At 59.4% G+C, this 115,343-nt stretch carries 87 protein-coding genes, 6 tRNA genes, 1 rRNA gene and 1 pseudogene (1 of these 95 running past the window's edge); 46 read left to right on the top strand and 49 right to left on the bottom strand.

Going from position 1 to position 115,343, the window contains the following annotated elements:
- The 4 genes from BMOU_RS06850 to BMOU_RS06835 form a co-directional block, all read right to left on the bottom strand.
- Nucleotides 1–838, bottom strand: partial view of a helix-turn-helix transcriptional regulator gene (locus tag BMOU_RS06850; protein WP_034876131.1) — the 5' portion only. Its footprint begins 383 nt before the window's first position; 838 of the gene's 1,221 nt are visible here — the first part of the coding sequence; it begins with the start codon at nt 836–838; the stop codon falls past the left edge of the window.
- A 381-nt stretch (nt 839–1,219) separates the two neighbouring features.
- Nucleotides 1,220–1,897 carry a nitroreductase family protein gene (locus tag BMOU_RS06845; RefSeq protein WP_034877376.1) on the bottom strand — a complete coding sequence of 226 codons (678 nt, stop codon included), beginning with the start codon at nt 1,895–1,897 and terminating at the stop codon, nt 1,220–1,222.
- 212 nt (nt 1,898–2,109) lie between these two features.
- Nucleotides 2,110–3,273: a tyrosine-type recombinase/integrase gene (locus BMOU_RS06840; RefSeq protein WP_034876130.1), complete on the bottom strand. Its 1,164-nt coding sequence runs from the start codon at nt 3,271–3,273 to the stop codon at nt 2,110–2,112.
- 34 nt (nt 3,274–3,307) lie between these two features.
- Complete coding sequence (locus BMOU_RS06835; RefSeq protein WP_034876129.1) at nt 3,308–3,763, bottom strand: hypothetical protein; 456 nt, start codon at nt 3,761–3,763, stop codon at nt 3,308–3,310.
- Nucleotides 3,764–3,930: 167 nt separating this feature from the next.
- On the opposite strand from BMOU_RS06835, the gene BMOU_RS06830 reads away from it, so the two are divergent.
- The 5 genes from BMOU_RS06830 to BMOU_RS06810 all read left to right on the top strand — a co-directional run bounded on the left by BMOU_RS06830 (nt 3,931) and on the right by BMOU_RS06810 (nt 6,642).
- Nucleotides 3,931–4,200, top strand: a complete 270-nt coding sequence (locus tag BMOU_RS06830; protein ID WP_200864830.1) for a helix-turn-helix transcriptional regulator — start codon at nt 3,931–3,933, stop codon at nt 4,198–4,200.
- Nucleotides 4,166–4,900: a hypothetical protein gene (locus tag BMOU_RS06825; RefSeq protein ID WP_034876128.1), complete on the top strand. Its 735-nt coding sequence runs from the start codon at nt 4,166–4,168 to the stop codon at nt 4,898–4,900. The genes BMOU_RS06830 and BMOU_RS06825 overlap by 35 nt, the downstream gene beginning before the upstream one ends.
- A gap of 130 nt (nt 4,901–5,030) precedes the next feature.
- Nucleotides 5,031–5,432 (top strand): hypothetical protein, encoded by a 402-nt coding sequence (locus BMOU_RS06820; protein WP_034876127.1) that lies wholly within the window; start codon nt 5,031–5,033, stop codon nt 5,430–5,432.
- 5 nt (nt 5,433–5,437) lie between these two features.
- A complete protein-coding gene (locus BMOU_RS06815) occupies nt 5,438–5,809 on the top strand; it encodes a hypothetical protein (protein ID WP_034876124.1) in 372 nt (123 codons plus the stop codon).
- A complete protein-coding gene (locus tag BMOU_RS06810) occupies nt 5,806–6,642 on the top strand; it encodes an FtsK/SpoIIIE domain-containing protein (protein ID WP_051428934.1) in 837 nt (278 codons plus the stop codon). Before BMOU_RS06815 ends, BMOU_RS06810 begins: the two co-directional genes overlap by 4 nt.
- A 190-nt stretch (nt 6,643–6,832) precedes the next feature.
- Here BMOU_RS06810 and BMOU_RS11605 read toward each other — a convergent pair whose 3' ends face one another.
- Nucleotides 6,833–7,093, bottom strand: a complete 261-nt coding sequence (locus BMOU_RS11605) for a hypothetical protein (protein WP_137648421.1) — start codon at nt 7,091–7,093, stop codon at nt 6,833–6,835.
- Between BMOU_RS11605 and BMOU_RS06805 the strand changes: the two genes are divergently transcribed.
- Nucleotides 6,977–7,987, top strand: coding sequence for a protein rep (locus BMOU_RS06805; protein WP_235143772.1), 1,011 nt, complete (start codon nt 6,977–6,979; stop codon nt 7,985–7,987). The genes BMOU_RS11605 and BMOU_RS06805 overlap by 117 nt on opposite strands.
- Nucleotides 7,988–8,128: 141 nt before the next feature.
- On the opposite strand, the gene BMOU_RS06800 is transcribed toward BMOU_RS06805, so the two are convergent.
- Nucleotides 8,129–9,088 carry a hypothetical protein gene (locus BMOU_RS06800; protein ID WP_235143740.1) on the bottom strand — a complete coding sequence of 320 codons (960 nt, stop codon included), beginning with the start codon at nt 9,086–9,088 and terminating at the stop codon, nt 8,129–8,131.
- A gap of 128 nt (nt 9,089–9,216) precedes the next feature.
- On the opposite strand from BMOU_RS06800, the gene BMOU_RS06795 reads away from it, so the two are divergent.
- Complete coding sequence (locus BMOU_RS06795) at nt 9,217–9,498, top strand: helix-turn-helix domain-containing protein (protein ID WP_034876120.1); 282 nt, start codon at nt 9,217–9,219, stop codon at nt 9,496–9,498.
- A gap of 135 nt (nt 9,499–9,633) precedes the next feature.
- Here the strand turns inward: BMOU_RS06795 and BMOU_RS06790 are convergent.
- The 4 genes from BMOU_RS06790 to BMOU_RS06775 form a co-directional block, all read right to left on the bottom strand.
- Nucleotides 9,634–9,707, bottom strand: a tRNA-Gly gene (locus BMOU_RS06790).
- A 125-nt stretch (nt 9,708–9,832) separates the two neighbouring features.
- A complete protein-coding gene (gene htpX / locus BMOU_RS06785) occupies nt 9,833–10,840 on the bottom strand; it encodes a zinc metalloprotease HtpX (protein ID WP_034876118.1) in 1,008 nt (335 codons plus the stop codon).
- Nucleotides 10,841–10,967: 127 nt separating this feature from the next.
- Nucleotides 10,968–12,029: a serine hydrolase gene (locus BMOU_RS06780; protein WP_051428933.1), complete on the bottom strand. Its 1,062-nt coding sequence runs from the start codon at nt 12,027–12,029 to the stop codon at nt 10,968–10,970.
- A 248-nt stretch (nt 12,030–12,277) separates the two neighbouring features.
- Nucleotides 12,278–13,732 carry an FAD-dependent oxidoreductase gene (locus BMOU_RS06775; RefSeq protein WP_034876116.1) on the bottom strand — a complete coding sequence of 485 codons (1,455 nt, stop codon included), beginning with the start codon at nt 13,730–13,732 and terminating at the stop codon, nt 12,278–12,280.
- 232 nt (nt 13,733–13,964) lie between these two features.
- Here BMOU_RS06775 and BMOU_RS06770 point away from each other — a divergent pair, with 232 nt between their 5' ends.
- Entirely contained in the window at nt 13,965–15,476 is a 1,512-nt protein-coding gene (locus tag BMOU_RS06770; protein WP_200864829.1) for an amino acid permease, read from the top strand.
- A gap of 90 nt (nt 15,477–15,566) precedes the next feature.
- Nucleotides 15,567–16,577, top strand: coding sequence for an asparaginase (locus tag BMOU_RS06765; protein WP_034876114.1), 1,011 nt, complete (start codon nt 15,567–15,569; stop codon nt 16,575–16,577).
- A 113-nt stretch (nt 16,578–16,690) separates the two neighbouring features.
- Here BMOU_RS06765 and BMOU_RS06760 read toward each other — a convergent pair whose 3' ends face one another.
- Both BMOU_RS06760 and BMOU_RS06755 read right to left on the bottom strand, forming a co-directional pair.
- Nucleotides 16,691–19,096: a heavy metal translocating P-type ATPase gene (locus tag BMOU_RS06760; protein ID WP_034876112.1), complete on the bottom strand. Its 2,406-nt coding sequence runs from the start codon at nt 19,094–19,096 to the stop codon at nt 16,691–16,693.
- 353 nt (nt 19,097–19,449) lie between these two features.
- Complete coding sequence (locus tag BMOU_RS06755; protein ID WP_034876110.1) at nt 19,450–21,234, bottom strand: trypsin-like peptidase domain-containing protein; 1,785 nt, start codon at nt 21,232–21,234, stop codon at nt 19,450–19,452.
- Nucleotides 21,235–21,514: 280 nt separating this feature from the next.
- Between BMOU_RS06755 and tgt the strand changes: the two genes are divergently transcribed.
- A complete protein-coding gene (gene tgt / locus BMOU_RS06750) occupies nt 21,515–22,831 on the top strand; it encodes a tRNA guanosine(34) transglycosylase Tgt (RefSeq protein WP_034876107.1) in 1,317 nt (438 codons plus the stop codon).
- A gap of 88 nt (nt 22,832–22,919) precedes the next feature.
- Nucleotides 22,920–23,002: transfer RNA gene (locus BMOU_RS06745), tRNA-Leu, on the top strand.
- 249 nt (nt 23,003–23,251) lie between these two features.
- On the opposite strand, the gene BMOU_RS06740 is transcribed toward BMOU_RS06745, so the two are convergent.
- Nucleotides 23,252–23,575 (bottom strand): winged helix-turn-helix transcriptional regulator, encoded by a 324-nt coding sequence (locus tag BMOU_RS06740; RefSeq protein WP_034876105.1) that lies wholly within the window; start codon nt 23,573–23,575, stop codon nt 23,252–23,254.
- 231 nt (nt 23,576–23,806) lie between these two features.
- Here BMOU_RS06740 and BMOU_RS06735 point away from each other — a divergent pair, with 231 nt between their 5' ends.
- The 3 genes from BMOU_RS06735 to BMOU_RS06725 all read left to right on the top strand — a co-directional run bounded on the left by BMOU_RS06735 (nt 23,807) and on the right by BMOU_RS06725 (nt 26,447).
- Nucleotides 23,807–24,436, top strand: a complete 630-nt coding sequence (locus tag BMOU_RS06735) for an NAD(P)-dependent oxidoreductase (RefSeq protein WP_034877366.1) — start codon at nt 23,807–23,809, stop codon at nt 24,434–24,436.
- 186 nt (nt 24,437–24,622) lie between these two features.
- Entirely contained in the window at nt 24,623–25,552 is a 930-nt protein-coding gene (locus BMOU_RS06730; protein ID WP_034877364.1) for a protein-ADP-ribose hydrolase, read from the top strand.
- The gene (locus BMOU_RS06725; protein WP_200864828.1) at nt 25,500–26,447 is read left to right on the top strand and encodes an SIR2 family NAD-dependent protein deacylase; all 948 of its coding nucleotides are present in this window, start codon (nt 25,500–25,502) and stop codon (nt 26,445–26,447) included. Before BMOU_RS06730 ends, BMOU_RS06725 begins: the two co-directional genes overlap by 53 nt.
- Nucleotides 26,448–26,534: 87 nt before the next feature.
- On the opposite strand, the gene BMOU_RS06720 is transcribed toward BMOU_RS06725, so the two are convergent.
- Nucleotides 26,535–27,437 carry a DMT family transporter gene (locus tag BMOU_RS06720; RefSeq protein ID WP_034876103.1) on the bottom strand — a complete coding sequence of 301 codons (903 nt, stop codon included), beginning with the start codon at nt 27,435–27,437 and terminating at the stop codon, nt 26,535–26,537.
- A gap of 126 nt (nt 27,438–27,563) precedes the next feature.
- Between BMOU_RS06720 and BMOU_RS06715 the strand changes: the two genes are divergently transcribed.
- Nucleotides 27,564–28,772 (top strand): MalY/PatB family protein, encoded by a 1,209-nt coding sequence (locus tag BMOU_RS06715; protein ID WP_034876101.1) that lies wholly within the window; start codon nt 27,564–27,566, stop codon nt 28,770–28,772.
- A 146-nt stretch (nt 28,773–28,918) separates the two neighbouring features.
- Here BMOU_RS06715 and BMOU_RS06710 read toward each other — a convergent pair whose 3' ends face one another.
- The 5 genes from BMOU_RS06710 to BMOU_RS06690 all read right to left on the bottom strand — a co-directional run bounded on the left by BMOU_RS06710 (nt 28,919) and on the right by BMOU_RS06690 (nt 40,518).
- Entirely contained in the window at nt 28,919–31,714 is a 2,796-nt protein-coding gene (locus BMOU_RS06710) for a X2-like carbohydrate binding domain-containing protein (RefSeq protein WP_235143739.1), read from the bottom strand.
- Between the two features lie 187 nt (nt 31,715–31,901).
- Nucleotides 31,902–32,969, bottom strand: a complete 1,068-nt coding sequence (locus BMOU_RS06705; RefSeq protein ID WP_171002085.1) for an alpha/beta fold hydrolase — start codon at nt 32,967–32,969, stop codon at nt 31,902–31,904.
- A 68-nt stretch (nt 32,970–33,037) separates the two neighbouring features.
- Nucleotides 33,038–35,314: a YhgE/Pip domain-containing protein gene (locus BMOU_RS06700; RefSeq protein WP_034876097.1), complete on the bottom strand. Its 2,277-nt coding sequence runs from the start codon at nt 35,312–35,314 to the stop codon at nt 33,038–33,040.
- Nucleotides 35,311–37,788 carry a YhgE/Pip domain-containing protein gene (locus tag BMOU_RS06695; protein WP_034876095.1) on the bottom strand — a complete coding sequence of 826 codons (2,478 nt, stop codon included), beginning with the start codon at nt 37,786–37,788 and terminating at the stop codon, nt 35,311–35,313. Before BMOU_RS06695 ends, BMOU_RS06700 begins: the two co-directional genes overlap by 4 nt.
- A 243-nt stretch (nt 37,789–38,031) precedes the next feature.
- Nucleotides 38,032–40,518, bottom strand: coding sequence for a prolyl oligopeptidase family serine peptidase (locus BMOU_RS06690; RefSeq protein ID WP_034876094.1), 2,487 nt, complete (start codon nt 40,516–40,518; stop codon nt 38,032–38,034).
- A 220-nt stretch (nt 40,519–40,738) separates the two neighbouring features.
- Here BMOU_RS06690 and BMOU_RS06685 point away from each other — a divergent pair, with 220 nt between their 5' ends.
- The 7 genes from BMOU_RS06685 to pknB are packed head-to-tail and all read left to right on the top strand — an operon-like array spanning nt 40,739 to nt 49,473.
- The gene (locus tag BMOU_RS06685; protein ID WP_034876092.1) at nt 40,739–41,440 is read left to right on the top strand and encodes an FhaA domain-containing protein; all 702 of its coding nucleotides are present in this window, start codon (nt 40,739–40,741) and stop codon (nt 41,438–41,440) included.
- 26 nt (nt 41,441–41,466) lie between these two features.
- Nucleotides 41,467–41,994, top strand: a complete 528-nt coding sequence (locus BMOU_RS06680) for an FHA domain-containing protein FhaB/FipA (protein ID WP_034876089.1) — start codon at nt 41,467–41,469, stop codon at nt 41,992–41,994.
- 2 nt (nt 41,995–41,996) lie between these two features.
- Nucleotides 41,997–43,589: a PP2C family protein-serine/threonine phosphatase gene (locus BMOU_RS06675; RefSeq protein WP_034876088.1), complete on the top strand. Its 1,593-nt coding sequence runs from the start codon at nt 41,997–41,999 to the stop codon at nt 43,587–43,589.
- Nucleotides 43,586–45,010 carry an FtsW/RodA/SpoVE family cell cycle protein gene (locus BMOU_RS06670; RefSeq protein ID WP_034876086.1) on the top strand — a complete coding sequence of 475 codons (1,425 nt, stop codon included), beginning with the start codon at nt 43,586–43,588 and terminating at the stop codon, nt 45,008–45,010. Before BMOU_RS06675 ends, BMOU_RS06670 begins: the two co-directional genes overlap by 4 nt.
- Nucleotides 45,003–46,469 (top strand): peptidoglycan D,D-transpeptidase FtsI family protein, encoded by a 1,467-nt coding sequence (locus BMOU_RS06665; protein ID WP_034876083.1) that lies wholly within the window; start codon nt 45,003–45,005, stop codon nt 46,467–46,469. Before BMOU_RS06670 ends, BMOU_RS06665 begins: the two co-directional genes overlap by 8 nt.
- Nucleotides 46,466–47,410: a serine/threonine-protein kinase gene (locus BMOU_RS06660; protein WP_034876081.1), complete on the top strand. Its 945-nt coding sequence runs from the start codon at nt 46,466–46,468 to the stop codon at nt 47,408–47,410. Before BMOU_RS06665 ends, BMOU_RS06660 begins: the two co-directional genes overlap by 4 nt.
- Nucleotides 47,407–49,473, top strand: coding sequence for a Stk1 family PASTA domain-containing Ser/Thr kinase (gene pknB / locus BMOU_RS06655; protein WP_034876079.1), 2,067 nt, complete (start codon nt 47,407–47,409; stop codon nt 49,471–49,473). Before BMOU_RS06660 ends, pknB begins: the two co-directional genes overlap by 4 nt.
- Before the next feature lie 91 nt (nt 49,474–49,564).
- On the opposite strand, the gene BMOU_RS06650 is transcribed toward pknB, so the two are convergent.
- From BMOU_RS06650 to BMOU_RS06640, 3 genes are all read right to left on the bottom strand, one after another.
- The gene (locus tag BMOU_RS06650; protein ID WP_034876078.1) at nt 49,565–50,209 is read right to left on the bottom strand and encodes an anthranilate synthase component II; all 645 of its coding nucleotides are present in this window, start codon (nt 50,207–50,209) and stop codon (nt 49,565–49,567) included.
- 67 nt (nt 50,210–50,276) lie between these two features.
- Nucleotides 50,277–51,371 carry a class E sortase gene (locus BMOU_RS06645; RefSeq protein ID WP_034876076.1) on the bottom strand — a complete coding sequence of 365 codons (1,095 nt, stop codon included), beginning with the start codon at nt 51,369–51,371 and terminating at the stop codon, nt 50,277–50,279.
- Nucleotides 51,371–52,168, bottom strand: coding sequence for a DUF881 domain-containing protein (locus BMOU_RS06640; protein WP_034876074.1), 798 nt, complete (start codon nt 52,166–52,168; stop codon nt 51,371–51,373). Before BMOU_RS06640 ends, BMOU_RS06645 begins: the two co-directional genes overlap by 1 nt.
- A gap of 118 nt (nt 52,169–52,286) precedes the next feature.
- Here BMOU_RS06640 and crgA point away from each other — a divergent pair, with 118 nt between their 5' ends.
- Nucleotides 52,287–52,739 (top strand): cell division protein CrgA, encoded by a 453-nt coding sequence (gene crgA, locus BMOU_RS06635; RefSeq protein WP_081738514.1) that lies wholly within the window; start codon nt 52,287–52,289, stop codon nt 52,737–52,739.
- A gap of 114 nt (nt 52,740–52,853) precedes the next feature.
- Here the strand turns inward: crgA and BMOU_RS06630 are convergent, their stop codons facing one another.
- Together BMOU_RS06630 and BMOU_RS06625 are read right to left on the bottom strand one after the other, a co-directional pair.
- Nucleotides 52,854–54,212 (bottom strand): THUMP-like domain-containing protein, encoded by a 1,359-nt coding sequence (locus BMOU_RS06630; protein WP_034876072.1) that lies wholly within the window; start codon nt 54,210–54,212, stop codon nt 52,854–52,856.
- 392 nt (nt 54,213–54,604) lie between these two features.
- Nucleotides 54,605–55,390 (bottom strand): rhomboid family intramembrane serine protease, encoded by a 786-nt coding sequence (locus BMOU_RS06625; RefSeq protein WP_034876070.1) that lies wholly within the window; start codon nt 55,388–55,390, stop codon nt 54,605–54,607.
- 188 nt (nt 55,391–55,578) lie between these two features.
- Between BMOU_RS06625 and BMOU_RS06620 the strand changes: the two genes are divergently transcribed.
- Nucleotides 55,579–55,800, top strand: a complete 222-nt coding sequence (locus BMOU_RS06620) for a hypothetical protein (protein ID WP_034876068.1) — start codon at nt 55,579–55,581, stop codon at nt 55,798–55,800.
- Between the two features lie 258 nt (nt 55,801–56,058).
- Here the strand turns inward: BMOU_RS06620 and BMOU_RS06610 are convergent, their stop codons facing one another.
- Nucleotides 56,059–58,503, bottom strand: coding sequence for a glycogen/starch/alpha-glucan phosphorylase (locus tag BMOU_RS06610; RefSeq protein ID WP_034876064.1), 2,445 nt, complete (start codon nt 58,501–58,503; stop codon nt 56,059–56,061).
- 309 nt (nt 58,504–58,812) lie between these two features.
- On the opposite strand from BMOU_RS06610, the gene BMOU_RS06605 reads away from it, so the two are divergent.
- On the top strand, nt 58,813–59,250 hold the full coding sequence (locus tag BMOU_RS06605) for a sterol carrier family protein (RefSeq protein ID WP_034876062.1): 438 nt from the start codon (nt 58,813–58,815) through the stop codon (nt 59,248–59,250).
- Nucleotides 59,251–59,328: 78 nt separating this feature from the next.
- Here the strand turns inward: BMOU_RS06605 and BMOU_RS06600 are convergent, their stop codons facing one another.
- Nucleotides 59,329–59,703: a DUF3073 domain-containing protein gene (locus tag BMOU_RS06600; protein ID WP_034876060.1), complete on the bottom strand. Its 375-nt coding sequence runs from the start codon at nt 59,701–59,703 to the stop codon at nt 59,329–59,331.
- 129 nt (nt 59,704–59,832) lie between these two features.
- Between BMOU_RS06600 and trpS the strand changes: the two genes are divergently transcribed.
- A complete protein-coding gene (gene trpS, locus BMOU_RS06595; protein ID WP_034876058.1) occupies nt 59,833–60,933 on the top strand; it encodes a tryptophan--tRNA ligase in 1,101 nt (366 codons plus the stop codon).
- 169 nt (nt 60,934–61,102) lie between these two features.
- Here trpS and BMOU_RS06590 read toward each other — a convergent pair whose 3' ends face one another.
- Both BMOU_RS06590 and BMOU_RS06585 read right to left on the bottom strand, forming a co-directional pair.
- Complete coding sequence (locus BMOU_RS06590) at nt 61,103–62,698, bottom strand: sodium/proline symporter (protein ID WP_171002039.1); 1,596 nt, start codon at nt 62,696–62,698, stop codon at nt 61,103–61,105.
- 146 nt (nt 62,699–62,844) lie between these two features.
- Nucleotides 62,845–64,683: a threonine/serine exporter family protein gene (locus tag BMOU_RS06585; protein WP_034876052.1), complete on the bottom strand. Its 1,839-nt coding sequence runs from the start codon at nt 64,681–64,683 to the stop codon at nt 62,845–62,847.
- A gap of 202 nt (nt 64,684–64,885) precedes the next feature.
- On the opposite strand from BMOU_RS06585, the gene BMOU_RS06580 reads away from it, so the two are divergent.
- From BMOU_RS06580 to BMOU_RS06560, 5 genes are all read left to right on the top strand, one after another.
- Entirely contained in the window at nt 64,886–67,642 is a 2,757-nt protein-coding gene (locus BMOU_RS06580) for a phosphoenolpyruvate carboxylase (RefSeq protein ID WP_034876049.1), read from the top strand.
- Nucleotides 67,643–67,759: 117 nt separating this feature from the next.
- Nucleotides 67,760–68,485, top strand: a complete 726-nt coding sequence (locus BMOU_RS06575) for a hypothetical protein (protein ID WP_034876046.1) — start codon at nt 67,760–67,762, stop codon at nt 68,483–68,485.
- 89 nt (nt 68,486–68,574) lie between these two features.
- Complete coding sequence (locus BMOU_RS06570; RefSeq protein WP_171002038.1) at nt 68,575–69,252, top strand: carbonic anhydrase; 678 nt, start codon at nt 68,575–68,577, stop codon at nt 69,250–69,252.
- Nucleotides 69,253–69,289: 37 nt separating this feature from the next.
- The gene (locus BMOU_RS06565) at nt 69,290–70,600 is read left to right on the top strand and encodes a hemolysin family protein (protein ID WP_034876041.1); all 1,311 of its coding nucleotides are present in this window, start codon (nt 69,290–69,292) and stop codon (nt 70,598–70,600) included.
- Nucleotides 70,601–70,735: 135 nt separating this feature from the next.
- Nucleotides 70,736–71,215 (top strand): Dps family protein, encoded by a 480-nt coding sequence (locus BMOU_RS06560; RefSeq protein WP_034876038.1) that lies wholly within the window; start codon nt 70,736–70,738, stop codon nt 71,213–71,215.
- Nucleotides 71,216–71,353: 138 nt separating this feature from the next.
- Here BMOU_RS06560 and BMOU_RS06555 read toward each other — a convergent pair whose 3' ends face one another.
- Nucleotides 71,354–72,049: a M48 family metallopeptidase gene (locus BMOU_RS06555; protein WP_371851405.1), complete on the bottom strand. Its 696-nt coding sequence runs from the start codon at nt 72,047–72,049 to the stop codon at nt 71,354–71,356.
- 208 nt (nt 72,050–72,257) lie between these two features.
- Between BMOU_RS06555 and BMOU_RS06550 the strand changes: the two genes are divergently transcribed.
- The 3 genes from BMOU_RS06550 to BMOU_RS06540 all read left to right on the top strand — a co-directional run bounded on the left by BMOU_RS06550 (nt 72,258) and on the right by BMOU_RS06540 (nt 72,520).
- Nucleotides 72,258–72,331: transfer RNA gene (locus tag BMOU_RS06550), tRNA-Ile, on the top strand.
- Nucleotides 72,332–72,373: 42 nt separating this feature from the next.
- Nucleotides 72,374–72,446: transfer RNA gene (locus BMOU_RS06545), tRNA-Ala, on the top strand.
- A gap of 1 nt (nt 72,447) precedes the next feature.
- Nucleotides 72,448–72,520: transfer RNA gene (locus tag BMOU_RS06540), tRNA-Ala, on the top strand.
- 196 nt (nt 72,521–72,716) lie between these two features.
- On the opposite strand, the gene BMOU_RS06535 is transcribed toward BMOU_RS06540, so the two are convergent.
- A complete protein-coding gene (locus tag BMOU_RS06535) occupies nt 72,717–73,160 on the bottom strand; it encodes an MscL family protein (protein WP_003838091.1) in 444 nt (147 codons plus the stop codon).
- Nucleotides 73,161–73,400: 240 nt separating this feature from the next.
- Between BMOU_RS06535 and gdhA the strand changes: the two genes are divergently transcribed.
- Nucleotides 73,401–74,747, top strand: coding sequence for an NADP-specific glutamate dehydrogenase (gene gdhA / locus BMOU_RS06530; RefSeq protein WP_034876032.1), 1,347 nt, complete (start codon nt 73,401–73,403; stop codon nt 74,745–74,747).
- A gap of 192 nt (nt 74,748–74,939) precedes the next feature.
- On the opposite strand, the gene BMOU_RS06525 is transcribed toward gdhA, so the two are convergent.
- The 7 genes from BMOU_RS06525 to dnaA all read right to left on the bottom strand — a co-directional run bounded on the left by BMOU_RS06525 (nt 74,940) and on the right by dnaA (nt 85,453).
- The gene (locus BMOU_RS06525; RefSeq protein WP_034876029.1) at nt 74,940–75,491 is read right to left on the bottom strand and encodes a DUF3566 domain-containing protein; all 552 of its coding nucleotides are present in this window, start codon (nt 75,489–75,491) and stop codon (nt 74,940–74,942) included.
- A 61-nt stretch (nt 75,492–75,552) separates the two neighbouring features.
- Nucleotides 75,553–78,222 carry a DNA gyrase subunit A gene (gene gyrA, locus BMOU_RS06520; protein WP_034876026.1) on the bottom strand — a complete coding sequence of 890 codons (2,670 nt, stop codon included), beginning with the start codon at nt 78,220–78,222 and terminating at the stop codon, nt 75,553–75,555.
- A 25-nt stretch (nt 78,223–78,247) separates the two neighbouring features.
- Nucleotides 78,248–80,362, bottom strand: coding sequence for a DNA topoisomerase (ATP-hydrolyzing) subunit B (gene gyrB, locus BMOU_RS06515; protein WP_034876023.1), 2,115 nt, complete (start codon nt 80,360–80,362; stop codon nt 78,248–78,250).
- Nucleotides 80,363–80,576: 214 nt separating this feature from the next.
- On the bottom strand, nt 80,577–81,062 hold the full coding sequence (locus BMOU_RS06510) for a DciA family protein (RefSeq protein ID WP_034876020.1): 486 nt from the start codon (nt 81,060–81,062) through the stop codon (nt 80,577–80,579).
- Complete coding sequence (gene recF, locus BMOU_RS06505; RefSeq protein ID WP_034876018.1) at nt 81,062–82,270, bottom strand: DNA replication/repair protein RecF; 1,209 nt, start codon at nt 82,268–82,270, stop codon at nt 81,062–81,064. Before recF ends, BMOU_RS06510 begins: the two co-directional genes overlap by 1 nt.
- An 82-nt stretch (nt 82,271–82,352) precedes the next feature.
- Complete coding sequence (dnaN, locus tag BMOU_RS06500) at nt 82,353–83,477, bottom strand: DNA polymerase III subunit beta (RefSeq protein WP_034876016.1); 1,125 nt, start codon at nt 83,475–83,477, stop codon at nt 82,353–82,355.
- 473 nt (nt 83,478–83,950) lie between these two features.
- A complete protein-coding gene (dnaA, locus tag BMOU_RS06495; RefSeq protein WP_034876013.1) occupies nt 83,951–85,453 on the bottom strand; it encodes a chromosomal replication initiator protein DnaA in 1,503 nt (500 codons plus the stop codon).
- Between the two features lie 315 nt (nt 85,454–85,768).
- On the opposite strand from dnaA, the gene rpmH reads away from it, so the two are divergent.
- The 8 genes and pseudogenes from rpmH to BMOU_RS06465 all read left to right on the top strand — a co-directional run bounded on the left by rpmH (nt 85,769) and on the right by BMOU_RS06465 (nt 91,825).
- A complete protein-coding gene (rpmH, locus tag BMOU_RS11020) occupies nt 85,769–85,903 on the top strand; it encodes a 50S ribosomal protein L34 (RefSeq protein ID WP_003807168.1) in 135 nt (44 codons plus the stop codon).
- A 20-nt stretch (nt 85,904–85,923) separates the two neighbouring features.
- The gene (gene rnpA / locus BMOU_RS06490; RefSeq protein WP_034876010.1) at nt 85,924–86,286 is read left to right on the top strand and encodes a ribonuclease P protein component; all 363 of its coding nucleotides are present in this window, start codon (nt 85,924–85,926) and stop codon (nt 86,284–86,286) included.
- Nucleotides 86,287–86,312: 26 nt separating this feature from the next.
- Nucleotides 86,313–86,612: a membrane protein insertion efficiency factor YidD gene (gene yidD, locus BMOU_RS11015; RefSeq protein ID WP_081738541.1), complete on the top strand. Its 300-nt coding sequence runs from the start codon at nt 86,313–86,315 to the stop codon at nt 86,610–86,612.
- Nucleotides 86,606–87,617: pseudogene (yidC, locus tag BMOU_RS06485) on the top strand (membrane protein insertase YidC). The gene yidD and the pseudogene yidC overlap by 7 nt, the downstream one beginning before the upstream one ends.
- A gap of 120 nt (nt 87,618–87,737) precedes the next feature.
- Nucleotides 87,738–88,283, top strand: a complete 546-nt coding sequence (locus BMOU_RS06480; RefSeq protein WP_034876007.1) for a Jag family protein — start codon at nt 87,738–87,740, stop codon at nt 88,281–88,283.
- A gap of 266 nt (nt 88,284–88,549) precedes the next feature.
- Entirely contained in the window at nt 88,550–89,299 is a 750-nt protein-coding gene (locus BMOU_RS06475; protein WP_034876004.1) for a 16S rRNA (guanine(527)-N(7))-methyltransferase RsmG, read from the top strand.
- Between the two features lie 268 nt (nt 89,300–89,567).
- Entirely contained in the window at nt 89,568–90,512 is a 945-nt protein-coding gene (locus tag BMOU_RS06470) for a ParA family protein (RefSeq protein ID WP_034876001.1), read from the top strand.
- Between the two features lie 2 nt (nt 90,513–90,514).
- Nucleotides 90,515–91,825, top strand: a complete 1,311-nt coding sequence (locus BMOU_RS06465; RefSeq protein WP_034875998.1) for a ParB/RepB/Spo0J family partition protein — start codon at nt 90,515–90,517, stop codon at nt 91,823–91,825.
- A 333-nt stretch (nt 91,826–92,158) separates the two neighbouring features.
- Here the strand turns inward: BMOU_RS06465 and trxB are convergent, their stop codons facing one another.
- From trxB to BMOU_RS06440, 5 genes are all read right to left on the bottom strand, one after another.
- Nucleotides 92,159–93,091, bottom strand: coding sequence for a thioredoxin-disulfide reductase (gene trxB / locus BMOU_RS06460; protein ID WP_034875993.1), 933 nt, complete (start codon nt 93,089–93,091; stop codon nt 92,159–92,161).
- 181 nt (nt 93,092–93,272) lie between these two features.
- On the bottom strand, nt 93,273–94,976 hold the full coding sequence (locus BMOU_RS06455; protein ID WP_171002108.1) for an acetolactate synthase large subunit: 1,704 nt from the start codon (nt 94,974–94,976) through the stop codon (nt 93,273–93,275).
- 172 nt (nt 94,977–95,148) lie between these two features.
- Complete coding sequence (locus tag BMOU_RS06450; protein ID WP_034875988.1) at nt 95,149–98,862, bottom strand: murein biosynthesis integral membrane protein MurJ; 3,714 nt, start codon at nt 98,860–98,862, stop codon at nt 95,149–95,151.
- Nucleotides 98,859–100,964 carry a DUF6049 family protein gene (locus BMOU_RS06445; protein ID WP_034875985.1) on the bottom strand — a complete coding sequence of 702 codons (2,106 nt, stop codon included), beginning with the start codon at nt 100,962–100,964 and terminating at the stop codon, nt 98,859–98,861. The genes BMOU_RS06450 and BMOU_RS06445 overlap by 4 nt, the downstream gene beginning before the upstream one ends.
- A complete protein-coding gene (locus tag BMOU_RS06440) occupies nt 100,965–101,615 on the bottom strand; it encodes an NUDIX hydrolase (RefSeq protein WP_235143738.1) in 651 nt (216 codons plus the stop codon).
- 255 nt (nt 101,616–101,870) lie between these two features.
- On the opposite strand from BMOU_RS06440, the gene BMOU_RS06435 reads away from it, so the two are divergent.
- Nucleotides 101,871–103,283, top strand: coding sequence for a CCA tRNA nucleotidyltransferase (locus BMOU_RS06435; RefSeq protein WP_034875979.1), 1,413 nt, complete (start codon nt 101,871–101,873; stop codon nt 103,281–103,283).
- Nucleotides 103,284–103,341: 58 nt separating this feature from the next.
- Here the strand turns inward: BMOU_RS06435 and BMOU_RS06430 are convergent, their stop codons facing one another.
- From BMOU_RS06430 to BMOU_RS06400, 7 genes are all read right to left on the bottom strand, one after another.
- A complete protein-coding gene (locus BMOU_RS06430; protein WP_034875976.1) occupies nt 103,342–103,980 on the bottom strand; it encodes a LytR C-terminal domain-containing protein in 639 nt (212 codons plus the stop codon).
- A gap of 44 nt (nt 103,981–104,024) precedes the next feature.
- Nucleotides 104,025–104,924: a 4-(cytidine 5'-diphospho)-2-C-methyl-D-erythritol kinase gene (locus tag BMOU_RS06425; RefSeq protein WP_034875973.1), complete on the bottom strand. Its 900-nt coding sequence runs from the start codon at nt 104,922–104,924 to the stop codon at nt 104,025–104,027.
- Nucleotides 104,921–105,850, bottom strand: a complete 930-nt coding sequence (gene rsmA, locus BMOU_RS06420) for a 16S rRNA (adenine(1518)-N(6)/adenine(1519)-N(6))-dimethyltransferase RsmA (RefSeq protein ID WP_034875971.1) — start codon at nt 105,848–105,850, stop codon at nt 104,921–104,923. Before rsmA ends, BMOU_RS06425 begins: the two co-directional genes overlap by 4 nt.
- 22 nt (nt 105,851–105,872) lie before the next feature.
- Nucleotides 105,873–107,333 carry an aggregation-promoting factor C-terminal-like domain-containing protein gene (locus BMOU_RS06415; RefSeq protein WP_034875968.1) on the bottom strand — a complete coding sequence of 487 codons (1,461 nt, stop codon included), beginning with the start codon at nt 107,331–107,333 and terminating at the stop codon, nt 105,873–105,875.
- Between the two features lie 269 nt (nt 107,334–107,602).
- Nucleotides 107,603–107,676: transfer RNA gene (locus BMOU_RS06410), tRNA-Thr, on the bottom strand.
- A gap of 119 nt (nt 107,677–107,795) precedes the next feature.
- The gene (locus BMOU_RS06405; RefSeq protein WP_034875965.1) at nt 107,796–108,776 is read right to left on the bottom strand and encodes a DsbA family protein; all 981 of its coding nucleotides are present in this window, start codon (nt 108,774–108,776) and stop codon (nt 107,796–107,798) included.
- Nucleotides 108,777–108,913: 137 nt separating this feature from the next.
- Nucleotides 108,914–110,914, bottom strand: a complete 2,001-nt coding sequence (locus BMOU_RS06400; RefSeq protein WP_235143737.1) for a serine/threonine-protein kinase — start codon at nt 110,912–110,914, stop codon at nt 108,914–108,916.
- 284 nt (nt 110,915–111,198) lie between these two features.
- Between BMOU_RS06400 and BMOU_RS06395 the strand changes: the two genes are divergently transcribed.
- Entirely contained in the window at nt 111,199–114,111 is a 2,913-nt protein-coding gene (locus BMOU_RS06395) for a glycoside hydrolase family 3 N-terminal domain-containing protein (RefSeq protein WP_034875959.1), read from the top strand.
- Nucleotides 114,112–114,835: 724 nt separating this feature from the next.
- Nucleotides 114,836–115,343 (top strand): 16S ribosomal RNA (locus BMOU_RS06390); the annotation flags it as partial.

Genomic DNA, 115,343 nt, shown 5'->3' with positions numbered 1-115,343 from the left:
CCAGCATTATGCTGATCGGCCATCCGTCGTTGATGCCGAGCATTTCGTTGCAGTACACCGTCACGCCCACGCCGACCATGATCAGACCCACGCCCGCAGCCGTACCGATGCCATTTTCGATGGCTGCGCGCGACTTGTCATCATCCGTATAGAAATCCTGAATATATGGATGGCGCCGCTGGAAATCGCCATGCATGACACCGGCGGGAATCAGCAACGCACAGCCCACGATTACGCCGAGCATAACCATTGCGGCGGTCAGGAATCCGTTCATCGGACTGTGCCCGATGATTGAGTTTTCGGAATCGAACAGCAGACTGGCCGCAACGCCGAGAATGATCGCGGCGACACCGAGCGCAACCAGCCATGCATGAATTTTCATATGCCTGTCATAGCCGACCATGTCCTGCGGCACTGCGGAATGCTGCGGCACTGCGGAATGCCGTGTCGCGGCGGGAGTATCCGCATGCAGCATGGTCGGCGCGTCTTCCGCCGAAGCCGATGATTCCGTCTGATTCCGTGGCGACGACGAGGATACCGCAAAACCGGCCGGTTGCGGGACCGCTACGCCGGTCTTGGTCGTTCCGGAAATCGCGGACATGCCGGCAGTCGATCCACGCATTCCCGAACGCGGTCTGCGAACGTCGCCCATCACCAGATCGTCGAGCGTTACGTCGAACAAATCGCAGATCATCAGGAGTTTGTCCATTTCCGGATATGCTTTTTCGGACTCCCATTTCGAGATGGCCTGCCGTGAGACGCCGAGCAGCATCGCCAGCTGCTCCTGCGTCATGTTGCGGGTGCCGCGCAGGTACTGCAGATTCTCCCTGAAGCTCATCTTCGCTCCTTTGTTGCGATTAGTCCCGTCGTCTCACCAGCGACTGACGATCGGCCTGCCCGTGAGATTGCGGGACGTGCTTGTGATTGATGATTGCAGATTGTCACACGGCTTCGGTTGCGTGCCACCATCTTGCGGTTGCATGGGCGTGGTGCAACCAGATTTCTCCCGCAACCGGCGGTTGCGGCGGACCACATTTCCTCCCCCGGTTTGTCCGATTCTGGTGAATCAGCCATCCACGTACGTTTCGCCACACCCTTGGTGTCCGATTCACCAGAATCGGACAAACAGGCCCATACTTTTGGCCTCTACGTGGCTGATTCGGGAGAATCGGACAAACCGGGGCCTGAAACGGCCTACACCCACGAGAGCCCGTCGGACTCAGGCCCAGTCGAAATTGTCGGCTCCCGCGCCCAGAGAGAAATGATATTTGACCAGACCCAGATCGGCTCCGGAGTATGACGTCTCGTTGGTCAGGCGGATAGACACGGTCCGCCCATGCCCTTCGATGAAAAAGTCCTGTCTGTTGAACGCCGTCGGTGCAAGCAGTACCGCTTTCACACCGTCCGTGAACCATGCGGGGGCCTCACCGTCATATTTGCAGACTTCGGAAACGGACTTGGATTGGTGCGGCTCGCCTTGCTCCGCCCCGTATCCGATGGCGATGACGGCGATGGTCCGGTTGCCCTTCGCCATTTTGGCCACGGTCGCACGACTGTAGGTGCCGCCCGCCCACCAGGTATTGAGGCCCAGGGTCTGCGCGTACAGCATGAGATCGGCTCCCGCGCATCCCAACCGTTCGTCCAATTCCCGCGGATCCTCCCCCTCATGCAGATCCGCGGACATGATGAGGAAATTGCGCACGCCCTTGGCGCGCGTCAGCTTGAAGATGAGACCAAACGCGGTTGTGTCTTCGGTTCGCAGGGTGATGGCCGTGTCATACTTCTGATTGTCATGCGCAATGCGCATGGTAAGCAACGATACGATGTCGTTGGGTATCGATTTGTCGGTGTAGGCACGTACGGTGTGCCGCGAACGCATCGCTTCAAGCATATCCATGCTCATACCTTAGCTTTTGACCGGCTTCCATGGCTACGCTGTTGGAATAATCTTAAAGTTGGAGAAATCGTGGAGCGGATGACGGGAGTCGAACCCTATACTCCCCCTTGGCACCATGCGCCTTCAATACCAGAAAGCTTGAAATTCCAGCCTTTTACGGTCATCGAAGAAGGCTTCGATCATGTTGTTTTTCTGAAGGTGTTACCTCAGTGTTACCTCAGAGCTTTGGCGATTTCCCGTCCGACAGCGTCGGAAACGGTGTCCAAATCTTTGTCGAAGAGATCGGCGTATCGGTCGAGGGTCATCGCCGCACTCTTATGCCCGAGCATCCGCTGGAGAGCCTTCACGTTGGCTCCCGAATGCACCGCGATGCTTGCCGCCGTGTGCCTTAGATCATGACACGTCAGGACCGGTACACCAGCATCGCGCAACTCATTGCCAAACCACTGCTGGGCATCCGCGTCCTTCGGATGCACGGAGGCGGATTGCTCATGGATGCGACCTCCACCGGCATCCGTGAAGACCAGATCGTCCGGCCCTTTCCCCTGTATCTCTTTTTGGATTGCGGCCATTACGTATTCCGGCACCGGCACATCACGCCGTTCCCATGTCTTTGGCTCCGTTTCGATCATTTCCCGGCCCGCGCGAACCCAGTTGCGCCGAATCCGCAGTCTTCGTTCGTCGACGGAAACGTCCTCGACGCGAAGTGCGGCGGCCTCTCCCCACCGCAGGCCGCAAAACCCGAGCGTTAAGACCAGCGCCCCGTGACGGCCGGACACTTTGGAAAGGGCCACCAACTGCTCAGCCGTTAAGTATGTGCGTTTTTTGGGAACCTTCCGGGGAAGCATGATCTTCTCCGTGGGGAGTCTGACGATCAGGCCGTCGTCCCGGGCCATTTCGAGGATGCCTTTGAGGACTCCGAACGCGCGCTGTACGACGGAAGCGCTTTTGGGCTTGAACTTGCATTTCTCAGACGCCGACTTCGCATTATTCATGGCGGCCGTATCACCTTGGCTCATCTGCGAGACCCACGTTTGGACTTCGGAATGGCGGATGCCGTTAATCGGCCGTAACCCCCATGCCGGTTGCACATGGAGCCGGTATGCAGTCTGCAAGTCCATGTAATACTTACGTTTCACGGTTCCGGCCTTACCTGTGAGCCATGTCGAGGCGAGTTCGTCCACCGTGATCTCTCCCGCTTTGGGGTCCACGTAGGTTCCCGTGTGCAGGCCTTGTTCGACTTGGATTTTGTAGGCGGCCGCCTCGCTTTTCCGCCGCCAGTTGCCGAATTTCCTCTGTTTGTGCGCCGGGTCTCGCCACATCACGTAGTATCTCACGGACCCGTCTTTCAATGTCCTCTTGTGAATCGATGCCATAGATCTCCTTTCGTCTAACCGTTAATGGCAAAAATCAGAATGGGTTGAATGCCAGAGTGTCCGATTCCTCATCGATACGGAGGGCCTTCGCCAGTTCGTCCAGCTTCTCGGCGATTTCGACCAGTTGTTTTTCAAGCTGCAATTCATCTTCGCACCGTTGCCCGATGATCTTCTCGTTCTCATCCATGGCATCGCATTCGGTCCCGACCTTGCGTAACTTCTCGTTGGCATTGAGCAGTATACGGCTCCCCTGCAGGAAAGTGCGTCTGGCCCGCACGGCCTCCGTAAGCGCGCGGTTCATCGCAACGGCGTTCTGGGAAACCACGAGATTACTCACGACCGAAGCCGCGTCGGCCCCGACGCATTCGGCAAGGTCCACGGCCTCTTTCATACGCAGCTGGCGATCACCGGTTTCGATGTTGTGAACGGTGATCTTCGTCCACTTATGGCCCAAATCACGCATCTTCGCGGCCAACATCTCCATGGTCATGTTTCCACGGAGATTCCTTACGTTTCTGCCAATCATCTTATCATCAATGGAACTCATAGTTAGAATTATAATCATTTGAATCGAAACACGCCGTTGTGATTTGATTTGCATTCATTGCGCCGACCGTTATCATCTGAAATCAGAACATACAGTTACGATTTGAAAGGATGAAGCAATTGGGAGACCCCACGGCACTGTACGAGAACCTCATGCGCAAAGTCATCGCCTCACCGAACCCAAGCCAGATTCACATGTCAATCGCAGAGACCTCGGCATACTGCAATATCAGTAAGCAAGCTCTCGCACAATTGCGATACACCGGAAAAGGCCCGAAATTCCTGAAGCCGACGGCACGCACCGTGCTGTATCGCAAGGGTGATGTGGACGATTGGATGGACGCCAATGAGCAGACCTCTACGGCACACCCCCAGTTTTGAGTCCGTCGCTCCGCTTCCGCTGCGCGACGGACTCACGGGCAATCCGCAATCACGGGACCCGTTCAATCCGTTCCTCGACCCGTACGAGTCCGCCGACTTCATCGAGAGTGACGGCGGCACCACGCGAAGCTCTCATGGCCACCCGCTGCGATACTCCTACATCGCACGCTATCTCGGCGTTTCCCAAGACAGCGTCCGCCGCTACAGCCGTCTCGACTGCCTCCAGAAACGCATTTATTCCAACATCAACGGTTGCGTGCAGGCCCTCGCCGAACGGCTTCCATCCCACGACGCCGCCTTCATCAGAGCAAACGCCTCGGCAGATCGCAAACACTATCTGGAATCCCGCGGCCTACCAGCCGACGCAATCGACGAACTCGTTAAGTTGTATGAGATCGCGGACGAGCTCGAGTGGACCGACCCCGAGCTGAATGATATCCCAGCTGGCCACACACAAGGCGAAACGTTTGGGGCCGCGTGGATACCCTACCGTTTTTGGGATGAGTTCATGGAATGCTCGACCATGCCGGAAACCTGCTGGATGCCAAAGGCCCAAGCCACCCTCACTTACCGCATCAGCGAGCACGGACTGTACGATCACGCACAACCCACATGTGGAAGACCCCTAACGACCATGACCTTAGGCCGGCACCGCCTCTATCGCATCGACGAACTGGACCGGCGTTTTCAAAAACGATAAACCCCACCTGCTTTCAACATTCGTTGCCGGTACTGCATCGCAGTTCCGGCATTGCATTTTTCCGCCCATTTTTCACCACTCCGGTATGCCGCACTCTTGTTGTGAGAGCAACATGCAGAAAGGAAAAGCCATGGTAAACGGCATATTCAATTTCCATGACATGTCGACGAAGCCGCAGATTCTGACCGGCCATACCGACATCGTACGCCAGTACCTCACCGACGAGGAGCGTGCCAAACTCGCCCCCGGCCAGCTGGCACCGGAGCAGCGCACCGAGGACGGCAAGATTCTCCACACCGTCGAAGTCCTGACCGATTACGAGCGTTTCGGCCGCGTGAGCACCGAATGCTTCACCGTCCAGATTCCTGAATGTCCGGAGTTGGAACGCGTCAAGCTCGGTACGCAGGTTCGTTTCGACGATGATTTCGCCGCCGTGCTGCACACCCGTCGCGAAGGCGGCTCCAGCGTCGTTTTCCAAGCCTCCGGCATGCGCATCGTCGGCAACGCGATTCCGGCAAAACCGGGAGAGTAGCCAAAATGAGTCTTCCATGGATTCTGCAATGGCCGGGCATCCTACTCCCGGCCATTGGCCTACTCATAGCCGTCCTCGCGACCCTTATCGGCGTCATAACCCATGAAACACGCGATACCGTTAAGACTGTCGCTGCCATTCTCCATGTCAGCGAGTCCGACATCAACGACATCCGGATCACGTGGGGACCGTTCCCGTTCTGGATGCCCGCCACTGTAGCCATGTCCGTCCGCGTACCCGTGCGCACAGTTCCGACAATTAGGAATTTTGAGGATGCCACCGACGTGGCCGGGCAGCTCATGGACGTTCTGGAGATGGATGACGCCGAGCCACCGACACTACACCGACGTATCTGGAGCTGGAAGTTCACCCGATGATGCCATTCCCCATCAGACACAAGAGCCGGAAAGCTACGACCAGCCGACCGGCTCTTGCCATTCCCAACCAACTAAGTGAAGATGATTTCCACCTTCCGCTCGGCCTACATCTGCTCATTGCCGGCACCACCGGCAGCGGCAAGACCACGTTGCTGGCGAATATTCTTCTGGCCCTCGACGAATTCCTCCGCGAGGGCAGCGTCCGACTTCTGGCGATCGACCTCAAGGATGGCGTAAGTGCCAACGCATACGCCGGATTCTACACAAAGATCGCTTCCACTCTGCCGGAAGCCGTAAACCTGCTTCATGAAACCGTCGAGCTGGTAAAACAGCGCAACGCATGGCTCAGATCAAGGCATGAGACGGAAATCAGATGGTCCGTGCAGACCCCGCTCATCGTCATGCTCATCGACGAAGCGCTCCAGCTATATGGAGCTACCAGCCCCGAACAGAAGAAGCTACAAGCTCAGGCACAAGAAGCTCTGGATACCCTGTTGCTGACCGGGCGCAGTGCAGGAATCATGGTCATCGCCGCCGTGCAGGACCCCCGCAAGGAGTTTTTCAAATCCCGCGATCACTACCCGGAACGCATAGCCCTAGCGCTCAATTCCAAGGATGAAGCGAAGATGGCGCTAGGAGACGAAGCCGTCTCCCGAGGTGCCGCGCCATGGCTCATCTCGCATTCAACGCCAGGTCGCGGATGGTATTACGACGACCTCAAGCACGAGGCAATCCGCTTTCAGGTTCCACCGATGCAAGCGGATGAAATCCATATCATGTCCGGCATTCTGAAGCCTTTCACCCACCAGCAAGACAAAGAAAACCAACCATAAATCCCGCAAAATCCATCAAAACCCACCAAGGCGACAGAAAGAAAGGAACCCCATGCCATCCGCAAGAAAAAAGACGCCGACACCGACTTTCACCAAATCGGATTTTCACATCCCGTACATGGCATTTCCGGAACTGCTATGGCAATTACAGCGAGTCACATGGCGCATGTCATCACAATCTTCCATCAGATCATGTTCCAAATTCGTGAGCGGGAACATCGTATACGGTGGAATGGCCGTATTGCGGGCAATCCCGCAACAGAACGGAAGCCGCAAACTCCAATTCGGAGGTCTGCACCGTTGCAAATCCGGACAATGCCCCCGCTGCTCGCAGATTCTCGCCATCCGCCGCGCAAAACAAATGGAGCAAGGTATCCAATACTGGCTGTCTTCCAACAATGAACAAGGCCAAAATCGAGGCATAGCCTTCATGACCTTGACCATGGGTCATAATCCCGCCGATAGCGCCGAAAAACTCGCCCACGCCATTTCAAAAGCCCGCACGGCCCTGACCACCGGCGGAGAGTACCGCGACCGGAAAAGAGGCGACCGGTATAACTTCCAAATCGCGGGAATCATCAGCCGAATCGAAGTGACGTGGAGTCAACGGCATGGCTACCATTTCCATCTGCACCTGCTGCTCATGATCGATAGGCCGCTCACCGCATCCGATTTGGTCAATTTACAGGCACGATTCCATCATCGTTGGCAGAAAGCCCTCGCCAAAGAGGGCGTTGAGGCCGACATCCGGCAAAGCGACATCAGACCAGTGGACGATTTCGACGATGCCTCGCAAGTGCTTTTGTCGCAATATCTCAACAAAACCGCGCCTTGGAACGTAGCCAAAGAAATGACCATGGAAACCCGGAAAACCGGGCACACCAAACGCAGCTGGAGCTATTTCGAACTTCTCACTGCCCTATGCACGGACGCATCAACCAACAAGCAATGGTTCCCGCTACGCAAAGGCGAGATCGTCACATGGGACAGACCCAACCATCTCATCGTAAGCAATCAGACCACAGGCGAAATCATCGCCGAACGGTCCATGTACGGGAAAAACCAACTATGGCGGGTCATTCACGAGCTGGAAGCCGTCATGAAAGGAATGCGACCGTATCGCGTCAGTAACAAGCCACGTACGCAAGACTCGCAGCTCGATCGCGCATGGTCGGCATTCCTGCGCAACAGCCACGGCCTCGAGACCAACGACGCCGACACCGTCAGCAAACGAACAGGCGTCGGCGAAGTCATCGGCTACATCTCCCCCAGCGAGTGGATGACCAATTACGCCAATCATCCCGAGAACATCATTCGCACTGTCCGCGCTGACGCACATATCTGAAAAGGACGAATAAGTCTATTTAGTTATCTATTTAGTTATTTATCGAGTTAAATTAGCCCCGGAAATGGTGTTAGCCGCTTACTCTGACGATGGAGAGCATGAAGTGCTTTCCATCGTCAGAGACGCCCCGCAAATGATGTGTTAATCACATGGAGTTAAGGTTGATTCATTTCCACTTGTATCCACCGTGCCACAGAAATTGGCATATCCACTAGAACTAGAAGAGCTATTATTCTGCGTCTGGCTCTGCTGTGGCGTGGACTGTTGTGTCTGGGACTGTTGAGTCGGAGCGCTATAGGTGCTGGTGCCACTGTTAGCATGACTGCTCGTGTTCGAGTAGCTTTGGGTCTGGGACTGTGTCGCCTGCTGTTGTGCGGCTTGGCGTGCGGCCTCCTCGGCTTCGGCCTTGGCCTTGGCTTCCGCGTCGGCTTGTTCCTTCGCGCTCTTGGAGTCGTTTACGTTTTTGACGGCGTTGGATACGGCGTCTTTCTGCGCGTTCAGGGCTTTCACATCCGCCTTCTTATCATCGGAGGTTTTCTTTGCCGTGTCGATGGCTGTTTTCAGGCTTTCACGCGTCTTATCATCCTGCACTTTGCCTTCGGAATCCTTGTACAGGGTTTCCGCATCACTGACGGTCTTGTTGAGCGCGTCCTTCGCGTCCTTGACCTGCTTGGCAGTCTTGGAGGATTCAACCTTGCCCATGGCGGCGTCGATGGAACTGATGGCCTTGGTTGCCGCGCTGATATCATCGGCAACCGTGGTCTTCGCCTTGCTCACGTCCCAAAGTGCCCACTTGTTGACATCTTCGGCTTTCGGACTACCCTTCTGAGCCTCGCCGGACTTGACACTTGCGTTCAGGGAATCCAGCAGGGTCTTGTCGAGCACGTCCGTATCCTTCGTCGCCTTGGCAAGATTCTGAGCGTCTTCAATTTTCTTGACGAGTTTCGCGTCGATGGTCTTCGCGGACTCGACCTGAGCCTCATAAGACTCATACGCCTTATTCGCGGCGTAAGCATAGCCGCCGCCAGCACCACCAAGGACGACGATCGCGGCGATAGCAGCGGCAATCACGACAGTACGCTTCCTGCTGTCTTTTTTCACCCGCGGCAGGAACTTTCTTTTCCTCTTCGGTCATCTCTCTCCCCTTTACTACCCCTCGTATTCTACCCCAAATCATACAGCTACATATATGTAGCCACATAAATGTAGCACAGTTGTTGGCTGAAACCATGGCTGAACGCATTAACGCAGACATGGATTGGACTCAGTACACCCGTGAGTTCGAAATGAACCTCCGGCGCATCCGCGCGCAACGCGGCTACAGTCAGGAGCGCGTAGCCTACGACGCCGGAATGTCACGATTGCAATACCAGCGGCTCGAGGGCGGCGGCTCATCAAAAGACCGTCCAGCGAATCCCACGGCCAAAACGCTCATCGCCTTGGCCACGGTACTCGACGTGTCCATCGACGAACTGCTGCCGACACCATGGCCCGATCTGCGCGCGAGGTAACGGAAGGTAACAGCCAGTCATTTCAGTCCATTGCAAGAACGACATTCCCCAGAAGTTGTTACCTCAGAGTTACCTCGCAGGGTTGTGGGAATGTCTAAAATCGGCTGAAAAGACTGGAATTTCAAGGGTTTTGAGTGGAGCGGATGACGGGAGTCGAACCCGCCTTTAAAGCTTGGGAAGCTTTCGTTCTACCGATGAACTACATCCGCAAAAATGTGCCTTTTGGGCACGGATGCCAAGTTTAGCACGCCGCTCGCGACTCCGCAGACACGGTTCCCGATATGCGGATCATCAAGCCCGCACCGCATGACCGGACGCCGATCAAAGCCATCGATCAGTTACGGAACGGCCCTTGCGAATACCCGCCCTGCACGTAGCCTCCCTGTGCATACCCGGACTGCACGTAGCCGTCAGTCGCATACCCGGACTGCACGCCCTGCGCCTTCATCTCCCGGCTCATCTGCATGAGTCGCGAGATGCGGTCGGCGGTCGGTGGATGCGTGGAGAACAGGCGCGAGAAGCCTTCCGCAGAGAACGGATTGGCGATCATCATCGCAGCCACCGACTGCGTGCCCGCGGTCTTACGCATCGGCGCAGCCTCGGCACCGTACGAAATCTTATTCAACGCGGAGGCGAGCGCTTCGGGATCGCCGGTCAGCATCGAACCGTCTTCATCGGCGTCGTATTCGCGCGTACGGGAAATCGCCATCTGAATCAGCGAGGCTGCGATCGGCGCAAGAATCGCACTCAGCAGCACGCCGAGCAGTCCGAGTCCGCTGCCGGAAGAGCCGTCGCGGTCGTCTCGTGACGAGCCGCCTCCGAAATACATGAGCGAATAGCCGAGATACGAAATCACCGTGGCCATGGCGGAGGCGACCGCGGAAGTCAGAATATCGTGATTGTACACATGCATGAGCTCGTGGCCGAGCACGCCGCGAATCTCGCGCTCGTTGAGCATCTGCAGAATGCCCTGCGTGCAGCAGACGGCCGCATGCCGTTCGTTACGGCCGGTCGCGAAGGCATTGGGACTCATGGTCGGCGCGATATAGATGCGCGGCATCGGCTTGCCGGCCTTCGCGGACAGTTCGCGCACGATTTTGTACAGCATCGGCGCCTCCTGCTCGCTGACGGCCCGCGCACCCATCGACGCGATGGCGAGTTTGTCGGAGAACCAGTAGGAGACGAAGGTCGAACCGAGACCGATGAGAATATAGATGCCGAGCGTGCGCTGGCTGCCGCCGGTGGCCCACCAGATGAGCATGATGACGCCCCACATCAACGCGAAAAGCAGCGTTGTCTTCAAACCATTGCAATGGCCATGCACCCGCAATTTGCCGTTCATAGGGCTCAAGAGTAAAGACGCAGTCTGGTATTTTGCTGGGTGCATGCTGGACGCCTTATCGGTCTTGAATCGCACCTATGAAGGCCGACATGCTAGGGGGTGCACAAGGCGCGACTCGCGAACGGCCCTACGCCAACATGGCGCCGGAATGCACCGAATCCAAAGCATCGACCAGTTCGGTGAGCAGATCGTTGCGTCCGCACGCGTCCGTCATCACGGTAAGCACGTACGTGCCGGACGACGAAGCCACGATTCCGCCGTCGTTCAGCGCATACAGGTCGCCTTCGCCGCTGATCCATCCGGCTTTCGTATACACCGTGGTCGAGTCGCCAAGTGCCCGATGAATATTGGAGTTGAGCGAGTCCGTCATATCGCCCGACAACCACTGCAACGCCTCGTCGGAAACATCTGCGGCGCCCGACGTCTGCTGCGCGAACAGGAATCCATAGCCTTGCGTCCACAGCTTCGCCATGTCCCGTGCGCAGGTGGTCACGTAACCGTGACCGGCCATCTGAATGGCAGTGCCGGCCTGCGAGGCCCATGAATCGAAGGCGTCGGTGCCATAGGTGTCGACCAGCCATCTGTAAGCGGTATTGTCTGAGACGGTCAGCACCTGGTCGATGTTCTGCTTCGTCGTCGCATTCTGCGTATCGCCCGCCTGATACACCGCGTTCAGATCGATGGTGCCCGTCGATGCGAGCGCCATGATGAACGGCGCTTTGATTGCGGATGCCGAATAGACTTGCGCGTCCGCATTGTAGGCGATCGCACGGCCGGTATTGATGTCGGCCAGCACGAAGGATGCGGTATACCCTGCGGATTCGAAGTTGGATACCTGCGCTTCGATGGTCAGTTGCGCATCGGTGTCGAGCGTGAAGCCGGAGGTTGAGATCGTTGCGCTGCCGTCGAGTGCGTTGATGCCGTTCATTGCGGACTGCGTTGGATCCGCGGACGTCTCGGAGGATGCATCGGATTGCGGCGTGGAGGAAGCCTTCGCGTCGGAGGAGGCGCTTTTCTTGCCCTCTTCGGCTGTCGTTGCGCCAAAACCCTGCAGATCGGCCACACCGTTGCCGAGCCCGACACCCAGCACGACCGCCACCGTGATGCCGGCTGCAGCTACGACGATGCGCCTACGTACATATGTCCGACCTGTTTTCCACACATGATTCCCGTGGCCGCCGAATCCCATGACACCCCGTTTTCGTACGATTTCTCCGCCGCACGTAACGCTAGGGCCAAAAAAGTTGCCATGGCCTTATGCATACCTTGGATTTTTCTGAAAGCACAGTCACTTTCTGAAGGCACCGCCACGCAGGCAGGCCACCGCACAAGCGCCCTGCAGCTTCTCATGCGAACGACCCCGAACCTCACGTTCGGGGGCCGTTGGAATCCTACGGGCATGGGCAAGCCGCCCCGCAGATGTCCGATTCCGGAGAATCAGGCGTGGGCCAGTGTGCGCATCTGCTCGGGTTCGATGACCTTCTTGTGCTCGCGGCCTTCCTTCGCACCTTCGGCACGTTCGAAGGCGTCGACCTTCTTCCAGCCGGCGAAGTCGATCGGCTTGACGCCACGCTCAGAGAGCAGGCGGTCGATGGATTCCGGATCACGGTCGGCGGCCACGCGCCCACCCTCGGCGGCCTTTGACAGATCCTCAAGCATGTTGGTGACGATCAGCAGCGCGTCGGACTTGGTGGAGCCGATCAGGCCCACCGGGCCACGCTTAGCCCAACCGGTGGCGTACAGGCGCTCACGCACCTCAACGTCCTCGCCGGCTTCGGCGGCCGTGGTGATGCGGCCATCGCCATGGGCATTGGCCAGGTGCGCACGGCGTTCGTCATAGGCAATGCCCGGCGCGGTGGCCGGCTTGTAGCCGATCGCATGGTACACGGCCTGCACCGGGTACTCCTCGAATTCGCCGGTACGGCTCATCCTGCCATCTGCGGAGGTCTCGGTCTTCTCCACGCGGATGCCGACGACCTTGCCGTCCTCGCCCAGCACTTCGACCGGCGCGGAGTTGAAGTGCACATAGTACTTACGATCGGCCGGATTGCCCTCGAAGTCGGTGTCGCCGTCGTCTTCCATGTCTTCAGCCATCTCACGGATGGTGAACAGCTCCTCGACCATCTGGCGGGTGAGCTTATCCTTGCCGGCTTCCTCGATGGTGTCGTCATCCAGATCGAAGTCGTCCTCGTTGATGATCAGCTGCACGCCCGGCAGCTTCTCCATCTCGCGCAGCTCCTGCACGGAGAACTTGGCCTGGGCCACGCCACGGCGGATGAACAGGTGCAGCACCTTGGCCTTGTTGCCCTTGATGCCTTCATACACGTTGTCCGGAATATCGGTGCGTTCCTTCAGATCGTCGGCGTTGCGCATGAGCTCGCGCGCCACGTCCATGGCCACGTTGCCACCGCCGATCACGGCGACTTCCTCGGCTTCGAGCGGCCATTCGCGTGCGCCGGTCGGATAGCCGTCATACCATTCCACGAACTTGGCGGCGCCGTACACGCCGTCAAGGTCGGCGCCCGGCAGTCCGAGCGGCTTGTCTTCCACGGCACCGGTGGCGAACAGCACGGCGTCGTAGCGTTCGAGCAGTTCGTCGAGCGTCACGTCCTTGCCGAATTCCACATCGCAGTACAGGTGGATGTCCGGATTGTCGAGCGTCTTTTCGAGCGCGCTGGCGATGAACTTGATGGAAGGATGATCGGGGGCCACGCCATAACGCACCAGGCCGAACGGCACGGGCAGCTTTTCGAACAGGTCGATGCGGGCCTTGGTGCCCAGTCCCAGTTCGTCGCCGAGCTTGGCCAGCTGGCGCAGGAAGATGTCGGAGGAGTAGACGCCGGCAGGACCGGCGCCGATAACGGCAATACGAAGTTCTTGAGATTCAGTCACGCGCTCCAGCCTAATGCATTCCCTGCATTTGCGACAAGGTCCGATCTACGATTCGCCTATGATCGTGCGCCTGTCGCAGACGGAGTCCGCAGTCCGTCCGCAGGTAGCGGGCGATTCATATAATATGTGCGGCATTCGTGCAGGAATAGCGATGATGCCGGCGCCGCGATTCGTTGCCGTCGGGAACATTGCGACGCTGCGGTCAATCGGATAAGAGAAAAGAACGACAATCATGAGTGATTCCAACACTTCACCTTCCAAGCCGACACAGTCGGCCGTGAAGAAAACGACCGTCAGGCAGGACAAAAGCGACTCCGGGTACGCCAAGGACCTGAAGCCCCGCCATATCCAGATGATCGCCATCGGCGGATCCATCGGCACCGGTCTGTTTCTGGGCGCGGGCGGCCGACTGTCGCAGGGCGGCGCGGGACTGGCGATCGCCTACGCCGTGTGCGGCATCTTCGCGTTCCTGATGGTGCGCGCGTTGGGTGAGCTGGCAATCCGCCGCCCGTCATCCGGCGCATTCGTCTCCTATGCGCGCGAATTCCTCGGCGAGAAGGGCGCGTACGTGACCGGCTGGCTGTTCTTCCTGGACTGGTCCGTGACCGTCATGGCCGACATCACCGCCGTGGCCGTGTACTTCCACTATTGGAAGGCCTTCCAGGGCGTGCCGCAATGGCTGCTGGCACTGATCGCACTGGCGCTGGTGTTCGTGCTGAACATGTTGAGCGTGAAGATGTTCGGCGAAGCGGAATTCTGGTTCGCGGCCATCAAGGTGGCCACCATCGTCGCGTTCATGGTCATCGCCATCTGGGCCATCGTGACGGGCGCTCCGGTGGGCGACACCCATGCCGGCATCGCCAATATCACCGACAACGGCGGCCTGTTCCCGATGGGCATCGCACCGGTGTTCGCCCTGACCTTGGGCGTCGTGTTCGCATTCGGCGGCACCGAAATGGTCGGCGTGGCCGCCGGCGAAGCCAAGGACGCCGAGAAAGTGCTGCCGAAGGCCATCAATTCGATGATCATCCGCATCTTCGTGTTCTACGTGGGTTCCGTGGTGCTCATGGCGCTCGTGCTGCCGTATACCGCCTACTCCTCCAACGAATCGCCGTTCGTCACGTTCTTCTCCGGCATCGGCATTCCGCATGCCGGCGACGTGATTCAGGTCGTGGTCCTGACCGCCGCGCTCTCCTCGCTCAACGCCGGCCTGTATTCCACCGGACGCACCCTGCGTTCGCTGGCCGTGGCCGGATCCGGCCCGAAGTTCGCGGCACGCATGAACAAGCATCATGTGCCGTATGGCGGCATCATCATCACCTCCACGCTGGGACTGGTCGGCGTGGTGCTCAACGCGGTGCTGCCATCCGACGCGTTCGAAATCGTCATGAATCTGGCGGGCATCGGCATCGCCGGCACGTGGTCGGCGATTCTCGTGACGCATCTCGCATTCCTCAAGAAGGCGAAGGCCGGCGAGGAGATGCGGCCGGAATACCGCATGCCGGGCGCGCCGTACACCAACTACATCTCCCTGCTGTTCTTCGCGGTGGTCGTGCTATCGAATCTCACCAGCGAAGCCGGCCGTTGGACGCTCGCCATGTTTGTGGTGGTCGTCATCGCCATGGTGGCGGGTTGGTTCTACGTGCGAGGCCGCATCAACGGCGATCTGATGGACGAGATGCTCGACGATAACGACAACGGCGTGGCCGACGTGCTGGAGACCACGGAAATGCCGGGCAAGTAGTCGCTCACGGCAGCCGGCAGACGGTAAAGTGGGCGGCAGGTCATACGGCCGCCCACTTGGCGAACCAAAATTTCGATGAGGAGGAAGGCAATGCGCATTCACATCACGTACACCGGTGGCACAATCGGCATGATCGACTCGCCGAATGGCCTGATTCCGGGCGCCGACACCCGAGGATGGCTGTTCCGTCTGCTCGAGGATGCGCATATGGACTCCAGCCTGTTTTCGTTCACCGAACTTGACCCGCTGATCGATTCGTCGAATGCGACGCCTGACAATTGGCAGACGATGATCGACGATCTGCACACGCATGCCGACGATGCCGACGCGTTCGTGGTACTGCACGGCACCGATACGATGAGCTATTCCAGCGCAGCCCTGTCGTATGCGCTGACCGGATTCGGCAAGCCGGTGATCTTCACGGGTTCGCAGCATCCGCTCGGCAAGATCGAGTCGGATGCCACCGCCAATGTGACCGGTGCGCTGAATGCGGCCATGAGCGGACGATTCCATGGCGTGGGACTGTTCTTCGGGCATCATCTGTTCGCCGGCAATCGGGTGAACAAGTCGTCAAGCTGGGCGTTCGAAGGATTTTCGGCACCGTCCACCGGACCGTTGGCACGTACCGGCACGCCTTGGCATTGGTATGCGGACGATTCCGCATCGGCCGGATGCGGTTGGGAGTCGCCGAAACCATACGAACGCCATGATGTGGCCGTAATCGACATGGCGCCGGGCATTTCCGCAACACGATTGGAAGCCATGCTCACACCACGACCGGAGGCGGTGCTGCTGCGCGCGTACGGCGTGGGCAATGTGCCGAGTGACGAGCCGGGCCTGACCGATGTGATCGCCAGTGTGCTCGCCGATGGCGTGCCGGTCGTTATCGCATCGCAATGCCAGCAGGCGGAGGTGCTGCTCGGCCACTACGAGACGGGTGACGCGATCGCCCGCGCCGGGGCCATCGGATCGGGCGACATGACGCTGGAAGCCGCATATGCGAAAATCATGTTCCTGCTGTCTCAGGAGGTGACCGGCGCGGACTTCGGCGAGTGGATGGGGCGTTCCATCGCCGGCGAGATCTCGCCCAGTTCGCTATAGGGCATAGGGCTACAGGGCCGTAGGGCCGCATCACTTAATCGTGCGCGGTCTATCATCGCATCCAATCCCTCAATCTTGGAGAGACGCAAGATCGGTCTCTGCCGGCAATAGGCTCATTCCTTATCCAGCAAGGCCGTGAGGGCCCACAGTATGCTCACCACGTCAATGCCCTCCTGCATGAAAGCGCCGACGACCACCGGAATCAGGTTGAACGCGGCGGCGATCATGCCGACGATGGCAAGACCGAGACCCATGAGCACCGCCTGCATCATCACTTTCTTCGTACGGCGGGCGATGGCGATGGCACGCGGCACGGAGGCGATGTCATCGTTCATGATCACGACCTGCGCGGATTCGGAGGCGGCGGTCGACGTGCCGTCGGTCATGGCCATGCCGATGTCGGCGGCCGCGAGCACCGGCGCATCGTTCACACCGTCGCCGACCATCATGGTCACCTGGCGACCCGTGGATTCACCGAGCATGCGTGCCATGACGCCGCTCCGCCACGGCCGGTGCCGTGACGTAGCCTCGGTGGCGTCCTTGACCGCACGCACCTTGTCTTCGGGGAACAGTTCGGCCTGAACGTCGTCAATGCCGACCTCCTTGGCGATAATTCGTGCGGAGGCCGCTTTGTCACCGGTCAGCATGGACAGTGTGTTGACGCCGAGTTCGCGCAGACGGTCCAAAGCATTCTTCGCGTTCTCGCGCGGCACATCACGCAGCACGATGCGCGCAGCCAGCTGCCCATCGAGCGCCACGTACGCGGCCATCTCATCCGGAGCAAGCGGCGCGAACCGTGAACTCACATCCGGCCTGCCTTCCGTTGCCCGTTTGTCCGATTCGGGAGAATCGGACACTAAATTTGCGTTCCGCATGCGCTGAATGTCCGATTCTGGTGAATCAGCCAAATCTTCCGCAATATTCGACCTCTGGATGACCGATTCTCCAGAATCGGACAAACGGACCACCGGGGAGAAGCCGGACTCGCCGGCCGTGGCATAGGCGTAGCGCCCCACACGCACCTTGTGCCCGTTCACCTCACCGGATACGCCTTTGCCGGCGTCCTCCACAATGTTCTTCACCACCGGGTAGTCACGCCCATGCCCCGGCAGATTCCGTTCCGCACACAGCCGCTGCCCTGCCGCATACCGTGCATACAGATCACGCATGGCCCGCTGCCCGGCGGCTGCGATGCCCTTCGACAGAATGTGCACGGAATAGCCCTCCACCACACCGGCCATCATGAGAATGTGGTCGTCATCAAACGGGGACTTCACGTCAAATGGTTTCTCGACGCGCACGACCTGCGGCTGCTTGACCGTCAACGTACCGGTTTTGTCGAAGAAGATATGCGTTACGCGGCCCAGATTTTCAAGTACATCCTGTGCCTTGATGAGGATCCCCGCCTTGGCGAGACGTCCCGTTCCTGCGACATACGCAACCGGCGCCGCAATCAGCAGCGGGCAGGGCGTGGCCAATACCAGCACCTGTGCGAACCGCAGCGGAGTGCCGGCAACCGCCCATGCGACCGCCGCAATCGCAAGCGAAAGAATGGTGAACGGCACCGCAAGCACATCGGCGGTCTTCACGACGGCCGGCCGTGAGTCCTGCGCGGATGAGACGAGTTCCAAGATCTTCTGGTACTGCGAATCGTGCGCAAGCTGCGTGGCACGCATGGTCAGCGTGGTCGAACCGTTGACGGCGCCCGACATGACCCGTGCCCCCGCATAGACTTCGCGCGGCACCGGCTCGCCGTTGATGTTGCTCAGGTCAAGCGTGGCCATGCCTGATAGCAGTTCGCCGTCGACCGGAACCGTCTCACCCGGCAGCACCAGCAGTACGTCGCCCAACCTGACGTCATCCACGGGAATCGTGGTGAAATGCTCGCCGGAGGCATCGTATCCCCGCTTCCCGTCGCTGGCGCCCAGATCCGTTTCACGGGACGTTCCATGAGCATCGTCCATCACAGCGGAATCCCCTGAACCTGGGGCCAAAGGGTCAGCCACTCTCACGGTGCGGAAGCCTTCCTCGGAAACATCCGAGGCATGTTCGGCGCCGGACGTGTGCACATGGCCGCGCATACCCGGCAATCTCACCACATGCGCGGTCCTTGGCGCGGCCTCGATCAGCGCGGTCAGGTTGCCTTCGGCCTTCGATTGCGCGAATTCTTCGATCGCCTCACCGGAGGAGATCATCAGCACCACCGCCCAGGCGGCCCAGTATTCCTGAACGGCGAGCGTCGAGGCGATGGCGACGACGGCCAACAGATCGACGCCGACGTGACCGTGCCGCAAATCGTCGATCATGCCGCGCACGGTGACGATGATCGTGTACAGCACCAACGCAATCACCAGCCACTGCCCGACACCGGGATCGACCGAATCCCAACCGAACAGAACGGCGAACACGGAGCGCACGCCCCACGGACGCCATGTGCCCAGCAGGGCCAGCGGAATGGCGGCAAGAATGGTGATCGGCAGAAGCGGAACCTGCCTGCAAAGATTGATGACTCTACGCATCGAATCTCCTTACGCTCGTATACCAGTCGGGAACCCGTAGGTTCGGGACTCGTGCATTCACGCCTTGTTAACCCATCGGCGGCACTGCCTGAAAGCGGAATGCCTCGATACACGGCGTAAAAAGATTTGCTGAAATATTCAATTATGAGATATTCGATTATCCGACCGTCACAACGGTCTCTGGTCCAAGAGTAACAGGTCTGTAGGGGGATTCGTCCGCACGGCACGCGAAACGGGACCGTGCGATTGCTCACACAGTCCCGTTTCGCTTGGCATCACAAGGCTTTTCCGATGATCATCATGTTCACCTTGGGCCTATTGGGGTGTTGCCACCTGGCTCAGCGGCGTTCGGTTTACCACATGCCGAACGGATCGGTGAATCCGCCACCGTCACCGTCCTGGCTGTCGCCCTGCCCGTTGTTGCCGTTGTTGCCATTGTTCTGCTCGTTCTGCTCCTGCTTGTTGGAGGAGTTGGTGCTGGACTCCTTCTGGTCCAGCGTCACATCGAGATCCATGGTGTGGCCGTCCCGCACGACGGTCAGCGTCACCTTGTCGTTCATGGCGGCGGCACGCACGTAACCGAGCAGCGAGTAGTTGTTGTTCACCGCCTTGCCGTTGAAGGCCACGATGGAGTCGCCCGCCTTCACGCCGGCCTTGGATGCCGGGCCGCCGTCGACCACGGACTGCACCTGGGCGCAGCCGCGGGTCACGCCGTCGGCTTCGACCGTGGAGCTCTTGATGGTGACGCCGAGCGCCACATGCTGCACGGAGCCGTTCTCGATGATCTCATTGGCCACACGCTTGACGAGGTTCGACGGAATCGCGAAGCCGATGCCGATGGAGCCCGCCGTGCTGGAGGAGCTTGCGGTGGAGGCGATGGACGAGTTGATACCGATCACCTGGCCGGCCGCATTGAAGGTCGGGCCACCGGAGTTGCCCGGGTTGATTGCGGCGTCGATCTGCACGGCGTTGGTGACGACGGCGTTGTTGTTGTCATCGGTCACGGTCACCGGGCGGTTGAGCGCGGAGACGATACCGGTGGTGGCGGTGTCGTCATAACCAAGCGGGTTGCCGATGGCCATCACGGCTTCACCAACGGCCAGCTTGTCGGAATTGGCGAATTCCACGGGCTTGAGGTCGCTCGGCGGATTGTCGAGCTTGATGACCGCCAAATCGGTGGTGGTATCGGTGCCGACGACCTGCGCGGAATAGATGGTGCCGTTGGCGAGCGTCACCTGAATCTGCTGCGCGCCGGAAATCACATGGTTGTTGGTGACGATATAGCCCTTGTCGCTGACGATCGCGCCGGAACCCTTGGCGGTGCCCTCGCTGGTCACGGTCTGAATGGAGACCACGGAGTTGGACACTTCCTTGGCTACCGCCGTCCAATCAACGGCCTCGCCGCTCTTGGCCTTGGCCGAGCCGGAACCGGACTGGTTGGAGCTGATGCTGGTCATCGAGCTTGATGTAGGCACCTGCACCCAACCGTTGGTGATGGCCGCGAAACCGATGCCGAGGCACAGCGCTGCGGCGACCAGTGCGGCGACCACGGCCACGATCACGTTGCTGGCCGTCTTCGATCGGTTCTTGACCGCCGGGTTCTGCGGATTGCCCGCATTGCCGAACGGATTGAGCGGATTGCCGTTATTCGGGGTATTCGGCGGAACGTTCGCGCCTCCTTGCGGAGCGGTGAACGGATTGCCGTTGTGCGAACCATGCTGTTCATTCTGCGGCTGCGCATACGGATTGCCGAAGAAAGGACCGTGATTGTTCTGCGGCGGCATCTGCGACGTCTGCGCACTATGCGCAGGCTGGCCGTACTGCGGCTGCGCGGCGTTCGAGCCGTTCGCCGGCTGCGTCGGTCCCGTTCCATAGGCACCGTATTCCGGTGCCGGACGATACTGCGGTTGCGCGGAGGTGCCGGCGGCGGACGCATGGTCCAGGGTGTTTCCCGAATCGGTGGCATTCACTGAAGGCAAGGCGGTGGTCGGCTGCTCGCCGGCGTCATGCATTGCAATCGGTTCGGTCACGGAAGTCTCGGCATTGTCGGTCGCAGTGTCGGCCGGCTGCGTCGGGACGGCCTGTTGCGCATCATTCTGCGGCTGCGCGACATTCTGGTCGCTGTTATCTTCAGCCATTCTTGCTCCTTATTCGTCTCGCGGCATTTCACATGTTCAGCAATCGTGCCGCTCGAACTGCTATCTAAGAGTAAAGATACCCGCTCTGGAAATTTCCTGAATGTTTGTTGAAAGTACCACTCGAATTGATTGGCAATCTTTGCGGACGGCCGCTCCCAGCCTTACAAAACAACCTCATCCCGCTTCTATGCGGCAGATTTTCGCTTCCTGCGCAATCTGTCTTTCGGTCATGAAATTCCTCCATCCGGCGCAATCGGCGCTATCGCCTAAAGTGAAACGCATGACAAGCCTTACCGAACCGAATCTCGTCGAGCATCCGCGCGGAGCCGAACCCGGCAAGCCCGGCGACCGCCGCGCATTCTCCTTCGAACAGACCACACGACTACCCGACGCGGCCGACGGCAAAGGCCGCGGCGGTGCACGCTACGGGCGCACCGGCATCATCCACACCCCGCATGGCGACATCCACACGCCGGCATTCGTACCGGTGGCCACGCAGGCCGCAATGAAGGCCGTGCTGCCGGAGACCATGAAGGATCTGGGCGCGCAATGCTTGCTGTCGAACGCATTTCACCTATATGAGCGGCCAGGCGAGCAGGTGCTTGACGAGGCCGGAGGGCTCGCGAAGTTCATGAACTGGAACGGCCCGACCTTCACCGATTCCGGCGGCTTCCAGGTGCTGTCGCTCGGCGCGGGATTCAAGAAAACCCTCGCCATGGACGTGACCGGCATGAAATCCGATGAGGTGATCGCCGAAGGCAAGGAGCGTCTCGCATTCGTGGACGAGGACGGTGTGACGTTCAAGTCACCGCTCAACGGCTCCCTGCACCGCTTTTCCGCCGAGATCTCCATGGGCATCCAGCACAAGATCGGCGCCGACATCATGTTTGCCTTTGACGAACTGACCACGCTGATGAATACACGCGGATACCAAGAACGTTCCGTGGAGCGCACCTACCGTTGGGCGCAACGTTGCGTAGCCGAGCACCAAAGGCTTACCGAGGAGCGTCTCGGCAAGCCGTATCAGGCACTGTACGGCGTGGTGCAGGGCGCGAATTATGAGGATCTGCGCCGGCATGCGGCCGAGCAGATCGCCTCGCTTGATTTCGATGGCGTCGGCATCGGCGGCGCGATCGAAAAGCGCATCATCGGCGATACCTGCGCATGGATCTGCGACGCGATGCCGGAAAGCAGGCCGCGCCATGTGCTCGGCATCGCCGCGGTCGACGACATCTTCGCCTGCGTGGAGAACGGCGGTGACACCTTCGACTGCGTGGCACCGGCGCGCTGCGGCCGCAATGGCGCGATTTTCACGCGTTCGGGACGCTACAACATCAAACGGGCGCAGTTCAAGCACGATTTCGGGCCGCTCGAGGAGGGTTGCACCTGCTACACCTGCACGCATTACTCGCGCGCCTACGTGGATCATGCCCTGCGCGCCCGCGAATTCAACGGATTCACACTGGCCACGATTCATAACGAGCATTTCTTCGTGAAGCTGCTTGATGACATCCGATCCTCGATCGACGGCGGCTATTTCGACGAGTTCCGCGACGAGACCCTGGCGAAGTTCTACGCGAACGGCTCGAAGGGTTAAGCCGATGAACCTTCGGTTTCCAATCAGGACAATGCGACACGCCGGCATTGGACAAATGCCGATACGGGTGTAAATTAGTCGATTGTCTGCGAGCGTGGCGGAATGGTAGACGCGCTGTCTTCAGGTGGCAGTGAGTGTATGCTCGTGGGGGTTCAACTCCCCCCGCTCGCACGATTCGAAAAGGGCTGGAATCCAACGATTCCAGCCCTTTTGCTTTGCCCTCAAACGTCCGTCTTTGGCGACATTTTGACAACATTTGAAGTCGCCTGCTTCATCCAGCCGAACATAGTGGTCATCCCCGTTCACGCTGGACGATATGAAGCGCCATACGTCGCTGATCAAGTCTTCGAGGTCACCGAGGAAGTTACTCCGGAAATGTCCGATTCGGCAGAATCGGACAAACTCGCTCATCCGACAAACTCACTCTTCGCATGCAGCCTTGTAGTGAATGCCCCAATCCTTCATGGCCTTGATGACCGGCTCGAGACTTAGCCCCGTTTCGGTCAGCGAATACTCCACACGTGGCGGCACCTCAGGATAGACCTCACGGTGCACCAGTCCATCCCGCTCCATCTGCCGTAGATTCGCGGTAAGCACCTTCTGCGAAACATTGCCGACCGAACGGCGCAACTCGCTGAATCGTTTGGTTCCATCAAGCAGATCACGCAGAATCAGCACCTTCCATTTATCGGAAATCATCAACAACGTCGTTTCAACAGGACACGCCGGTAATTCACGTTCCATCTGAAAATCTTTCTTTCTCAAAAATCCAGTGATCGCAATAAAAGTTCCCTGTAGGTAACTACAGAACTAAATTGTGCCTTCTTCCATTATTTTCTGTATGGAAATATGGTACATCATGTAATCGAAAATCGGAAGATTTCCACCGGAAACAACAGTCAGGAATCTTCCCAGCTGATCGGATGGTCGGCGGACGCCTCCCCCTGGATAGGCGCAAACATGAAAGGAATCATCATGAAGATCGCAGTAGTCGCAGCAAACGGCAAAGCCGGCCAGCTCATCGTCAAGGAAGCCGTGAATCGCGGCCATGATGTGACCGCTGTCGTGCGCGGCGAAAACCGAACCACGGCACCGAACGCCATCGTCAAGAATGCATTCGACCTGACCACCGCAGATCTTGCCGGATTCGACGTGGTCGTCGACGCCTTCGGCACCTGGACTCCGGATACGTTGCCGCAGATCGCGCAGGCCGCCGGCCATCTCGCCGATCTGCTTTCCGGTACCGATACCCGCCTGATCGTTGTCGGAGGCGCCGGCAGCCTGTTTGTGAACAAGGAACACACCATGGCCCTCGAGGACACCCCGGAGTTCGTCGACGCCTACAAACCGGTTTCCGCAGCACATGTCGCCGCCCTCAAGCTGCTGCGCAACCGCAACGACGTGAAGTGGACCTACGTCAGCCCGGCCGCCGACTTCCAGGCCGAAGGTGAACGTACCGGCTCCTACGGGCTGGCCGGCGAGGAGTTCACCACCAATGCCGAGGGCAAGAGCTTCATCAGCTATGCCGATTACGCCATCGCCGTGGTGGACGAAGCGGAATCCGGCAAGCATGTCGGCGAGCGCATCTCCGTCTACACCAAGTAGGGCATAACCGTGTAGGGCTCCGCCCTTCCATGCCGATTGGCCGATTCTGGTGAATCGGACATTGGAAGCATGAATCAGATCCTTTGGTCGTCCGATTCGGGAAAAACGGACAACCAAGATACGCATGACACCCCATGGTTGTCCGATTCTCCAGAATCGGACAACCATGACACGAATCGAGGCACGATGAATCAGCGGCAACGACGAACATGGCTTATCAGATATCTGCTCGAGGAGCATCCGGATTACCAGTCGAACGCCGCGATTCCGACAATCCCACGCGATGAGAACGAGCAGCGCCTGCTGCTGCGCACCCTGTTGAACGTGCGCCCTCCCACGCCGATAAGCACGCGGTTCCTGCACATCCAGGACGAGTATCTGCAGACCGAGCTCAAGCATCATACGATTACCGACGCGAATGCGATTCCACCCATGGCGACGGCAGATGCCGACGAATCTTTCGATGGCACCGCCACCGGCAACACAACAAATGGAATCGGCACGCCCGCGAACGCCAACACCACCGCGAACGCCACCGGCAACAAAAGTCACACCACGACCCTTGCCGTCTGGCAGGGCGACATCACCACCCTACGCTGCGATGCGATCGTCAATGCGGCGAACAGTGGACTGACCGGCTGTTATGCGCCGAATCATCGTTGCATCGACAATGCGATTCATTCGGCGGCCGGCGTGCAGCTGCGGCTGGCCTGCGCGGAACTCATGGATCGACAGCGGCGGCCGGAACCTGTCGGACAGGCGAAAATCACACCGGCCTTTAACCTGCCGTCGCAATATGTGCTACACACCGTCGGTCCGATGATTCCCTCCGGCAATCCGACAGCCGAGGAGCAGGCGCAACTTGCCGACTGTTATCGTGCCTGCCTTCGGTTGGCGGCGGCGAATCGTCTCGAATCCATTGCGTTCTGCTGCATATCGACGGGGGAATTCCGTTTCCCGGCCGAACTGGCGGCACGGATCGCAGTGCGTACGGTGCGCGAGTTCCTTCACACCGGCGGCAATGACACCATCAGCCCGATTTCCATCAGAAAGGTGATTTTCGATGTCTTCTCCGATCGCGACCGGCAACTCTATGAACGCATACTCGCCGAATAAGCCCGAAAACGGCCGCCCGAGCAACGAAGTCACCGCTCTCGCGCAGGCATGGAAGGCGGCCGACTGCATTCTCATCGGTGCCGGATCGGGCCTGTCCACATCGGCCGGCTACACATATTCCGGCGAACGATTCGACTGCCTGTTCGCCGATTTCAAGGCACGCTACGGCATCACCGACATGTATTCCGGCGGATTCCATCCCTTCGGCACACTTGAGGAATACTGGGCCTGGTGGAGCCGCGAAATTTACTACAACCGCTATATTCCCGCGCCCAAGCCGGTGCATGAGCGTCTGCTCGATATGCTTCGCAGATTCGGCGATGCGGCCGCCGCCAAGGACTACTTCGTATTAACCACCAATGTCGATCACTGCTTCCAGCATGCCGGCTTCGATAAATCCCGCCTCTTCTACACGCAGGGCGACTACGGACTGTGGCAATGTTCCCTGCCGTGCAGCCAGATCACCTACGACAACGAGGAGACGGTGCGCAGGATGCTGGCGGAGCAGTCGGATATGCGCATTCCCAGCGAGCTGATTCCGCATTGCCCGCGATGCGGCCGTCCGATGACGATGAACCTGCGGGCCGATGGCACGTTTGTCGAGGATGCCGGCTGGCATGATGCGGCCCGCCGCTACAGCGATTATGTCACGAAGCGCAAGGATTCGCGGATTCTGCTGTTAGAACTGGGCGTTGGCGGCAATACGCCGGGAATCATCAAATACCCGTTCTGGCAATTGACGGACGGCAATCCGCAGGCCACGTACGCTTGCCTGAATCTGGGCGAAGCCGTGGCACCCCGGCAGATTCATGATCGGTCCATCTGCATCAACGCCGATATCGATGCCACGCTGACCGACTTGGCTGAGACCCTTCACTCGCCCTTTGTCGACTGATTCACCAGAATCGGACATCTGTGAAGGTGCTTTCGCACTCTGTTTGTCCGATTCACCAGAATCGGACAAACGGAAGGACGCGAGGGGCTACCGCACCAAAAACACCATGAGGATGATCAGCACCAGGCCGACCAGATCGGTGGGCGAGAACACCGTGCCGGTCCACAGCACGGCGGTGATCGTGGCCACCACCGGCTCTACGGTGCCGATGAGAATGCCACGCATCGAACCGATGATCGCGACACCGCCCATGTACAGGCCGCAGGCGGCAAATGTGCCGACCACCACCAGAAAGCCCAGCATCAGCCAGCCACGCGCATCCAACTGCGGCATGTGGGCCCACGGCTGCACGAACGGCATCAGCACGAATCCGGAAATCAGAAAAGCCACGCCATTCACCGAAAAAGCGCCCCAACGCGCAATCAGCGCAAGCGGGATGATCGCCATCGCCGCATTGCCGAGCGCATTGGCCAGTCCCCAAGCCAAGCCGGGCAACGGCAGGGAGATCGACGATAGATTGCCTCCGGTGGCGATCAGCACGGTGCCGATTACCGCGAGCACCACGCCGATCGCCTCGATGACGGTCGGCAACCGCCTGCCATGCACGCATACGTACAGCAGCACGAACAGCAGGCTCAAGCTTTGCAGTACGGTTGCGGTGCCGGCATTCGTCCAGTGGATCGCCTGCAGATAGCCCACTTGGATCACCAGCACGCTCGACAGCGCCACGATGACCAGCTTCGGATAGTTCCTGCGTTCGCGCAGCATACCGGTAAGCAGTTTCGGTGTGGTGATGCCCGCACAGGCGAGAAACAGCAGGCCGGCCGCGATTTCACGCACGCACGCCACCCACATGGGATCGACGCTGTATGAATCCATGAGCATCTTCGACACGGTGCCGTTGACGCCCCATAGCACGGCTCCGGTTACGGTCATGATCGTACCGACGACCAGTTTCCGAGGGGTCAGCTCGAAGGTTCGTCCAGACATAAGCCACTCCCATCTTCGAAACATTCCGGCCCGATTCTACCGCGCTGTCTGCTGGACCAAGCGATGAAACGTGACCATACTAGGATGAAGGTCTCCCCCTCCGACAATGTTCTCGAAAGGCATGGTATGACTTACGATTTCACATCCATCATGGATCGCCACGGCAAGGATTCGATTGCGGTCGACGGGCTGGGCCAGCCCGGTTTCGCACCGGAACCTCCGAAAGAAGGGTTCGACGTGATTCCGATGTGGATCGCCGACATGAACTTCCCTACCGTACCGACCATCCCGAAGGCGATCATCGAACGTGCCAAGCATCCGGCATACGGCTATTTCAGTCCGACCGACGAATACTACGATTCAATCATCCGCTGGCAGTCCACGCGCAACGGCGTGACGGGGCTGACCCGCGAGGCCATCGGCTATGAGAACGGCGTGCTGGGAGGCGTGATCTCCGCAATCACCTCCTTCGCTGCGCCGGGTGATGCGGTTCTGCTGCACAGCCCGACCTACATCGGTTTCACAATGAGCATAGAGAACAACGGCTACCGCATCGTGCACAGCCCGCTCAAACGCGACGAAGACGGCATCTGGCGCATGGACTTCGACGACATGGACCGCAAAATCAAGGAGAACAACATCCATGTCGCCGTGTTCTGCAGCCCGCACAACCCGTGCGGCCGTGTGTGGGAACGATGGGAGATCGAGCAGGCAATGGAGGTCTACCGTCGCAACGACTGCCTGATCATTTCCGATGAAATCTGGTCCGACCTGACGCTCGCCGACCACAGGCACATCCCGACGCAATCGGTCAGCGACGACGCACGCAACCGCACCGTGGCTTTCTATGCGCCGAGCAAGACCTTCAATCTGGCGGGACTGATCGGCAGCTATCACATCATCTACAACCAGTATCTGCGCGACCGCATCGGCGCGAAGAGTTCAAAGTCGTACTACAACGAGATGAACGTGCTGTCGATGCACGCGCTGATCGGTGCGTACCAGCCCGAAGGCCATGCGTGGCTTGACGAGTTGCGCGGCGTACTGACCGGCAACGTGGATTATGCGTGCGATTTCATCGCCGATCATTTCAAGGGGGTCTCGTGCACCAAGCCGGAGGGCACGTACATGCTGTTCCTCGATTGCTCCGAATGGTGCCAGGCGCACGGCGTTTCGTTGCAGGAACTCGAAAAGCGCGGCTGGGACGTGGGCGTGTGCTGGCAGGATGGCGCGAGGTTCAATCAGCCATACTCGATTCGCGTGAATCTCGCGTTGCCGTTGAGCCGGGTCAAGGAGGCGTTCGAGCGACTCGACCGATACGTGTTCAACGCCTGAAGGCCCCGATGTTCGGCATAATGCAAGTGGCGCGGATTGCGGAAAACTCCATATCGGGGGCTTCCGCGATCCGCGCCACTGTCTGTCGGGTATGGCATGTCAGATGTGGTGATTCACCTCAGGCACCACACCGGTATGCCGCACGTTCAGCCGCGTCGGCGTAGCACCAGCATCACTCCGCCGGCAAGCGCCAGCACGGCCACGGCCAGAACCATGCCCCATACGTTGGAGCCGGTGCTGGCAATGGTGTTGGCGACGTTTGCCGCGGACTTTGCGGCGCTCTGCGTGGTCTGGCCAGCGGTCTTGGCGGACTCGGACGGCTTGGCGGACTCGGACGGCTTGGCGGTGGACTCAGCGGACTCGGTCCGGTCGGCAGGCTTGGTCTGGTCGCTGGGCTTGGCCTGGTCGGCAGGCTTGGTGGTGGACTCGGACGGCTTGGCCGGCTGAGAAGCGCCCGGCGTACCATCCTTGATCTCAACCGTGAAGCGTGCGCGGGCACCGCGGTTGAAGAACACCACCACGGAACCGGTGCTGCCGGTCTCCTTGGCATTCAGGAACGCACTGGTCAAGGTGATGCCGGAACCGTCTTCGTTCACCACGTAGTCTTCGCCGGCCTTGAGCGATGCATAGTCGTACTGCACATCCTCCACGGTGTTGCCGTTGAACGTGATGCCGACGCTCAGGCCCTGCTGGTTGGCTGCTTTGGCCTGCGTGTCGTACTTGTCGTACGTGTAGGCGTCTCCGTCTGCCAGTTCGGCGTTCACCGCGTCGCCCTTGCCGTCATCCAATTTCCAGATCTGAGTGCCATGGTAGGGGTTCGCGGTGCCGATGCTCAGGCCGGAGTTGGTGACCGCGAATACACGCAGTCCGTGGTTGTTGTTGTCCCCGAAGCCGTTACGCGTGATGGTCTGGAAGTTCAGGCCATCGGATGTCACGACGAGATCGCAGCCGCGCTTGTCGCTGGTGGCGTAATGCAGATAGTTGCACACGCCCACGAAATAGGTGAAGTTGTCGACGTTGTCCTGCGTGAGCCACTTGTCGAGCTCGGCGGTGATGGATTCCGGCAGGTACTGCTTGTTGCTGTTGTAGAGCGCAAGCAGCTTGTTCAGCCAGCGCTGGAACTGGAAGCGGTCGTCGAGGGTGTAGTCGTCGGACTGCGCCGAGGCCTCATCGATGTCCACATCGGTCTGCTTGGATTCCAGATCGTTGCGCATGTTGTCCAGCAGCTTGCGCATTTCGGTCAGATTGGCGATCACCTCGGACGTCTTGCCTTCCGATGCGATGTTGTCGGCCATACGCTGCTCGTCGGCGGCATTGTCCTGCGACTGCGCCGCCGCGCCGTCTTCCGCATCATCGCCTGCCGTCGCGTCCGCATCGCCGTCGACGTTGCCGTCTTCCGGCTTGGTCGCCTCAAGCGAGGAGGATTCCGCAGTGGTGGAGGAACCATTCCCGTCGGCTTTGAGCAGCTTGAGGAATTCCTTGATGTACTCGATCTGCTTCTTCCACTGTTCCGGCGTGCGCTTGAGCACGTCACCGTTGGCGAATTGCGTGACCGGGTAGGCCAGATCGCTGATGTCGAAGGTTCCGGCGTACATTTTGCCGTCGTACGCCTGCATGCGCCACACATACTGGTTGAGATGGCGGCTCATGTCGCTGTCGGAGCCCAGGCCGGCGCGCATGGTCTCGCCGTCGATGGTGCCGACCGGCTCGCCGAAGTACTTGTTGTTGCTTTCGCCCGCTACAAGCTCGAAGTTCTCGTCGGCGTCCATACGCCACAGGTTGACGGGGCTGGACAGGTCATCGTACAGGCTTTCGAAGTTGAATTCGAGCGCGTCCGGCAATGCCACCATCGGATCGTTGTAGCCGCCGATGTACAGATGGTCCTTGTATACCACCAGATTGGCCGCGCCGGAGCGATCCGCCCCGAAGCCGTATTCATAGTGCGCGCCGTCTTTCGGATCGCCGACCAGCGGAGTGTACGTCCAGCTTTCGTCGGCGTTCTGTTCGCCACGGAACAGTGCGAAGGACTGTTTGTTGCTGCCCTTGCCGGTGACTACGGTGATATACAGCTTGCCGTTGAACGCGACCATATCCCAGATCGCACCGCCGAAAATATTGTCGGTGTAGTGGTATGCCGGATAGTCCAGCAGATCCTGCTGCGTTGCGATGGTGGTGAACGAGTCGGCTCCTGCGGACGGATTCGAGGAAGACACGATGTAGGCGCCTTCCGTGCCGATCATGCTGGCGATCAGTTGGCCGTTCAGTACGGCCAGACCGCGGATGCCGACGGAGATTCCCGAGGCGACGCCGGTGGCCTGGTAGACGATCTGGGTCTTGTCGGTGGTCGGATCGACCTCCAGCAGGTATGGGCTGCCTTGCGCGGCGGCCGCGAAGTACAGCTTGTCATGGAATTCGATGGCCGCGCGGTAGCCGTTCACATTGAGGTCGGCGCCGGTGGCCTTCTGAATCGGATCGACGACGATTTTGACCTTGCCGGTCTTCGTGTTGATCTTCAACAGCAGGCTGTGGTTCTCGCCGTTGTCGAGGAACATCTCGCCGTTGAACGCCACATCGAGCGCGGCCTTGAGCTTCTTGTAGGTGGTTCCCATGGTATTGGCCATGAGTTTGAGGGTGCTTCCCATCGCGGAATAGCAGGTGCCCACATACATCCAATCCCCGTATCCGACGGAGGCCCAGGAGTAGTTTTGTCCGCGATCGGCATCGCCGTCGGCAACGGTCGAGGTGCCATTGGCGTCCACATTGACAATGCCATCGTTCTCACCGAGGTCGGCGTTCGGATGCGAGATCTTTGTCGCAGTGTAACCGGCCCCTTGATTCACCGTCAATCCGGGGGTCTCTGTCGCGGAGGTAACACCGACCGGCAGCAGCATCGAACACGCTGCAACGGCCGCAATCGCGGCTCTGCGAATCTTGACATGCATTGGTTTCATGAATTCTCTCTCTTCGCTCGAAGGGGGGTTCGAAGTGACGCACTCATGCTCTGCGCCACCCCTAAACTACCGAAAATAGAAGACAGAAAATCCCCCGATTGTCACCTCTGAAAAATACATCCGTCTCGTTCGAGACAAACCGGATTATTTTCCAATCGCCAAGATTCGCACGCCACCGCTACCGCAGACCCGGTGCGGGCACCTGCAGAAAGTCGAGAATTCGCTCCAGATACGGGCCAAGTACGTCGTTCGGCATGGAGAAGATTTCGTGCAACGACCTGTCGTAGCGCACCTTCTCGATGGAGCCGCCGCCTTCGCGCACGCGTTCGATGAACTCATCCTGCGGACCGTTGAGCACCCACACGTCAAGCCCGGCCTGGAAGAGCAGCGTCGGCGTCTCGATGGCGCCGCACATGTCGGGTTTGAGCACCGCGCGGGACAATGCCATGGCCTGCCTCGCCCATTCGAAGGTCGCCGCATTGGTCTGATAGGACTCGTCGGCAAGCCGTTGCTTGTGGAACCAGCGAACACGCGCCTCGGAGGCACCGCGATAATCATCCAGATTGAGATCGTCGGAGAAGTCGGCATGACCGAACACCCGGCTTCTGCCGAACCCCAGTGCGCAGATGCCGCCGACGACGATGCGCGCAATCCACGTCGGCATGCCGACCACCGGAGCGATCATCGGCGCGGAAAGCACCGCCTTGTCAAACAGACTCGGATAGCGTTCCAACACCGCCGCGCCGATGCCGCCACCCATGGAATGGCAGTACAGGTTGAGCGGGCGATCCGCCGCGCACTCACGCCCGACGGTACTGGCGAACTTCGCGAAATCGGCCACATATCGGCGCCAATCATCGATCCAGACCAAGCTCGGATTGCTCATGTCGTGCACGGAATGGCCGTGACCGCGATGCTCGAACACGCACACGGAGTAGCCGGCAAGCAGGAAGTACCACACCATCTCGCTGTATTTGCGGCCGAATTCGGTGAAACCATGGGAGATGACGATCGTGCCACGGAACGAACCCGCCGCGCCGTCTTCGCGCAGTTCGTCGAATTTTCGGGCGTCATAGCAGCAATAGTGCAGTTTGCCGGGATTGTCGAGCGTGGGAAGCGCGTTGCCGTCGCTGTCGTGCGTCGCCGGCTCCATCCACCCCTCCGTCAGGCAGGCCTGTAGTGCCGGCAGTACCTTACCGTCCATTTCGGCGTCGTACTGCGCCTCGTCGATGAGTGTGATAGTCATGTCACCCATCATACGGCCAATGACTCACGTCATTGCATGCAGACCATCGCCAAGAGCCAACCGAGCCGCTACATCACGTGCGTGGACTCAAGACGCCGCAGCACCCAGTTGTTGAGGCGGATTACCGGCCGCCGCAGCACCAGCCCGAGCAGCAGCGACGGCAGCAGGAACAGCGCGAGCGCGCCAAGATCGATCCAATACTCGAAACCATATGAACCGGCCATGGCCGCATGCATCGCGTCGATGGCGTGAGGGAACGGCAGGAACGGGTAGCAGACCTGGAAGAACTTCGGCAGCGTCTGTATCGGGAACGTGCCGCCCGAGCCGGCCACCTGCATCACCAGCAGCACCACGGCCAATGCCTTGCCGATGTCGCCGAACGACACGGTCAATGTGTACACGATGTTCGAGAAGACCACCGCGCACAGCCATCCCACGGCCAGGAACTGCAGTGCATGTTCGGCCTGCACGCCTAGGAAATACATGTCTCCCAGGCATACGATGGTGCCTTGCAGCAGCGCCAGCAATGCGAAAATCCCCAGTCGTCCGAAATATTCATGATGCAATCGCAGTCCGAACTTCGCCGCATTGCCCGGCATCTCACGGTTGCGGGCACGAATCGGCAACGAGTCGCGGTCCAGTCCAAGCACATGCGCCTTCTCGCGGTCGGATACGGCCACCTTCACGATGGCCACCAGAATGATGGCCCCCACCCAGATGGACAGCACCGTGTAGAACGGCGCCATGGCCGACCCGTAATTGGCGATCGGGTAGATCGGCACACGATCGAGCGCCACCGGTGCGGACAGCAGCGTCGCGAGGGTGTTGGTGTCGTCCGATGCCAGCGAGGCGATCGCACTGCTGTCTCCGGTCTGTTCGGCTTGCTTGAGCTTCGCGCTCAGGTCGGACAGTTTGCCGGCCGATTTGCCCAACGATGCCGATACGCTGCCGAGCGTCTTGCGCACGGCCGTCACGTTGGCGCCGATACCGCCGGACATCGATCCGATGTCACCGGTGACGTCATCCAGTCCGCTGATCACGGTGCCGGTCTGCGCAACGAGCGTTTGCACCGATGTCGATAGGTCGTCCAGTTTGGGTTTGACGTTCTTCTCATAGTCGTCCTGCACGGTGGTGATCGACTGTTTCGCCGCCGTGATCCGATCGAGGATCTGCTGGCGATCCTGCTGAATGTCGCCGCTGTCGGCGGCGACCTGCTTCGAGGCGGCGTCGAGCGCCGTGGCCAGATCCTGCGTATCCTGCTGCGCCGCCTGCAGTGCTGCGATCTGCTTGTCGATGGCGTTCAGCAACGCCTGTTTCGAGTCGCCGTCCGGCAATCCCTCGACAGCCGAACGCATCTTCTCAAGCTGCGCGATGTAGTTGCCGTACACGTTCGCACCGCTCGATACCTGCGATGACAGATCCTGCAGCGTCTTCGCGGCGCCATCCGCATCCTTGCCGAGCCGGTCGAAGGCGGTGCCGACCTTGTTCGCGATGCCGTCCAGCGACGAGACCGCCTGCTGCAGTGCCTGATTGACGGAATCGGTCACATCGGTGCAGGCATCGGTGAGTGTCGAAGCGCTGGACCCGCTCTGCTTCAAGGTCTTGCGCGCCTGTTTGCCGGCCTTGCGCGTCGAGGCGAGCAGTTTGTCCGTGGAGGCGATCACACTGTCGGCCGAGCCGAGCAACGCCGAATAGGCGTCCACCTGCGCCTGCGCGGCGGAGATGGTGGATGCCATGCCATCAATGTTCGACACCAGATTCGTCATGTACTGCGTCATCTGCGGGCTTTGCGAATACTGCACCATGTTCGCGGCGAGGTCGAGTCCGACCTGCGCCATCGTTTTCGCGAAGGTCTTGTCGATGGTGTTCGCCACGGTGGACGCGCCTTCGTCAGTGATATGCGGGGCGATCGGATTGATTTTCTCGTTGAGGTAGTATTTCAGCGTCGCATGCCTGACGGTGGGTGAGAACAGCGTCATCATGTCGGCGCTGAAGGATTTCGGAATGACGATCGCCGCATAGTATTCACCGGATTTCACGCCGTCGACCGCCTTGGCGCTGTCCACGAACTGCCAGTCGAGCTGATGGTTGGCGCGCAGTGCGCTCAGTACCGTCTCCCCCACGTTGATGCGCACCGGGATCAGCTTCGACTTGTATCCGGAGTCCACGTTCGCGACCGCCACTTTCAGCGATTTCGTGTTGTCGTACGGATCCCAGCTGGCGGCGATGTTGAACCATGCGTACAACGCCGGTACGATCACCAGCCCCATCGATACGATCAGGGCGATCACATTGCTCGTGGCATGGCGCATGTCACGCCTGAAGATACCCCAGAGATATTTCACTGCGCGTACCTTTCCTTCAGGTATTCGACCACGATCAGGTAGGTGTCGATCACGATGATCGACACGATCCACAGCGTGAGCATCACGGTTTTCTGTTGGATGATGAACAGCAGGACCAGCAAGGCGAACGGCAGCACCGCCAATGCGATGAAGCCCCACCGCACCAGCTTCGGATATATGCCAAGGAATCGTTCGGCCCTGTCGTGCGCGATTTGCGGATACCGTTCGGCGAATTCGCGCGCCCTGCTCACGAAGTGCAGTTGGCTGTCGACGCCGGCGTTGCGTTCGGTGATCATCAGGTCGGTGTCGGCCAGCCGCTCGTCGAACAGGGCGTTGAGGTTCATGGCGAGCCGGCGCACCACCAGTCCGATGAACAGCGCGACCGGCAGGTACCACAGCAGGTGGAACATGTAGTCCCAGTAATGCATTTTGTACAGTCCCGCAATCGGCCCACGCATGGCCTGAATGCCGTAGGTGAACGGCAGGAACGGCTTGAGCCGCTGGAAGAATTCCGGCATCATCTCAATCGGGTACAGGCCGGAGGCGCCCGGAATCTGCACGATCACGAGAACCACGGCCACCGCCTTGCCGATGTGCCGGAAGGTGACGGCAAGCGCATAGATGATGTTCACGTATACGAACGATTCGAGCAGCCCTGCGAGAATGAACAGCAACGGATGCTCGCATTGGATGCCGAGCGCGATATCGCCCACGGTGGCGATGATCGCCTGCATGAAGCCGACCGTCATGAACAGCAGCCACCGGCCGAGATAGCCCTGTGTCGGCGTGTAGTTGCGGATGCGCTCGTCGCGGTCCACTTCGAGCTTGTAGATGGCCACGAGTACGAAGCCTCCGACCCACAGCGCGAGGTTGGTGTAGAACGGCGTGACGGCGGATCCGTAGTTGTCGGTCGGGTATACGACGATTTCGCTCAGGTGCACGGGGTTGCCCATGAAGTCGCCGATACTCGTCGCGTTGAGACCCAGCAGTTTGGTGATCTGCTCGTAGGTCTGCGAGCTGGAGAGTGCGGCCACGTCGGTGCGCGTGGTGTCGAGGTTGCCTTCGAGGTCGCCCAGTTCGCCGACGGTGGAGTCGAGCGTGGTGCGTGTCTGCCGCAAGGTGTCGTCGAGCTGGTTCAGCAGGCCGTCGCTTTGTCCGATCAGGTTGCCGAGTGCGTCGAGTGTGCCGATCAGGGAGCCGCTGGTGGCGCTGAGCGAGGTGAGTGAGCCGTCGAGCGATGGCATGATGGTGCCGGTCAGTGTGCCACGTGCGTTGATCAGTTTGTTCGCCCCGTCGGCGGCGAGCCCGGCGACGGTGTTGCCGAGCGTGGTCGCGGTGGTCGTGCTGTCGCCGATCAGGTCGTCGGCGTTGGTGCCGAAGGTGTCGAGCAGCTGCTGTTCCTGTTTGAGCTGGGTGCGCGCATCGGTGATCTGCTGCGCGAGCGCCTGGTATTCCTTGCTGTTGTGGTCAAGGCCGCTGGAGGCGAGCACGCGGTCGAGACCGTCGATGAATTCATCGGTTTTATCGCAGGTTTTCTGCATTGCCTGGCTGACGGCGTTCACGGCGCTTTTCGTGGTGTTGAGGCCGCTGACGATCTGGCCGGTGGCGGTGTTGACGCCGATCTGCAGGCCCGACAATTGCACGCTGCCGTTGTCAAGCGCCTTGGAGAGCGTCGTCGAGAACCGTTGCGCTGCGGTCTGTGTGTCGTTGAGCAGTCCGATGGTGGTGTTGGCGGTGCCCGTGGCGGTGGTGAGGTCCGCGCTGATTTGCTTGTTGGTATCCTGCGCCTTGGCGATGGTGGTTTCGGCGTCGCCGAGCGAGGTCGACATATTCGTCAGTTCGTCACGCACGCCGTTCAGCTGGTCGATGGTGGTGTTGAGGTCGGCGATGACATCACTCTGCGCACCGTCGAGCGATTGTGTGGTGTCCCGCGCGGATCGCTTGACCTCCGTGGCCACGGCGGCGGCGACGGAGGTCACGAAGGTGGAGTTGATCTCTTCGTCGATCTCCGTCGCGCCGGTGTCGGTGATTTTCGGCGCGATCGCATTTTCCTTCTCGTTGACGTAGTACGTGATGTGCGGCCGTTTGGTGGTGCCGGTGACGGATCCGATCAGGGTTTTGCTGAAATCGCTCGGCAATACGATCGCCGCATAGTATTCGCCGGATTCCACGCCGTTGATGGCATCCGACTTGCTGACGAAACGCCAGCCGAGCTGATGATTGGTTTTGAGTTTGCGGACGGTCTGCGCGCCCGCGTCGAGATGCCCGATGAGGGTGGAATCGGTGCCGAGATCCTCGTTGGCCACGGCCACCTGGATGTTGCCGGTGTTGGCGTAGGGGTTCCAGTTGGCGAGGATGTTGCACCATGCGTACAGCGACGGGATCAGGGCCACGCCGAGGGTCACGACCAACGCCACGGGACTCTTCACGATACGTATGAGATCGCGCGCGAAAATGGCGAGAATCGTTCGCATATCTTTCCTCCGGCAGGTCGAACACTCAGCTATCAGGTCGCATACTGATATACCGGCCCGTGAGCACTATAATCCGACCTTGACCGGCTGCGATGCGGATAACGCGCTTGGCGAATAACGATGCCGGCCGGCGGCATCGGCCTCGCGGAATCCAACCCCCCCCCCCGTAAAATTCCCGTGGGATTCTTCTCGCGAGGTCCGCAACACGCTCCGCATCGTCCGCACCGCGACCGGCGGAGGGCGTCACGCCTTGTGTAGCGCGTTTGCGAGGAAGTCGCGTTGGAGGATCAGCAGGTTTTCGGCGACGGTCTCGTCGTTGGTCATATGCGTGATGCCGGTCAGCGGCAGGAACGTGTGCTCCCGGCCGGCGGCCATCAGCGCCTGGCTGAGTCGCAGGCTGTGCGCGATGGTCACGTTGTCGTCGGCGAACCCGTGGATGAGCATGAGCGGACGGGTGAGTTTCGGAGCGTCCGCAATGATGCCATTGCGCTCGTATACGGCCGGGTCGAGTCCCAGATACCGTTCGGTGTAGTGCGTGTCGTAGAGCGTCCAGTCGGTCGGCGGGGCGCCGGCGCAGGCGGCTGCGAACACTTCGGGCGCTTCCAGCACGGCGAGCGCGGAAAGGAATCCGCCATACGACCAGCCGATCATCGCCACGCGATCCAGATCGGGTTCGGGAATGGAGCCGTCCGTCGCGGATCCGGCCTGTTCCGCCCGCAATTCGTTCAGGATTTCCGGCAACGCACGCACGGCATCGACCTGATCCTCAAGCGTCACGGCCTTCATGTTCTCGTAGATCGCGCGGTCCCACCTCGGCCCGCGGCCGGTGGTGCCGCGACCGTCGGCCGTCACGACGATGTATCCCTGATCGGCCCACCACTGTGCGTCCCAGTGGAATGACTGGCTTGCGACGACCTGTTGGAATCCCGGGCCGCCGTACGGCTTCATGAGCACCGGCAACCTGTCGGCATGGGCGTACCGGCTGCCTTCGGACGGCAGAACGATCGCCGTATGCAGCGCACGTTCCCCCGATCGCACGAATCGTACATTCGGCGTGAATCCGGGTTCGGCGGCGTGGTTCTCGATCGGCGCGACCACCATGGACAGCGTCTCCACACCGTCTTCGCCGACCGTTGCGACGTTCATGCAATGCTGCATCTGGATCCGCGCATCGTCCATGCCGCGTCCGGCCATCACGCATCCGTTGCCGGCACGTGACATCGTCCATTGGCCGGGCGTGTAGGTGAGCGGCTCCCAGCCGCCATCGAAACGCAGCGACACCACGTCGAAGCTGCGCGCATCATGATCGGCAGCGTTCGCCCGCCACAGATACGGCAGTTCGGATTCCGGCAGCAGTTCCGGCGTGCGCTGCACCACGCACAGCACATCGTCGTCGGTGACGTCAAGCACTTCACGCACCTGCAGGCCGACCGGCGTGAACGCATATCCATCCACGCTCAGGCGATTCGTGTCGGCGTCCATGTCGTTGACCGCGCAGATCAGGCGTCCGTCCGGCGTGTAGGCGGGCGTCCCGTGCATCAGGTCAAGCCAGCGGTCATTGTGACGCTCTTCGAGCACATGGGTCGTGCCGGGCTCCTCGCCCTGCGCATACTCGGGAATCGCAAAGGAGAAGGTCTCGACCTCGTCGCCGTTCTCGTCGATGAATTCGGTTTCCGGTGCGATGACCGGCATGATCGGTTCGCCGACATGGATGGCCAGCACCTGATCGTTGCGTTGCAGCCGATCCTGCACTTCGATGATCGGATCGTGACCTTCCGTCCAGTTCACGGAAGCCAGATATTCGTAGGATTCCCGGTCCCATTCCACTGCATGCGGCACTTCGCCGTAGCAGCAGCCGTCGGCATCGAAACCGAGTTCCAGCAACGTCAGACGCACGTCGGCGTTGGCCGTCAGCGCCTGCGGATAGTGGCGGACGGCCGTGGGCGTGGTCGGATTCGCCGGATCGCAGATATGCCATACCGGTTCGTCCGAGGCGTCGAAGGTCTCGAACAGCACGTATCGGGAATCCGGCGACCACCAGAAGCCGTCGTACCGGTCCATCTCCTCACCGGCGGCGAATTCCGCCAGGCCGATCTTCACCGTATGGGGCGCCTGATCGTCTCCGTTGCCGTCGCATACGCCGTACACCGTGGTGATGGACTCCCGCGCGGCCTGCCCCGGAGCCGGCCAATCGGCGATGTCGATCAGGTTCAGGTGCTCGCCGGTCGTGTACATCACGTGGCGGCCGTCGGGGCTGATGCGCGGGTTGAGCACCGGCCCGTATCCGCTCGTGGTGAGGGTCGGATCCTCGAAGGCAAGCTGGCGGGTGCGTGCGCCGGTGCCGTCCTCCCGGATTTCGGTCAGGAATAGTTGGCCGTTGATGGTGAACACGACGCGACGTCCGGCCTGATCGACGGAATAGGCAACGATTCCGGAGCCGCCTTCGCGAGCACGCTCACGCCGCGCACGTTCCTCGGCCGGAACGTCCTCCGCGTCGGCATCGGCCAGCAGTTCACGCGGATCGGCGAGCAGAATCTCCCTATCGTCGCCGTCGCCGGTCGTGTCGATCACGCTCATCCACAGTGAGGTGACGGTATCTTCCGGGCCGTCGGATCGCAGGAACAACGCATGCGACCCATCGCCGACCACGCGGGCGGAGCGGGGCGCGCCGCACGTGAATCGCAGGGTGCGGGCCTTCAATCGAGGAAACTCATCAATCGCATCATTCATACATTCCAAACTACCGGCCATCCCAAACCACCCAAACCACCGACGCCCGGACCACCCCCACCGTCGGTGGTTTGGAAACGAGCTCAAGGAACCGACGTCGAACCAGGCCCGTATCACCATCCACGCCCCACTTTGCATGGAATTTTTGCAATTATGGGTCTTATAAATTGGCTCTCGGCACTCTACCGCGTAGGATAGGTGAGGATAGAAAGGGACAAGTATGAGCGTTCTCGATCGATTTGAGAAGAGTGTGGAAGGCGCCGTCAACGGAGTATTCGCTAAGTTCGGGTCCAAGGACCTGCAGCCGGTTGACCTCTCCAGCGCTCTTGAACGCGAGATTGACAAAGAGGCAATGCCCGTTACTCGCGACCGTACCGTAGCCCCGAACGAATACCGTTTCAAGCTGAGCACACCGGACTTCAACAACATCGTGGAGTGGGGTGCCGAGACCCTGGCCAACGAACTGGCCGACAATCTCACGCAGTATGCGAAGAGCCAGCATTATGCATTCGTCGGACCGGTCGTGGTGATCTTCGAAGAGGACCTTGACCTGAACAAGAGCGATTTCAAGCTCACCAGCGAGTCCGTGCAGGGCAATGCGGTGCCGGTGACCACCGAGGCGCAGACCGAGGATTGCCCGATGCTGGAAATCGGCGAAAAACAATACCTGCTCACCAAAGACAAGACCATCATCGGCCGCGGATCCAACTGCGACATCGTGATCGACGACCCGGGCATCTCCCGCAAGCATCTGGAGATCGACATCAACGGCGACAACGTAATCGCACGTGACCTGGGTTCCACCAACGGCACGTATGTCGAAGGCCATCAGGTGCCGGCGGCCACGCTGCTGGATGGCAACACCATCACCATCGGCCGCACCCGAATCCTGTACTGGGCTTCTTCGCAGGATCAGGAGTGACCAACCCCAACCCGGGAGTTGCCTTTATGCTCACCGAACTTACCTTTGCGATCCTCAAGTATGGTTTCCTCATACTGTTATGGGTTTTCGTAGCCTGTACGGTCCGTTCGCTGTACAAGGACATCGAGACGTTCAGCCCGCGCAAGTCGCGGGCTCATCGCCGTAAGGAGCGTCGCGCACGCAGGGCGGTCGAGGCGCCGGCGCCCGTGGCGTCGGCCGCACCCGTCGTCCCCACCAACGAGATGCCGATTTCGAACGCCAGACCCACCCTGTTGGTCGTCATCGATGGCCCGCTTGCCGGCAGTTCCGTCCCTTTGACCGGCAACACCATCACCCTGGGCCGTGCAGCTTCGAATACCGTGGTGCTCGATGACGAATTCGTCTCCTCGCACCATGCACGCGTCTATACCGATCCCGCAACCGGCCAGTGGGCCATCGAGGATCTGGGCTCCACCAACGGCACCGTGGTCAACCAGCAGCGCCTGAACGCCCCGATGATCCTCGGCTCGCGCGTTCCGGTGCGTATCGGCGCAACCACCTTTGAATTGAGGTGACTTTGACGACTTCCGCCGCTTCACAACCATTGTTCCTGTACTCCACCACCGTCTCGGATGTGGGTACCGTGCGTTCCAACAACCAGGATTCCGCGTTCGCGGGCGAACGTCTGATCGCCATCTGCGACGGCATGGGAGGCCATGCCGGCGGCGATACCGCGTCCACCATCGCCATCCGATCGTTGGCACATATCGAACGGGACAATGTGCAAGATGACGTGAAGACCGTCGCCCACATGATGGAGACCTCCGTCATGGCCGCGCACGACGCCATCGTCGGCAAGGCCAAGCGCGAACGTCGCCTCGCGGGCATGGGCACCACCGTCACCGCCGTGGCCTTGGTGTCGGGATACTGGGTGCTCGCGCATATCGGCGATTCCCGAGCCTACCTGCTGCATGACGGCCATCTCATCCGTATGACCTCGGACCACAGCTATGTGCAGCATCTGCTCGACACCGGCCGCATCAGCGAATCCGAGGCGCGCAACCATCCGCAGCGCAATGTCGTGATGCGTGTGCTGGGCGATTTCGATATCGACCCCCGTCCCGACATCGCCGTACGCAAGGCGCATCCGGCCGACCGCTGGCTGTTGTGCTCCGACGGTCTGTGTGGCGTGCTGGAGGATTCCACCCTGCAGGAGGTGCTTGCGACCTGCTCCGATCAGGAGGAGTGCGCGCAGCGTCTCGTTTCCATGGCGTTGCGCGCCGGCAGCACCGACAACGTCACCGCGGTGATCGCCGATGCGACGCTCGCTCTGAACGCCGACGCCTTCGATCTGCCGCATCAGACGCCGCTGGTGGCCGGCGCGGCCAGCGCAAGCCTCGAGCCGATCGCCGACATCATCAACGCACCGGTGGCCACGGCACCGCTGCTGCGCGAGGGCAAGCAGTCGCCGGCCGCACGCGCGGCGGCCCTGCGCCACGGCAAGAATCCCGACGAGACCGGCAACGAACCACAGCCCGAACAGCGTGTGGCGCAACCATCCACCGTACGTGAGGAGACGGGCGACCGCACCAATCCGGACACCGGCGAAATCCCGGTCGTACACAAGAACGACGGCCGCATCTCCGCCGACCCGAACGATCCGGAAGTCGCCAAGGCCATCCGCAACGAACAGATCCAACAGCGCAAGACCAAGCGTGCGCACACCAAGCGCAACCGCACCATCGGCATCATCGTCACCCTTCTGGTGCTGCTGGGGTTGGCGGGGGCCGCCTTCGGCACGTATCGTTGGAGCCAGACCAAGTACTACCTCGGCAACGACAACGGCAGCGTCACCATCTTCCAAGGCGTGCCGACAAGCATCTTCGGACTGAAGCTGTCCCACGCCATATCCGCCACCGGCATGAAGACCTCCGATCTGCCGCCAAGCTGGCAGGAGCAACTGCAGCAGGGCATCTCCTTCGATTCGTATAGCGAAGCGGAGAACCACACGAAGCTCATCGAGAAGCAACTCAAGCAGCAGCAGGCCGAAAGCAAGAAGAAGAGCGAAGGCAAGTCGTCGCCTTCCGCCAGCTCTTCGGCCAGCCCCAGCGCGAGCGCCTCCGCATCGTCGTCCGCCAGCTCAAGCCCGCAAGGCGGTGACAAGTCATGATCGCTACCCGCTTGAGACAGTTCGGTCTGCTGATGCTCAGCATGCTGATCTGCGCCGTGGCGTTCTTCCAGATGTTCGAACGCACCACGGGCGGCTTTCCGTCCAATTACATGGGGATGCTCATGTTCATCGCCGTGCTGTTCCTGGTCGTGTGGGGCCTGTTGCTGCGATTCCAGCCGTATGCGAACCAGACCATCATGTGCTGTGTCATGCTGCTGACCGGCATCGGTGTGACCATGATCGCCCGCATCGATCAGGAGACCAATACCTCGGTCGCGTTCAAGCAGCTGATGTGGTTGGTCATAGCGCTCGTGCTGAGCGGTCTGCTGGTGATTTTCCTCAAGGATTACCGCGTACTGCGCCGTTTTTCGTACGTGAGCATGGTCGTCGGCCTGGTGCTGCTGCTATCCCCGATGCTGCCGGTGATCGGCTCCGAACAGTATGGTGCGAAGATCTGGGTGAAGATCCCGGGTCTCGGCTCGTTCCAGCCAAGCGAATTCGCCAAGCTGTTTCTCGCGTTCTTCTTCGCCTCCTACCTGTTCGACCACCGTGACCAGCTTGCGGTCGGCGGCAGGAAGGTGCTCGGCCTGCAGCTTCCGAGAATCAAAGACATGGGACCGATCATCGTGGTGTGGATCGTGGCCATGGGCGTACTCGTGATCCAGCATGATCTGGGCACCTCGCTGATGTTCTTCGCCATGTTCGTTTCCATGCTGTATGTGGCCACCGGCCGCAAAAGCTGGATTATCATCGGCTTCATCGCCTTCGCCGCGGGCGCGTTCCTGGCGGCGAACATCTTCAGCCATGTCGGCGCGCGCGTCGACGCCTGGCTGCACCCGTTCAGTGCGGAGCAGTATGGCAAGGAGTATGGCGGATCGTACCAGTTGGTCACCGGCATCTTCGGCTTGGCCTCCGGCGGCATGATGGGCACCGGCCTGGGCCAGGGGCATCCGTCGCTCACGCCGATCGCCAACTCCGACTACATCTATGCGGCGACCGGCGAGGAGCTCGGCCTGACCGGCCTGCTGGCAACGCTGATGCTGTATCTGCTGATCATCGCCGCCGGCATGATCACCGCCATGAAGATCAAGGACGGTTTCGGCAAGCTGCTGGCCTCCGGACTGGTGTTCACCATGGCGTTCCAGGTGTTCACCGTGGTCGGCGGCATCACGCTGGTCATTCCGCTGACCGGTCTGACCCTGCCGTATATGGCCGCCGGCGGCTCGTCGCTGATCGCCAACTATCTGCTGGCCACATTGCTGATCATCATTTCGAACGCCGCAAACAAACCGGAGGACGACCTGAACAGCGACACCTTCCAATATGAGGCGATGCAGGCGCTGCGCAATCGCGAGACGAAGCACCGCACGCAGCCCACCGAACCGATCGCACGCACCGTGACGGGAGGTTCGAATGAATAGATCGTTGCGTCAGCTTTTCACCATTGTCATCATCCTGTTCGTGATCCTTGGCATGTCGACGACCATCATCACCGCCATCCGGGCCAACCAGCTCAATCAGGATCCGCGTAACACCCGCGCGCTCTACCATGAATACGGCGCCCCGCGAGGCTCGATTCTCGCTTCGGACGGTTCCGTGATCGCCAAATCCGATCCGTCGAACGACGCATTCTCCTATCAGCGTTCCTACTCCGACGGCCCGCTGTATGCGCCGGTCACCGGGTTCTTCTCGATTAGCCAGCGCGGGTGGAGCGGAATCGAAGCCTCCCGCAGTTCACTGTTGTCGGGGCAGTCCGATCAGCTGATCTGGCAGCGTTTCAAGTCGCTGTTCACCGGTCAGGAGAACAAGGGCGCCACCATCGAGACCTCCATCGATCCGAAGATCCAGCAGGCCGCCTACAACGCCTTGGGCTCGCTTGACGGTGCGGCAGTGGCCATCGAGCCGAAGACCGGCCGTATTCTCGCCATGGTGAGCACGCCCAGCTACGATCCGAACCAGCTGGCCGGCCACAATACGTCGGAAGTGAACGAGAACTACAACACGTTGTCGTCCGACCAGACGAATCCGATGCTCAACCGCGCCACCTCGCAGCTGTACCCGCCCGGCTCCACGTTCAAGACGGTGGTGGCGGCCACCGCGCTGGAAACCGGCCAATACCAGACCGACACGCAGATTCCCGCCGGCGCCAGCTATACGCTTCCCGGTACCACGGTGCAGCTGACGAACGCCACCTCGCAGGGAGACGGCTCCGACGGCAAGATCTCGTTGGAAGACGCGATGGCGTATTCGTCGAACACCGCCTTTGCGCAGTTGGGCGTCGCGTTGGGCGACGAGAAGATCTCGTCGATGGCCAAGAAGCTCGGCTTCGACAGTTCGATCACCGTGGACGGCACCAGTTCCTCCGGCACCCCGTGGATGACCGTGGCTTCGAAATTCCCGACCGATGTAAGTGACGACAAGCTTGCGCTGGCGTCGATCGGGCAGGGCGATACCGTGGTCACGCCGCTGCAGAACGCCTTGATCGCGGCGGCCATCGCCAATGACGGCAAGCTGATGCAGCCGACGTTGGTCGATCGCGTACGATCGTCGGATCTGTCGGTCGTCTCGCAGACCAAGTCGGAGGAGATGTCGCGCCCGTTCAGCGCCGATACCGCCGACAAGCTCACACAGATGATGGAGGCCGTGGTCACCAAGGAGGATCCCGAACTGGCGATCGACGGCGTGCAGGTGGCGGTGAAGACCGGTACCGCGCAAATTGGGGAGAACAATGGATCCGTCGACGCCTGGGTCATCGGATTCGCACCTGCGGACAATCCGAAGATCGCGGTGTCCGTGGTGGTGCACAACGTGGACACCTACGGCGCATTGGCCGCAGGGCCGATTATGAAAGCAATGATGCAGGAGGCGCTGGCAGAATGAAACTGATTGAAGGACAGCTCATCCACCGACGCTACAGACTGGATTCCCGTCTGGCGCAAGGCGGCATGGGTGAAGTGTGGAAGGGCTATGACATTCAGCTCGGCCGCCCGGTGGCCATCAAGGCCTTGCGTGGCGATCTGGGCTCCAGCCAGGAGGCGAAGCTGCTTCGTCTGCGAGCGGAAGCCCATAATTCCGCCAATCTGGCGCATCCGAACATCGCCGCCCTGTTCGAATACTATGAGCATGACGGCATCGGATTCCTGATTATGGAGTATGTGCCGAGCAAGTCGCTGGCCGATCTGTTCCATGAAATCGGCGGCCCGATGGAGCCGACGCAACTGCTGCCGATTCTCATCCAGACCGCGCGGGGCCTGTTCGTGGCGCATTCGCATGGCGTGATCCATCGCGACGTGAAGCCGGCGAATATCATGGTTTCCGATTCCGGCGAGGTGAAGATCACCGATTTCGGCGTCTCCTATTCCACCAATCAGGAGCAGATCACACAGGATGGCATGGTCGTAGGTACCGCGCAGTATATTTCTCCAGAGCAGGCGCAGGGCCATCAGGCCACGCCACAGTCCGACATCTATTCGCTGGGTGTCGTCGCCTACGAGGGCCTGTGCGGGCATCGTCCGTTCACCGGTACCACGCCTGTCGATATCGCCGCCGCACATGTGAACAATCCGGTTCCGCCGTTGCCTGACTCCGTGGATGTGCAACTGCGTGAATTCGTGATGTCGATGCTCGCCAAGGATCCGCTTGACCGTCCGAAGGATGCGTTGGCGGTATCCCGCATGCTGACACGCATAGAACGCCGTCTGCTCGATCAGCAGACACAGCTGGCAGATACGACGATCGTTCCCACCGGGGGCCGGCTTCCTCGTCGTGTGGTCAGCAGACCCCATATCTCGCCCAGCAGTGATTGGAAGGAACAGGGATGAGCAACAACATGCCTACCACTTTGGCGAATGGCCGTTATCAGCTCGGCCAGTTGGTCGGTCGCGGCGGTATGGCCGAAGTGCACGTGGCTCTTGATACGCGTCTGGGCCGTACCGTGGCCGTGAAGATCATGCGCGCCGATTTCGCCAATGACCAGATCTTCCTCGCCCGCTTCCGTCGCGAGGCGCATTCCGTGGCGCAGATGAACAATCCGAATATCGTGAACATCTACGATTCGGGCGAAGAGGTCGTGACCACCGAGACCGGCCAGACCGAGCATCTGCCGTATCTGGTGATGGAGTATGTGAAGGGCCAGACCCTGCGCGACATCATCAAGGTGAATGGCGCGCTCAGCCAGCGCGATGCCGAACAGGTGATGATGGGCGTGCTGAACGCGCTCGAATACTCGCATCGCATGGGTGTGATACACCGCGACATCAAGCCCGGCAACATCATGATCTCCGAGCAGGGCGTGGTGAAGGTCATGGATTTCGGCATCGCCCGCGCGCTTGACGACTCCGCCGCCACGATGACGCAGTCGCAGGGCGTGGTCGGCACCGCACAGTACCTCTCCCCCGAGCAGGCCCGCGGTGAAACCGTCGATATGCGTTCCGACCTGTATTCCGCCGGTTGCGTGCTGTATGAGATGTTGACGGGCAAACCGCCGTTCACCGGCGATTCCGCGGTGGCCATCGCCTACCAGCATGTTTCCGAAGTGGCCACCCCACCAAGCTCCGTGGTACCCGGACTGCCGAAGATGTGGGATTCGATCTGTGCGAAGGCCATGGCGAAGGACCGCCAGAACCGGTATGCCACCGCATCCGAGTTCAAGAACGATCTGCTGACGTTCATGAATGGCGGCGTTCCGGTCGCCGCCGCATTCAATCCACTGACCGACCTGACCAACGTGAAGGCACGCAAGCAGGCCGAGCAGGAAGCCGCGACCGTGGCGATGAACCCGACGAGTGGCGAAACCGCGGCGACACAGGCATTCAACCCGGTGACGGGCCAGTTCGAGCAGGTGATGGCGAACAACGGCGGTGTCGCCATGAAAACCCGCGCCGAGCAGCGTGCGGCCGCCGCCAAGGCGAGGAAAAGAAAGCAGATCATCATCGGCTCCGTGGTGGGCGTGCTGGTGGCGTTGCTGGCCGTGCTGGGTATCGTCTACATGCTCAATCGCGGCAGCTCGACGGCCGACACCGTCGACGTGCCGGATTTCACTGAGATGTCGAATATCTCGCAGACCACGGTCGAGGAGAAGCTCAATGCGCTCGGCCTGAAGCTCGATGCCCGCGAAGACACGGAATCCGACCAGACCAAGGGCACCGTCACCAAGCAGAATCCGAAGGGCGGATCCAAGGTGGAGAAGGGCTCCACCGTATCCGTGTGGTTCTCCACCGGACCGCAGACCGTCACGGTTCCCGACGTGTCGAACAGGAGTCAGGAGGAGGCCAAAACCCTTCTGGAGAATGCCGGTTTCAAGGTGGGCAGCGTCAAAACCGTCGATAGCGGCACCATCGAAAAAGACAAGGTGGTGAGCACGGACCCCGCCGCGAATTCCAAGCAGACCAAGGGCACGATCATCACGCTGTACATTTCGTCCGGTATGACCAAGATTCCCGACAATCTGGTTGGTCAGACCAAGGATTCGGTGATCAGTCAGCTCAATAAGGCCGGTATCGGCACGGTCAACGTGGAGAGCGAATACTCCGATTCCGTCGCCTCCGGTTCGGTCACCCGCCTTGAGCCGGGTTCCGGCAGCACCGTCGAACTCGGCACGTCCGTAACCATCTGGGTGTCCCTCGGCAAGCAGCAGGTCAGCGTGCCGGACGTGTCCGGCATGACTTTGGCGAGCGCCAGGAGTCTGCTTACCAACAACGGCTTCCAGGTCACCGTGAACGGTTCGAGCGACGATGACGCCATCGTCACCGGCATGAGCCCCGAAGGTGGCTCACAGGCCGATTCCGGCGCCACCATCACCCTGACCACCAAGTCCGACAGCTCGCCGTCCCCGTCCACGTCGGGCAGCACGTCCCCCTCGCCCACGTCCTCTGCCACCCACTAAGGATGCCTGATATGACAAAAGGAGCGACTCAACGTCGCTCCTTTTGTCGTTAAGCCCCTCCCGCGGCAATCGCGAAAGGATTCAGGGCAAATCAGCCCGCCACCTTGGGCTGCAACCCGATGGACCTGTCCACGGCCGAATCCTGCCCGCACACCTTCAGCCAATTGGCCAGAAGCCGATACCCGTCCTGCGTCATCACCGATTCCGGATGGAACTGCACCGCATACATCGGCAAATCGCGATGCCTGATGCCCTGCACGATATGATCACCCTGCGTCCAGGCGGTCACCACAAGCGTGTCCGGTACGGAATCCGGCTCCACGGCCAGCGAATGGTAGCGCGTCGCCGTCATCGGATTGGCCACGCCTTCGAAGATCTCATCGTCGACATGCTCCACCTGGCTGGTTTTGCCGTGCATGATGGTCGGCGCATGGCTTACGGTCGCGCCGAATACCTCGGCCAACGCCTGCATGCCCAGACACACGCCAAACATCGGCTTGCCCTGCGCCGCGCATAGGCGGATCACGCCCTCGCTGGCACCGGATTGCGCCGGGGTGCCCGGTCCGGGGGAAATCAGCACGCCATCATAGCCGTCAATCGCACCGGCCGCGTCCGGGTCGATCGCATCGTTGCGCGCCACGGTCACGGTGGCGCCGAGCGTCTTAAGATAGCCGACAATCGTGTAGACGAAGGAATCGTAGTTATCTACGACCAAAATGCGTGCGGAATCGGTCATAATGCTCCTATCAACGGTTGAACAGCAGTGTACGTGCGCGAATCGCCGCATCGCCCCCTGCGTCTCACTACACAGCCGTGTAATTCGACATCTCCTGCAGCATCGGAATGTTCGAAGCCGCCCAGGGGAACAGCCATTCGAACGTCGATCCCGCGGCCGCGAACAGCAGGAGCAACAGCAGGATCAGCCGAATCGGCAGCACTCCCGGCTGTAACCGCAACAGGCCGCCGTATATGCTGAAATCGGGTTTCCTGCGCTCTCCTGCGCGAATGGCCGCCAGCACCGGCCAACGCCATGCCACCGCGGCCGCGATGAAAATAACCGCGTAGGCGGCGAGCGCGCCGAAGATCCACGGCTTCAGCGTGGTTATGCCCGAAGCGAATGAGGCCTTCTCATTGTTGATGAATTTGACTTTGCCATTGGAGTCGGTGGTGGCGAGCTCCTGTGGGATGCCGTCGGAGACTTTGGCCCAGTAGGAGAATTCGCCGTAGCTGATCCATCGGTGGGTCGGGGTGGAGTATTTCGGCTCGCAGGTGGTCATGGTCAGCATGCGTTTGGTCGGCGTGGTGCCGGGCTCTTCGGGATTGGATGACACGACATCCACGTCGGTCGGCAGCACGATCTCGCTCTTCGTGTAGTGGTACACGTACCAGTAGTCCTGCGTGCGGATGATGATGGGGTCGCCTTCCTGCAGTTTGTCCACATCGCCGAGCGGCTGCCCATAGCCGTTGCGATGTCCCGCGAAGGCGAAATTGCCGATTTGGCCGGGCATCTGCGAATCCTTGTAGTGCCCGAGACCGTGCTTGTTGAGTTCGGTGAGCGTCGTGCCTTCCACGAGGTTGCGCTGCCACTGGCTGCCGAATCGCGGAATGTAGACCTGGGCGATGAGCTCGCCCTCCTGCGCGTTCTGCGGCTGTACGGGCGGATCGCCCTCCTGTGCCTGGGCGATGGTCACGTTCTCGTCCTTGCTCGGATCCGACCATGACACCGATTGACGGGTCTCGATCTGCGTGTGCTCGGACTGCACGCCCGTCCACCACATCTGCCATGCGATGTACAGCGCGCAGATGGCCGCCGCCGTCAGCATGATTTCGGCGAGCACCCCCAGCAGCGTCCAGACGAAGCTTCTTCGGCGTGCCGCAACCGGCTTGACGTGCTTCATTACTGATTTCCCTCTTCCGTCTTCTGTTCGGCATCTTCGTTGCTGTCATCGCTCTCGATGACTTTCGCATATTTCAGTGGCTGTTGCAATGCGTCGGTCGCGTCGAAATGCAGCTTGTCCTTCTTCTCGACCTTCCATCCCAGGCCGAACGCGCTCACATACTGCCGGTAGATGGCGATCTCCTTTGAATCGTTCAATGCCTGCTGCATGCGGTCCACCGGTCCGATCGCGGAGATCTTGAACGGCGGCGAGTATTTCTTGCCCTGCAGCAGCAGTACGTTGCCGGAGCAACGCACGGCGGAGTTGAACAGCACACGCTGGTCCATGATCATCATGGATTCCGCGCCTCCGGCCCACAATGCGTTGACCACCGCCTCGACGTCCTGCTGATGTATCACATAGTCGTTGATGTTGGAGGTCGATCCGGATGAGTCGACCATGTTCTTCCATAGCGGTGAATCGTTGAGCGTCACCACGAGCCCCGGCCCTTCGACCGCCGGTAGCATGGTGCCGGCGCCGGCGCTCTCGCCGTCTTGCGCGTCATCGCCGTCCGTGCTGTTGAGCGTTTTGCTCAGATCATCCACCTTTGAGCTGAGGCCGTCGACTTCCTTGCGCAGCGAGTTCACCTTTTTCACCCGTTGCTCCACCAGTTCGGCGGTATCGTTGGAGACCACCACGGAACGGTTCACACGCAGGTTGGTCGTCAGCAGGAATCCGGACAGCATCAATACCAAGAACACCGCGATTCCGGCCACTTTCGACCGTTTTGCGGTATGTCTGCCGGTATGTTTCGCCATGCGGACCTTCCCCTATCGATTGCTGAACGTTTGCTCTGAATTTGAGCAGTTTTACGATGTGAGTTCGCCGCTTTCGAGTCTACCCACTATTATGACTTTTAGCCTATTGAAGGAGACTATGCTGATGGCTGACGAAGAGCTGCACGAAACCACCGCGGATGACCAGAAGGACTGGCAGTCCGAGGTTGCGGAAAGCACGGAAGAGACCGCCGACAACGACGCTGTTGCCGAGTCCGCCGAAGACGATGATGATCTTGACATCCCGATGGACCGCGTCGAAGCGGTGCTGAACGCCACCGTCGACAAGGATTCCCTGACCCCCCAGATGCAACGCATGATGAACCGCCAGGCCGAGAACACCCGCCGTGTCGAGGAGACCATCAAGGGCACCAAGTCCAACCCGCGTTGGTTCGTGCCGCTGTTCTGCGCGCTGATGATCATCGGTCTGATCTGGGCCGTGGTCTACTACTTGAGCGGCAGCTATCCGATTCCGAACATCGGCGCATGGAATCTGGCCATCGCCGTCGCGATCATCATGGTCGGATTCCTCATGACCATGTGGTGGCGTTAGCCAATACCCACCGTGAAATGGCGTCTGGGCAATCCCAGGCGCCATTTCGCCGTTTCCGGGACCTAGACCCGTCCCGATTCCTCCAGTCGCCGGGTGAATCCTCCCGCCGCACTATCACAACTTGACGGTACGCAGCAGGATATGCCCGCCCTCCTGAGTGGTGGTGCCGAACAGATAGGTATCGCCGCCATCGGCAAGCTTGAGCCTGTTGCGCAGTTGCGACGCGGTGAGCGGGAAATTACGCACGGCGATGTTCGCCTGCCGGACCCCGCCCAGCAACCGCCGCACATCCCTTTTGCCCATGCCGCCAATCGCCTCGACGGCGAAACCGCGGCCCGGAAAGTCCGTCACCGGTTCGTCGGCCACGAACAAGTGACTACTCGGCCCGATCTGCGTCACGCCATACCGCTCCTCGAGCAGATCGAAACAGCCGGCCTTCATGATCGACGCATTCGGCTCATACAGATATTTCATTTCCGGCAACGGTGCGGTACCTATGCGCAACCCACGTGTGTAGGCCGCGGAATCGTAATCGATCCGCTGATCATCGTTCACGCAGTACACACGCGGCGCACGCATGCCATTCCGCAACCGTCCCGTTCCGGCAGCACCGTCCAACACCAGCAGCAGTTCCTTGCATTCGTTGCCGGTGGAGACGATGTGCACTTGCGTCACCGCTCCGTCGAAATCGGTGACGGCCTTGCGCCAATCGAGCATCGGCGACAGCTTGACCATTACGAATCGCGCTTTGGCAAGCAGCGCATCACGCAGCGCGAGCACATCCGGCGTGCAGTCCTGCATGGCATACGTACGGGCGCCGTGCTCGTCGCGGCGGGCCGGATCCATGTAGATCAACGACACCGGCTGCATCGAACGCAGATATTCGATGCCGTCACCGCACACGACCTCCACCTGCCGCAATCCCAGCACCGTCATGTTATGCGCGGCCAGCCTGCACAGATGCGATTGCCTCTCCACGTACGTGGCATGTGTGAAGCCGCGTGCCAGATACGAACAATCCACGCCGAACCCACCAGTCAGATCCGCCATCGTCGGACCGGTTCTCCGTACCGACGATTCCTTTGCGCCCTGTTCTCCCGTACGTTCCGTTTCCATGCTGCAGGCGGTCTTCGCCACGCCTGCCTCGGATTGAGCCGGATCGCCGGCATGGTCGGCATCGGCGTGCAGCAGACGATCGGCGATTTCAGCCTTATATCGCGCCGTGAACTGCGACGAGCACTGTTCCATGGCAATATGAGGAGGGTAGATGATGTCGTCGCATTCGGCCCATTCCGGCAGCTTTTTGCGGGCGATCTGCCAACCGGCGATCTGATCGAGCGCCTGTGGCAGATCCAATCCGTCCATACGTTTGGTCTTCAACGCCAGTTCGCGCACGTCCTCGCTACGGTGAGCCCTCACGAACGCACGTGTTTCCGGGCTGATCATCGCCTCATGTTCCATATCCGTAATCATAGGTGCCCACTTCCCGGCACGATGTGAATAACGGTGGATATCTGTGGACGAATGTGGACAGCTTCCATATTTCGTGGTTGAAAATTCTGCATACCACGAAATATCGGTTTCGACTATTCCCCGTTTTTCGACGTGTGGATAGTAGGTTATCCACCTTATCCACAAAGGAAAATCCTTGCAAAAGGCCATTTTGTGAATATCTATGTGGACAAATCCTGCGCTTATCCCCGAGTTATCCTCAGCCATGACCCTACTTATCCACAAGGTTATTCACAGATGTGGAAAACTACACGCTTGTAACTTCCCGACTTCCCCGTCACGGGTCTTACCATAAAAACGGCCGCCGGCCTACCTGGGCCGACGGGCCGATCGATGCATCGAGGCCTATCCGATCAGAGCAATGCCGCGCCTACCGGATTGCCCATATTGCACAGCAGGTCAATCGCAATGATGGCAATCACCATGATCACCCCGTATACCAATGTGCGTCGTACCAGGCTTCTGCCGCGCAAGGCGCGCACTCCTGAGACCAGCAGCCAGGTGAAGATGCCGCCGAACAGGAACCCTCCCAGATGCGCCTGCCAGGCGATATTCGGCATGATGACCGGCATCAGGAAATTGATCAGCATCCAGATCATCATCGAACGGATATCGAGACCGATCCGGCGATAGACCACCAGAATGGCGGCGAACAGGCCGAACAAGGCACCGGAGGCACCGTACACAGGCGTAAGCCAGCCGGAACCGCTCGGGTCGAGTACGGCCCAGATCATCATGCCCGTACCGCCCGCCAATCCGGAGACGGTGTACAACGCAAGGAATGGCCAGTGCCCCATCATGCGTTCCAGCACCGGGCCCACGCACCACAGAGTCAACATGTTGAAGAGAATGTGCCACAACGAGTTCGGCTGATGCAGGAACATCGAAGTGATGAAGGTCCACGGTCGATGGATGGCGGTGGCGGGCATGAGCATGCCGGCGTTCAGCATGGCGCCGAGTCCGCCCTGCCATACGAGGTTCAGCAGCGCCTCCGCAATCCACACCACGATGCATATCGCCATGATGGCGGCGGTAATCAGCGGATCGCCGTTCCGCCAGCGATACCGCAGGGAGTGCGCAGAGAAAAGATCCTTGAACGAAGGGGAATCGGGAAATAAGCTGAATCGTTGGTAGGCCATGCCTTCAACTGTACTGGAGCCCACGGAGCCGACCGCTCACCGAACGGCTTCACTGCGCGGTTTTCTTTTGACATAGCCGGCATTTCCCCGCGCGTAAATCCACCCAATCGTCACATTCAAGGAATTATGATGGAAGGCAGAGTTGACTTGAACGAACAGGTCAGCCTGTGTATGGGAAAGGAGCCGTCATGGAGAACAAGTCTTCTAACGGTTGGAAGTTCTTCGCACTGCTCTTCGGAGCTTTGCTTGCAGCGGTCGTCGGTCTGTATGTCTACAAGCAGCAGAATCCGGACTACGACCCGTGGGAGGAACCATGGGAGAACAGCTCTTCCCCGGTTGACCTTGGTCTGACCAAGGATACCGCCGAACCGGAAGCCGAAGCTGAAACCGCCGAGCCGGAAGCCGCCTGATCACTTCCCTGTCATTACCTCATCAAGGTCCGTGCCCGAATGGGTGCGGACCTTTGTTATGCCACGCCAGTCCGTATAGCAACGACTTTCCGGCATCCTCGGCATCACCTCACCTTGGCCACACCAGCGTGACCAAACCGGAACGACGTTGCCGGCCGCCACGTCGACATGCTTTGGCCTCATACCCTTGTTCATTCAATGCGAAGGGCCGCCAGGAACGAATCCCGGCGGCCCTTCGGTCATCTATTCGGTTATCGCTCAGGCGAGCGGACCGGTCTTCCAGATGCGTTCCAGATAATCCTCGATGGAGCGATCGGAGCTGAAGTAGCCGGAGTTCGCCACGTTGATGAGGGCCTTGCGGTTCCACTCGAGCGGCTGGACGTACAGGGCCTCGATCTCGGCCTGGATGTCGGTGTAGGCACCGAAATCGGCGAGGGTCATGAACCAGTCCTTGGTGAGCCAGTCGTGGACGAGGTCCGCGTAAACGGACTTGTCGCCATTGGAGAAGGTACCGTCGGCAACCATATCGATGGCGGCCCTGAGACGCGGGTTGGCATCGTAGTACTTCTTCGGATCGTAACCGGCGGCGTAGAGGGCATCCACCTCGTCGACGGTCATGCCGAAGAGGAAGAAGTTCTCGGCGCCGACGCGCTCACGAATCTCGACGTTCGCACCATCAAGGGTGCCGACGGTCATGGCACCGTTGAGGGCGAACTTCATGTTGCCGGTGCCGGAGGCCTCCTTGCCGGCCTGAGAGATCTGCTCGTCAAGGTCGGTGGCCGGAATGAGGTGCTGGGCCAGTCGCACGTTGTAGTTCCACGGGAAGTACACGTTGAGCTTGCCCTTGACATCCGGATCGTTGTTGACGACGCGGGCCACGTTATTGATGAGCTGGATGGTCTGCTTGGCCAGATAGTAGCCCGGAGCGGCCTTGGCGCCGAACACCACGGTGCGCGGCAGAACCTCGTCGGCGGAGAGTCTGCCGGACTTGATGTCGGCGTAACGGGCGATCAGGGCCAGGATCTTCAATGCCTGACGCTTGTATTCGTGCAGACGCTTGACCATGGTGTTGATCATGGTGTTCGGGTCGATGTCGAAGCCGTACTCGCGCTTGGCGTAGTTGGCGAAGTCGACCTTGTTGGCCTGCTTGACGGCGGCGAACTTCTTGACGAATTCGTCATCGGCGGCCAGCGGCTCGAGGCCCTTGAGCAGCTCAAGGTCGCTGAGCCACCGGTCGGTGCCGAGACCCTCGGTGATGAGGTCGGACAGGCGCGGATTGGCCAGCTTGATGAAGCGGCGAGGGGTCACGCCGTTGGTCACGTTGGTGAACTTGCCCGGATACACGTCGGAGAAGTTCTTCAGGGTGACGTCCTTGAGGAGCTGGGAGTGCAGCTCGGCCACACCGTTGACGTGGGAACCGCCGTAAGTGGCGAGGTATGCCATGCGCACGGAGTCACCGGTGTAGATGGCCATGTCCTTGATGGTCTCGTCGGCAACGCCCTTGGCCTTGAGTTCGGACTCGAACTGGTCGTTGATCTTCTCGATGATCTCGAGGTGACGCGGCAGCAGTTCGCCGATGAGCTTGGACGGCCACACTTCCAGGGCTTCCGGAAGCAGGGTGTGGCAGGTGTAGTTGAAGGTCTTGTTGGTGATGGTCCACGCGGTATCCCAGTCGTAGCCGTACTCGTCCATGAGAACGCGCATGAGTTCCGGAATGCCGATGACCGGGTGGGTGTCGTTGAGCTGGAAGGTGATCTTGTCCGCGAACGTGGTCAGGTCCGGCTTGTCCTGGCCCGGGTAGAAGACGCGAATGGCGTCGTGGATGGAGGCGGACACGAAGAAGTACTGCTGCTCGAGACGCAGCGCCTTGCCCTGCGGGGTGGAATCTTCCGGATACAGGATCTTGGAGATGTTCTCCGCCTTGACCTGCGGCTTGACGGCGTCGAGATACTCAGACTTGTTGAAGGTGAGCAGATCGAACTCGTCGTAGCTCTTGGCGGCCCACAGGCGCAGGGTGTTCACACGGCCGGAGGCGTAGCCCGGAACCATGTAGTCGACCGGCACCGCGCGCACGGACCAAGCCGGCTTCCATACCTTCCTGCCGTTCTCTTCGACGACCTCACCGCCGAAGGAGACCTTCTGATCGCGGTTGTAGTCGATATGACCCCACGGCTCCTCGTTGGCGAGCCAGTAGTCCGGGGTTTCGATCTGCCTGCCGGCCTCGTCGAACTCCTGCTTGAAGATGCCGTACCTGTACTGGATGCCATAGCCGAACGCCGGCACGCCCAGCGAGGCCAGGGAATCGATGAAGCAGGCTGCCAGACGGCCCAGACCACCGTTGCCAAGGCCCGGCTCGTATTCGGCGTCGACAACGTCCTGCACGGAGAAGCCGAGGGACTCGACGGCCTCGTTGAACTGCTCGGTCAGGCCTGCGTTGAGCAGCGCGTTGCGCAGCTGCTTGCCGATCAGGAATTCGGCGGACAGATAGCCGACGGCCTTGGTGTTGCCGTTGACCATGTCGGCCTGGGTCTTCATCCAGGAATCCACAAGATGGCGACGGACTGCTGCCGAGACTGCGACATACACATCGGCCGGCTTGGCCTGCTCCGGCGTGACGCCCTGCGTGTACTTCAGCTGCTCGCGAATCTCATTCGCGAATTCAGCCGCGGTAACAGGGGACTTTGGTGCGGTAATTTCGGTCATTGATTGACTCCCTTTGACGGATTACTCTCCCTGAACATTATGCCTTGCCCCAGCGTCCTTGCGTATACGGCAGTATGAACACTTAGTAACACTATGCATACGTTCTCAAATTCAGCATACAACGTAATCACAGAAAGATGAAATTTCAAGTGATCACAATGCAGCATTCGTTTGCAAAATACCGCAAAAAAAGGTACGAATGATGATTGAGATCACCTACAATTTCCCTTCAACACGCCCCTTTTGAATTATGACCACGTTGTCTGCAGACACCCATCTTAGTCGTTTGCCGGCGGCAAAATACCGTTTATGGCTGTTATTCGAGAACAGGACCTCAACAAGGGGCGCGAAGCGTTTGCAGACTGGCTGCAGGAGGCACGGCGCATCATCGCCGATCGGACGCCGGCCGGCGGCACGGAGGCACTTGACCTTAAGCTGAATCTCTCGCCGAAGCTACCGCGTCAGACATGGGCGATGGCCGTGCGCTACTCGCTGCATTTGCTGGAGAACAAGGCCCCCGGCGAAGGCGTGGAGGTGCGGGTGGCACCGTGGGGAGCCATCAAAATACTGGACGGACCGGCTTCGGACCCGCATAATCTCACCCCTCCGGATGTCATCGAACTGGAACCGGACGTGTGGATGCGTCTGGCCACCGGCATCACCAGCTGGGCGGAGGAAAGAGAGGCCGGCCGCATCACCGCGGTCGGCGAACGTGACGATCTGAGCGACCTGCTGCCGCTTCCGTAGAGGAGTCCGTGATATGGAAAAGCCGTGGCCGAACGGAATGATCGTTCTGCCACGGCTTTTTCAAGTGTGCGAATGCACTCAGTCCTGCTTCTTCGGCTTCAGTGCACTGGGCACCGGCATCGGGATGGGCTTGTGCGGCTTCGGTGCAGCGGCCTTGGTCACCGGGATCTCGCCGCTGGTGGCCTTTGCCGCGGCTTCGGCGGCCCACTTGGCGTACTCGTCGAGATCATCGGCAGGTTCGGAAGACCCCCGCTCGTCGTCAGCAGACTCATGTTCACTGTCCGCATGCTGAACATATTTGGTTTCGATGTCGGCGAAGGGGTCGAAGGAACCCGAACCGGGTTCCTGGGCACCAAGCTCCTTGGCAAGCTCATCGTAATCGGTGTCGGTGGTCAGGTACTTGAGCTTTCGGGCTATTTTCTGCTGTTTGGCTTTCTGACGTCCGCGGCCCATCTGACCCCCTGAGGATTACTGTGCTATCAATTCATCAAACACGAGAGTACCACTTGTTGAGCCCCGTTTCGTTGTCGGCTCAGACTTTTACGATAAAATCGTTTATTTTTGTAGGAAAAAGGACACACGATGACGGACGACACCCAGGAACAGCAGATCACCGCTGCAGGCAATGAGATGAGCGCAAGTTTCCTCGCCGCAAAGAAGCGTTCCGATGCGACGCTGGCCAAGTTGGAGGAGAATCCGGGCAAGTTCACCATGCTGACCGGCGACCGGCCGACCGGCCGTCTGCATCTGGGTCACTATTTCGGTTCCATCCGCGAACGCGTGGCCATGCAGAACCGTGGCGTGAACTCCAACATCATCATCGCCGACTATCAGGTGATCACCGACCGCGACACCACCGAGCACATCGAAGACAACGTGCTCAATCTGGTGCTCGACTACATGGCCGCGGGCATCGATCCGAACAAGACCATGATCTTCACGCATTCCGCCGTCCCGGCCGAGAACCAGCTCATGCTGCCGTTCCTGTCGCTGGTCACCGAGGCCGAACTGCACCGCAACCCGACCGTGAAGTCCGAGATGGAGGCCTCCGGTCATGCGCTGACCGGCCTGCTGCTCACCTACCCGGTGCACCAGGCATGCGACATCCTGTTCTGCAAGGCGAACGTGGTGCCAATCGGCAAGGACAACCTGCCTCACGTCGAGATCACCCGCACCATCGCCCGCCGGTTCAATGAACGTTACGCCAAGAAGCGTCCGGTATTCCCGGAGCCGGCCGCGATCCTGTCCGAAGCGCCGGAAATCCCAGGTCTGGACGGCCGCAAGATGAGCAAGTCCTACGGCAATTCCATCATGCTGGGCGCCACCGCCGAGGAGACCGCCAAGCTGATCAAGAAGAGCCCGACCGATTCCGAACGCCGTATCACCTTCGATCCGATCGCCCGCCCGCAGGTCTCCGCGCTGCTGACCACCGCCGGCCTTGTGACCGGTCGCGATCCGAAGGAGATCGCCGAGGAGATCGGCGATTCCGGTGCAGGCGCGCTGAAGCAATACGTAATCGAATCCGTGAACGAGTTCCTGGCCCCGCACCGCGAACGCCGTGTCGAGCTGTCCAAAGACATGGATTCCATCCGAGACATCCTGCACGACGGCAACAAGCGCGCGAACGAGATCGCCAACGAGACGCTGGAGCAGGTACGTGAGGCCATGGGCATGCGATACTGAGCAGTCCTTACGAGAATCCCTTACGAAGCCTCTTACGGAAAAAGGTGTTGGATCCGCCGGCCGCAACGGATCCAACACCTTTTTCATACCTATCCCGCGGTACCGTTCCCAGGTCGCAAGTGCCGTTCCCGGGCTCCCGAGAACGGGTCGGACCGGCGGCGGGATACCCTTAGAACTGCGCGCGACGCTCGCCGGCGGCGATTTCGGCGGCCACCAGATCGTCATCGACCTTGCGGTCGTTCGGATCGTCAAGATAGTGGTCGAATTCGTACAGCACCTCGTCACTCGGTGCCGGCGTCAGGAGCGAGACCGCCACGATGCACAGCAGCGAGACGATGAAGGCCGGCAGCAGTTCGTAGATGGCGAATACGCCGCCAAGCGGCTTGATGAGATTATGCCAGATCAGCACCATCGCGGTGCCGGAGATCATGCCGGCGACCGCGCCGTACTTGTTGGTGCGGCGCCAGTACAGCGAGGTCAGCATCAACGGGCCGAAGGACGCCCCCAGGCCGGCCCATGCGTACGAGACGACTTGGAAGATCGAGGAATTCTGATCGAAGGCGACCACAATGCCGAACAGGAACATGACCAGCAGCGTGATGCGCGCCACCATCATGACCTGACGATCCGTTGCCTTACGGTGGATCAGTCCGCGGAAGATGTTCTCGCCGACCGCGGAGGCGCCGATGATCATGTAGCTTGACGAGGAGCTCATGGATGCGGCGAAGATGCCGGACACGACGATGCCGCACATGAAGCTCGGCAACAGCGCCTGCGATACCACGATGAAGATGTTCTCGGCAGCCGACTGCGTGGTGAACTGCGTCGGCATCATGGCACGGCCGACCAGGCCGATGCACACGCCGCATGCGAGCGAGATCACACACCACGTGGTGGCGATGATGCGGGACTTCCTGATCTCCTCGGAGCTACGGATCGACAGGAAGCGCACAAGCACCTGCGGCATGCCGAAGTAGCCCAGTCCCCATGCCAGCATGGAGATCATGGTGATCACGCCGTAATCGGTCGGCGTGCCGAACATGGCCTGCCCGGCCTTGACGATCTGCTCGCCGGCGTCGTTGAGCACCGGGGTGGCCATGTGCGTGCCGTCGAGAAAGCCCGGGATTCCCTTGAGGAAGGCCACGGTGTTGTCGATGCCGCCGGCGGAGGCTATCGAGCCCACGAAAACCACCGCCAGAGCGAAGAACATGAGCAGGCCTTGGATGAAGTCGGTCACCACCACGGACAGGTAGCCGCCGATGATGGTGTAGGCGAATACGACGGCCGCGCCGATCACCATGGTCAGATGGTAGTCCCAGCCGAACAGCGTGGAGAACAGTTTGCCGACGGTCACGAAGCAGCTGCCGACATACACGCAGAAGAACACGAGGATGATCAGCGCGGCAATCGTGGAGACGATGTTCTTTGTATCGTGGAAGCGCTTCGAGAAGAAGTCCGGGATGGTGATGGCATCACCTGCGACCACCGAATAGCGGCGCAGGCGCCGGGCCACGAGCTTCCAGTTGAGATAGGTGCCGATGGCCAGGCCCAACGCCGTCCACAATGGATCGGCGGCACCGGTGAAGTAAGCGACGCCAGGCAATCCCATCAGCAGCCATCCGCTCATGTCGGAGGCTTCGGCGCTCAAGGCCGTCAGCCACGGGCCGACGCCGCGCCCACCCGCGAAGTACTGGCGCGTGGATGAGTTGGATCGTTTGGAATAGACGAATCCGATGGCGAGCATGGCCACGAAATAGATGACCATGGCCAGCAATACCCAGAAATCCTTGGAGACCACGTATCTCTCCCTCTCAAAAAAACGTGCGACTCGTTTAATCTATCGTCTGAATATCACATGCCGTCGAAACGTCTCATCCCAGAGCGAGAAAGCGGTGCGCCGCTGGTGGGATCCTAGATGTCGTAGCGCCAGGACCTGTCGGTGATCACTCGCGCCATGGCCAGCCCGATCGGCAGGCAGAGAATCACCATGAAGGCGCGGAAGGCCCAATCGAGGGCGTTCAGGGTATCGAATTCACCGAGATGGAACATGGCCTGGTACATGTACAGGCCGGGCACCATGATCACGATGGATGGCACGGTCAGGCAGATGCGCGGATAGCCAAGGTGAGGTGCCAGCAGGCCATGACGCACGGCGGAACGCCATGCGGAGGCCAGCAGGCCGGCAAGCAGTGCGCCGATGAAGGCGCCGGCTTCGGCGGGAACGCCCATGTCGACGATTTCCAGGCGCAGGGTGTCGGTGATCATGCCGATGGTGGCGGCGACCAGGCACATGCGTTGCGGGGAGTTGAACATCACGGAGAAGCCCCATACGCCGATGAAGGCGAACAGCATGCGTAGCAGGCAGTTGACCACGGGATCGAGTCCGAGCGGCTCGAATCCCTGCGGATTCAGATGCACGATGGAGGCGACCATCCATCCCGCCAAGGTGGCCATCAGGATGATGCAGAACACGTAGGTGATGCGTTGCACGCCCGACGGGAAGTCGATTTTCGCCATATCGAGACCGCCGGTTATCAGGGGGAAGCCGGGGATCACGAACAGCATGGCGCCGATGTAGGCGGTATCGTGCTGCAAGGCTATCGGGTTGAAGACGCCGATCAGTCGCAGCGTGCCGGTGCAGGCGAGCGCCGCGACGGCCACGCACACGAAGGTCACGAAGAACTGGTTGAGATGATGGGCGAACAGGCGCCGCCGCAACCAGTGGCCGAGACCGGCGCCGATGAAGGCGCCGACCATGTCGAAAGGACCACCGCCAAGCAGGAATACGAAGGATGCGCAGGCGCTTGCCGAGGCGAATCCGGCGAAGGCCGGCGAGTAGAGCGGCTTGCGATGTTCGATCATGTCGAGTCGCTCGTGCGCCTGACGCACGGTGATGCCGGTCTGGTCGTCCTGGGTTTTGCCGACATGGTCGAAATGTTCGGCATATTGGCCTTTCGGCGGCTTGTACCGACGGTCCTTGAGGCGTCCCTTCGCCTCACCGTGTTGTTGCGCCGAATCGGCGCGATCGGAACGGTGCCCGGCTTCCTCGATATCGCGCAGGTGCAACGGATGCGCGACCGATTCCTCGTCCTTGGAACGTTCCGTCACCATTTCCAGCGCGCCGAGCACCGGATCGTCCGAGCCCTCCTGGTTCCGTCCGGCCTTCCGCCGCTCCCTGAGCTTCTTCGACAGCTCGGCGGATACCTGGGAGGCGTCCCTCTTGTCGAGATGCTGCATCAGTCCTTCGGAGACGCCGGATTGGCTGTGATACATCGAGCCTTTGCCGAGGTTGACGTTAAACCAGTCGGCGAAGTGTTCGAGCAGCCAGATACGTTCGGTGTTGACGCCGGTGGTCGGCAGGTCGATGACCTCCGTGATGCGGTCTTTGCCGTCGGTGCAGGAGGCCTCGATATCGGTGAGGTTCACGTCCGCACGCACGTGGACGCCGAGCGGATAGGCGATGCGATGCATCATCTCGCGCACGCGGAAGCTTCCCGTGCCCGCGCCCAGATCGAGCATGCCGACGCGTACGATCACGCTGGCCTTGGCGGCGATGCCGGCTTCGGTAACCGGCTTGTTCCAGTCACGCTCGATGTCTTCCATGTCGAGGGGGATGGAATGAGTATGGAATTTGCTGACGGCCTTCGCGCCGTTTTCAGCATTCTCGTCATGTTGATGTTCTGAGCTCACACCATTCAGGTCTAGCGTGGGGGCTGGCCGCAAGGTTTCGCCACACTCCCCCGATTCCATTTTCCGGACATTTGCCGCCCACAATGCGGACAATCCGCACGGGTTCGTAATACAAGTGTCGATTACGCGCGCTTACAATGTTCACGCATTAGCTTAACCAAACTTAAGGCTTTGGGCTCGCAACGGACGGCCAAAACAATCGCGGAGGAGCCGCGAAGGACCGGCAGACCGAGCAACCTGATGGTTTGGAGAAGGAGGTCTGATGACAACTCATGATCAACAGATCACGCCCGCGGACGCGGCCATCGTCTCGTCCGGCACCGGAACCAAGGGTCCCGAAGAGCGCGATCTTCCCGCATCACTCAAAGAGGAAATGGATCTGTGCCTGCAGATTCTTCGTGAGGTCCTCGGTGAATTCGACGAACGACTGCTGGAGACCTTCGACGAGGTTCGCGGCTACGCATTGAACGCCAGCGCCGAACGTTTCGCCGGCATTCTGACGGACACCAACCCCAATCAGGACGATTTGCAGAACGTGGTCGGCACCGTCGACAAGATGAACATACACGACGCCCAGCTGCTGGCCCGCGCATTCGCGACGTATTTCCATCTGGCCAACCTGTGCGAGGAGAACTACCGCGTCTCCGTGCTGCATCAGCGCGAATCCGCCGTGGATGGGAACCAGGCGGTCGACCCGGTGAACGAAATGACCTGCGCCTACCATCAGCTCATCAACGAGCTGGGCCCGGCCAGAGCCAAGGACCTGCTCGACAAGCTCGAGTTCCATCCGGTATTCACCGCACATCCGACCGAGGCCCGCCGCAAGGCCGTGGAAGGCAAGATCCGCCGCATCTCCCGACTGCTCGAGGTCCACAAGATGCTCGGTGGCTCGGACAGGAAGGAGAACTCCCGCCGTCTGTTCAACGAGATCGACGCCCTGTTCCGCACCTCTCCGATCGCGCTGAAGAAGCCGACACCCGTCGAGGAAGCGGACACGATTCTCGACATTTTCGACAACACGCTGTTCTACACCATCCCGCAGGTCTACCGTCGTTTCGACGATTGGGTCCTCGGAGACAAGGCCGGACTGGTCTCGCCGGTATGCCCGGCGTTCTTCCATCCGGGAAGCTGGATCGGCTCCGACCGCGACGGCAACCCGAACGTCACCGCCAAGGTGAGCCGTCAGGTGGCCCGCAAGTTCAGCGACCATGTGTTGGGCGCATTGGAGATCGAGACCCGCACCGTCGGCAAGAACCTGACGATGGAGGCCGGCACCACCCCGCCAAGCGACGAGCTCAAGAGCCTGTGGAACCATCAGAAGGAGATGAGCGAGAGGCTCACCGACAAGGCCGCGCTGATCTCCACCAAGGAGATGCACCGCGCCGTCATGCTGGTCATGGCCGATCGTCTGCACTACACCATCGAGCGTGACGCCGACCTGATGTATCACTCCTGCGACGAATTCCTGCAGGATCTGAAGATCGTCCAGCGTTCCCTGGCCGCGGCCAACGCCAAGCGCTCCGCATATGGCCCGGTGCAGGATCTGATCTGGCAGACGGAGACCTTCGGCTTCCATATGGTCGAGATGGAGTTCCGCCAGCATTCCGTGGTGCATTCGCGCGCGCTGGAAGACATTCGCGAGCATGGTCTGCACGGCGAACGCGGACCGTTGCAGCCGATGACCCACGAAGTGCTCGACACCTTCCGTGCGCTCGGCGCCATCCAGAAGCGCAACGGCATCAAGGCCGCCCGCCGTTACATCATCTCCTTCACCAAGAGCGCCAAGAACATCAAGGACGTGTACGAGCTGAACCGCCTGGCGTTCTCCCGCCCCGAGGATGCTCCTACCATCGACGTGATCCCGCTGTTCGAGCAGCTTGAGGATCTGCAGAATTCGGTCAACGTGCTTGAAGACATGATCAAGATCCCGGAGGTGCAGGCTCGTCTGAAGGCCACCGGCGGCAAGCTCGAGGTCATGCTCGGCTACTCCGACTCCTCGAAGGACGCCGGCCCGACCTCCGCCACGCTGGCCCTGCATTCCGCCCAGGAGCGCATCGCCAAGTGGGCGGAGTCGCACGATATCGATCTGACCCTGTTCCATGGCCGCGGCGGTGCCGTCGGTCGTGGCGGCGGCCCGGCCAATCGCGCCGTGCTCGCGCAGCCGGTCGGTTCCGTGAAGTGCCGTTTCAAGCTCACCGAGCAGGGCGAGGTCATCTTCGCTCGCTATGGCAATCCGGTTCTGGCCATTCGCCATGTGGAGTCCGTTGCGGCCGCGACGCTGCTGCAGTCCGCTCCGAGCGTGGAGAAGCGCAACACCGACATGACCGAGAAGTACGCCGACATGGCGAACAAGCTCGATGAGTCCGCGCACAGCCGCTTCCTCGACCTGCTGAACACCGACGGCTTCGCACCGTGGTTCTCCACGGTCACGCCGCTGACCGAAATCGGTCTGCTGCCGATCGGCTCCCGCCCGGCGAAGCGCGGCCTCGGCGCCAAGTCCCTTGACGATCTGCGCACCATTCCGTGGATCTTCTCCTGGGCCCAGGCACGCATCAATCTGGCCGCATGGTATGGTCTCGGCACCGCATGCGAGCGGTTCGGAGACCTTGCCACCCTGCGTAAGGCGTATGAGGAATGGCCGCTGTTCTCGACGTTCATCGACAACATCGAGATGTCGCTGGCCAAGACCGACGAGCGCATCGCCAAGATGTATCTCGCCCTTGGCGACCGTGAGGATCTCAACGAGAAGGTCTTGGGCGAAATGGAGCTCACCCGCAAATGGGTGCTCAAGATCGTCGGCGACGAATGGCCGTTGCAGCACCGTCATGTACTCGGACAGGCCATCCGCATCCGTTCCCCGTACGTGGATGCACTGTCCGTCACCCAGGTGCTCGCCCTGAAGTCACTGCGCAAGCGGGTGGATAAGGAGGAGTTCGACCACGGTCAGAAGGAGAACTACACCTATCTGATCCTGTGCACCGTTTCGGGTGTCGCCGCAGGCCTGCAGAACACCGGCTGATTCACACTCCGGATCCCTTGGAGGCCCTCGTCCGATTGGATGGACGAGGGCCTCCCTGTATTCGGGGGTACGACTCGCTTCCCGGGGTAGCATTGAAATGGAGACAAGGAGGTTTCCATGAAACGCGCGCACCCCACGGCACAGGCAGAAAAGCGTAGGGCCACAATCATCGTCACCATTCTCATATCCGCACTGGTGGTGACAGGTGCGGCAATCACCCACAGTCTGGGCATGTGGGGTGCGAAGCCCGCGACGATGGCCACGTCCCCGGGCACGAAGACCACAACATCGCAACCACGGGCAAGGCAATCCTCACCATCACAGGAACAGACGAACAAACAGGCCACACCATCCGAGAATGAATCGCCGTCACCGAAACCAGCATTGCATGTGGAGGCGCAATCATACGAATTCGACATGCCGGAGTACTGGCGGGACCGTGTCACGGCGCATGTGGACGGCGATACCGTAACGCTGCTGTCCAAGGCCTATCCGGACATGGATCATCCGATCTGCAACATCCACGTCGCCAGTGGCGAAAATCCGAGGAGCGCGGGTGATATAGGCAGTTTCCTCATCGGTTGGTTACCGATGACATCCGACCAGCATATCGAAGTGTGGGCATACCGGTATCCGGTCATCGCGGCATCGCCAGACAGCGACATTTCACCGCAAACAGATGCGAAGTATGCGGATCTCACCGACCTGCAATCCGGAGGCACAGTGGACTACGCCAGTGTCAAGGACACACTGATATCAACCGACATGCGTGACATTGAAGGCCTCTTCCCCATAGACACATGGCTCACCAGCAACCTTGTCGACGTCATCAAGGTGAAATGACACATACTGCCAACAAACGGCCAGTCCGAACCGTATGATGTTCCTAATCTCAAACGATGGAGGCCATGTCGATGACGGACGAACTGTTTATGGACCAGAATGACGTCGAAGGAACGGCAAGCGGCGTGTGGAGCCGCATGTTGGCCGGCAATCGCAGGTTCGCCGACGGCAGGCCCGAACATCCGAACCGCAGCGCGGAGGCGCGCGAGGCACTCATCGACACGCATGAGCCTGATGCGGCCGTATTGTGCTGCTCCGACGCACGCGTAAGCCCCGACATCATCTTCGACGCAGGTATCGGCGACCTGTTCACCGTGCGCACGGCAGGCCAGGTCATCGACAACGCCGTAACCGCCTCCCTCGACTATGCGGTGGACGTACTCGGCGTACGTCTGCTGGTGGTGCTCGGTCACCAGAACTGCGGCGCGATCAAACAAGCCGTCAAGGAATACGACGCCCTGCTGCACAGTCTGACCGCCGGCGCCGAGGATTCGCTCATGGCCGCCGACAGCGTCGCCGATCTCGACGAGCGCATCATGAACGCGGAATCGATCATGCTGCGCACCGTCGGCTTCTCCATCTGGCAGGCACACGAATCGGAACTCGAATCCAACGAGGATTTCGAACGCGTACACATCGCACGCACCATCGAACAGCTGGTCGAGCGCTCCGAATCAGTCCAGCGGGCGCTCGCCGCCGACCGGCTTATGATCGTCGGTGCCCGCTATCAGCTTGATTCCGGCAAGGTCGAGGTCCTGAGCTTCTGAGATACCGTTTGACATGCCGTTGATTTAGATTGGAAGTATGTCACTTGGCCTGAATATCCTGCTGATTTTCGTCTTTCTGTTGCTCGGATCCGTGTTCGCCGGCACCGAACTGGCGCTGGTGAGCCTGCGCGGATCGCAGATCGACCAGATGGAACAGGAGGATGCCCGAGGCAAGCGGGTGGCGCAGATCGCACGCGATCCGAACACGTTCCTGTCGACGGTGCAGATCGGCGTGACGCTGTCCGGATTCCTGTCCGCATCATTCGGCGAATCCTCGATCGCACCGTATATCGTGCCTATCGTCGAAGGCTGGGGCGTGCCGAAAAGCGTGGCCTCTCCCCTGACCACCATCGTGCTGACGCTGATCATCTCATACTGCTCGATCGTCATCTCCGAGCTGGTGCCGAAACGTATCGCCATGCAACGCAACGAACAGATCGCACGTGCCGTGGTGCCGGCCATCCACGTATTCGCAAAGGTCTGCAAGCCGATCATCTGGCTGATAGGCAAGAATACGAACGGTCTCGTGCGACTGCTCGGCTTCGACCCGAACGAGACCGACAGCGAGGTCTCCGACGAGGAGCTGCGCGTACTCGTCAACACCAACACCAATCTGAGCAAAGACGAACGTACGATTCTCGATGACGTGTTCGATGCGTCCGAAACGATTGTGGCCGAGGTCATGCGTCCCCGCGCCGACGTGGTCTTTCTGGATGGCGGCATGTCTATCGGCGAGGCGGCCGCCTATGTACGTGAGATGCCGTATTCCCGCTACCCCGTGACCGGTAAGGACTTCGATGATGTGCTCGGTTTCGTGCATGTGCGGGATCTGCTCGACATCCGCGATCCGGAAGCGAAGACCGTGGCCGACGTGACGCGCGAGGGCATCTCTCTGCCAGGCACGTCCAAGCTGCTACCAAGTCTTGAACTGCTGCGCAAACGCGGCATCCATCTGGCGGTCGTCATCGACGAATACGGCGGCACCGACGGCATCGTGACGCTGGAAGACATGACCGAGGAGCTCGTCGGCGACATCCGCGATGAATATGATCTGCCGGAGGAAAAGGGCGGTGAGCGCACCGAACGCACCGCGTTCGTGAACGGAGTGGCCACCATCGAAGGCGGCATGACGATCGAGGATTTCGCCGATCTGACCGGCATTGAACTGGAGGACGGCCCTTACGAGACGGTGGCCGGCTATTTTCTGGCGCATACCGGCAAGATGGGCGAGGTCGGCGACGTGCTCACCTCCGACGACGGCTACGACATGACCATCACCAACGTGGATGGCCGACGCATCGAAACCATCGAGGTGCGCCGCCATGCCGATCATACCGACGGCAAGTAGGCTCGCTACATCCTCGACCACCCTTTTTACCCCTCCGCCTTCGGCTTACAGCGTATTAAACCCCTTCCGCCTTTTCTAGACTTGAAGCGTGCACATCATACGCACGCAATTCCATCGAACGGAAGGACAGCGATCATGGCATTGACATTCATTGTTCCGGGGCTCGACGAGGCCGCCTCGGAAAAGATCATCGGCATTCTGCAGAATCGTCTGAGCCAGGAGCAGGAGGCCGCTCTGGTGTTGAAGCATGCGCATTGGAACGTGACCGGGGAGAACTTCATCGCCGTGCATGAGATGATCGACCCGCAGGTCGAGGCCGTACTCAATATGGCCGACGAGACCGCCGAGCGCATCGCCACCTTGGGAGGATCCCCCGATGGACGCGCGGATGCAATCACCCGCTTCCGTACCTGGCCGAAGTTCGAAGTGGAGGGCCGGGGCAATACCTTGGACTATCTCAAGGCTCTCGACGCCTATTACAGCGAGTTCATCAAGGCAAGCCGCACGGCCATTACCGAACTGGACGAGCTGGATGTGATCAGCTCCAACATCATGCAGGATCATGTGCAGGAGCTCGAGAAGTTCCAGTGGTTCATGCGTAGTCATCTGGCGTGATTCATGGCCTCTGCGCCACTGACACCCGTATAGGGCGCCGTCGATTGGTCTCCGGTCGACGGCGCCCTTTGCATTGCAGCGTCTTACATCGTTTTATAGCAGTGTTCCACACCGTGTTTCACGGCATTCGCGGTATGTCTACAGCACCACGTGCCGGTTGATATCGCGACGTAGCTGGCGCCATCGCGGCAGATAGGCGTCCATACGCCGCTGGAAGCCGACTCCATGCCCGTTCTCCCACAGATGCGTCATTTCATGTACGAGCACGTATTCCAGGAATTTCGGATCCATCAGTCCCAGCTGCAGATTCAGTCTGATACGACCGGTTTTGGGCGTGCACGATCCCCAGCGGGACGTCATGATGCGCAGGGTGATGTGTGTGGGCTCGCGGCCGACGATCGGGCCCCATGTTGCGAGTAAGTCCGGCAATTGAGTCTCGATGTTGCGCTGCGCCCGCACCCTGTTCTCGTCGTTCCAGACGAAGGTAGGCGGATTATCGGGATTGCCGTCGAGTGGCACGCCCTGATCCGATGATGCTTCCCCACGCCGGATCTCCATCTCCCGCGCCAGCATCATCTTCCGCTGGGCCCGTTCGATCCAGGACTTTCTCTCGGTCACGAACCGCTCGATGATGCCCGCCGACATCCGTTGCGGCGCCGAAACTTCGATACTGGCATCCGGCGGTTTGATACGCAGATACATGTTCTTGATCGGTTTGCGGGTGATATGTACCGTCATGCCTGCGATTTCGGTGGACTCCTCGGCAAGCGCCCGATTGCGGCCTCGCACTCCCCTGCTGTCACTTCGAGTATTGGTCTGACGGCTGTATGACATGTCTGCCATTGTGTCGCGAACCCGGGTCATAGCGGGAAGTGGTCGGATCCCGCCTTACGGGTGGGCCTGTATTGCGGAAGGATTCTTCCTGCCCCGTAGATACCAACAGGACGTCAGTTCTGCGACACGCCGAAATACACCCTTGAGTTGACTTTCAGAATCCTTCGGGTAATATTTCAACTCGTTGTGCTTACGAGTACAGCAAGTTGGGCCCGTAGCTCAGGTGGTTAGAGCGCATCCCTGATAAGGATGAGGTCGGAGGTTCAAGTCCTCCCGGGCCCACGTAGATGGGAATGAAGCGGCATGGCCGCTTTTTTCACCTATGGGGCTATGGCGCAGCTGGTAGCGCATCTGCTTTGCAAGCAGAGGGTCGCCGGTTCGAACCCGGCTAGCTCCACGGGGCTATGGCGCAGCTGGTAGCGCATCTCCATGGCATGGAGAGGGTCAGGGGTTCGAATCCCCTTAGCTCCACGACCAAGGCTTCCGGATTCTTCCGGAAGCCTTTTTCATTTCCTGATGGACCGCATGGATATCCGTAATTCCAACGCTTCACGCTGTTTTTCCTCAACGACGGGCATTGGCTACGCACACTGTCCGATTTGACCTATTGGGTACCCGAATCGGTACCCAATAGGTGTCATTTGAGGTGGAGAAGGCCGGTCTATCGTCAGATATGAGCCGCGTTTTGCTTGGCGAGCTCATCGCGAATCTGCTGAAGCAGTTGCACCGTCTGTTCTTCGGCAGTCGTTTCGGCGGCAGCCTCTTCTTCGGCCTTCTTATCTTCGGCAAGCTTGGTCTTGGCCAGCAGCGCCTCGGTCACATCACGGAACTTATTGATGGGTACCAGAATGCAGAAATACACGGCGACGGCGATGATCAGGAAGTTCAGGATCGCGCCGAGCACGGCACCAAACGAAACGGTCGCACCGTTGAACGTGATCGCCAGCAGACCGTCCATATTGGGCTTGCCGAAGATCATGGCGATGAATGGGTTGATGACGCTGTCCACGATCGCGTTGACCACAGTGGTGACGGCACCGCCCATAACGACGCCGACCGCCATGTCGATCATGTTGCCGCGTGCGATGAACTTCTTGAATCCTTCAATCATGATTCCTCCCGAGGGTTTCTCGTTGCTTGAATTATTTTCGGAAGACATCTTCATCGATTCCTCCGAAGCCTTCCACCCCTAATCCTATAGGAATCATGAACTACGGCCATTCGTCCGATTCCGGAGAATCGGACATCAACCTCCCAGCCAAATCCTGAACAATATCTTGTGACGCCCAACCTTGCACATCTAGAATGAAACCGTCTTATTGATAACCCAACTATCCCGAAGGGGAAGAATATGCTCACTGACGAGTACGTCAAGCGCGTATACGCACAAGTCGAACAACGCGATGGCGACCAGCCGGAATTCCTGCAGGCCGTCCGCGAGGTCCTCGAAAGCCTCGAACCGGTGGTCGCAAAACACCCTGAATACGAGAAGGCAGGCGTGCTTGAGCGCCTCGTCGAGCCGGAACGCGTGGTCAAGTTCCGCGTCGCTTGGACCGATGATGAAGGCAACGTACAGGTCAACCGCGGCTATCGTGTTCAGTTCAACTCCGCGATCGGCCCGTACAAGGGCGGCCTGCGCTTCCATCCGAGCGTGAATGAGGGTGTGATCAAGTTCCTCGGCTTTGAACAGATCCTCAAGAACTCGCTGACCAGCCTGCCGATGGGCGGCGGCAAGGGCGGCTCCGACTTCGATCCGAAAGGCAAGTCCGATGCCGAAGTCATGCGTTTCTGCCAGGCTTTCATGACCGAGCTGTGCCGTCATATCGGCCAGTTCACCGACGTTCCGGCAGGTGACATCAACGTTGGCGGCCGTGAAATCGGCTACCTGTTCGGCCAGTACAAGCGCATCCGTGACGAATATTCCGGCGTGCTCACCGGCAAGGGCCTTGAGTTCGGCGGTTCCCTGGCACGTACCGAAGCCACCGGCTATGGCCTGTGCTATTACACTGCGGAGGCACTGCGTGTACTGAAGAACGATTCCTTCAAGGGCAAGACCGTGGCCATCTCCGGCTCGGGCAACGTGGCCATCTTCGCCACCGAGAAGGCTCAGGCTCTCGGTGCGAAGGTCGTGACCGCCTCCGATTCCAACGGCTACATCTATGATCCGAACGGCATTCAGCTCGATGTGGTCAAAGACATCAAGCTGGGGCACCGCGGCCGCATCAAGGAGTATGCCGAACGTGTGCCGGGCTCCGAATACCACGAAGGGTGCAAGGGTGTGTGGACGGTTCCGTGTGACATCGCATTGCCGTGCGCCACTCAGAACGAGATCGACGAGGAATCCGCCAAGACACTCGTGGCCAATGGCTGCACCGTGGTGTGTGAGGGCGCGAATATGCCGTCCACCCCGGAGGCAATCGCCGTCTACCAGGCCAATAACGTTCTCTACGGCCCCGCCAAGGCCGCAAACGCCGGTGGTGTGGCGGTTTCCGGTCTTGAGATGAGTCAGAACTCCTACCGCCTGTCTTGGAGCTTCGAAGAGGTGGATGACAAACTCAAGTCCATCATGGAGAATATCGTCGCCAGTTCTCTGGCCGCGGCCAAGGAATACGGCCATGAGGGTGATCTGATGCTCGGCGCCAACGCGGCCGGCTTCGTCAAGGTCGCCAACGCCATGGTCGCCCAAGGCGTGCTCTGATAGCCCAGTCCCAACCAAGCTTGCCGGTCCGTACGGATCGATTCCTCTCTATCTGCGCGGACCGGTTTTTCATTGCCTCGCCATTTGTCCGATTCCGGATTTTCGGACAAACAGAGTACGAGTAAAAACAGGAAGGCGGCACCTCCGGTAGGGGAGGTGCCGCCTTCTTACGTTCGTAATCATACGGTTGGATCAGTCGTCACCCAGCGTCACGTGGATGCCGCCCACCAGCGTGCTCACCACGTTGTACAGCAATGTGGAGATGGTCGCAAGCACGGTGATCAGTATCACCTCGAAGATCGAGAGGATGGTGACCGCGCTCAGCACGGTGCTCAGCGACAGCACATTGGCCAGATCGAATCCACCGGCATCCAGACCGGTGGAAGATACGATCTGCGTCACCTGATCGAAAACGCCGACCACATTCAGCATCATCCACAGCAGTGCCGCGGCAACGATCTGAATGATGCCTCCGGCTATGGAAAGCATGAACGACACCTTCGCCGCGGACCATGCGTCGATGCGCGTCAGAGACAGGCTCATGCGCCGTGCGCGAGGCACATTACGACGACTCTTGCCATGCACTGATTTGACCGCGCCTTCATGGGCACGCACCTGTTCGGCGCCGATCAGCGGCTGGCTCGAAGCGGAACGGGCCACACGGGGGGCGTGGGTTTCGGTTTCCTGAGCTTCGGATGCCGGAGACTGTACGCTCGGCTCTTGTTCTTCCATGTTCTCGCTCATCGTTGCTCCTTGCAAGATTATGCCCGGCTCTTAGGCTGAGGCTACCAGTGTTTGACGACGATTACTCGGTCTTGGCCGAGGCCTCTACATTCTCGCCCGATTGCGTGGTGGCCGCCTGTCCATCCGCCGCTTCCGAGGAGGATTGCGTGGCCGGTTCCTCGCTCTCGCTCTCCTGCTCGTCGTTGCGGGCGATGGAGATGATTTCATCGTTCTTGTCAGGCTTGGCGAGCGTCACACCTTGGGTGTTACGGCCCGTGCGCTTGACTTCGGCGACGTTGGAACGGATGACCTTGCCGGATTTCATGATGGCCATGACCTGGTCATCCTCCTCCACGATCACGGCACCCACCAGGGAGCCACGGCCTTCGGCCAGTTGCACGGCCTTGACGCCATAGCCGTTACGCCCCTGCAGACGGTACTCGCTGATGGCCGTACGCTTGGCGAAGCCTTCGTTGGTGACCACGAGCAGATCCTTGTCGGAATCGCCCCAGACCACATCCATAGCCAGCAGCTCGTCGCCTTCGCGGAACTTCATGCCCTGTACACCGGCGGTCTGACGGCCCATCGGGCGCAGTTGCTCATCGTTGGCCTGGAACTTCAGACTCATACCCAACTTGGATACGAGAATGATGTCGTCTTCGGCGTTGCACAGCGCGGCGCCGATCAGCTCATCGGCGTTTTCGCCGTTCTCATCGGTCATCAGACGCACTGCAATCAGGCCGCCCTGACGCGGGGAGTCATATTCGGACAGCGCCGTCTTCTTGACCTTGCCGGAACGGGTGGCGAGTACGAGATACTTGGCCACCTCGTAATTCGGAATCGACAGCACGGCCTGAATGGTCTCGTCCGGACCGAACTGCAGCAGGTTGGCCACATGCTGGCCCTTGGAATCACGCGATCCCTCCGGCAGCTCATAGGCCTTCAGGCGGTACACGCGGCCCTTATTGGTAAAGAACAGCAGCCAGTTGTGCGTACTGGTCAGGAAGAAGTGGTCGACCACGTCGTCCTCGCGTAGCTTGGCGCCCTTGATGCCCTTGCCTCCTCGGTGCTGTGCACGGTATTCGTCGGCCTTGGTGCGCTTGATGAAGCCGGAGTGGGTCACGGTCACGACCACGTTCTCTTCGGCGATCAGGTCTTCGACGTTCATTTCGCCGGAGTACGGCAGAATCCGGGTGCGCCGTTCGTCGCCGTACTTGGCGACGATTTCGTCAAGCTCATCGCCCACGATCTTGCGCTGTCGTTCCGGCTTGGCAAGGATGTCATTGTAGTCGGCGATCCTGCGCATGAGCTCATTGTGCTCGTCAAGGATCTTCTGACGTTCCAGGGCGGCCAGTCGGCGCAGCTGCATGGCCAGGATGGCATCGGCCTGCACCTCGTCCACGTCAAGCAGGTCCATAAGGCCCGTACGGGCGGTCTCAGCGGATTCGGAGGCACGAATGAGGGCGATGACCTCATCGATCATGTCAAGGGCCTTCAGATAGCCCTGCAGGATGTGGTCGCGCTCTTCGGCTTCACGCTTGAGGTAGGCGGTACGACGCGCGACCACGTCGAGCTGGTGGTTCACCCAGTGGCGGATGAACGCATCCAGGCTCAGCGTGCGCGGCACGCCGTCGACCAACGCCAGCATATTGGCGCCGAAGGTCTGCTGCAGCTGGGAATGCTTGTACAGATTGTTCAGGACCACCTTCGGCACGGCGTCGCGCTTGAGCACGAGCACAAGTCGCTGGCCGGTACGTCCGGAGGTCTCGTCACGCATATCGGCGATGCCTTGGATCTTGCCGTCACGCACCGCCTCGCGGATGGACACGACCAGTCGGTCCGGATTCACCTGATACGGCAGCTCGGTGATCACCAGGCACATACGGCCCTTGATCTCCTCGGTGTTCACGACCGCGCGCATGGTGATCAGGCCTCGGCCGGTACGGTAGGCCTGCTCGATGCCCTTGTGTCCGAGAATCGTCGCACCGGTGGGGAAGTCCGGTCCCTTGATGATGCGGATCAGATTGTCGAGCAGCTCCTCGCGGCTGGCGTCCGGATGATCCAGCGCCCAATGCACGCCTTCGGCCACCTCACGCATGTTGTGCGGCGGAATGTTGGTGGCCATGCCGACTGCGATACCCGATGAACCGTTGCATAGCAGGTTCGGGAAACGGGCCGGCAACACGGTCGGTTCTTGGGTCTTGCCGTCGTAGTTCGGCAGGAAGTCGACGGTGTCCTTGTCGATGTCGCGCACCATCTCCATGGCGAGAGGCGCCATACGGCATTCGGTGTAACGCATTGCCGCGGCCGGGTCGTCGCCGGGGGAGCCGAAGTTGCCTTGCCCGTCGACGAGCATGTAGCGCATCGACCAGGACTGTGCCATACGCACCAAGGTGTCGTAGATGGCGGAATCGCCGTGCGGATGGTATTTACCCATGACCTCGCCGACTACGCGGGCGCACTTGGAGTAGCCACGGTCGGGACGGTATCCGCCGTCGTACATCGCATAGATCACACGACGATGCACCGGCTTCATGCCGTCGCGCACGTCCGGCAACGCGCGGTCCACGATCACCGACATGGCGTATGACAGGTAGGAATCGCGCATCTCCTGACGCAAGTCCTTCTTCTGGATACGCTCGCCGGTCATCAGGCCGTAATCGGTGTTGTCGGCCTCCTGCGGGCTTAGCGGCTCCATGGAACCGTCAGGCACGAACTGGCCTTTTTCGTTGTTGTTGTTTTCGTCTGCCAATTTCTAATCCTTGCCTTGAAGTCCCTTATGCGTCGATCCAGCTGACCTTGTTGGCGTTGCGCTGGATGAACAGGCGACGGGGTTCGACCTCGTCTCCCATGAGCATGGAGAAGGTCTCGTCGGCCGCGGCCGCATCCTCGATCTGCACCTGCTTCAGGATGCGATGCTCCGGATCCATGGTGGTCTCCCACAGTTCCTGATAGCTCATCTCGCCCAGACCCTTGTAGCGTTGAATGCCTTCGCCCTTCGGAAGCTGACGGCCCGAGGCCTTGCCTTCGGCGAGCACACGGTCGCGCTCGGCGTCGGTATACACGAAGTCGTGCGCACCCTTGGTCCACTTCAGGCGGTACAGCGGCGGCATGGCCACATATACGTAGCCCGCGGTGATCATCGGCCTCATGTAGCGGAAGAACAGCGTCAGGTTCAGGGTGGCGATATGCGCGCCGTCCACATCGGCATCGGCCATGATGATGACCTTGTGATAGCGCACCTTGCTCAGGTCGAAATCCTCGCCATAGCCACCACCGACGGCGGTGATCAGCGATTCGATGGTTTCGGATTTCATCATGCGGTCCAGGCTGGCGCGCTCGGTGTTGAGGATCTTGCCTCGCAGCGGCAGGATGGCCTGCGTGATCGGGTTACGTCCCTGAATCGCGGAACCGCCTGCTGAATCGCCCTCCACGATGAACAGCTCGCATTCCTCAGGATTGTTGGACTGGCAGTCCTTGAGCTTGTCGGGCATGCCGGCCGACTCGAAAATCGACTTGCGACGGGTGTTCTCACGCGCCTTCTTGGCGGCGATACGTGCGCGGGAGGCTTCGATGGCCTTCTGGATGATGTTCTTGGCTTCGCTCGGGTGGGAGTCGAACCAGTCGCCGAGTTTGTCGGTCATCACACGCTGCACGAAGGTCTTGGCTTCGGAGTTGCCGAGCTTGGTCTTGGTCTGGCCCTCGAACTGCGGGGTGGTGAGTTTCACCGACACCACTGCGGTCAGGCCTTCGCGCACATCGTCACCGGAGAGGTTCTCATCCTTGTCTTTGAGAATGTTCTTCTCGCGGGCGTATCGGTTGATCAGCGAGGTCAGCGCCGCACGGAAGCCTTCCTCGTGGGTGCCGCCTTCGGTGGTGGAAATGGTGTTGGCGAAGGTGTGCACGGCCTCGGAATACGCGGTGGTCCATTGCATGGCGATTTCCGCGGAGATGCCGATTTTCAGGTCTTCCGCCTCGAAATCGATGACATTCTCCTCCACCGGCGTCGCCTTGCGGGATTTGACCAGATAGTCGACGTAGTCCTTGATGCCTTCGTTGTACTGGTAGGTGACGGTCTGATGCTTGGGTTCGGTGTCGTCGTTCTCACCCGCCACCTCATCGCCGGCCTGATCAGGCTCGCGCAGATCGGTCAGGGAGAGTTTCAGCCCCTTGTTCAGGAAGGCCATCTGCTGGAAACGATTGCGCAGGGTTTCGAAATCGTAGGTGGTGGTCTCGAAGATCTTGCCGTCTGCCCAGAAGGTAACGGAGGTACCGGTGGATTCGCCTTCGGCCATCGGCTCACCCTTGGCCAGGCGGGCGGTCGGCTTCTGGTCGATGTAGGTCTGGGTCCAATGGAAACCCTGACGTCGTACTTCGATGTCGACGCGGGTGGACAGCGCATTCACCACGGAGATGCCCACGCCGTGCAGACCGCCTGAGACCGCGTAGCCGCCGCCACCGAACTTGCCGCCTGCGTGCAGCTTGGTCATTACTGTCTCCACGCCGGAAACGCCTTCGCCCGGCACTTCGTCGACCGGAATGCCTCGACCGTCATCGACTACGCGGACGCCGCCGTCAGGCAGAATCGTCACTTCGATATGCGACGCATAGCCGGCCAAAGCCTCGTCGACGGAGTTGTCGACGATTTCGTAGACCAGATGATGCAAACCACGCGGACCGGTGGAGCCGATGTACATACCCGGGCGGATGCGTACCGCCTCGAGGCCTTCCAGCACCCTCAGATCGGAGGCGTCATAATGTTCGGGCGACAGCGAGTCGTCAAGCTGCGCGTCTTCGAGCTGATCGTTCTGAATCTGATCTTCCTGCGTGTGTTCAGCTGATTCATTTAGCGAATCCGCGTCAAGGTCTGCCACAGAGATTCCTTCCTGCATTTTTCCCGCCGACGAAGGTCATTTGCGTGGGCGATACCGCCTAGAACGCAAATAAAGGCCCCTTCTAGGCGTTTTACATACACTGCTTGATAGTCTACTCATGGAGGGGGACACCTCAATGGAGGCAGTATTCCTCGAAATAGCGCCGATTCTCCCTGCCTTCCATGGAAAACAGGGAGAGGATCGTCACAACGCCGTCAGACCAAGTGATGATTCAGTAACGAGTACGTCGGGAAATCCGCCCACGGCTGAACGACTGCTGCTGCGGACCCGTCACCCGCACCTCATTGATGGTCAGTCCTTCGAGTTTTTCACGGATGATACGTGTCAGTTCGGGAATCATATAGTTCAGCGTGGTGGTCCATGCGGGACTGTCGCAGCGAATCGTCAGAATGCCGTCACGCAGGGCCACAGGATAGGTATGCATGGCGTTCTCCCTGCCGACCACCTGATCCCAATGATTCTGCATCTGCGCGATCTTCAGATGCGGCGTCCATTTGCCTTGGGTCGCGATCAGGCCGAATATGTTGCCGACTTTCTGCGGATCCCGCCCCGGTTTGCCGAAATTCTCCCATGCCAGTCGCGCCTTGCGCTCACGTTCCTTCCGCAGTCCCGCACGATGCGAGATGCGTTCGAACACCTCAGCCGGCAGCTTGCGTTGGTCCAGCTTGAGTATGTCGCAGACGGGAGGGTTCGGCATCAGCGCTCATCCTCCTTCCGTTCCGCGGTCGCACTCCGCCCGGCAGCCAATGCGGCCATCATCGTGACCAATCCGTCGTCTTCGCCGGCATGCTCGCGCAGCGCAGCCACGTCGATCACATGCGCCTGTGTCGCGGGAATGTCGCTGGCCGCGGCGACGGTGATCAGCACCTGATCCTGTCGCCCGGCGAAATCCAGGATCTGCTCGCGGCGAGACTCGTCAAGTTGGGCGAACACATCATCGAGAATCACGATCGGCTTGGCCTGCTGCTCGGTGCGGACCGTCTCATACAATGCCATCTTCAGCGCCAGCGCCATCGTCCACATTTCGCCGTTCGATGCGAATTCGCGAGCGGGCATGCCGTTCAATGTCAGGGTCAGATCGTCGCGGTGCGGACCGATCAGATTCTGCCCGCGTGCCACTTCACCGGGATAGATGCGTTGGAAATGCCGGCTGATTTCCGCGGCCGGCTCATCATAAAGCATCACTTCGTCGAAGGACGGCTCATAGTGCAGGGAGGCCTGCTGATCGTTCCCCGCCAAAGATGCATATACGCGATTGAACGGTTCGGCAAGTCGCTCGATCAGAGCGCTACGGTCACGGGTCAGCGCCATGCCGATGTCGATGAACTGTCCGGTCCAGATCTCCAGTCCGCTGAGGGCGGCCTGCCGGCCATACTGGGGATTGGTATCGCCGCGATCGCCGAGCTGCTTGAGCAGGGCCGTACGCTGCTTGGCGACATGTGTGAACTGTTGCAGTCGCTCCATATAGTACGGTATCAGCAGTGCACCCGCCTGGTTGATGAAGTTACGCCTGGTGGCCGGATCTCCTGAGATCAGTCGCTGGTCTTCAGGCGTGAAGGATACGGAGGGGATCCTGCCTATGACATCCCTCATGTACAGGGAGCTGCCGCCGTCGATGCGTGCACGGTTGGCGCCTCGTGCCGCGATGGTCACTTCATAGGAATGTCGGTTCCGCCCGTCCTCCACGTTCGCGCGGATGGTTGCCGAAGTGCAACCTCTTTCGATAAGCGGCAATGAGGATGAGGTGCGGTGGCTGGAGCCGGTTGACAGCACCTCCAAGGCTTCCACGATATTGGTCTTGCCCAGTCCGTTCGATCCCTGCAGAATGTTCACTCCCGGCTCGAAATCGAGCACGCAACGCTCCCAGGAACGGTAGTGATCGAGTGCGAGTCGGGAGATGTACATGGATGGGATCCTCGAATCGTGCATAAGTACGGGCTGAATATGCCGTTTCGGCGATATTCAGCCCATGTATCCGTTGTCGGTGTCAGCTGTTGAATCGCATCGGCACGAGCAGGTAGCGGTAATCCATGGATTCGTCGGAATCCGCCTCCTGCTGGCCGTTGAATTCCACCGGCTTGACGGCTGTAGTCATCTTCATGCGAACGAACGGCTCGCTGATGGCGCTCAGACCCTCCACCAGATAGGACGGATTGAAGGCCACGGTGATGTCGTCGCCATCCATATCGATGTCGATGCTTTCCCTGGCCTGGGCCTCGTCGGCGGTACCGGCCGACAGCGTCAGCTCCTGCCCGGAGAAGGCCATGCGAACCGGGGCATTGCGTTCGGCCACCAGGGAGACGCGCTTGATGGCGCCGATCAGTGCCTGCTTATCGATGACCGCATGAATCGGATATTCATCGGCGTATAGGCGGTCGACGGCGGGGAATTCCCCATCAATCAGCTGCGAGGTGGATACGCGCCCGGCATTTTCGAAGCCAAGCAGCGACGGGCTGTCCGGGTCGAAATCGAGGACGATGTTCTGATGCTCGTCGAGCGAGCGGGCCACATCACGCAGCAGTGTGCCGCGTACCAGAGCCGTGGTATTGATGTCGGGATTCTCCGGAGTCCAGGTGAAGCTCGAGCGTGATAGACGGAAGCGATCGGTGGAGCTCATGATGACCTTGTCACCTTGGAACTGTACGCGGATGCCGGTCAGTACCGGGCGGTTCTCTTCGCGGGAGACGGCCACGGAGGCCTGATTGACGGCCTGCATGAAGGTGGGGGAGTCCACCTGGCCCAGCTTGGCGGGGACCACGGGCAGGTCCGGGTATTCGCTATCCGGCATCAGCTGCATGGTGAATGTGGATTTGCCGGAGGTGATGGTCATGGTCGAGCCATCGGTCGACAGATAGGTCTTCTCGGCAGGGAGGGACTTGGTGATGTCGGCAAGGAGTTTGCCAAGAACCAGGGCCGTACCTGCCTCGTCGATGCCGGCTTCGATGTGGTGGCGTGCGGAAATCGCATAGTTGAAGGCGGAGAGCTGCAAGGTGCCATCGATGGCTTCGAGACGAATGCCTGCCAGAATCGGGGTTGCAGGACGGGCGTCGATGACGCGGGTGGTCCAGGCCACTGCGTCGGCAAGCGCTTGGGAATTGATTTCAACTTTCATGACGGAATCCTCATTTCGTTCAGGCTACAAGCCATTCTAGCGAAGTGCGTGGCGTCTGCGCATCATGGGGAATTCCCCACTTACGATGATGTCGACGATTTTCCTATTACAACCTTCCTTCGTCATAATAAGGCCTGTGGATAATGTGGGTAACTGTCGGAGAAGCACTGTTTGCAAGGCTTCCGGTGGATAACTCGAATGTGAATAACTTCGGGATGAAATGTGGACAAATGGACGACTTATCCACAGGCGGAACTGCGGCTAGGATTTATCCACAACCGAGGTTGGTGCATTCACGGGTTACCCACGGTCAAATTGGGTGTTTTCAACGGCTTAGTCACGGGATTTTCCCACATTTGTGTACAAGTATGTGGATAACTTCGACGCCTATTGTGTACAGCACGGCGTGTCAACGGCAGTAAATATTTACTTGAGTAAACTTATTTACCAATCGGAAAACCGGCTTCGAAACCTTAATTTTCGGCGGAATGCTGCTTCAGACGGACCGTCAGTTCCATCACATAGTTGTAGATTTCCTGCTTTTCCTGCATCTCGTCGCTGATACGGGTGTAGGCATGCATGACGGTGGTATGGTCCTTGCCTCCGAATACCAGGCCGATATCGTTCAGGCTCATGCTGGTGAGTTCACGCACCAGATACATGGCCACCTGACGCGCCAAGGCGATGTTCTTGGTGCGGGAGCGTCCGACGATGTCGTCGAAGGTCAGATGGAAATACTTGGCCACCTGACTGATGATGTCGGCCGGTTTGATCTCCACATCGGAGGTGAAGAAGTCCTGCAGGGTATGCTCCGCCAGCGCGCGGGTAACCGGCTGGTTGCTGAGCGAGGCCATGGCGGTCACGCGGTTCAGCGCGCCTTCCAGCTCACGGATGTTCTCGGTGAAGCGTTCCGCGATGAGGTTGAGCACATCGTTGGGAATATGGGAGCCGTTCATGGTGGCCATCATGCGCAGGATGGCGATTCTGGTTTCCAGATCCGGCGGCTTGACGTCAACGGTCAGGCCGGATTCGAAGCGGGAAATGAGACGCGCCTGAAAGCCCTTGAGGTCCTTGGGCGGTACGTCGGAGGCGATCACGATGCGCTTATTGGCCTGGTGCAACGTGTTGAACGTATGGAAGAACTGCTCGAGCGTGGCCTCCTTGCCGCTCAGGAACTGGATGTCATCGATGAGCAGTACGTCGACCTCGCGGTAACGACGGTTGAATTCCTTGATCTGGCCGGAATTCTGATTCGTATCGCCCAGCGCCTCGATGAACTCGTTGGTGAATTCCTCGCTGGTCACGTAGCGGACCTTCAGATTCGGGTCCTTGACCAAGGCATAATTGCCGATGGCATTCAGCAGATGCGTTTTGCCCAGGCCGGAACCGCCGTAGATGCACAACGGGTTGAAATCATGACCCGAGCCTTCGGCCACGGCCAGCGCCACGGTGCGTGCGAAGCGGTTGGAATCACCCGGCACAAAGGTATCGAAGGTGGCGTTCTTGTTCAGATGGGTCTGTGGATCCAGCAAAGGCCTGTTCTGGCCGCTGGGGAAAGTTCCCTGCTCGGTGGTGCGGAACGGCTGCTCCGGCATGCTGGTGGGGATGGGAAGCTGCCCCTGCGTCGATTCCTCGTGCTGGCTGCGCGGCTTGCGGTCGAAATGCGGGTATTCCTCGATTTCCGGTTCGACAGGCTGTTGCATCGGCACGATCTTGAATGCGGGGAAGATGTCCTGCTCAGCGGAATCCTTCAACGCCTCCATCAGCGGCTGGTTCAATTCGGTCTGCAGTGCCTGCTGGGTTGCGGCGCTGGGTACGCATAATACGATGGTCGGGCCCCACATGCCCTCGGGGACCACGTTTTCCAGCCAACCCTTGTCCCGGGCGGAAAGCTTTGGATTCTGGCGCAGCAATGCCAGCGCGTCAGACCATACACCGCGAGCCTGATCGAGAGGATCATGGGGAGTATCGACCATGGATTCCCTTTCCCAATAGACGGCCTGCGGATGTACAACTGTTTCTTTTTACTCCCTTTTCCCCAAGTTATCCACCGTCTAGCGTGTTGAAAAGGCTGAAATGTGAATAACATGAATGTAATTTGTGGATAACTTTCATGGGGAATTCGGCGTTGTTCCAACGGTTTTGTGGATATTTGACCGGGAGGATTCCCCTCTTATCCGACAGGGAATGACTCACGATTTTGACTGTGTTCAGGGGTCAGAGTAATTTAGTAGAGCTTGACTCATGAGGAGCCGTGCCTTGGCATGGCTAAAACACCGGGAGCATTAATTATGAAGAGGACATTCCAGCCGAACAACCGTCGTCGTCACATGAAGCACGGTTTCCGTCAGCGCATGCGCACCCGCGCAGGTCGCGCCCTGATCAATCGTCGCCGCGCCAAGGGCCGCAAGTCCCTCGCTGCCTGATTGTATGTAGTGGCATAGCGATGGAACGGCTGAAAAGCCATCGCGATTTCGTCGCGGTGCTCAAACGCCGTCGTAGGGTATCGCGTGAAGACATCGTCGTACATTACGTAATGCATGACGATGTCTTCATATCCGATTCCGCGGCGAAGGGTGATCGACGTATCGGTCTGGCCGTTTCCAAGGCTGTCGGTAACGCGGTGACGCGTAATGCCGTCAAGCGTCGCTTCCGTGTACTTGCGCGAAAGCACGAGTCCTTACTGCCTGAATCCTGCGATATCGTATTGCGCGCGAAGCCAAGCGCGGCACATGCCGATTTTTCGTCTCTGGACCATCAGATGGCGGCTTGTTTCGAGGCGATAAGCCGTAAGGCAGCGCATCAATGACGCGGATGGGGCACAGTGGTGACTGGATGATTCGTGCCATACGTTGGTATCAACGTCACATCTCCGCAAAGACCCCGCCCTGTTGCAGATACTATCCAAGCTGTTCCAACTACGCGATTCAGGCAGTGACGCGTTTTGGCTGCCTGAAGGGTGGTCTTCTTGCCCTGTTGCGCATCCTGCGCTGCAGGCCTTGGAGTCGCGGGGGAATCGACGATGTTCCGCAGCGCTATTCCATTTGCTATAGATTTCCGTGGTCGAAGGCTCATGAAGAGCCTCGGCTCACACCACTGGCCGCAGACGATAAGGAGACGGGCCTGCAATGCTGAATCAAAATCAATTTCTCCTCGATAGCGGTTTCTGGGGCTGGCTGTATAAGCTCCTGACGCCAATCGAGTGGCTCATGACGCAGATCATGGCCATCTTCCATAAGTTCCTGACGCTGCTAGGCATGCATCCGGTCGGTTTTTTCGTGGGTGCTGTCCATTATCTTCCTGGTGATTGTGGTGCATGCGTGCGTATTCCCGCTGTACTACAAGACCATGAAATCGATGCGCAAGATGCAGGAAATCCAGCCGAAGATGGCGCGCATCCAGAACAAGTACAAGGGTAAGAACGACCAGGCCAGCAAAGAGGCCATGCAGCGTGAACTGATGAAGCTGTATCAGGACAACAACGCGAACCCGATGGGCTCGTGCCTGCCGATGCTGATTCAGGGCCCGATATTCATGTGTATGTTCTATACGCTGTCGGCCATCCCATACATCGCCCGCGGCAAGCGCGCCACGTTGGGTGCCTTCGATCAGGCCACCGCACTGCAGTTCACCAAGACCACGGTATTCCATACCAACGTCACCGACAACTTCATGACGGCCAATACCGGCGGCAAGGTCGTCATCGCCATCTTCGTGGCCCTGATGTGCTTCTGCTTGTGGTTCATGCAGTACAACAACATGAAGCGCAACATGCCCCAGAACGGTCCGCAGACCAAGCAGACCGAGATGATGCAGAGGATGATGCTCTGGGTGTTCCCGATCATGTACATCTTCTCGGGTGCCACCATGCCGTTCGCTGTGCTGGTGTACTGGCTTGCCAACAACATTCTGAACCTCTGCCGTTCACTGTGGCAGGTCTACGCCTTCCCGACTCCTGGTTCTCCGGCGGCGGAGGCCAAGACCGTTCGTGATCATGAGCACGAGAACGCTCGCCGTGCCAAGGCCGGTCTTCCGTCCCTCGAAGAAGAGGAGTTGGAGAAGGCCAAGGCCGCGGCCGAGAATAAGACGAAGAACGGATATCAGCGGCAGCAGCCGACCCGTAAGAAGAGAAAGAAGTGAGTAAGGTGTCCCGTGTTTCACGTGAAACACGGGACACGCCCTTTCTTTCAGGGTTATCACTGAAGTGATAAACAGGACTTAGACTTTAGAATAGAACCCCGCTCAAAGGAGTACACAACCATGGCGCAAGATGATGAAAAGACCATCGATCAGCTCAATGAAGAAGCTGATATCGCTGCCGATTATCTTGAAGGATTGCTGGATATCGTCGACTACGAGGGCGATATCGAGATGGGCGTGCGCAATAATCGTCCCACGGTACAGATCGTTGCCGATGATGATACCGATATCAAACATCTGATTGGCCGCAATGGGGAAGTGGTGGATGCCCTGCAGCAGCTCACTCGCCTGGCTGTGCAACAGAAGACCGGTGAGCGTTCCCATCTCATTGTGGACGTCGATGGCTATCTCAAGCACAAGCGTCAGCGTCTGCATGATATCGCATTGGATGCCATCGACGAGGCTCGTGAAACCGGTGAGCCGGTGGATCTCAAGCCGATGAATTCCTTTGAACGTAAGATCGTGCATGATGTGGTTCGCGAGGAAGGATTGAAGTCCCGTTCCCATGGCGAGGAACCGCATCGTTATGTGACGGTGTATCTCAAGTCCGGGTCTGCCGAGACGACTACGGAAGACGATTATTTCGAGGACGACGTCGAGGCCTGAGCTCGTTTCACGTGAAACAGAAGAAACAGAACGCCGCCACTGTGCGGCGTTTTTTTTTGTAGTGCACGTCGATGATGCATTGCAACGGTCCATCCGCGGATATGTTCATTGAGATTCGATCAGTCGGTTGGTCCTGCGGTCTTGAACGGAGTATGACCATGACCGCTCTTCCGCCCGCCATCGCAGATGCCGGGGCTTCGTTTCCTGTGCCTCCATCGGAGAGTGGTTGGGAGGATTGATATCCCTGTAGTTATAGGATAGAGAACATGACTGAAGTGACTGACGAACTTGATGATTCGCCGATTCTGGAAGAGGTGCTGGGGGATGCGCTTGTGAAGTTGCGCATCTTTCATACCAAACTGGCACAGGAGGGGGAGCCCCGCGGACTGATCGGACCACGTGACATCGGTATCATCTGGGAACGGCATATTCTGAACTCGGCGTCCATTGTGCCATTCGTACGCAAATCGACGGCAAAAAGACAGTTTAAGACGGTGGCTGATATCGGCAGTGGAGGCGGATTTCCAGGAATCGTTGCAGCCGCATGTCTGCCGGATCATCGATTCACGCTGGTGGAACCTATGGAACGTCGTATCGAATGGCTCAACGAATGCGTAAGCGACATGGGGCTTGACAACGTCACGGTGGTGCGGGCACGGGCCAACGAGATGATCGAGGCCATACGTGGTCCTAAGGCCAATAGAAGGGGGAGGGGAGGGACGCCTCGCACCACTCCCGTACTTGATTTGGACGGCAATCCGATCACGATAAGACATCCGTTTGCCGTGGTGACATGCCGTGCCGTGGCGCCCATGACCAAACTCTCCGGATGGACATTGCCTTTGCTCGAGACCGGTGGTCGTCTGATCGCATTGAAAGGACGTTCCGCACAAGATGAAATCGATAAGGCTACCAAGGAGATCATCAGGAACGGCGGGATCCATCCCCGAGTGGTCGAGGCTGAGGTGGGACCGGGGCTTGAAGCGACGCATATCCTGATGGTTGACAAGAGATAGGTTATCCACATTTTGGCGAAGTTATCCACTTTGTCCACCAATCTGGGTGACATGAAACGCAGTGAAAAATTTTCCGCTATTTTGCAACGTTTGTCTTGTGGATAACTTGATAGGAACTATATGAGTTATCCACAAGTCATGCACAGTTATCCACATTTGTGCACGATGTAAGGCATGTCCACCCAGATGAAGAAACTTGAACATACTGTAAGTAATCGAGGAGGGCTAGTTCATGACTGGACCTGAAGGACCAGACAACCTGACGTCTATGGAATCCGCAACGGATACCATCAAACGTATTTTCGGAGGGAGCTCCTCCCCATTGGGAGCACAGATCGCCGATGAGTCATCACGATACCGTGCTTTGCAGAAGGTGACGTTCCCCAAGCCCGAACGTACTCGCATGATTGCCGTGGCCAACCAGAAAGGTGGTGTCGGCAAAACGACGACCGCCGTGAACGTTTCCTCTGCGTTGGCACAGTATGGTGCTCGGGTGCTGTTGATTGATATGGATCCCCAGGGGAACGCATCCACCGCTCTTGGTGCGAGGCATGCCTCGGGGGAGCCGTCGGTCTACGACGTGCTTGAAGGCCGTATGAGCATTGCCGACGTCAAGCAGACCTGCCCCGATTTCGAACTACTCGATGTAGTGCCGGCCTCCATTGATTTGAGTGGTGCCGAACTGGAAGTCGCCGATATGGCCGATCGCAACGTTCTGCTCAAACGTGCCGTCGATGAATTCCTGGAATCCAGCGAACATCATTATGACTATGTGATTATAGATTGCCCACCGAGCCTGGGATTGCTGGTTATCAACGCCATGTGTGCGGTTACGGAGATGCTGATTCCGATCCAGGCGGAATATTACGCGTTGGAGGGGCTTGGTCAGCTGATCAATACCATTGGCTTGGTGCAGGAGCATTTCAATCCTGCCCTACTGGTGTCCACCATGCTGGTCACGATGTTCGATAAACGTACGTTGCTCAGCCGCGAGGTACATGAGGAAGTCAAAAAGCATTATCCGACTATCGTGCTTGACACCACCATTCCACGTACGGTGAAGATTTCCGAGGCTCCGAGCTTCAATCAAAGTGTGATCGCCTACGATCCGAGAGGCATGGGCGCGATCTCCTATTGCGAGGCTGCACTGGAAATAGCACGTCGATCCCCAACGGTGTTGCAGGCTATTGATGCGAGAAGAAACGAGAACTGATTATGGCTACGAAGTCACGTTTGGGCAAAGGCCTTGGAGCACTGTTCCCCGCTTTGCCGGGAGAGAATCAGAAGCACGAAGACGTTGTGCAGGAACCTCAAGTGACCGCCGAGAAACCGCAGGATGGCAAGATATCCGTTGCTACCGCACAGGCTTCCGTTGATGCCGTACATGGCATGAAACAGTCCGGCAAGAAGAGTGTTTCACGTGAAACTGCGAAAAAGACTTCCGGCCGACGCAATGCCATGCCATCCATCACGTTGAATGAGACCGCCCATCCCGCGGATATGTTCTTCGGCGGTTCCGGGTTGGGGGTGGAAACGTCCAAGCCGACGGCCGATAAACAGACTGGTGTTTCACGTGAAACCGAGTCCTCCAAGAAGGGCGACGAGGAAACGGAGCTGTTGCCGGTTCAAGGCGGATATCTTGTTGAATTGCGCCTGAGCGACGTTGGCCCGAACCTACATCAGCCGCGTACCATCTTTGATGAGGATGATCTGCGCGAGCTGGCCGATTCCATCAAGGAAGTCGGCGTACTTCAGCCCATCGTCGTGCGTAAGCGTCCAAGCGAGCAAATCGAGGCGGCACGCAAGGAGCAGCGTGAAAAAGCGCAGGAAGGCGCGAATAATGCGTCTGAGGCCCATAATATGTTTGATGGCCGCATGGATAGCATGTATGAGCTCATCATGGGCGAGCGTCGCTGGCGTGCCTCGCAGATCGCGGGTCTGAAGACGATACCGGCAATCGTCAAAACCACTTCGGATGACGATATGCTGCGCGATGCCTTGCTGGAGAACCTGCATCGAGTGGCATTGAATCCACTGGAAGAGGCGGCCGCGTACCAACAGATGATCGACGATTTCGGCCTGACCCAGGCACAGCTTTCCAAGTCCGTTTCAAAATCGCGTCCGCAAATCGCCAATACCTTACGATTGCTGCATCTACCGGCGGTCGTACAGAAAAAAGTCGCTTCGGGACTGCTTTCCGCCGGACATGCCCGCGCGCTGCTGGGATTGCCGACTGAGTCCGATATGGAGCAGTTGGCCACCCGTATCATTTCTGAAGGATTGTCGGTGCGTAGCACTGAGGAAATCGTGTCGATGAAGGTTTCCGAAAGCGATCAGCCAAAGAAACCCAAGGCAAGCAAGCTGAATCCGTGGGCGGGAACTCCGGTGCAGGTAGGTCTTGAGCAGCATTTTGGCACCAAAGTATCGATCAAGGGCTCCAAGAAGCACGGTCGCATCGAAATCGTGTTCAAGTCCGAAGACGACATGAACCGAATCGTCGATCTCCTTATGCAGCAGCATCAGTAGCTTGCTTGCATCGATTATTATTCGTTGTAACGATGCATCTCTCCTGCTCGTATGCCGCATGATCTGATTTATGCGGTTGTGTTGCGCTGACGCTGTATCCGCAGAGGGGAGGCATAACTCTGTTTCTGATACGCTCCGGGCCGCTCAGGCCAAGTCCTTACGGTCTGAAACAGAGTTATGCCTCCCCCTCTGCTCGTAAGTGCATTTGTGTTACGTATATTGCAGGGCTTATGTAAGTACGTGTGTAACATGCCGCCCCCACGGACACACGGCGGAAATCGGAATGCCGGCAAACAACCATTCATGATGGGTAAATGAAGTCCGATATGAGAATCACTGCAGATAGGATTGGGCGTCGAGTGCGGCGCGGCAACCCATTCCGGCGGCGCTGATGGCCTGACGATAGACGCTATCGACGCAGTCGCCCGCGGCGAAGATCCCGGGAACACTGGTTCGGGTACTGGCACCCTCCACCCGGATGTATCCGGCCTCATCACGATCCACCACACCATCGAGGAATGCAGTGGCAGGAGTGTGTCCAATGGCGACAAAAACTCCATTTACAGAAATAACTTCGCTGTAATCAGATTTTAAGTTATGTACTAAAATTGAATTAACGCCGTTATTATCTCCATTAATCTCTTCAACTACAGAATCAAGAATGAAATTGATCTTTGGATTACTCTTGGCTCGTTCGACCATGATCCGCGAAGCGCGGAACGAATCACGGCGGTGGATCAGCGTAACGGAGGAGCCGAAGCGAGACAGGAAGTCAGCCTCTTCGAAGGCGCTGTCCCCGCCGCCGATCACGACGATTGGTTTGTCTCGGAAGAAGAATCCATCGCAGGTGGCGCAGTAGGAAACGCCCTTGCCGGAAAATTCAGTCTCTCCCGGTACTCCGAGTTTGCGATACTGGGAGCCCGTGGCTACGACCACAGCTCGGGTATCGTAGACGTCACCTTGATCGAGAGTTACGGTTTTCGTGCCGGACTCGGCATCAGCGGTAATGGACACGACGTCATCCCAGACGATTTCGGCGCCGAATTTCTCCGCTTGTCGCTGCATATTGTCCATGAGATCAGGGCCAAGAATGCCGTCGGGGAATCCAGGAAAGTTCTCCACTTCGGTGGTGTTGACGAGCTGGCCTCCGGGGGTCAGGGCCCCGGCGACGATCAGGGGTTGGTATCCCGCACGGCCCAAATAGATGGCAGCGGTGTATCCGGCTGGGCCGGATCCGACGATAATCACATCTCGCAAATCATTCATAACCCCACCATACGGGCACTCCTACCAAGCCGCGCCGTATGAGCTCAGGGCGTATTGCCACCCGTTATCGTTTCTCCCGATAACCAGCTATGCGGCATTGGTCCGATAGGGCGAAGGCGACACGATGCCAGCTGTTTCACGTGAAACAGCTGGCATCATATCGTTGGGAGATCAACGAAAATCAATTACTGAAATCGACTTCGCCGAGTTTTTCGATGAGTTTCATGTTCTCACTGTAATCGACAGGGCAGGCGATGATATCGACGCCGGACTGGTTCCTCAACGCCTCGCATAGGGTGGGGTAGAGTTCGTCGGCCGTTTCGATTACATGGCCGCGTGCGCCGAAACTGTGGGCCAGCTCCAACACATCCGGATTGTCGAAATCGACATCCTCGTACGAACCATTGTGAATGTTCATCTTCCACTTGATCAGTCCGTAGGCCTTGTCTACCCACACCAGCACCACCATGCGTGCATCTACGCGAACGGCCGTTTCGATTTCCTGCACATTCATCAGAAAACTGCCATCGCCCATCACGGCCAGTACCGGGCGGCCGGGATGCTCCAGCGAGGCGGCCACGGCACCGGGTAACGTCCATGCCATGGTCGACAACGAATTGTCGATCATGCAGGTATTGGAATAGTAGGTCGGGTACAGACGGGCCATCCACATCTTCAATGCACCGGTGTCGACCAATGTGATATCGTCGTCGGCCATGGCGCGACGGGTGTCGTATACGATGCGTTGCGGCTTCATCGGGAAGGAATCGTCGTTGGCGTATGAACGGAATTCCGAATTCAACAACTCATGAATCAGTGGGTGCGATTCGTCAAAGCGAATGCCCTTCACCTGCAGTCGGGTAATCAGCGCCTCCAGAGTCTGATCGATGTCACCCATGATATTCAATGCGGTTGAATAGTGCGCATCGGTATCTTCAATAAAGGTATTGATATGAATGATGGTCTTATCATCGTTCGGATTAATTTTCTTCGGATCGAACTGCTGAATGGAGAATCCGACAGAGATAATTAAGTCAGCCTCATCAAAAGCAAAATTCTCATAATCATGTTTCATGAAACCGACTACGCCAAGTGCATTCGGAATATGATCCGAAATCACGCCTTTGCCTTCGAATGTGGTGGCCACCGGCACATTCAGCTGTTCAGCCAATGCGAGCAGACGATTCTCGGCGTGTGCCCGGGCCACGCCGTTGCCGGCCAGAATGATCGGATGCTGCGCTTGGCTGATGATGTCGGCCGCACGTGCGATCGTGCCGTCAGTCGGGCGAATATGCATGGTGTCCGGCAACGGCAATGGCTTGATTCCTGCCGGAACGGGCATCTCGGCCACGTCTTCTGGCAGAATCAGACAGGTTGCGCCCGGACGTTTCCGTTGCGCTACGGAGAAGGCCTTGCGGATGATTTCCGGCACCGAACCCGGCGTGGCGATCATACTGGTCCACTGCGTCAGTGGGCGGAACACCGACACCAAGTCGACTATCTGATGGGATTCCTTGTACGAACGGGTCACGTTGCCCTGCGCGCAGATGGCGACCATCGGAATGGTGCTGGCGTTGGCCTGCGCCACCGGCAAGGTGAGATTCAACGCACCCGGTCCGAGCGTGGCCAAGCATACGCCCGGTTTGCCGGTGAGATGGCCCTGTGTCGAGGCCATGAAGCCTGCCCCCTGCTCATGTCGGGTCAATACGAAGCGAATGCGTCCATCGCGCTCCAAAGCCTCCATCAACGGGATATTCTCCTCGCCGGGAATGCCGTAGATGACGCGTACGCCCTCGTTGACCAGGCATTCGACGAACAGGTCGGCCACGTTGCGCACATGTTCATGGCGGGCATGATCCGAAGATTCCGAAGCGTGTTCTGCGATGTTCTCAACAATGTCTTCTTGTTTCACGAGCTCACATACTAACGGGGGTCATGTAACAACCACGATAACGTTTCGTGCCGCCATGCGGAACGAAGGCATATGGAGAGCCCCGCGCCATTCCGTGATGAACGGATGCGCGGGGGCTTGGCGGATGAGGCGATATCCGCGGTGCCTAGAACACCTGGAAGCTGTCGATGTACAACTGGTTGCCCGGCAGACTGTCCATAGGCACCCAGAGCAGAATATCCTGCGTATTCACGGTCTTATCGAACTTCACGTCGGTGGTGCCGCTGGCGTCGAACTCGAACTGCGCCACCTGCTCACCCTGCGTCGGACTCGACGTGGTGTTGACGCGCACATAGCCCTGGCCTCCGGAGGAGCGGATCTTGATGACCAGACGGTAGACGTCATGAGGCTGGCTCAGATGCACGTAGTAGCCATAGCCCTGCTGCCCGTCGGGATTGGACACGAACTGACGATAGTCGATTTCGTAAGGAGTGTTGTTCTCCGGCTGCTTCGGATCCGGTACCTTCTTCGCCTTCTTGTCGCTGGTGATGACCTTGTCTTCCGCCTGCTTCGTGGCCTGCTTCGTGGCGGAAGGGCTGGAGTCGGCGTTTGCGGAGCTGGAGTTATCGGAAGGTTGCGTGGTTTCGTTGCCGAATGGCACATCGTCAAGATTCATTTCCGGCCAGGCGTTTGCGGAATTGCCGGAGGAGCCATTCGTGGCACCGTTTCTGGTGAGTCCGTGGATGGCGAATCCCAAGGCCACCGCCACGACGATGACGGCGATGATGATGGCCACGACCTTGGTTTTGACCTTACCGAACAGCGTGGCGTCCGCCACGTCGGAGGAATCATCTTCGACCGGTGGATTCTTCGGTGCGAAACTTGGCGGTACCGGCGCGTTGCCGGACGCATAGGCTGCGTCAATGGCGGCACGTTCGGCTTCCAGCGCACGTTGGGACTCCTCGCCGGGTTGAATGACTCGACCATCGGCTCCGATGACCGGAATGCGGCCGGTCTTTTCCAACTGGGTTTCCGAATCATCCCCATACGGCATGGAGTCGGCGGTCACCGTGATGGGGAATGAGAATTGCGTTGCGGCATCATCCACTACGCCGTCGATGTCCTCTTCGCTGAGCACGGCCTTGCTGTTGGCCCACAACGTCTTGACGGCGCCACTGGTCGCGGCCATGCCCTTGGCGATGGCCTCTTTGCTGTCGGACAGATCGGTGTGCGGTTCCGGAGCCTCGAAATTCAATTCGGGGATGCTTCCGGAACTGACCAGCTTATCCGGTAGCGCGATGGTATCGCTGTCGAGAATCTGCAGCACCGGAACATTGACGATGGAACATTGCGAATCCGTGGAAGGCAGTGCGATATCGGCTTCCGTCAGCGTCTGTAACGGCTGATAGTGGTCGAGCAGCGCATCCAGTTCGGCGAGCGTAGCCATCGGAATGGTCGGGAATCCGTCTTCCTCCTGCAGCTCAAGGCCACGCTTGCAGATGACGCGGAATTCCATGGGAGCGTCCTTTGCAATCGTCGCCAGATTGAAATCAGTGGCGAGCGTCGAGGGCTTGCGGATCAGCATGGCATACAGCAGTGCGGCGATCTGACGAATCGCAAGCCGCTCCCTGCCATTCACGGATTGGACGCGAGACATGTCGGCGAGCATGACGCTGACCGGAGTATCGGCGATCTGCACGCCGTTGCGGGTCAGACGCACGGTATCGGTGCTGATGGAGAAGTGCGTGAGGTTGTTCTGCTGCAGCACACGCAACGCCTCCAGCACTTCGCCCAGTATGGACCGCATCGCCTCGTAGCTCAACGGCTGCATCGCGGGATTGGACAGATAATCGCTGAGCGAAATGCCGGAATCAAGTTGGGTGATCACCAGGGCGACGTCATCGACATGCTGAAGCTGCAGCACCGGCGTGAAATGCGGGTCACGAGAGATGGCCAGCATGGAGGCGGCCGCATTGACGTCGGACAGCGCCTTCTTGCTGTTGACGATGAAGAGCTGGCAGTCCCGTGCGAGCACGTGGTCGCTGGCCTTCCATACCTGCAGACCCGTTTCTTCGCGAAGCGGCGAGACCAGCACATAACGGTTGCTGACGGTATCTCCCAGCTGAGGTTTCATAGGTTCCTTCGGCTCTGTAATAGGTGTGTTCGTTCGAGTGCTGCCGGTTGCCGGCACTGGAGATATTCTACCGTCCGGGCTGGTCGTGCGCATTCCCGGAATACGGCTTGTCACCATGGAGACGACGGATGTCAGTTCCTCGGATCGCAGCACCCACAGCACAGCCAGATAGACCACGGTGATGATGATGGTCAGCAGGATTGCCGCGAGTACGGCCTGTCCCCAGTTCATGGAACCGTCATCGCTCCCGACATGCGCGCCGACCAGTGTGTAGACGGCGTTGCGGCACAGCAGGCCGACGATCGCCGCGGCGATTTCCGCAAGCGTCGCCTTGGCATAGGCGCGCATGATGTGCGGACCATCGATGTCGCCGTCGAAACGGCTGCGCAACATGCGCATCAGCAGAGGGTAGGGAAGGATGTAACTCACCGTAATGGCCACGCCGACCAGAATGATCCATTGCGTGGGTGGCAGCAGGGCAGATCCGATGATCAGGGCAATCGCCTGAATACCCATGGTGATCGCCATGAAGATGAACGGATGCTTGCCGTCTTCGAAGGCGTAGAACGTGCGTTGGATCACCAGGTACGAACTGGCATAGGGCAGGCCGATGCCCAATGCCAGCAGCGGTGTGCTGATTAGCAGTGCCTCGCGCACGGATACGGAAGGCAGCAGCGCGAGCACGATCGGTAGCGGCAGTACGATGAACGCCGTTGCCAGAAAGCACATGATGAGATTGAGATTACGCAGTGCGGAGCTCAGATCGCTGCGCGCCTCGCCGATGTTGCCGTCGGCGACGGCCTTGGATATCTTCGGGAAGATGGCCGTGGCGATCGAGACCGCAATCAGCGAATACGGCAGCATGTAAATCGTGTAGGCGTTCTGATAGGTTGCGTTACCGGCGACGTCGAGCTGATTCATGCCATAGAGCTGATGGGCGCGGTACGGGGCGCTGGTGGCGATGCGTGTGAGAATCACATTGACGATCTGATCGACGCCGACGATGCCGAGGCTCCAGGCGGCCACCGGTCCCATCGAGCGCAGTCCGATGCCATGAATGCCGAGTTTCGGACGGTACCGCAAACCGATGCGGGTCAACGGAACAAACAGGATCAACGCCTGGAATGCCACCCCGATCGTCCATGTGCCGGCGGTGAGCAGAATCTTGTCGGAGGTCCAGAAGTCGACGGGTTGTTCCGAAGCGCGGCCGAACAACGCGATGAACACGCCGAAGCCGATGCAGCTGATCACATTCGCGCCTACCGAGCTCCACGCGTAGGTGGCGAAATGATCCTTGGCCGCCAGAATCTGTCCGATCACCGTATAGAGACCATAGAAGAAGATCTGTGGCATGCACCACAGCGTGAATGCGTTGGCGAGGGCCATCGTATCCGGCCCGCCGTTCACGTACAGTTTCGTCAGCAACGGCGTGCAGACCGCCATCAGCAACGTCACGCCAAGCAGCATGGTGATGGCCAGCGTGATCAGCTTGTTGAGCTTGGTCTCGGCGTCCTTGTCCTTCAGCGTGCGCACGATCTGCGGTACGAGCACGGCGTTGAAAATGCCTCCGGAAACCAGCGTGTAGATGACTTGCGGAATCATCGATCCGGCTTGGTAGGCGTTCGCGGCATAGCCGGTGGTGCCAAGCGCCCATGCCAGCAAAATGGTACGGATTTGCCCGGTTACGCGGGAAGCCGCGGTACCCGAGGCCATGATCAATGAATTACGGCCAACGGAAGAACTCATTCGTCGGGATCCTTCTTACGGTTGAATTGTCGCCAAAGCCCCAGCGCGGCAAGCAATACGGCGATGCCGATGATCACGAAGCCGCTTTTGTCGCTGATCTGCAGAGCGCTGGTGATATGTGTGGTCTGTACCGAACCGAACACGGTGCCCTGCCTGTCCATCAGCGATAACGTGGCGTCGGCGTTGCCGGAAGTGGCCACACGAATGGTGAACGCGACCTGGGCTTCGCCATGGGCCGGCACCTCCACGGTATCCATGCGCGACGTGACGATTTCCATGGAATTGGTCAACGATGAGACTTTCACCGTCACCGGGTAAGGATGACTGTTGCTGATGGTCACCGGCATTTTCGCTGTTTCGCTTACCACGGTCACGTTTTCCGTCGGAGTGATGGCCACGCCGTCGGTCAGCAGCGAGGCGAGCTGTTGCGCGCCTTTGACCATCGTATTGCTGCCGGTCGAGTCGTTGCCCAAGGCGTGCAGGGCCAGTATGGATTGCGCGCGGACGAGCTGCCTGCGCCAGGCGGCGATGGCTTTGTGGTCATTGAGTTTGTTGTCATCCGTCAGGATGAACGCGTTGAATCTGGCGATGTCGTTGGCGGTATCGGCCAAGGCGTTCAGTGTCTGCTCGATGCTGGAGCGTCCATCGCCGCTCAGACCGTCGCCATCAGGCACCGCCGAGGCCGCGTCGTCACCGGTCAGATGCGCGTCGGTGTCGACCAATGTGTTGAGATCGGTGACGTTCAGCCAGGAGGCCTGTTCGATGACGGACATCAGGGCGTCCACGTCGGTCGGATCGCCGTTGGGGGACAGGCATACCAGAAGATTGCGGTCCGAATATGGCTGTTCCATCTGATAGAACGCGCTTTGCGCGGCGAAACGGGCCAGTCTGCCCGCCGAAGAGCCCTCGCCGTCGGCTTTGGCTTTCGTGCTGGTCGCCTTGCCCTGTGCCAGATCGGTCAACACGTTCTGCGCCGACAGCACCGTGATATCGCCCGCATCGGTGGAGACCACGGTTTTGCCGGTTTCCACGGTGGCGGCATCGCTTTCATCGAAGTCATGGGTGGCGATGACCGTATCGTATCCCTGCTGCCTGGCCTGCGTCAGCGCCTTGGCGGTCCAGTTGCCCGTTCCCTGCCAGGCATAGACATGAGCCTGCGCATTGTCGTCCCCAAGCGCCGAACGGTAGGTGGAGACGGCTTTTTCGGCATTCCAGGAGGATTGTTTCACGCCGGCCTTGTTGTAGAGTTCCGCATTGTCTATGGCCGAGTATGCGGTGATGTCGAACGACGCGGGTTGCATGATGCCGTCCACTCGCGTCGGCATCGTCATGGCCTGCAGATAGGTGGGGTCGGCAATCGTCTGCAGGCCACCATGCTTGGCGATGACCTGTTCCATGGCCTTGGGCTTGGCGTCGTTCTTGCCGAGCGTCACGATTTTCGTCACGGTGCTCGCCTTGAGACCGCCCTTGTCGACCAACTGGTCCATTACGTCGGTATCGGTGGTCCAACTGTCCGATGAGAGCGGCTGCACCACGGTGATGTTCATCGCCGGCGTGGATGGGGTGTCGAGCCCGGTGTTGGAACGGGTTGCGAATGTGTGCACTTCGTCGATCGGCGTGCCATCGGCCTGATAGCTCAGCAGAACAGGCTTCGGCCCCCATGCGTTGATGGCCTGCAGCGATTGCTGCGTGGCATCCGCGTCGATGGAGACGCTTGCCGATGCGCCCACCCGCAGGGCCGGCACCTGGGCCTGCCCGACGGTGTTCGGCGTGGGGATGTGCGCGGTGCCTTCGGACCATTCCTGAATGTCGTTGCGCGACACGAACGTGTAGAAGGCGTTCAACGCCAACGTGAGCGTGCCTTCGGGCAGATCATGGTCGGTGGTGTTGGTCACCGTGGCCTGCACGTGATACCCGGAGGAATCCGTTATCACCGCCGTCGAGGAGTCTATGGTCAGCGTATCCTGCTGATTGTCGTCGGCGAAAGCCGGGTGTGCGGGAGTGCATAACAGCATCAACGCCATGGTCAGCACCATGGCGAGGATTGCCGAGAGCGCGCGTAAGGCACGCGAAACGTTCCGATGTGCGGAGTGGTTCACCATTCAAGCCTGTCTGTTGAGTTTCCTTGCATACAGCCATGCGATCTTCCGTTCGTTCGGATAGCTCAGCACGTCATCCAAATCATTGAAATCCACCCAGATGGCGTCTTCGGCTTCATGGTCGGGATCACCCTCCACCGTCAGTTCGCCGCCGATCTGACGCAGTGCGAAATGGTGCACGAGCTTATGTACGCGCTGGCTGGTGCCCGTGAACCAATAGTCGATGGTGGCGATGGAATCGACCACTTCACCCAGAATCCCGGTTTCCTCATGCACTTCGCGTACCGCAGTCTGCTGCGGGGTCTCGCCCTTTTCGATATGTCCCTTCGGCAGGCACCATTCCAAATGTCCGCTGCGCGAATGCCTGGCGATGATGGCCACACGTCCGCGGTCGTCAAAGACCAGCCCTCCTGCGGAATATTCGCGCACCACCGGAAGCTCCTGCGCGTCCAGCGAGGCGAAGGTGGTCGGTCCGTCGCCGGTGCGCCGCTGCGGCATCATCGCCGGGGTGGGCGTGCTGGGCGTGATGATGGTCTGCTGTTCCAAGGAAACGGACTGTGAGGTGTAGAGCAATTTGTCCGGTTCCATCGGGTTTTGGGTATGCTCGTCCGCAGCATGGGCAAGCATGCGTGCAAGGTCTGCGGGCGTAATCATGGTTTCAACCATACTCACCCAATATTGAAAACAGAAACTCGACACCTTATTCCTAGGGGCAGTGTTGCGAAACCTACGCAAGCCGTTGCAAAGATTCCGGCATGCTTGCAGCTGAATGTGAGACCCCTGGTGGCATGTTCGGCGTGTTCGGCGACGGTATGCCGGACAACCCCGTCCACGAGAGCCCATACCGCGCTCACGCTATGCTGGTACGCGGAAAGTACACAGAGACTTGTGGTGCCGGAAAGGGTTGGCGTGAACTTCGAAGTATGGCCTGAAGCCATTGAATTAGGGCGCATGTTCGCCGAAGAGGGCTATGAATTGGCGTTGGTGGGAGGTCCGGTGCGCGACCTGCTGCTTCACCGCAAATCGCATGATCTTGATTTCTGCACGTCGGCACGTCCCGAACAGTTCGAACATATTCTGCGCCGTTTCGGCCGTGATGGATTCTGGGATATGGGCCGCAAGTTCGGTACGCTTGGCGCCATGCGCCGCCGGGAGGACGGCACCGAGGTGAAGGTGGAGGTCACCACCTACCGTTCCGATACCTATGATCCGGATTCGCGCAAGCCAGAGGTCAATTATGGCGACACTCTGGAGGGCGATCTGTCACGTCGTGATTTCACGGTGAACGCGATGGCGTTGCGTGTGCCTGATCTGGAATTCGTCGACCCGTTCGGCGGTGCAAACGATCTGGCCAAGGGCGTGCTGCGTACGCCGGTCGACCCCCGGCAGTCGTTCGATGACGATCCGCTGCGCATGATGCGCGCCGTGCGTTTCGTGGCACAGCTCGGCTTCCGCATCGAGCCGGAGACCGCCGAGGCGATCTCCGATATGGTCGATCGCATCGACATCGTCTCCGCGGAACGCGTTCGCGACGAGCTGACGAAACTGCTGCTGTCCGATCGTCCGCGTGCGGGCATCGAAGCGTTGGTCGAATCCGGCCTGGCGGACATCGTCCTTCCCGAGATTCCGGCCTTGCAACTGGAAATCGACGAGCACCATCGTCATAAGGACGTTTTCGAGCACACCATGATCGTCGTCGATCGCGCGGTGGCGTTGGAAACCGGCCCCGACGGACCGGTGCCGGCACCGGATCTGACGTTGCGCCTGGCGGCGCTCATGCACGATATCGGCAAACCGAAGACCCGCCGTTTCGAGCCCGGTGGCAAGGTGAGCTTCCACCATCATGATGCGGTCGGCGCGAAGATGACGCGCAAACGCCTGAAGGCCCTGCGCTTCGACCATCATCTGGTCGAGGACGTCAGCGAGCTGGTCAATCTGCATCTGCGCTTCCACGGGTATGTGGAGGAGCCGTGGACCGATTCCGCGGTACGGCGTTATGTGAAGGATGCCGGTCCGCTCTACGAGCGTCTGAACCGCCTGACGCGTGCCGATGCGACCACGCAGAACCGTCGCAAGGCCATGATCTTCTCGTCGGCCATGGATGAGATGGAACAGCGCGTACGGGACCTCAAAAAGAAGGAGGATTTCGACGCGATCCGGCCGGATCTCAATGGTGACGAAATCATGCAGCTGCTGGGCATCGAACCTGGACCGATGGTAGGCAAGGCCTATAGGCACATGCTTGAATACCGGCTTGATAACGGCCCCGTCGAACACGACGTCGCCGTGGCCGAACTGAGCCGCTGGTACGCCGAGCAGTGAAACGAATGCCCGCCTTCCCAATCGAAAGGCGGGCATTCGCTGATGCTGGGGTCGGCGCTCAGCCTTCCGGCGGATTCACCGGGTCATGCTGATCGGCCTTTGGCAGATCCGTCATCTTGTCCGCGGCCACGCAGCCCTCGAAGCTTTCGATCTGCTTGCCTGCGGCCGGCACCTTCTTGGTGTCCTGCAGATTGTCGAAGGTGGCGCCCACCACGATGTCGATCAGCTGGTCGGTGCGATCGTCCATGACCATCTTGGCGTCGGTGAAGTTGCTGTTCACCGTATACGCCTGGTTGATGGCGTTCTTGCCGAACAGGATCATGGTGCGCTCCACCTTGGTGCTGGTGTAGTTGTCGGGCGTCTGGGTATTGAACTCGCGGTTCTCCAGCGCGCCGCTGACGGCTTTGGCGAAGCCGATGAACTTCGTGCCGTTGAGCACACGGACCGTGATGTTGCGGTTCTCCGCATACTTGCCTGCGGAACCGTCCTGCTCATTCACCGCACAAGGTACCTGCTGACCGTAATTCGGTTGCACCGTAGCCGTTGTGATGGTGCCCAGGCCGCCGACATGGAAGAAGAACAGCAGGGAGATCACCATGACCACGGCCATGACGGCGCCGATGATGGAGAACACCACCTTCTGACGATGGCGTACGTACTGTTTGCGTGCTTCGCGCTCATCGATAGCTTGAGTCATTTGCGAGTTCCTTTTTCCAACGTCAATTGGTACCAACCTTACTGTCACGCAATGATATGCACAATCGGAACGGCAGGTGCCTGGGCCGCGATGATGCGGTCGACCGTACGCGACTCCTGCCATGCCAGACCCACGGATGAGGCCGCCTTGTCATCCGGCACAAAAGCGATGACGGATGGCCCCGAACCGGAGACGAACGCATGGCTTGCGCCAGACTCAAGTGCCGCTTCGATGGCCTGACCGCTGCGGGGATGCAGTGAGATCGCAGCCTGCTGCAGGTGGTTCTCATCACCCTCACCTGCACCGATCTGGTCGAATGCCGCATATACCTCCGGCGTGCGTAGTTCCGCACGATAGGCGCCTACCAGCAGGCACCCGGCAAAGCCGCGGTCGGTCAGATCGCGTACGGTATCGCAGTTCGGAGGCAACGCCTCGATCCGTTCGCCGAATCCGGTGCCATGCGCATACCCTCCCGATAGACAGAACGGCATATCGGCGCCCAAGGTGGCGGCGACCTTCCGGAGCCGGGCCAGAGGCCAGTCAAGATTCCATAGCTTGTTCAACGCCAGCAATGTGGCGGCCGCATCGGCAGAACCGCCGGCGAGACCGGCGCCGACCGGGATGCGCTTGTCGATGCTCAATGCCACATCGGGTTCGTTGCCGCTGGCCTCGGCCAAGGCGAACAGGGCGAGTACGGCATGATTGCGGCGCATGTCGCTGCCGGACGATGCCAGATCGCCCAAGTGTGTGCCCTCGAGGTTGAGGGAGAACCCGGTTCCGGGCATTTTGCGCGTTGCGGTGACGGTATCGTACACGCCGACCGCGCAATAGATGGTGTCGAGCTCGTGGCGGCCGCCCCATTCGGTATGGGGCGCGCCCACATGCAAGGTCAGATTGGTTTTCGCCGGGCAGTCGACGCTCACGGCTGAGAGCGGGGCGGTCATGCTGCGTTCGCCTCGCCGTCAAGGGAATCAAGCGCTCGCGTCAACGCCACGAATTCGTCGATGGTGAGCGTTTCACCACGACGGGTGGGGTCGATGCCGGCCATGCCGAACACCTCGTCCGGAACGAGTTTCTTCAGGGCCGCGTGCAGGGTCTTCCTACGTTGGCCGAAGGCGGCGTCGATCAGGCGGAACACCGTCTCACGCCTTGCGGCCGGGCCGCCGGCACCGTCGGCGGCGGGCGTATGCCCACCTTCATAACGCTTGAACAACACCAATGCGGAATCCACATTCGGCGCCGGCCAGAACACGTTGCGGCCGATGACGCCCGCGCGTTCGGCCGTACCGTACCAGGCGAGCTTTACGCTTGGGGTGCCGTAGATCTTCGATCCCGGATTCGCGGCCAGACGGTCGGCCACCTCCTTCTGCACCATCACCAGGAAGGAACGCAGGTTGTCGAATCGTTCCAACAGGGTGAGCAGAATCGGGGTCGCCACGTTATACGGCAGATTGGCCACCAGCGTAAAAGCCTCGTCGCCGCTGAAATCCGGCAGATTTTCCGGCGAGACGGTCAGTGCGTCACGATTGACCACACGGAATCGTTCCACGGCATCCGGCATGAATTCGGCAATGGTGTTCGGCAGGCGTTCGGCCAGCGACGGGTCGATCTCCACGGCGGTCATCGAGGCGCCGGTCTCCAGAATCGCCAAGGTCAGCGAACCGAGACCCGGACCGACCTCCAGCACATGATCGTCGGCCGTCACTGCGGCTTCGCGCACGATGCGTCGTACGGTGCCGGGATCGATGACGAAGTTCTGCCCGAATTTCTTGGTGGGGCTTATGCCGGCCTCGTCGGCGATGCGGCGGATGTCGGCGGCTCCCAGCAGATGCCCCTGCATGGTGGCGTTATTGGTTGCGTATTCAGTCATATGCTCGTTGTTCCCATTCCCATCAGTACCAGCCATGTTGCTCGGAATGCTCCCAGGCCTTCGTCGGGTTGCCGTAGCGCTGTGCGATGTAGTTCAGGCCCCAATCGATCTGCACGGCCGCATCATCACGCCAGTTCGCGCCGAAGGCGGCCATTTTGCTGCCTGGCAGGGACTGCGGAATGCCGTATGCTCCGGATGACGCGTTTTCCGCACTCCACATCCAGCTGGATTCACGGTTCCAGAGTTTGACCAGATCGGTCCAGTTCTGCCCGGTCCAACCATACTGGGCCGCAGCGCCCGCCGCATAGGTTTGGGCCTGGGCGGCCGATGGATGGTAGAGTCGGCAACCACTCGAAGCATTCGTCGTCTGCTGTGTCTGCGACTGTTGGGTTTGCGTCTGCGTTGGTGTTGGCGTTGGCGTCTGCGTTTGCGTTGGTTCGGTGGTGGGTGTCGACGTCGAATCGTTCTTCTTGGAGGAATCGTCTTTGTTGGAGGAATCGTTCTTCTTGTCGGTCGAATCCGAATCCTTGTCATCCGACTTGTCCTTCTTGTCGGACTTGTCTGAATCGTCGTCATTGCTTCCGGAATCCGCCTGACCGTTGTCGGAATCGTCGGAATCGGAACTCTCGGTCTTCTCCGGACCGACGGCGATGATCTGATCGATGGCGATCTTCGTGGTCACTTCGTTGATCAGTTTTTCGCTTTCCTCGACGCCGTCCACATAGGTGACGTCGTAGGTCTGCTGGATTTCGCCATCCTCGCCTTCCTGCCTTACCACGGTCTCGCCGGGCTGCAGGCTTGCGTCGATGATGGTCTGTGTGCCGTGAGGCACGATTTTCGTACGCGTCTGCTCGTCATGCGTCACGCGCTGTACGCGCAGAATGGTCTCGCCATTGTCCTTTTCGACGCTGACGCGGTCCTCCTTGTTCAGGATGATGCCTTTGGAATCGAGAATGGAGGCCGCCGGCAGCTTGCCGTTGGGTGCGACGGAGCTCTTGCCGTCGGCAATGACGGTCACAGGGCCGCTCTGGTTGATGACCATGCCTCCGGTGAGCTTGTTGTAGACGTTATCGATGTTGACGGTGATTTTCGACGCTTCCGCCTCGTTCTCCTCGAAGAATCCGAGCAGCTGGTCGGCGCTGGTCGCCACCGTCCAGAACGGCACTTCCTGGCCGTCGATGGTGATGGTGGTCTGATAGGCGCTACGCACCGTCACTACGGAATGATTCTGCAGGGTGCCGTTTGATGTGGATTCCACCAGATCGTGCGTCTTGACCTTCACCTGCTGCTCCTGCAACAGGCGGTCAACGCTCATCGCGTATGTGGTCACCGTGGTGGTTTTGCCGTCCACCGTCAACGCCACCGTTTTGCGCGCCCCTACGCCGAACGCCAATATCGAGGCGAGGGTGACCGCCGTAACGCAGGTGACGGTGCGTATGCGGCGTAGCATCACAAACCTCTGAGGGGTCCATCTTCTCGCCATAGCTCCTCTTTCCGATGCAGGCATACAACGTCGCCATTCTAATGGTCGGTGCGGAATGAGGGACCGGTTTTTTCGGCGCATTGGCCATACCGCCACATTTTGGCGGGCGGCAAAGAAAGAGGGGGCAGGAGAGAAGGGGATGTCCTGCCCCCTATGCCGGGCGAGACAGGTTGGGGGACGCCTCGCCCGATTGCCAGAAGCCACAAGTTGGGGGAAGGCTTCTGGATTACTTACCCGCGGTAAGAATAATCCCGAAAGAATCGGGTTCGAGCCTCCTGTCGGGATCGAACCGACGACCTGCCGCTTACAAGGCGGCCGCTCTGGCCATCTGAGCTAAGGAGGCATGTTGGCACTCGCCGAAACGAATTTCGAAAAGTGGAACGCTTGAATAGCATAACCAGCACGCCCAAAGCAGTCAACTTGACTTGTGCGCCTTACGGGCGTGCCGGCAGTTAGGGGGTGTTATTCCCCGGTGGTGACGGAAATCGGACCTTTCTTGGATCCGATGGACGGCATATCGCCGGCAACGCCGACCTGATCCGCCTTGAGCCCGATGGATTCAAGCAAACCTTCGGCGAGGGTCGTCTTGGCTGTCGACAGCTGGTTCATATCCCAGAACTTGCCGTTGATCGTCACCGTCGGCGTGGTCATGCTGCCCTTGTAGTTGCCGCTCACATTCCACAGCTCGGAACGCTTCGGCGTATACGTGTCGATGGCGTCGAGCCAATCCTGGTATTCGCGGTTGAAGGCCTTGTCGGCAACATCCTTGGAAACGCCTGCCGCGATCATCTGCTTCTTGATCTGGGCATCGCTCACCGACTTGTAATTCGAGCCTTCCTCCGGCTGGAAGTCTTCGGCGTACATCTTCTCCAGGAAGGAGATCAGGTGGCTTGGGTCGCTGTCATGTTCGGCCAGGTACATGGCGGCGTTTGCGGCGCGGCTGGAATATTCGTCGGTGGACCAACGGTCCATGAACGCCATGAAATGCAGGTCGAGATTGATCTGGCCGGCATCGATCATCTTTTGCAGATCCTCATCGAGCTGACGATGCAGATTGCCGCAGCCGGGGCACAGGAAATCCATATAGATGGAGATGGTCGGCGCACCTTCCACGGCCTTGCCGTAACCGTTCTTGGAAATCAGCAGTCCGCCCTTCTTGTCGACCAGGGACGGCGTATCCTTGACCTCCTGCAGTTTGTCGTACGCCTGCTCGACCGTAAGATCATCCTGCGCGTCGCTCGTCTTATGCGTGTTGTGGTAGACGGTGAATGCGCCGATGGCGACGAGAATCACCAGTACCGCTACCACGATGGCGCCGATCATCGTCTGCTGCTTGCGTTCCTTTTCCGCCTGTTCGGCACGTGCCTTGACGGCCGCCGCCTCGGCTGCCCTCCGCTCGGCACGGCTTTCGCGCTTCTGCGCATTCTTGTTGCTCTGGGCCATCCTGTTCCTTTCCCAGTGATTGCGGCACCATGTTGCTGTGCACCATAGTAACGATGAGACCTTATCGATTCGTAAGGGAGATTCGGAGCGGTCCGACGTACGGGTTTTGCGGCTTCCGTCCGACGGTGATCGGCCATCTACCGCGCGCCGCGCAGCGATCCGGCACCGAGCCGCATCAGCACGGCACCCGGTGCGATGGCCATCACCAACCAACCGATCACGCCGGAAATCGCCTGTATGAGGCCGCTGCGCGAGAACGGTCCCTCAATGAATGTCGGCAGGGGAATGGTCAGGCCAAGAAGGTCGGCATCGATCAGTTCGTATGGCAGTTGCAGGGCAAGCGTGGCCATCGCCAATCCCAACGCCATGATGATCAGCATGATTACCGTGCGGGCGCAGGAGTAGCCAAGACCTTTGAGCATGTGCCAAGGCAGGCTGGCCGCGCGGATGGCCCAATCGGTTTTCCGCCGTTCACCGCCTCGGCGGCCCTCGCGTTCAAGTTGTGATTCCACATTGCATCCGATGGTGAACAGCACCCAGCCGAGCATCAGGGCCGCGCCAAGCGCCATCCAGGGGGAGAATAGTGCGCAAATCGCCACCGGTATGGCGAGCAGCACGCATGGGAGCACTCCTCGCGACAGATATTCGCCACGTTTGACATCCGCAGGATTCGGCGGTTGCGGCGCATTCGGATCGATTGCGCTCTGCGGTACGGCCTGGGCGAGCTGCGGCGGCTGGCCGGCGACGGCATAGGGCTGTGACGGCTGCGTCATCGGTGATTGCTGGCTCTGCGCGATGTCGGCATGCGGAATCACCGATGGAGGCAACGATTGTGGGGCGGCCTGCGCCGTCGATCGATCCACCATGCGTTGCAGGGCCGGCTTGACGGTCGGGTCGATTTGCGTCGGTGCGCCTCCTGGGTTCCGGGCATCCTGCATCGGCATGGTCGGCATGGTCTGCGTTTGTTCGCCTTGCAAGGTCCGCGGAAGCGGCCGTGTGCCGCCTTGCGTCGGTATGACGCTGGTCGTACCTGCGTTCAAGGTCCCCAGCGCCTCGGTGGGAGCATCCGTATCGGCGTCGATGATCTGTGTGGACTCTCCGATCTGCGGCATGGTCTGCGTGCCGATGGCGTCCTCGCCGCCGACGTCGTCCTGCAGATGCCATAACGTGCGTGGATTGGAGTTGTCCTCCTGTCCGGATTCATCAAAAGGGGGCATCATCTCCGTTGCATCGCCTGAGAGCGTGGTCTGCGAAGGCTGCTGTGCCTGCTGCCAAGCGAGTGGGTTGAGCGCGTCGAGTGAAATCGCCTGCAGCAATGCATCCGGCGTGCAGCGCTTCGTCCTGTCGGGAGCAAGCGCCGATCGGAGGGCTGCCATGGTGCCTGCCGGCAATCCGGTCAGGTTCGCATTACCTGCGGCGGCACGTTCCAGAACCGCCATCATCGGTTTCGTGCCGAATACCGGTTCTCCGGTCGCGGCGAACGCCAGCACCGACGCCACCGACCACCAGTCGGTCATCTCGTCCGATTCGGCACCGTCGATGATTTCCGGTGCGATGAAGCCGGGCGTACCCATCACCAGACCGGTGCGGGTCACATGGCTTTCGCCTTCGCCCATGGCTATGCCGAAATCCACCAATACCGGACCGGTGGTCGACACCATCACGTTCGTCGGTTTGATGTCGCGGTGTACGATGCCGGCCGCGTGCACCGCCTTCACGGCCTCGATCAGCTTGCGGGACAGCCGCTCCAGATCATCGCCGACGTAACGGCCGTTGATGCGCACATCCTCACGCAGGTTCTTGCCTTCGATCAGTTCGGTGACGATGAATGCCAGAGCGTCGTCGAGTTCCATGTCGACGATGCCGCATACTCCGGGATGGCGTACCTTCTGCAGCGACATCGCTTCGCGGCGCAATCGCTCACGAGCCGTCATCCGATCACGGCAGGCCTCCGCCGAATCGCCTTCTTCGGTCAGTGAGTCACGCAGAATCTTCATCGCGTATTGGTGGCCGCCGTCGTCGCGCACACGCCAGACCGATCCCATCGCACCCGAGCCGAGCCGGGCGATCAACGTGTAGCCTCCTACGAGGCTGCCTTCTTCCAGATTCAATGCGCTTAGGTCGCTCATGGCAACCATCGTACTTTGCGGTGCCTTACTCACGCCCCTGATGTGCCGAAAGGGTGTGTTTTCCATGCAAATCATGCACGGAATGCATGCAGATTATGCACGCGAATCGACAGGCTGGGAGAATGACGGACCCTTTTCGGACGGGGTTTGATGAAATCGAAATATCGGCATGAAGAGGTGTCTTCACTTCTTGGTGATTCAACGGTGCGGGGCAGCGCCGTGCAATCGCTTGGCTTCGACAACGGTATCGGGCCTGCATGCCGTTTGGTTATGAGAATCAAGGAGGAGACATAATGCTTGGCATTAATTGGAGTGACGTGATCAACGTCCTCAAATCCGTGATGCCGCAGCTGATTGCGATCGGCGTTGTGCTGGTTCTGGCAATCATCCTGACCTTTGCCGTCAACAAGAAGACGGTGAAAAGCGTCGGCACGCGTAAACTGATTCATTCCGAATCCTGGCTGGTATTCCTGGTCGCCACGGTGATTGCGGTTTCCATGATGCTGTTCGGCCCGTTGAACACTTTGGTCACCAGTGCCACGGCCAAGAAGTATGCGCTTTCCGACGCCACCGTGTCCGCTGCGAACAAGCTGGCCAAGGAAGTGCAGTCGGAAGCGGTCACTATGCTGAAGAACGACGATTCCAACCTTCCGTTGTCCAGCAAGAAAGTCAATGTGTTCGGCTGGGGCTCCACCAATCCGGTTTATGGCGGTACCGGTTCCGGCTCGATGAGCGCGCAGTATGCCACCACTTCCATTCTTGACGGTATGAAGGAAGCCGGTTTTGAAACCAATGCCGATCTGACCAAGCTGTACACCGATTATCGTGCGGATCGTCCGGTTGTGGCCATGGCCGAGCAGGATTGGACCCTGCCGGAGGTCCCTGCGAAGCAGTATACGGATTCCCTGGTTTCCGAGGCCAAGGACTTCTCCGATGAGGCGGTGGTCGTGCTCACCCGAGTTGGCGGCGAAGGCGCCGACCTGCCGAAGGATATGAAGGCGGACGGCATCACCTACACCAACAACTCCAAGGACTACGAGGACTTTCAAAAAGGTCAGGGCTTCCTGGAGTTGAGCCAAACCGAAAGGGACATGCTCGATCTGGTCACCAAGAACTTCGACAAGGTCACTCTCATCTATAACGGCGCCAACACCTTCCAGTTCGACTTCCTCGACTCGTATCCGCAGATCAGGTCAGTGCTGTGGTGCCCGCCGGCGGGTCAGACCGGTTTCTCCGCCCTTGGCGAGGTGCTCGCCGGTGAGACCAATCCGTCCGGTAAGACTTCCGACACCTTCCTCAAGGACCTCACCAAATCCCCGTCCTACAACAATTTCGGCGATTTCAAGTATGACAACATGAAGGAATTCGCCACGGAGAACTTCGAGGAAGGCCAGACCTCCCCGGCGTTCGTCAACTATGTCGAAGGCATCTACGTCGGATATAAGTATTGGGAGACCGCGGACGATGAAGGTGCCGTCGATTACGACGCCTCCGTCGCCTTCCCGTTCGGCTACGGCCTGTCCTACACCACCTTTGATCAGAAGATGGGCGATGTGAACTATGACACCGAGAGCGGCACGATCACGTTCGATGTGACCGTGACGAACACCGGTGACCAGGCCGGCAAGGATGTGGTCGAGGTCTACTACAACCCGCCGTACACCGATGGCGGCATCGAGAAGGCCAGCACGAACCTGGTGGCGTTCGAGAAGACCAAGGAACTTGAACCGGGTGCATCCGAGACGGTGAAGGTCGAGTTCAATGACGACGACATGGCCTCCTACGACTACAAGGGCGCGAAGGCGTATGTGCTGGAGAAGGGCGACTACGCGGTGTCCATCCAGTCCGATTCGCATACGGCGATTGACAGCAAGACGGTCAATGTGGCCGATACGATCACCTATGACTCCGATTCGAACTCCCACAACGGTGACCAGACCGTGGCCACCAACCAGTTCGATGAGGCAGCCGGCGATGTGACGTATCTGAGCCGTGCGAACCACTTCGCGAATTACGCCGAGGCGACTGCGGCCCCGACCGACTTCACCTTGAAGGAAGACGTGAAGAAGACGTTCTTCAATAATTCGAACTACGATCCCTCCCAGTACGACAATGATTCCGACGAGATGCCGACCACCGGCGCCAAGAACGGTCTTAAGGTCGGTGATCTGACCGGTAAAGACTATGACGATGCCGATTGGGACAAGCTACTCGACCAGCTGACCTTCGATGACATGGATACCTTGATCGCCAACGGCGGCTACGGTACTCAAGCCATAAAGTCAGTTGGTAAGATCGCTCTGACCGACCTTGACGGCCCGGCATCGCTGAACAACAACTTCACCGGCGTCGGCTCCATCGGTTTCCCGGCTTCCACCGCATTCGCATGTACATGGAATAAGGATCTGGCCAAGGAATTCGGCAACATGATCGGTGACATGGCACATGATATGAATGCCTCCGGTTGGTATGCGCCGGCCATGAACATTCATCGTAATGCTTTCTCCGGCCGTACCTTCGAGTACTTCTCCGAGGATGCGCTGCTTTCCGGCACCATGGCCTCCCGCGAGATTGCCGGCGCCAAGGAAAAGGGCGTGTATTCCTTCATGAAGCATTTCGCTCTCAATGATCAGGAAACCAACCGCTTGAGCGAGGTGAACACCTGGTCCAACGAGCAGGCAATCCGTGAGATCTATCTCAAGCCATTCGAGATGAGCGTGAAGGAGGGCGGTGCACAGGCGGTCATGAGTTCCTTCAACTACATTGGCACCGAGTGGGCTGGCTCCAACACGCACCTGCTCAACAGTGTCCTGCGTGACGAGTGGGGCTTCCGCGGCTTCGTGCTGACCGACTATTTCGGTGGCTACGGATACATGAACGGCGACCGTGCCATCCGCGGCGGTGGCGATGTGATGCTGGCGACCACTACAGTCACCAACCACATCACCGATCACAGCGCCACCTCAGTGAAGGCGATGCGTACCGCCTGCCATAACATCCTCTACACGGCGGCCAATAGCTATCACTATGCCGATGGCCAGCCGCAGGAGGAATTGCCGGTCTGGCAGACCGCCCTCTACGTGGTCTGGGGCGTGATCGCGGTGCTCGTCATCGGTCTGGAATTCCTGACCATCAGGCGCTACATGGCCCGCAGGAAGGCAGTGGCGACGGTCGAGTCGGCTGCCGAGCCCACCAAGACCGAGTGAGCTCGCCCCCATATCCCATAACTGAATGATCGATGAATGATCAAGCCGGAAGGCGGCTGTTCGCGCAGTCGCCTTCCGGCTTTTCGTGTCGGGGTTTCCCTGTCCGTCCTTGCGTCCTGTGTGACCGAGATGAGTTTCCGGGTTGCGTGGCGTGTGGGTTCCTTCGTGGAATGGGGCCGTCCGCGGGTCCGTCTCCGCGGGTTGCGTGGTGCGTGTGGGTTGCCGTGTCTCCGTGCGTGGCCGGTGTCGTCCGGCCGTGGCCCGTGTTGCGTGGTGTGTGCGACACGCCGATGAAGATTCGATTTCGTGCAGTGCGATTGCTGTTCCATGGGATTCCGGCGGTGATGTCGGCCTTGCAGGGTGGTTTGCGACACGCCGGCAAAGTCGTGTGTTCGCAACGGTTTTAGGCCTTTTCGCGCCTGCGGGGTTGCGTGGGTGCGGGTTCCCGTGTATGTTTGTCTCTTGCTGCTCAGCACGGCGGCCCGGCTCCCATGGTTCGGGGCGGTCTGCTGGTGCGGTGGTGGTTTGAGAACTCAAGAGCGTATCTGTACTACTTCTTTATGGTCAAATGATTGCCAGTCCGTCCTACGGCCCGCGCGTTGCGCGGGTGCCGGGAGACCGGTCGAACGGGACGGGGTTTTCGTGCGATGCGCCTTTCCTGATAAGGCGATGTCGATTTTCTTTGTTTTTGAGGGTCATTGTTTGGTTCTCTTCATGAAGGTTTTTTGTGGAGGGTTCGATTCTGGCTCAGGATGAACGCTGGCGGCGTGCTTAACACATGCAAGTCGAACGGGATCCCGGGGGTTCGCTCCCGGGTGAGAGTGGCGAACGGGTGAGTAATGCGTGACCGACCTGCCCCATACACCGGAATAGCTCCTGGAAACGGGTGGTAATGCCGGATGCTCCGGCCCATCGCATGGTGGGCCGGGAAAGATTTCATCGGTATGGGATGGGGTCGCGTCCTATCAGGTAGTCGGCGGGGTGACGGCCCACCGAGCCTACGACGGGTAGCCGGCCTGAGAGGGCGACCGGCCACATTGGGACTGAGATACGGCCCAGACTCCTACGGGAGGCAGCAGTGGGGAATATTGCACAATGGGGCGCAAGCCTGATGCAGCGACGCCGCGTGCGGGATGGAGGCCTTCGGGTTGTAAACCGCTTTTGATCGGGGAGCAAGCCGGCTTGTCCGGTTGGAGTGATGACCCTTCCGAATAAGCAACCGGCTAACTACG

Source organism: Bifidobacterium moukalabense DSM 27321 (assembly GCF_000522505.1).
In the GTDB taxonomy this organism is placed as follows: Bacteria; Actinomycetota; Actinomycetes; order Actinomycetales; family Bifidobacteriaceae; genus Bifidobacterium; species Bifidobacterium moukalabense.
This window is presented reverse-complemented; position numbering and strand designations above follow the sequence as displayed.

Coding starts and splice junctions, on each gene's coding strand:
- BMOU_RS06640 (WP_034876074.1), bottom strand. CDS start 52,168: ATGGCGAAACATACCGGCAGACATACCGCAAAACGGTCGAAAGTGGCC.
- BMOU_RS06605 (WP_034876062.1), top strand. CDS start 58,813: ATGGCTGTTATTCGAGAACAGGACCTCAACAAGGGGCGCGAAGCGTTT.
- BMOU_RS06810 (WP_051428934.1), top strand. CDS start 5,806: ATGATGCCATTCCCCATCAGACACAAGAGCCGGAAAGCTACGACCAGC.
- BMOU_RS06575 (WP_034876046.1), top strand. CDS start 67,760: ATGAAACGCGCGCACCCCACGGCACAGGCAGAAAAGCGTAGGGCCACA.
- BMOU_RS06400 (WP_235143737.1), bottom strand. CDS start 110,914: ATGGTTGCCATGAGCGACCTAAGCGCATTGAATCTGGAAGAAGGCAGC.
- BMOU_RS06510 (WP_034876020.1), bottom strand. CDS start 81,062: ATGCCGAACCCTCCCGTCTGCGACATACTCAAGCTGGACCAACGCAAG.
- BMOU_RS06480 (WP_034876007.1), top strand. CDS start 87,738: ATGGCGCAAGATGATGAAAAGACCATCGATCAGCTCAATGAAGAAGCT.
- BMOU_RS06430 (WP_034875976.1), bottom strand. CDS start 103,980: ATGACTCAAGCTATCGATGAGCGCGAAGCACGCAAACAGTACGTACGC.
- rnpA (WP_034876010.1), top strand. CDS start 85,924: ATGGAACGGCTGAAAAGCCATCGCGATTTCGTCGCGGTGCTCAAACGC.
- BMOU_RS06525 (WP_034876029.1), bottom strand. CDS start 75,491: ATGAGCGAGAACATGGAAGAACAAGAGCCGAGCGTACAGTCTCCGGCA.
- BMOU_RS06820 (WP_034876127.1), top strand. CDS start 5,031: ATGGTAAACGGCATATTCAATTTCCATGACATGTCGACGAAGCCGCAG.
- BMOU_RS06835 (WP_034876129.1), bottom strand. CDS start 3,763: ATGACCATGGAGATGTTGGCCGCGAAGATGCGTGATTTGGGCCATAAG.
- BMOU_RS06415 (WP_034875968.1), bottom strand. CDS start 107,333: ATGGCGAGAAGATGGACCCCTCAGAGGTTTGTGATGCTACGCCGCATA.
- BMOU_RS06645 (WP_034876076.1), bottom strand. CDS start 51,371: ATGAAGCACGTCAAGCCGGTTGCGGCACGCCGAAGAAGCTTCGTCTGG.
- BMOU_RS06660 (WP_034876081.1), top strand. CDS start 46,466: ATGAAACTGATTGAAGGACAGCTCATCCACCGACGCTACAGACTGGAT.
- BMOU_RS06815 (WP_034876124.1), top strand. CDS start 5,438: ATGAGTCTTCCATGGATTCTGCAATGGCCGGGCATCCTACTCCCGGCC.
- BMOU_RS06425 (WP_034875973.1), bottom strand. CDS start 104,924: ATGACCGCCCCGCTCTCAGCCGTGAGCGTCGACTGCCCGGCGAAAACC.
- BMOU_RS06600 (WP_034876060.1), bottom strand. CDS start 59,703: ATGGGCCGCGGACGTCAGAAAGCCAAACAGCAGAAAATAGCCCGAAAG.
- gyrB (WP_034876023.1), bottom strand. CDS start 80,362: ATGCAGGAAGGAATCTCTGTGGCAGACCTTGACGCGGATTCGCTAAAT.
- yidD (WP_081738541.1), top strand. CDS start 86,313: ATGATTCGTGCCATACGTTGGTATCAACGTCACATCTCCGCAAAGACC.
- BMOU_RS06610 (WP_034876064.1), bottom strand. CDS start 58,503: ATGACCGAAATTACCGCACCAAAGTCCCCTGTTACCGCGGCTGAATTC.
- BMOU_RS06740 (WP_034876105.1), bottom strand. CDS start 23,575: ATGGAACGTGAATTACCGGCGTGTCCTGTTGAAACGACGTTGTTGATG.
- dnaA (WP_034876013.1), bottom strand. CDS start 85,453: ATGGTCGATACTCCCCATGATCCTCTCGATCAGGCTCGCGGTGTATGG.
- BMOU_RS06710 (WP_235143739.1), bottom strand. CDS start 31,714: ATGCATGTCAAGATTCGCAGAGCCGCGATTGCGGCCGTTGCAGCGTGT.
- BMOU_RS06535 (WP_003838091.1), bottom strand. CDS start 73,160: ATGATTGAAGGATTCAAGAAGTTCATCGCACGCGGCAACATGATCGAC.
- BMOU_RS06795 (WP_034876120.1), top strand. CDS start 9,217: ATGGCTGAACGCATTAACGCAGACATGGATTGGACTCAGTACACCCGT.
- BMOU_RS06555 (WP_371851405.1), bottom strand. CDS start 72,049: ATGTCATACAGCCGTCAGACCAATACTCGAAGTGACAGCAGGGGAGTG.
- BMOU_RS06470 (WP_034876001.1), top strand. CDS start 89,568: ATGGAATCCGCAACGGATACCATCAAACGTATTTTCGGAGGGAGCTCC.
- BMOU_RS06665 (WP_034876083.1), top strand. CDS start 45,003: ATGAATAGATCGTTGCGTCAGCTTTTCACCATTGTCATCATCCTGTTC.
- recF (WP_034876018.1), bottom strand. CDS start 82,270: ATGTACATCTCCCGACTCGCACTCGATCACTACCGTTCCTGGGAGCGT.
- BMOU_RS06730 (WP_034877364.1), top strand. CDS start 24,623: ATGAATCAGCGGCAACGACGAACATGGCTTATCAGATATCTGCTCGAG.
- BMOU_RS06680 (WP_034876089.1), top strand. CDS start 41,467: ATGCTCACCGAACTTACCTTTGCGATCCTCAAGTATGGTTTCCTCATA.
- BMOU_RS06755 (WP_034876110.1), bottom strand. CDS start 21,234: ATGGCTGAAGATAACAGCGACCAGAATGTCGCGCAGCCGCAGAATGAT.
- BMOU_RS06670 (WP_034876086.1), top strand. CDS start 43,586: ATGATCGCTACCCGCTTGAGACAGTTCGGTCTGCTGATGCTCAGCATG.
- BMOU_RS06760 (WP_034876112.1), bottom strand. CDS start 19,096: ATGCGTAGAGTCATCAATCTTTGCAGGCAGGTTCCGCTTCTGCCGATC.
- BMOU_RS06395 (WP_034875959.1), top strand. CDS start 111,199: ATGCTTGGCATTAATTGGAGTGACGTGATCAACGTCCTCAAATCCGTG.
- BMOU_RS06830 (WP_200864830.1), top strand. CDS start 3,931: ATGAAGCAATTGGGAGACCCCACGGCACTGTACGAGAACCTCATGCGC.
- BMOU_RS06625 (WP_034876070.1), bottom strand. CDS start 55,390: ATGGCCTACCAACGATTCAGCTTATTTCCCGATTCCCCTTCGTTCAAG.
- BMOU_RS06475 (WP_034876004.1), top strand. CDS start 88,550: ATGACTGAAGTGACTGACGAACTTGATGATTCGCCGATTCTGGAAGAG.
- BMOU_RS06570 (WP_171002038.1), top strand. CDS start 68,575: ATGGACCAGAATGACGTCGAAGGAACGGCAAGCGGCGTGTGGAGCCGC.
- BMOU_RS06725 (WP_200864828.1), top strand. CDS start 25,500: ATGTCTTCTCCGATCGCGACCGGCAACTCTATGAACGCATACTCGCCG.
- BMOU_RS06620 (WP_034876068.1), top strand. CDS start 55,579: ATGGAGAACAAGTCTTCTAACGGTTGGAAGTTCTTCGCACTGCTCTTC.
- BMOU_RS06590 (WP_171002039.1), bottom strand. CDS start 62,698: ATGGTCATCTATTTCGTGGCCATGCTCGCCATCGGATTCGTCTATTCC.
- BMOU_RS06715 (WP_034876101.1), top strand. CDS start 27,564: ATGACTTACGATTTCACATCCATCATGGATCGCCACGGCAAGGATTCG.
- rsmA (WP_034875971.1), bottom strand. CDS start 105,850: ATGACTGAATACGCAACCAATAACGCCACCATGCAGGGGCATCTGCTG.
- htpX (WP_034876118.1), bottom strand. CDS start 10,840: ATGAACGGCAAATTGCGGGTGCATGGCCATTGCAATGGTTTGAAGACA.
- BMOU_RS06650 (WP_034876078.1), bottom strand. CDS start 50,209: ATGACCGATTCCGCACGCATTTTGGTCGTAGATAACTACGATTCCTTC.
- BMOU_RS06705 (WP_171002085.1), bottom strand. CDS start 32,969: ATGACTATCACACTCATCGACGAGGCGCAGTACGACGCCGAAATGGAC.
- BMOU_RS06825 (WP_034876128.1), top strand. CDS start 4,166: ATGAGCAGACCTCTACGGCACACCCCCAGTTTTGAGTCCGTCGCTCCG.
- BMOU_RS06445 (WP_034875985.1), bottom strand. CDS start 100,964: ATGGTGAACCACTCCGCACATCGGAACGTTTCGCGTGCCTTACGCGCG.
- BMOU_RS06560 (WP_034876038.1), top strand. CDS start 70,736: ATGGCATTGACATTCATTGTTCCGGGGCTCGACGAGGCCGCCTCGGAA.
- BMOU_RS06630 (WP_034876072.1), bottom strand. CDS start 54,212: ATGATTACGGATATGGAACATGAGGCGATGATCAGCCCGGAAACACGT.
- BMOU_RS06585 (WP_034876052.1), bottom strand. CDS start 64,683: ATGGAATCGGGGGAGTGTGGCGAAACCTTGCGGCCAGCCCCCACGCTA.
- BMOU_RS06845 (WP_034877376.1), bottom strand. CDS start 1,897: ATGGATATGCTTGAAGCGATGCGTTCGCGGCACACCGTACGTGCCTAC.
- BMOU_RS06780 (WP_051428933.1), bottom strand. CDS start 12,029: ATGGGATTCGGCGGCCACGGGAATCATGTGTGGAAAACAGGTCGGACA.
- dnaN (WP_034876016.1), bottom strand. CDS start 83,477: ATGAAAGTTGAAATCAATTCCCAAGCGCTTGCCGACGCAGTGGCCTGG.
- BMOU_RS06580 (WP_034876049.1), top strand. CDS start 64,886: ATGACAACTCATGATCAACAGATCACGCCCGCGGACGCGGCCATCGTC.
- BMOU_RS06405 (WP_034875965.1), bottom strand. CDS start 108,776: ATGGCCCAGAGCAACAAGAATGCGCAGAAGCGCGAAAGCCGTGCCGAG.
- BMOU_RS06440 (WP_235143738.1), bottom strand. CDS start 101,615: ATGATTACGCCCGCAGACCTTGCACGCATGCTTGCCCATGCTGCGGAC.
- tgt (WP_034876107.1), top strand. CDS start 21,515: ATGACAAGCCTTACCGAACCGAATCTCGTCGAGCATCCGCGCGGAGCC.
- BMOU_RS06765 (WP_034876114.1), top strand. CDS start 15,567: ATGCGCATTCACATCACGTACACCGGTGGCACAATCGGCATGATCGAC.
- BMOU_RS06720 (WP_034876103.1), bottom strand. CDS start 27,437: ATGTCTGGACGAACCTTCGAGCTGACCCCTCGGAAACTGGTCGTCGGT.
- BMOU_RS06685 (WP_034876092.1), top strand. CDS start 40,739: ATGAGCGTTCTCGATCGATTTGAGAAGAGTGTGGAAGGCGCCGTCAAC.
- crgA (WP_081738514.1), top strand. CDS start 52,287: ATGCTGATGGCTGACGAAGAGCTGCACGAAACCACCGCGGATGACCAG.
- BMOU_RS06770 (WP_200864829.1), top strand. CDS start 13,965: ATGAGTGATTCCAACACTTCACCTTCCAAGCCGACACAGTCGGCCGTG.
- trxB (WP_034875993.1), bottom strand. CDS start 93,091: ATGAATGATTTGCGAGATGTGATTATCGTCGGATCCGGCCCAGCCGGA.
- pknB (WP_034876079.1), top strand. CDS start 47,407: ATGAGCAACAACATGCCTACCACTTTGGCGAATGGCCGTTATCAGCTC.
- BMOU_RS06465 (WP_034875998.1), top strand. CDS start 90,515: ATGGCTACGAAGTCACGTTTGGGCAAAGGCCTTGGAGCACTGTTCCCC.
- BMOU_RS06840 (WP_034876130.1), bottom strand. CDS start 3,273: ATGGCATCGATTCACAAGAGGACATTGAAAGACGGGTCCGTGAGATAC.
- BMOU_RS06695 (WP_034876095.1), bottom strand. CDS start 37,788: ATGCGAACGATTCTCGCCATTTTCGCGCGCGATCTCATACGTATCGTG.
- BMOU_RS06690 (WP_034876094.1), bottom strand. CDS start 40,518: ATGAATGATGCGATTGATGAGTTTCCTCGATTGAAGGCCCGCACCCTG.
- gdhA (WP_034876032.1), top strand. CDS start 73,401: ATGCTCACTGACGAGTACGTCAAGCGCGTATACGCACAAGTCGAACAA.
- BMOU_RS06565 (WP_034876041.1), top strand. CDS start 69,290: ATGTCACTTGGCCTGAATATCCTGCTGATTTTCGTCTTTCTGTTGCTC.
- rpmH (WP_003807168.1), top strand. CDS start 85,769: ATGAAGAGGACATTCCAGCCGAACAACCGTCGTCGTCACATGAAGCAC.
- BMOU_RS06735 (WP_034877366.1), top strand. CDS start 23,807: ATGAAGATCGCAGTAGTCGCAGCAAACGGCAAAGCCGGCCAGCTCATC.
- trpS (WP_034876058.1), top strand. CDS start 59,833: ATGACGGACGACACCCAGGAACAGCAGATCACCGCTGCAGGCAATGAG.
- BMOU_RS06450 (WP_034875988.1), bottom strand. CDS start 98,862: ATGAGTTCTTCCGTTGGCCGTAATTCATTGATCATGGCCTCGGGTACC.
- BMOU_RS11605 (WP_137648421.1), bottom strand. CDS start 7,093: ATGACCCATGGTCAAGGTCATGAAGGCTATGCCTCGATTTTGGCCTTG.